Source organism: Aeromonas sp. QDB63, assembly GCF_027707425.1.
GTDB lineage: Bacteria > Pseudomonadota > Gammaproteobacteria > Enterobacterales > Aeromonadaceae > Aeromonas > Aeromonas caviae.
In genome coordinates this window covers 1-110,209 of sequence record NZ_JAPCIS010000001.1, presented here as the reverse complement: position 1 = coordinate 110,209, position 110,209 = coordinate 1, and the positions used below count along the sequence as shown (strand labels likewise).

The 110,209-nt window shown below is 59.9% G+C and carries 117 protein-coding genes (1 of these 117 cut by a window edge); 80 read left to right on the top strand and 37 right to left on the bottom strand.

Translation table 11 applies throughout. The annotated features are described in order from the left end of the window. Positions 1–142, top strand: the 3' end of a protein-coding gene (locus PG879_RS00585) for an alpha/beta fold hydrolase (protein WP_041214455.1). 764 nt of this gene lie to the left of the window's left edge; only the last 142 of its 906 coding nucleotides appear in the window; its start codon lies off the left edge, out of view; its stop codon occupies positions 140–142. Positions 143–197: 55 nt separating this feature from the next. On the opposite strand, the gene PG879_RS00580 is transcribed toward PG879_RS00585, so the two are convergent. Next, the gene (locus PG879_RS00580; RefSeq protein WP_210556013.1) at positions 198–2,573 is read right to left on the bottom strand and encodes a PilZ domain-containing protein; all 2,376 of its coding nucleotides are present in this window, start codon (positions 2,571–2,573) and stop codon (positions 198–200) included. Between the two features lie 100 nt (positions 2,574–2,673). On the opposite strand from PG879_RS00580, the gene radA reads away from it, so the two are divergent. Then, on the top strand, positions 2,674–4,038 hold the full coding sequence (radA, locus tag PG879_RS00575; RefSeq protein WP_010673036.1) for a DNA repair protein RadA: 1,365 nt from the start codon (positions 2,674–2,676) through the stop codon (positions 4,036–4,038). Between the two features lie 53 nt (positions 4,039–4,091). On the opposite strand, the gene PG879_RS00570 is transcribed toward radA, so the two are convergent. After that, a complete protein-coding gene (locus PG879_RS00570) occupies positions 4,092–4,478 on the bottom strand; it encodes a PilZ domain-containing protein (protein ID WP_029313755.1) in 387 nt (128 codons plus the stop codon). A gap of 102 nt (positions 4,479–4,580) precedes the next feature. Next, positions 4,581–5,063 carry an Rsd/AlgQ family anti-sigma factor gene (locus PG879_RS00565; protein ID WP_029313757.1) on the bottom strand — a complete coding sequence of 161 codons (483 nt, stop codon included), beginning with the start codon at positions 5,061–5,063 and terminating at the stop codon, positions 4,581–4,583. 338 nt (positions 5,064–5,401) lie between these two features. On the opposite strand from PG879_RS00565, the gene hupA reads away from it, so the two are divergent. Both hupA and PG879_RS00555 read left to right on the top strand, forming a co-directional pair. Further along, positions 5,402–5,674 carry a nucleoid-associated protein HU-alpha gene (gene hupA / locus PG879_RS00560; protein WP_005305063.1) on the top strand — a complete coding sequence of 91 codons (273 nt, stop codon included), beginning with the start codon at positions 5,402–5,404 and terminating at the stop codon, positions 5,672–5,674. Between the two features lie 113 nt (positions 5,675–5,787). Beyond that, positions 5,788–6,213 carry a hypothetical protein gene (locus PG879_RS00555; protein WP_029313758.1) on the top strand — a complete coding sequence of 142 codons (426 nt, stop codon included), beginning with the start codon at positions 5,788–5,790 and terminating at the stop codon, positions 6,211–6,213. Positions 6,214–6,296: 83 nt separating this feature from the next. Here PG879_RS00555 and PG879_RS00550 read toward each other — a convergent pair whose 3' ends face one another. After that, positions 6,297–6,446 (bottom strand): hypothetical protein, encoded by a 150-nt coding sequence (locus PG879_RS00550; RefSeq protein ID WP_210556012.1) that lies wholly within the window; start codon positions 6,444–6,446, stop codon positions 6,297–6,299. Positions 6,447–6,448: 2 nt separating this feature from the next. Further along, positions 6,449–7,435 (bottom strand): tRNA dihydrouridine(20/20a) synthase DusA, encoded by a 987-nt coding sequence (dusA, locus tag PG879_RS00545; protein WP_210556011.1) that lies wholly within the window; start codon positions 7,433–7,435, stop codon positions 6,449–6,451. Positions 7,436–7,571: 136 nt separating this feature from the next. Here dusA and zur point away from each other — a divergent pair, with 136 nt between their 5' ends. The 3 genes from zur to PG879_RS00530 are packed head-to-tail and all read left to right on the top strand — an operon-like array spanning position 7,572 to position 8,714. Further along, the gene (zur, locus tag PG879_RS00540) at positions 7,572–8,030 is read left to right on the top strand and encodes a zinc uptake transcriptional repressor Zur (protein WP_010673042.1); all 459 of its coding nucleotides are present in this window, start codon (positions 7,572–7,574) and stop codon (positions 8,028–8,030) included. Then, the gene (locus PG879_RS00535; protein ID WP_010673043.1) at positions 8,020–8,481 is read left to right on the top strand and encodes a chemotaxis protein CheX; all 462 of its coding nucleotides are present in this window, start codon (positions 8,020–8,022) and stop codon (positions 8,479–8,481) included. Before zur ends, PG879_RS00535 begins: the two co-directional genes overlap by 11 nt. A gap of 5 nt (positions 8,482–8,486) precedes the next feature. Further along, positions 8,487–8,714, top strand: coding sequence for a hypothetical protein (locus PG879_RS00530; RefSeq protein ID WP_128344179.1), 228 nt, complete (start codon positions 8,487–8,489; stop codon positions 8,712–8,714). 90 nt (positions 8,715–8,804) lie between these two features. Here PG879_RS00530 and brnQ read toward each other — a convergent pair whose 3' ends face one another. Beyond that, positions 8,805–10,067, bottom strand: coding sequence for a branched-chain amino acid transport system II carrier protein (gene brnQ, locus PG879_RS00525; protein ID WP_050485178.1), 1,263 nt, complete (start codon positions 10,065–10,067; stop codon positions 8,805–8,807). Between the two features lie 235 nt (positions 10,068–10,302). After that, positions 10,303–11,013: a tRNA1(Val) (adenine(37)-N6)-methyltransferase gene (locus tag PG879_RS00520; protein ID WP_227263068.1), complete on the bottom strand. Its 711-nt coding sequence runs from the start codon at positions 11,011–11,013 to the stop codon at positions 10,303–10,305. Positions 11,014–11,140: 127 nt separating this feature from the next. Here PG879_RS00520 and srmB point away from each other — a divergent pair, with 127 nt between their 5' ends. Beyond that, on the top strand, positions 11,141–12,361 hold the full coding sequence (srmB, locus tag PG879_RS00515; RefSeq protein WP_041210934.1) for an ATP-dependent RNA helicase SrmB: 1,221 nt from the start codon (positions 11,141–11,143) through the stop codon (positions 12,359–12,361). 188 nt (positions 12,362–12,549) lie between these two features. On the opposite strand, the gene yaaA is transcribed toward srmB, so the two are convergent. Genes yaaA through tapT form a run of 3 tightly spaced genes read right to left on the bottom strand, consistent with a single transcriptional unit; the run spans position 12,550 to position 15,523 of the window. Continuing rightward, a complete protein-coding gene (gene yaaA, locus PG879_RS00510; RefSeq protein ID WP_201926731.1) occupies positions 12,550–13,323 on the bottom strand; it encodes a peroxide stress protein YaaA in 774 nt (257 codons plus the stop codon). 32 nt (positions 13,324–13,355) lie between these two features. After that, positions 13,356–14,465 carry a PilT/PilU family type 4a pilus ATPase gene (locus PG879_RS00505; RefSeq protein WP_201926733.1) on the bottom strand — a complete coding sequence of 370 codons (1,110 nt, stop codon included), beginning with the start codon at positions 14,463–14,465 and terminating at the stop codon, positions 13,356–13,358. Between the two features lie 23 nt (positions 14,466–14,488). Then, a complete protein-coding gene (gene tapT / locus PG879_RS00500) occupies positions 14,489–15,523 on the bottom strand; it encodes a type IVa pilus ATPase TapT (protein ID WP_010673050.1) in 1,035 nt (344 codons plus the stop codon). A gap of 39 nt (positions 15,524–15,562) precedes the next feature. Between tapT and PG879_RS00495 the strand changes: the two genes are divergently transcribed. From PG879_RS00495 to PG879_RS00475, 5 genes are all read left to right on the top strand, one after another. Further along, positions 15,563–16,264 (top strand): YggS family pyridoxal phosphate-dependent enzyme, encoded by a 702-nt coding sequence (locus PG879_RS00495; protein WP_203764125.1) that lies wholly within the window; start codon positions 15,563–15,565, stop codon positions 16,262–16,264. Between the two features lie 125 nt (positions 16,265–16,389). After that, positions 16,390–17,214: a pyrroline-5-carboxylate reductase gene (gene proC / locus PG879_RS00490; RefSeq protein WP_270829599.1), complete on the top strand. Its 825-nt coding sequence runs from the start codon at positions 16,390–16,392 to the stop codon at positions 17,212–17,214. 23 nt (positions 17,215–17,237) lie between these two features. Continuing rightward, on the top strand, positions 17,238–17,789 hold the full coding sequence (locus tag PG879_RS00485) for a YggT family protein (protein ID WP_010673053.1): 552 nt from the start codon (positions 17,238–17,240) through the stop codon (positions 17,787–17,789). Further along, on the top strand, positions 17,789–18,088 hold the full coding sequence (gene yggU / locus PG879_RS00480; protein WP_043153029.1) for a DUF167 family protein YggU: 300 nt from the start codon (positions 17,789–17,791) through the stop codon (positions 18,086–18,088). The genes PG879_RS00485 and yggU overlap by 1 nt, the downstream gene beginning before the upstream one ends. 18 nt (positions 18,089–18,106) lie before the next feature. Further along, positions 18,107–18,526, top strand: coding sequence for a DUF4426 domain-containing protein (locus tag PG879_RS00475; RefSeq protein ID WP_043153031.1), 420 nt, complete (start codon positions 18,107–18,109; stop codon positions 18,524–18,526). 75 nt (positions 18,527–18,601) lie between these two features. Here PG879_RS00475 and PG879_RS00470 read toward each other — a convergent pair whose 3' ends face one another. From PG879_RS00470 to PG879_RS00460, 3 genes are all read right to left on the bottom strand, one after another. Further along, positions 18,602–19,432, bottom strand: coding sequence for a CPBP family intramembrane glutamic endopeptidase (locus PG879_RS00470; protein WP_270829596.1), 831 nt, complete (start codon positions 19,430–19,432; stop codon positions 18,602–18,604). 161 nt (positions 19,433–19,593) lie between these two features. After that, positions 19,594–19,884, bottom strand: coding sequence for a hypothetical protein (locus PG879_RS00465; RefSeq protein ID WP_039039963.1), 291 nt, complete (start codon positions 19,882–19,884; stop codon positions 19,594–19,596). Between the two features lie 49 nt (positions 19,885–19,933). Then, positions 19,934–20,308: a YacL family protein gene (locus tag PG879_RS00460; protein WP_039039964.1), complete on the bottom strand. Its 375-nt coding sequence runs from the start codon at positions 20,306–20,308 to the stop codon at positions 19,934–19,936. A gap of 206 nt (positions 20,309–20,514) precedes the next feature. Here PG879_RS00460 and PG879_RS00455 point away from each other — a divergent pair, with 206 nt between their 5' ends. The 7 genes from PG879_RS00455 (at position 20,515) to PG879_RS00425 (ending at position 27,974) form a co-directional block, all read left to right on the top strand. Beyond that, positions 20,515–21,630, top strand: coding sequence for a sugar diacid recognition domain-containing protein (locus PG879_RS00455; protein ID WP_270829595.1), 1,116 nt, complete (start codon positions 20,515–20,517; stop codon positions 21,628–21,630). Positions 21,631–21,750: 120 nt separating this feature from the next. Beyond that, entirely contained in the window at positions 21,751–23,013 is a 1,263-nt protein-coding gene (locus tag PG879_RS00450) for a GntP family permease (RefSeq protein ID WP_270829594.1), read from the top strand. A 9-nt stretch (positions 23,014–23,022) separates the two neighbouring features. Further along, positions 23,023–24,156 (top strand): glycerate kinase, encoded by a 1,134-nt coding sequence (locus PG879_RS00445; RefSeq protein ID WP_104455232.1) that lies wholly within the window; start codon positions 23,023–23,025, stop codon positions 24,154–24,156. A 261-nt stretch (positions 24,157–24,417) separates the two neighbouring features. Then, a complete protein-coding gene (locus PG879_RS00440; protein WP_103857977.1) occupies positions 24,418–24,981 on the top strand; it encodes an NnrU family protein in 564 nt (187 codons plus the stop codon). A gap of 59 nt (positions 24,982–25,040) precedes the next feature. Further along, the gene (locus PG879_RS00435) at positions 25,041–25,577 is read left to right on the top strand and encodes a glutathione peroxidase (protein WP_103857976.1); all 537 of its coding nucleotides are present in this window, start codon (positions 25,041–25,043) and stop codon (positions 25,575–25,577) included. 82 nt (positions 25,578–25,659) lie between these two features. After that, positions 25,660–26,595 (top strand): LysR family transcriptional regulator, encoded by a 936-nt coding sequence (locus PG879_RS00430; RefSeq protein ID WP_270829611.1) that lies wholly within the window; start codon positions 25,660–25,662, stop codon positions 26,593–26,595. A gap of 182 nt (positions 26,596–26,777) precedes the next feature. Beyond that, positions 26,778–27,974 carry a NupC/NupG family nucleoside CNT transporter gene (locus tag PG879_RS00425; RefSeq protein ID WP_041214468.1) on the top strand — a complete coding sequence of 399 codons (1,197 nt, stop codon included), beginning with the start codon at positions 26,778–26,780 and terminating at the stop codon, positions 27,972–27,974. Positions 27,975–28,573: 599 nt separating this feature from the next. Here the strand turns inward: PG879_RS00425 and PG879_RS00420 are convergent. Both PG879_RS00420 and arfB read right to left on the bottom strand, forming a co-directional pair. Next, positions 28,574–29,068: a methylated-DNA--[protein]-cysteine S-methyltransferase gene (locus PG879_RS00420; RefSeq protein WP_124813111.1), complete on the bottom strand. Its 495-nt coding sequence runs from the start codon at positions 29,066–29,068 to the stop codon at positions 28,574–28,576. A 26-nt stretch (positions 29,069–29,094) separates the two neighbouring features. Beyond that, positions 29,095–29,511, bottom strand: coding sequence for an alternative ribosome rescue aminoacyl-tRNA hydrolase ArfB (gene arfB, locus PG879_RS00415; protein WP_010673067.1), 417 nt, complete (start codon positions 29,509–29,511; stop codon positions 29,095–29,097). A 201-nt stretch (positions 29,512–29,712) separates the two neighbouring features. Between arfB and glnK the strand changes: the two genes are divergently transcribed. The 5 genes from glnK to PG879_RS00390 all read left to right on the top strand — a co-directional run bounded on the left by glnK (position 29,713) and on the right by PG879_RS00390 (position 35,022). Continuing rightward, the gene (glnK, locus tag PG879_RS00410; protein WP_005332325.1) at positions 29,713–30,051 is read left to right on the top strand and encodes a P-II family nitrogen regulator; all 339 of its coding nucleotides are present in this window, start codon (positions 29,713–29,715) and stop codon (positions 30,049–30,051) included. 228 nt (positions 30,052–30,279) lie between these two features. Then, on the top strand, positions 30,280–31,287 hold the full coding sequence (locus tag PG879_RS00405) for a Fe(3+) ABC transporter substrate-binding protein (protein ID WP_039039971.1): 1,008 nt from the start codon (positions 30,280–30,282) through the stop codon (positions 31,285–31,287). A 39-nt stretch (positions 31,288–31,326) separates the two neighbouring features. Next, the gene (locus PG879_RS00400; protein ID WP_210600297.1) at positions 31,327–32,952 is read left to right on the top strand and encodes an ABC transporter permease; all 1,626 of its coding nucleotides are present in this window, start codon (positions 31,327–31,329) and stop codon (positions 32,950–32,952) included. Positions 32,953–32,992: 40 nt separating this feature from the next. Then, positions 32,993–34,027, top strand: a complete 1,035-nt coding sequence (locus PG879_RS00395) for an ABC transporter ATP-binding protein (protein ID WP_128343420.1) — start codon at positions 32,993–32,995, stop codon at positions 34,025–34,027. 89 nt (positions 34,028–34,116) lie between these two features. Then, entirely contained in the window at positions 34,117–35,022 is a 906-nt protein-coding gene (locus PG879_RS00390; protein WP_128343422.1) for a Dyp-type peroxidase, read from the top strand. 80 nt (positions 35,023–35,102) lie between these two features. Here the strand turns inward: PG879_RS00390 and argR are convergent, their stop codons facing one another. After that, positions 35,103–35,573 (bottom strand): transcriptional regulator ArgR, encoded by a 471-nt coding sequence (gene argR / locus PG879_RS00385; protein WP_005308670.1) that lies wholly within the window; start codon positions 35,571–35,573, stop codon positions 35,103–35,105. A 200-nt stretch (positions 35,574–35,773) separates the two neighbouring features. Here argR and PG879_RS00380 point away from each other — a divergent pair, with 200 nt between their 5' ends. The 6 genes from PG879_RS00380 to PG879_RS00355 all read left to right on the top strand — a co-directional run bounded on the left by PG879_RS00380 (position 35,774) and on the right by PG879_RS00355 (position 40,760). Then, complete coding sequence (locus PG879_RS00380; RefSeq protein ID WP_041214472.1) at positions 35,774–36,514, top strand: ATP-binding cassette domain-containing protein; 741 nt, start codon at positions 35,774–35,776, stop codon at positions 36,512–36,514. Between the two features lie 24 nt (positions 36,515–36,538). Continuing rightward, positions 36,539–37,276 carry an arginine ABC transporter substrate-binding protein gene (locus tag PG879_RS00375; protein ID WP_010673073.1) on the top strand — a complete coding sequence of 246 codons (738 nt, stop codon included), beginning with the start codon at positions 36,539–36,541 and terminating at the stop codon, positions 37,274–37,276. 3 nt (positions 37,277–37,279) lie between these two features. After that, positions 37,280–37,930, top strand: coding sequence for an arginine ABC transporter permease ArtQ (gene artQ, locus PG879_RS00370; protein ID WP_125117090.1), 651 nt, complete (start codon positions 37,280–37,282; stop codon positions 37,928–37,930). Between the two features lie 2 nt (positions 37,931–37,932). Then, a complete protein-coding gene (artM, locus tag PG879_RS00365; RefSeq protein WP_010673075.1) occupies positions 37,933–38,595 on the top strand; it encodes an arginine ABC transporter permease ArtM in 663 nt (220 codons plus the stop codon). Between the two features lie 242 nt (positions 38,596–38,837). Continuing rightward, positions 38,838–39,773: a malate dehydrogenase gene (gene mdh / locus PG879_RS00360; RefSeq protein ID WP_010673076.1), complete on the top strand. Its 936-nt coding sequence runs from the start codon at positions 38,838–38,840 to the stop codon at positions 39,771–39,773. Between the two features lie 396 nt (positions 39,774–40,169). Further along, the gene (locus PG879_RS00355; RefSeq protein ID WP_210600337.1) at positions 40,170–40,760 is read left to right on the top strand and encodes a tetratricopeptide repeat protein; all 591 of its coding nucleotides are present in this window, start codon (positions 40,170–40,172) and stop codon (positions 40,758–40,760) included. Positions 40,761–40,842: 82 nt separating this feature from the next. On the opposite strand, the gene hmpA is transcribed toward PG879_RS00355, so the two are convergent. Continuing rightward, positions 40,843–42,036 carry an NO-inducible flavohemoprotein gene (gene hmpA, locus PG879_RS00350; RefSeq protein WP_210600299.1) on the bottom strand — a complete coding sequence of 398 codons (1,194 nt, stop codon included), beginning with the start codon at positions 42,034–42,036 and terminating at the stop codon, positions 40,843–40,845. 111 nt (positions 42,037–42,147) lie between these two features. Between hmpA and PG879_RS00345 the strand changes: the two genes are divergently transcribed. Continuing rightward, a complete protein-coding gene (locus PG879_RS00345; RefSeq protein ID WP_039039978.1) occupies positions 42,148–42,615 on the top strand; it encodes an Rrf2 family transcriptional regulator in 468 nt (155 codons plus the stop codon). Positions 42,616–42,645: 30 nt separating this feature from the next. Here the strand turns inward: PG879_RS00345 and PG879_RS00340 are convergent, their stop codons facing one another. Both PG879_RS00340 and PG879_RS00335 read right to left on the bottom strand, forming a co-directional pair. After that, a complete protein-coding gene (locus tag PG879_RS00340) occupies positions 42,646–43,926 on the bottom strand; it encodes an HlyC/CorC family transporter (protein WP_010673081.1) in 1,281 nt (426 codons plus the stop codon). A 39-nt stretch (positions 43,927–43,965) separates the two neighbouring features. After that, positions 43,966–44,757 carry a cytochrome C assembly family protein gene (locus tag PG879_RS00335; RefSeq protein WP_039040017.1) on the bottom strand — a complete coding sequence of 264 codons (792 nt, stop codon included), beginning with the start codon at positions 44,755–44,757 and terminating at the stop codon, positions 43,966–43,968. A 285-nt stretch (positions 44,758–45,042) separates the two neighbouring features. Here PG879_RS00335 and ffh point away from each other — a divergent pair, with 285 nt between their 5' ends. The 5 genes from ffh to rplS all read left to right on the top strand — a co-directional run bounded on the left by ffh (position 45,043) and on the right by rplS (position 48,560). Beyond that, positions 45,043–46,422 (top strand): signal recognition particle protein, encoded by a 1,380-nt coding sequence (gene ffh, locus PG879_RS00330; RefSeq protein WP_010673083.1) that lies wholly within the window; start codon positions 45,043–45,045, stop codon positions 46,420–46,422. 179 nt (positions 46,423–46,601) lie between these two features. Beyond that, positions 46,602–46,850 (top strand): 30S ribosomal protein S16, encoded by a 249-nt coding sequence (gene rpsP, locus PG879_RS00325; RefSeq protein WP_010673084.1) that lies wholly within the window; start codon positions 46,602–46,604, stop codon positions 46,848–46,850. Between the two features lie 24 nt (positions 46,851–46,874). Further along, positions 46,875–47,396, top strand: a complete 522-nt coding sequence (rimM, locus tag PG879_RS00320) for a ribosome maturation factor RimM (RefSeq protein ID WP_039039979.1) — start codon at positions 46,875–46,877, stop codon at positions 47,394–47,396. Positions 47,397–47,430: 34 nt separating this feature from the next. Beyond that, positions 47,431–48,180, top strand: a complete 750-nt coding sequence (gene trmD / locus PG879_RS00315) for a tRNA (guanosine(37)-N1)-methyltransferase TrmD (protein WP_010673086.1) — start codon at positions 47,431–47,433, stop codon at positions 48,178–48,180. A 32-nt stretch (positions 48,181–48,212) separates the two neighbouring features. Next, positions 48,213–48,560: a 50S ribosomal protein L19 gene (rplS, locus tag PG879_RS00310; RefSeq protein WP_005313505.1), complete on the top strand. Its 348-nt coding sequence runs from the start codon at positions 48,213–48,215 to the stop codon at positions 48,558–48,560. Positions 48,561–48,663: 103 nt separating this feature from the next. On the opposite strand, the gene PG879_RS00305 is transcribed toward rplS, so the two are convergent. Both PG879_RS00305 and mutH read right to left on the bottom strand, forming a co-directional pair. Next, a complete protein-coding gene (locus PG879_RS00305; protein ID WP_210549495.1) occupies positions 48,664–48,993 on the bottom strand; it encodes an isoamylase early set domain-containing protein in 330 nt (109 codons plus the stop codon). Between the two features lie 83 nt (positions 48,994–49,076). After that, positions 49,077–49,751: a DNA mismatch repair endonuclease MutH gene (gene mutH / locus PG879_RS00300; protein ID WP_210600300.1), complete on the bottom strand. Its 675-nt coding sequence runs from the start codon at positions 49,749–49,751 to the stop codon at positions 49,077–49,079. Positions 49,752–50,483: 732 nt separating this feature from the next. Here mutH and rppH point away from each other — a divergent pair. The 8 genes from rppH to PG879_RS00260 all read left to right on the top strand — a co-directional run bounded on the left by rppH (position 50,484) and on the right by PG879_RS00260 (position 58,124). Beyond that, positions 50,484–51,011, top strand: coding sequence for an RNA pyrophosphohydrolase (gene rppH, locus PG879_RS00295; RefSeq protein ID WP_082035008.1), 528 nt, complete (start codon positions 50,484–50,486; stop codon positions 51,009–51,011). Positions 51,012–51,024: 13 nt separating this feature from the next. Continuing rightward, the gene (ptsP, locus tag PG879_RS00290; RefSeq protein WP_210600302.1) at positions 51,025–53,304 is read left to right on the top strand and encodes a phosphoenolpyruvate--protein phosphotransferase; all 2,280 of its coding nucleotides are present in this window, start codon (positions 51,025–51,027) and stop codon (positions 53,302–53,304) included. A 66-nt stretch (positions 53,305–53,370) separates the two neighbouring features. Further along, the gene (lgt, locus tag PG879_RS00285) at positions 53,371–54,195 is read left to right on the top strand and encodes a prolipoprotein diacylglyceryl transferase (RefSeq protein WP_042079291.1); all 825 of its coding nucleotides are present in this window, start codon (positions 53,371–53,373) and stop codon (positions 54,193–54,195) included. After that, positions 54,195–54,989: a thymidylate synthase gene (gene thyA / locus PG879_RS00280; RefSeq protein ID WP_103857966.1), complete on the top strand. Its 795-nt coding sequence runs from the start codon at positions 54,195–54,197 to the stop codon at positions 54,987–54,989. Before lgt ends, thyA begins: the two co-directional genes overlap by 1 nt. A 272-nt stretch (positions 54,990–55,261) precedes the next feature. Beyond that, complete coding sequence (gene nhaA, locus PG879_RS00275) at positions 55,262–56,452, top strand: Na+/H+ antiporter NhaA (RefSeq protein ID WP_103859174.1); 1,191 nt, start codon at positions 55,262–55,264, stop codon at positions 56,450–56,452. Next, positions 56,449–56,853 carry a hypothetical protein gene (locus tag PG879_RS00270; protein WP_042079288.1) on the top strand — a complete coding sequence of 135 codons (405 nt, stop codon included), beginning with the start codon at positions 56,449–56,451 and terminating at the stop codon, positions 56,851–56,853. The genes nhaA and PG879_RS00270 overlap by 4 nt, the downstream gene beginning before the upstream one ends. Beyond that, positions 56,840–57,772, top strand: coding sequence for a transcriptional activator NhaR (gene nhaR / locus PG879_RS00265; RefSeq protein ID WP_103859172.1), 933 nt, complete (start codon positions 56,840–56,842; stop codon positions 57,770–57,772). Before PG879_RS00270 ends, nhaR begins: the two co-directional genes overlap by 14 nt. A gap of 49 nt (positions 57,773–57,821) precedes the next feature. Further along, complete coding sequence (locus PG879_RS00260; protein WP_042079286.1) at positions 57,822–58,124, top strand: ArsR/SmtB family transcription factor; 303 nt, start codon at positions 57,822–57,824, stop codon at positions 58,122–58,124. Positions 58,125–58,173: 49 nt separating this feature from the next. On the opposite strand, the gene rpsT is transcribed toward PG879_RS00260, so the two are convergent. Then, positions 58,174–58,437, bottom strand: a complete 264-nt coding sequence (rpsT, locus tag PG879_RS00255) for a 30S ribosomal protein S20 (protein WP_005308808.1) — start codon at positions 58,435–58,437, stop codon at positions 58,174–58,176. A gap of 191 nt (positions 58,438–58,628) precedes the next feature. Between rpsT and murJ the strand changes: the two genes are divergently transcribed. The 12 genes from murJ to tapY2 all read left to right on the top strand — a co-directional run bounded on the left by murJ (position 58,629) and on the right by tapY2 (position 72,509). Next, the gene (gene murJ, locus PG879_RS00250; protein ID WP_103859170.1) at positions 58,629–60,191 is read left to right on the top strand and encodes a murein biosynthesis integral membrane protein MurJ; all 1,563 of its coding nucleotides are present in this window, start codon (positions 58,629–58,631) and stop codon (positions 60,189–60,191) included. A gap of 119 nt (positions 60,192–60,310) precedes the next feature. Then, positions 60,311–61,285, top strand: a complete 975-nt coding sequence (gene ribF, locus PG879_RS00245) for a bifunctional riboflavin kinase/FAD synthetase (protein ID WP_103859169.1) — start codon at positions 60,311–60,313, stop codon at positions 61,283–61,285. Continuing rightward, positions 61,285–64,146 carry an isoleucine--tRNA ligase gene (ileS, locus tag PG879_RS00240; protein ID WP_210600304.1) on the top strand — a complete coding sequence of 954 codons (2,862 nt, stop codon included), beginning with the start codon at positions 61,285–61,287 and terminating at the stop codon, positions 64,144–64,146. The genes ribF and ileS overlap by 1 nt, the downstream gene beginning before the upstream one ends. Beyond that, complete coding sequence (gene lspA, locus PG879_RS00235) at positions 64,146–64,661, top strand: signal peptidase II (protein ID WP_042079282.1); 516 nt, start codon at positions 64,146–64,148, stop codon at positions 64,659–64,661. The genes ileS and lspA overlap by 1 nt, the downstream gene beginning before the upstream one ends. Next, positions 64,658–65,110: an FKBP-type peptidyl-prolyl cis-trans isomerase gene (fkpB, locus tag PG879_RS00230; RefSeq protein ID WP_042079281.1), complete on the top strand. Its 453-nt coding sequence runs from the start codon at positions 64,658–64,660 to the stop codon at positions 65,108–65,110. Before lspA ends, fkpB begins: the two co-directional genes overlap by 4 nt. Next, complete coding sequence (gene ispH / locus PG879_RS00225) at positions 65,110–66,045, top strand: 4-hydroxy-3-methylbut-2-enyl diphosphate reductase (RefSeq protein ID WP_039039990.1); 936 nt, start codon at positions 65,110–65,112, stop codon at positions 66,043–66,045. The genes fkpB and ispH overlap by 1 nt, the downstream gene beginning before the upstream one ends. Positions 66,046–66,155: 110 nt before the next feature. Continuing rightward, entirely contained in the window at positions 66,156–66,560 is a 405-nt protein-coding gene (locus tag PG879_RS00220) for a type IV pilin protein (RefSeq protein WP_102949170.1), read from the top strand. A 2-nt stretch (positions 66,561–66,562) separates the two neighbouring features. Continuing rightward, positions 66,563–67,132 carry a type IV pilus modification protein PilV gene (gene pilV / locus PG879_RS00215; RefSeq protein WP_102949171.1) on the top strand — a complete coding sequence of 190 codons (570 nt, stop codon included), beginning with the start codon at positions 66,563–66,565 and terminating at the stop codon, positions 67,130–67,132. Then, entirely contained in the window at positions 67,129–68,124 is a 996-nt protein-coding gene (locus tag PG879_RS00210; protein WP_210600306.1) for a PilW family protein, read from the top strand. Before pilV ends, PG879_RS00210 begins: the two co-directional genes overlap by 4 nt. Then, on the top strand, positions 68,121–68,558 hold the full coding sequence (gene tppD / locus PG879_RS00205; RefSeq protein ID WP_102949173.1) for a type IVa pilus pseudopilin TppD: 438 nt from the start codon (positions 68,121–68,123) through the stop codon (positions 68,556–68,558). Before PG879_RS00210 ends, tppD begins: the two co-directional genes overlap by 4 nt. 10 nt (positions 68,559–68,568) lie before the next feature. After that, entirely contained in the window at positions 68,569–72,231 is a 3,663-nt protein-coding gene (locus tag PG879_RS00200) for a pilus assembly protein (RefSeq protein ID WP_210600308.1), read from the top strand. Next, positions 72,228–72,509 (top strand): type IVa secretion system protein TapY2, encoded by a 282-nt coding sequence (gene tapY2 / locus PG879_RS00195; RefSeq protein ID WP_019445572.1) that lies wholly within the window; start codon positions 72,228–72,230, stop codon positions 72,507–72,509. Before PG879_RS00200 ends, tapY2 begins: the two co-directional genes overlap by 4 nt. Before the next feature lie 27 nt (positions 72,510–72,536). On the opposite strand, the gene PG879_RS00190 is transcribed toward tapY2, so the two are convergent. Both PG879_RS00190 and PG879_RS00185 read right to left on the bottom strand, forming a co-directional pair. Next, positions 72,537–73,064, bottom strand: a complete 528-nt coding sequence (locus tag PG879_RS00190) for a GspH/FimT family protein (protein ID WP_109111800.1) — start codon at positions 73,062–73,064, stop codon at positions 72,537–72,539. Positions 73,065–73,162: 98 nt separating this feature from the next. Then, positions 73,163–73,681, bottom strand: a complete 519-nt coding sequence (locus PG879_RS00185) for a GspH/FimT family pseudopilin (protein ID WP_270829588.1) — start codon at positions 73,679–73,681, stop codon at positions 73,163–73,165. A 146-nt stretch (positions 73,682–73,827) separates the two neighbouring features. On the opposite strand from PG879_RS00185, the gene PG879_RS00180 reads away from it, so the two are divergent. From PG879_RS00180 to luxS, 4 genes are read left to right on the top strand one after another with little or no spacing between them, the layout of a single operon-like run. Then, complete coding sequence (locus PG879_RS00180) at positions 73,828–75,450, top strand: NAD+ synthase (RefSeq protein WP_210600309.1); 1,623 nt, start codon at positions 73,828–73,830, stop codon at positions 75,448–75,450. Positions 75,451–75,459: 9 nt separating this feature from the next. Next, positions 75,460–75,798 carry a nitrogen regulatory protein P-II gene (gene glnB, locus PG879_RS00175; protein ID WP_005308848.1) on the top strand — a complete coding sequence of 113 codons (339 nt, stop codon included), beginning with the start codon at positions 75,460–75,462 and terminating at the stop codon, positions 75,796–75,798. Positions 75,799–75,844: 46 nt separating this feature from the next. After that, positions 75,845–76,447, top strand: a complete 603-nt coding sequence (locus PG879_RS00170) for a transglycosylase SLT domain-containing protein (RefSeq protein WP_104451881.1) — start codon at positions 75,845–75,847, stop codon at positions 76,445–76,447. Between the two features lie 18 nt (positions 76,448–76,465). Next, on the top strand, positions 76,466–76,975 hold the full coding sequence (gene luxS, locus PG879_RS00165) for an S-ribosylhomocysteine lyase (protein ID WP_104451880.1): 510 nt from the start codon (positions 76,466–76,468) through the stop codon (positions 76,973–76,975). Between the two features lie 61 nt (positions 76,976–77,036). On the opposite strand, the gene PG879_RS00160 is transcribed toward luxS, so the two are convergent. After that, positions 77,037–78,059, bottom strand: a complete 1,023-nt coding sequence (locus tag PG879_RS00160) for a GGDEF domain-containing protein (protein ID WP_210600311.1) — start codon at positions 78,057–78,059, stop codon at positions 77,037–77,039. A 133-nt stretch (positions 78,060–78,192) separates the two neighbouring features. Between PG879_RS00160 and rnr the strand changes: the two genes are divergently transcribed. The 4 genes from rnr (at position 78,193) to PG879_RS00140 (ending at position 82,516) form a co-directional block, all read left to right on the top strand. Then, entirely contained in the window at positions 78,193–80,586 is a 2,394-nt protein-coding gene (gene rnr / locus PG879_RS00155; protein WP_270829587.1) for a ribonuclease R, read from the top strand. Then, positions 80,583–81,332 carry a 23S rRNA (guanosine(2251)-2'-O)-methyltransferase RlmB gene (rlmB, locus tag PG879_RS00150; RefSeq protein WP_041214488.1) on the top strand — a complete coding sequence of 250 codons (750 nt, stop codon included), beginning with the start codon at positions 80,583–80,585 and terminating at the stop codon, positions 81,330–81,332. The genes rnr and rlmB overlap by 4 nt, the downstream gene beginning before the upstream one ends. Positions 81,333–81,339: 7 nt before the next feature. Further along, positions 81,340–81,909, top strand: a complete 570-nt coding sequence (locus PG879_RS00145) for a Crp/Fnr family transcriptional regulator (RefSeq protein WP_210600313.1) — start codon at positions 81,340–81,342, stop codon at positions 81,907–81,909. 151 nt (positions 81,910–82,060) lie between these two features. After that, positions 82,061–82,516, top strand: a complete 456-nt coding sequence (locus PG879_RS00140; protein WP_049636452.1) for a GNAT family N-acetyltransferase — start codon at positions 82,061–82,063, stop codon at positions 82,514–82,516. Between the two features lie 187 nt (positions 82,517–82,703). On the opposite strand, the gene PG879_RS00135 is transcribed toward PG879_RS00140, so the two are convergent. Beyond that, on the bottom strand, positions 82,704–83,552 hold the full coding sequence (locus PG879_RS00135) for a hypothetical protein (protein ID WP_210600314.1): 849 nt from the start codon (positions 83,550–83,552) through the stop codon (positions 82,704–82,706). A gap of 99 nt (positions 83,553–83,651) precedes the next feature. Continuing rightward, a complete protein-coding gene (locus PG879_RS00130; RefSeq protein ID WP_210600316.1) occupies positions 83,652–84,875 on the bottom strand; it encodes an Nramp family divalent metal transporter in 1,224 nt (407 codons plus the stop codon). 236 nt (positions 84,876–85,111) lie between these two features. Between PG879_RS00130 and rpsF the strand changes: the two genes are divergently transcribed. From rpsF to PG879_RS00110, 4 genes are all read left to right on the top strand, one after another. Beyond that, positions 85,112–85,498 (top strand): 30S ribosomal protein S6, encoded by a 387-nt coding sequence (rpsF, locus tag PG879_RS00125; RefSeq protein ID WP_005331771.1) that lies wholly within the window; start codon positions 85,112–85,114, stop codon positions 85,496–85,498. 32 nt (positions 85,499–85,530) lie between these two features. Further along, positions 85,531–85,761, top strand: coding sequence for a 30S ribosomal protein S18 (rpsR, locus tag PG879_RS00120; RefSeq protein ID WP_005313392.1), 231 nt, complete (start codon positions 85,531–85,533; stop codon positions 85,759–85,761). Between the two features lie 52 nt (positions 85,762–85,813). Next, positions 85,814–86,260: a 50S ribosomal protein L9 gene (gene rplI, locus PG879_RS00115; RefSeq protein WP_010673120.1), complete on the top strand. Its 447-nt coding sequence runs from the start codon at positions 85,814–85,816 to the stop codon at positions 86,258–86,260. A gap of 101 nt (positions 86,261–86,361) precedes the next feature. After that, entirely contained in the window at positions 86,362–87,105 is a 744-nt protein-coding gene (locus PG879_RS00110) for a ferredoxin--NADP reductase (RefSeq protein WP_210600317.1), read from the top strand. Between the two features lie 54 nt (positions 87,106–87,159). On the opposite strand, the gene PG879_RS00105 is transcribed toward PG879_RS00110, so the two are convergent. Both PG879_RS00105 and PG879_RS00100 read right to left on the bottom strand, forming a co-directional pair. Beyond that, positions 87,160–87,504, bottom strand: coding sequence for a hypothetical protein (locus tag PG879_RS00105; protein WP_010673122.1), 345 nt, complete (start codon positions 87,502–87,504; stop codon positions 87,160–87,162). 25 nt (positions 87,505–87,529) lie between these two features. Next, positions 87,530–87,808, bottom strand: coding sequence for a hypothetical protein (locus PG879_RS00100; protein ID WP_210600319.1), 279 nt, complete (start codon positions 87,806–87,808; stop codon positions 87,530–87,532). A 246-nt stretch (positions 87,809–88,054) separates the two neighbouring features. Here PG879_RS00100 and PG879_RS00095 point away from each other — a divergent pair, with 246 nt between their 5' ends. After that, on the top strand, positions 88,055–89,050 hold the full coding sequence (locus PG879_RS00095) for a Preprotein translocase subunit SecY (protein WP_210600321.1): 996 nt from the start codon (positions 88,055–88,057) through the stop codon (positions 89,048–89,050). 7 nt (positions 89,051–89,057) lie between these two features. On the opposite strand, the gene fos is transcribed toward PG879_RS00095, so the two are convergent. Beyond that, positions 89,058–89,459, bottom strand: coding sequence for a fosfomycin resistance glutathione transferase (gene fos / locus PG879_RS00090; protein WP_039040005.1), 402 nt, complete (start codon positions 89,457–89,459; stop codon positions 89,058–89,060). Between the two features lie 29 nt (positions 89,460–89,488). Continuing rightward, positions 89,489–89,656, bottom strand: a complete 168-nt coding sequence (locus PG879_RS00085; protein ID WP_210600339.1) for a hypothetical protein — start codon at positions 89,654–89,656, stop codon at positions 89,489–89,491. A 56-nt stretch (positions 89,657–89,712) separates the two neighbouring features. On the opposite strand from PG879_RS00085, the gene PG879_RS00080 reads away from it, so the two are divergent. Genes PG879_RS00080 through gshA form a run of 4 tightly spaced genes read left to right on the top strand, consistent with a single transcriptional unit; the run spans position 89,713 to position 95,614 of the window. After that, positions 89,713–90,687 (top strand): NADP-dependent oxidoreductase, encoded by a 975-nt coding sequence (locus PG879_RS00080; RefSeq protein WP_210600322.1) that lies wholly within the window; start codon positions 89,713–89,715, stop codon positions 90,685–90,687. Further along, positions 90,684–91,121 (top strand): YqaA family protein, encoded by a 438-nt coding sequence (locus tag PG879_RS00075; protein ID WP_029313803.1) that lies wholly within the window; start codon positions 90,684–90,686, stop codon positions 91,119–91,121. The genes PG879_RS00080 and PG879_RS00075 overlap by 4 nt, the downstream gene beginning before the upstream one ends. Before the next feature lie 25 nt (positions 91,122–91,146). Continuing rightward, on the top strand, positions 91,147–93,960 hold the full coding sequence (locus PG879_RS00070; RefSeq protein WP_270829586.1) for a M16 family metallopeptidase: 2,814 nt from the start codon (positions 91,147–91,149) through the stop codon (positions 93,958–93,960). A 58-nt stretch (positions 93,961–94,018) separates the two neighbouring features. Next, complete coding sequence (gshA, locus tag PG879_RS00065; RefSeq protein ID WP_270829585.1) at positions 94,019–95,614, top strand: glutamate--cysteine ligase; 1,596 nt, start codon at positions 94,019–94,021, stop codon at positions 95,612–95,614. Positions 95,615–95,728: 114 nt separating this feature from the next. On the opposite strand, the gene PG879_RS00060 is transcribed toward gshA, so the two are convergent. Further along, on the bottom strand, positions 95,729–97,048 hold the full coding sequence (locus PG879_RS00060) for an anaerobic C4-dicarboxylate transporter (protein WP_010673132.1): 1,320 nt from the start codon (positions 97,046–97,048) through the stop codon (positions 95,729–95,731). 130 nt (positions 97,049–97,178) lie between these two features. Further along, entirely contained in the window at positions 97,179–98,621 is a 1,443-nt protein-coding gene (gene aspA / locus PG879_RS00055; protein WP_010673133.1) for an aspartate ammonia-lyase, read from the bottom strand. A 449-nt stretch (positions 98,622–99,070) separates the two neighbouring features. On the opposite strand from aspA, the gene PG879_RS00050 reads away from it, so the two are divergent. Next, on the top strand, positions 99,071–99,550 hold the full coding sequence (locus PG879_RS00050) for an FxsA family protein (protein WP_210600327.1): 480 nt from the start codon (positions 99,071–99,073) through the stop codon (positions 99,548–99,550). A 22-nt stretch (positions 99,551–99,572) separates the two neighbouring features. On the opposite strand, the gene PG879_RS00045 is transcribed toward PG879_RS00050, so the two are convergent. Continuing rightward, positions 99,573–100,907, bottom strand: a complete 1,335-nt coding sequence (locus PG879_RS00045) for an MATE family efflux transporter (protein ID WP_246875524.1) — start codon at positions 100,905–100,907, stop codon at positions 99,573–99,575. Between the two features lie 242 nt (positions 100,908–101,149). On the opposite strand from PG879_RS00045, the gene PG879_RS00040 reads away from it, so the two are divergent. The 5 genes from PG879_RS00040 (at position 101,150) to PG879_RS00020 (ending at position 105,917) form a co-directional block, all read left to right on the top strand. Beyond that, positions 101,150–101,443: a co-chaperone GroES gene (locus tag PG879_RS00040; protein ID WP_005309514.1), complete on the top strand. Its 294-nt coding sequence runs from the start codon at positions 101,150–101,152 to the stop codon at positions 101,441–101,443. Between the two features lie 43 nt (positions 101,444–101,486). Then, complete coding sequence (groL, locus tag PG879_RS00035) at positions 101,487–103,121, top strand: chaperonin GroEL (protein WP_010673136.1); 1,635 nt, start codon at positions 101,487–101,489, stop codon at positions 103,119–103,121. Between the two features lie 94 nt (positions 103,122–103,215). Then, complete coding sequence (locus PG879_RS00030; protein WP_210600329.1) at positions 103,216–103,713, top strand: molybdopterin-binding oxidoreductase; 498 nt, start codon at positions 103,216–103,218, stop codon at positions 103,711–103,713. Positions 103,714–103,738: 25 nt separating this feature from the next. Continuing rightward, on the top strand, positions 103,739–105,670 hold the full coding sequence (locus PG879_RS00025; protein WP_210600331.1) for a putative bifunctional diguanylate cyclase/phosphodiesterase: 1,932 nt from the start codon (positions 103,739–103,741) through the stop codon (positions 105,668–105,670). Between the two features lie 58 nt (positions 105,671–105,728). Next, positions 105,729–105,917, top strand: a complete 189-nt coding sequence (locus tag PG879_RS00020; RefSeq protein ID WP_010673139.1) for a hypothetical protein — start codon at positions 105,729–105,731, stop codon at positions 105,915–105,917. Positions 105,918–105,981: 64 nt separating this feature from the next. Here PG879_RS00020 and rluA read toward each other — a convergent pair whose 3' ends face one another. The 3 genes from rluA to PG879_RS00005 all read right to left on the bottom strand — a co-directional run bounded on the left by rluA (position 105,982) and on the right by PG879_RS00005 (position 110,157). Further along, on the bottom strand, positions 105,982–106,638 hold the full coding sequence (rluA, locus tag PG879_RS00015; protein ID WP_048209170.1) for a bifunctional tRNA pseudouridine(32) synthase/23S rRNA pseudouridine(746) synthase RluA: 657 nt from the start codon (positions 106,636–106,638) through the stop codon (positions 105,982–105,984). 222 nt (positions 106,639–106,860) lie between these two features. Continuing rightward, positions 106,861–109,728 (bottom strand): RNA polymerase-associated protein RapA, encoded by a 2,868-nt coding sequence (gene rapA / locus PG879_RS00010; RefSeq protein WP_210600333.1) that lies wholly within the window; start codon positions 109,726–109,728, stop codon positions 106,861–106,863. A gap of 48 nt (positions 109,729–109,776) precedes the next feature. Then, a complete protein-coding gene (locus PG879_RS00005; RefSeq protein ID WP_210600335.1) occupies positions 109,777–110,157 on the bottom strand; it encodes a hypothetical protein in 381 nt (126 codons plus the stop codon). Positions 110,158–110,209 lie beyond the last annotated feature (52 nt).

Genomic DNA, 110,209 nt, shown 5'->3' with positions numbered 1-110,209 from the left:
GGCCGCCCGCCACACCCGCCTTGGGCGGGACAACGGCAACCGGCTCGATTACGACCACATCAACATGCTGACGGCGCCCCAGGCACAGGAGGATCACTTCCCCGACATCCTCGCCTGGCTGCGCAACCCCCAGGCTGCCTGATAGACAAAAAACGGGCACTTGCGTGCCCGTTTTTGTTGTCTCCCGGCCCTGCTGGCTAGCGGGGCCCGGATGGTATGCCAAGGCGGAACAGGGTCGCCTCGGTGGTATCGGTCAGTTCACCCACGCCCACGACACTCCAGAGCTCCTCTTCCAGCTTCTTGGCCTTGTGAATGGCGAACTTGGCGATGTAGTCCAGTTCACCCGCGATGAAACTGGTGTCCGGGCGGCCGGTGCGCGAAATGCCCACCAGTACTGAATAGAATTCTCCCTGTTGCCGAGCCAGCTCGATGAAGCGGCGCTTTTGATCCGGTGAGCTGAAGCTGCTGGCCAGGTGGCTGCGAAACAGGGGTGTTCCCCCCTGGGAGTGGAGGGCGGCGATGTAGACCTCCTCCTCTTCCGGCTTGTCTTCCCGCTCGATGGCGCGCAGGGGATTGAGCAGCAGGGCCTTGAGCAGCGCCCCCTGGAACAGGGGATACAGGTTCAACTGCTGATCCTGCTCGGCACAGATGCGCAGCAGACGGGAAAGGCTGCGTGGTTGTGGCGAGAGGCCGGCCGCGGCCAGTTTCGGGGCGGCCTTGAGTTTGTTCACATAGACGGGGGTGTTGAACAGGTGGTGGGTGTAGAGGTTGCGCAGCGCCCTGGCCATGCCGCGATAGCGATTGAACTCCCGGGTGGTCTTGAGCTTGTTCTGGTTGCTTTCGATCAGCAGGCTGAAGAACTGGTGGCCGGTATGGCGCTCGGCCGTCCCCTCGATGCACAGATGCAGCACGGTTCTGCTCAGGTTGAGGCTGACCAGCCGATAGGGCAGGCGTTGCAGGTCCATGTTCCTGGCGAGCTCCTGCAAGCGGGGCAGAGCCACCGTGATGATGTCTCCCTTCTCCCCGTCGAACGGCTCCTCCAGCTCGATTTGCATGCCGTGGGCCGAGATGTCTCGGGTCCAGCCGACCCAGGATCGCTCCTTGTGATGCAAGACGATGGCCGTCTTGTGCATGTAGCGCGCCTCCTTGCGCAGTTGCACATAGTGCAGCGTCTCTATCTCGAAGGGGGCGGCATGGATGTCATGGCCAAAGCGCTGCAAGGCGTTGGCGTTGAGCGGATCCTGACCCGTCTCTCGCTGGAACTCGTCGCGCTGGTTGTCCAGGTTGATCTCCTGCAGCATGCCCACGTATCCGAGCTGGGCCAGGCGCTCGCGCAGCAGCCTGTCCTGCAACGGGCTCGCCCCGCCCTGGGGGTTGTCGAGGTCGGCCTCCCGCAGGGTGCAGGCTTCCATGCTGAACTTGTATACCCGCCAGCTGGGGCGGCGGGCGCCGATCAGGAAGAAGAGCGCGGTCAGTCCGCTCTGTTCCAGCTCCTCCCGGGTCGCGGAGAAGAAGTAGAGGTGGCTGCGTACCGCATGGGTAAAGCTGTAGATCAGCGTCTCGCGCAGCCCCTCTTTGCCTGGAAGCAACGAGGGCATGCGGGCCGCAGTGAAGAGGCTGGCGAGCATGTCGCGGTTCTTGGCGTCGCGCCAGTATTCGAGAATGTGCTGGTTGTTCTCGGTGCGCAGGGCGATCTCGAGGGCGGGGATGCTGCCCTTGCCGAAATAGAGGGGCATGCCGGTCATGCGCGGCAGATAGAACTGCTCATACCCCTTGATGACGGCGGCGGAGAGCAGGTAGTCGACGCTGACGCGATAGCGGCTGCGGTTGCGCTCGATGAAGTCGCGCAGGAACTCGTCAAACACCGGATGCTCGCCGTTCTTGAGCAGCCTGAGCCAGAATTTGTCCTCTTTTCTCTCCTCCCCCAGGATCTGGTAGCTGACCGGGTCACGCAGCAGGGGATGGGGATGATCGCGTTCCAGTCCGGTGAAGAAGACGGCTATCAGGTCGCCTGTCTGGTAGTCGGGCAGATAGGGCACGGATACCCGGATGCCGCCGAGGGAGATGTCGGAGCTCTTGGCGAGGAGCTTCTCGCCGTTGGCGAGCTGGAGCACCATGGGAGAGCTGAAGTGCATGCGCTCTTCCTGTCGCCCGTAATGGCTGGCGAAGGGGATGGCACTGACATCGAACGGACGAAACGGGCTGATGGGCAGTGCCAGATTGTCGCTGCGCCCCTGGTTGAGTTTGTACCAGGCTTGCAGCGCCTCGTAGACCCCCAGGGTGTAGCTGTCCCGGTATAGGTAGCACTGGGATTGAAACAGCTCGATGGCCTCGGCGGGCATGAAGTGGGTCACCCCGTCGAACTCATGCACCTGACAGAGGGCGCCCAGCTCGTTGCGCATGTCGATGACGCGCCGGCAGGGGGTGCACTTGCGCTTGAGTTCCATCTTCAGCAGGAACCGGCTGTTGGTATTTTCGTTCTGGGTCAGACGGTTGAAGATTTCGTCGAAGTCCTTTTCCCGGAGCAGGGGGACAAGTTGTTCTATCAGATGTAGTGGTTGTTCTGAATCCATGTATTCCTGCCGCGGAAAGTCACTTTTCCGATTCTGGGTTTGATCTGCCGGTCGCAAACAAGTATATCAAGCAGGAATTCATCCTGTCCCCGAGTTATCCATGGCCAAAAACAAAACCGCCTATGTTTGTTCCGAATGTGGAGCCGACTTCACCCGCTGGCAAGGTCAGTGCAGCGAGTGCAAGGAGTGGAACACCATCACCGAGGTGCGACTGGGGGTGACGACACCCGGCAAGAGCGCTCGCTATACCGGTTATGCGGGCGCCGTCGGCAGCCAGGTGCAGACCCTCGCGGAGATCGCTACCACGGAGATCCCCCGTTTCAGCTCGGGCTTCAAGGAGCTGGACCGCGTACTCGGTGGCGGTGTGGTCCCCGGTTCGGCCATTCTCATCGGCGGCAACCCCGGGGCCGGCAAGTCGACCCTGTTGCTGCAGACCATGTGCGGCCTGGCGCAGCGCATGAAGACCCTCTATGTGACCGGTGAGGAGTCACTGCAACAGGTGGCGATGCGGGCCGGTCGGCTGGGTCTGCCCACGGACAAGCTGCGCATGTTGTCCGAGACCAGCGTCGAGCAGATTTGTCTCATCGCCCAGCAGGAGCAGCCTCAGATCATGGTCATCGACTCCATCCAGGTGATGCACGTGGCGGATGTGCAGTCCGCGCCGGGTTCCGTCTCCCAGGTGCGGGAGTCGGCGGCGCTGTTGACACGCTATGCCAAGCAGAATCATGTGGCCATCTTCATGGTGGGCCACGTCACCAAGGACGGCACCCTGGCGGGTCCCAAGGTGCTGGAGCACTGCATCGACTGCTCCGTGCTGCTGGATGGCGGGCACGACTCGCGTTTTCGCACCCTGCGCTCCCACAAGAACCGCTTCGGTGCGGTCAACGAACTGGGGGTCTTCGCCATGACCGGGCAGGGAATGAAGGAGGTGAGCAACCCTTCCGCGATTTTCCTCAGCCGCGGGGAGGAGCAGGCGCCGGGCTCCATCGTCATGGTGATCTGGGAAGGCACGCGCCCCCTGCTGGTGGAGTTGCAGGCGCTGGTGGATTACTCCCAGCTCTCCAATCCGCGCCGGGTGGCGGTGGGGATGGATCACAACCGTCTCGCCATGCTGCTGGCGGTGCTGCATCGTCACGGCGGGTTGCAGATGGCGGATCAGGATGTGTTCATCAACGTGGTGGGTGGCGTCAAAGTCGAGGAGACCAGCGCGGATCTGGCGCTGCTGCTGGCCATGGTGTCGAGCTTCCGGGATCAGGCCCTGCCCAAGGATCTGGTAGTCTTTGGCGAGGTGGGACTCTCCGGCGAGATACGGCCCGTGCCCTCGGGTCAGGAGCGACTGCAGGAGGCGGCCAAGCACGGTTTCCGCCGAGCCATTGTCCCGCATGCCAATGCGCCCAAACATCCCATCGAGGGGATGGAGGTGGTGCCGGTGAAGAAACTCTCCGATGCCCTCGAGGCCCTGTAACCGACCATGAAAAAGGAGCGTATGGACGCTCCTTTGTTTTTCTGCCCGCCCGCTCAGGATTCGGGGGGGACGTGGTCTCGGTGCTCTTGCAGCAACTGCTCTAGCTCGCGATGGAGTAGTTGCTCCTCTCCGATGTTCAGCTCGATCATCCGTTTGAGGTGAGTGGCGCTGTCGATGTCGATGTGGTGGCAGTAAAACCCCAGCTTTTTGCTGGCTTCGTGGGTCAGCTCGACCTGCATCTTGATCTCGATGTCGCTGCCCCCGAGCACGAAGCAGATTTCGTACTCCTTGTCCTCGCTGGCGACCCAATCCTCGGGTCTGAGCAGCAGGGCTCCCTGCAGGGAGACGTCGACCAGCTGGGTGCGCCACTGGTGTTCACCCTGGGTGAGCTTGGCGGCGGTCAAATAGAAAATCCGAGTAAAGTGGCGGCGCTCGGCCATGGTCGTCTCCGGTCTGCGTGCGAGCAAGATGCTCATCCTTCATGTTGCAGAGTGTAATCCAGCTGGCACGCCAGGATATTGAACTGGCTCCGATATTGAATATCAGACCTGCTGATGGCTGAGGGATTCCACCACCTGCAGCGCCTTGACCAGCCGATCCTCCTGTTTGAACCTGTCTTCCAGCACGGGGCCGAGTTGGTTCAGATCCTCGTCCAGTTGCAGCAACTGGGCTTCGTCGGCGTTGCTGTACTTGTCGTTGAACTCCAGCGCGAATTCGGTACAGGCACGGATATGGGGGTAGATGCGCTTGGCCAGCTCCAGTTTGTCGCCGCTGGCTTGCTCAAAGGCGGTGACGACGTGGTTGTAGATCTCGAAATGGCCTGCGCTGACATAATCGACCAGTTGTTCGCAAAAACGTTGCAGTTCTACATGGCCTGGGAGGGTGCGTTGCTTGCACTTGGCGGGCATGAGGCCTGCCAGTCGCATGTACTCGACCAGCAACGCCTGTCTGGCATCCAGCCAGTCATCTATTGCTCTATGCTTGCCTGCCAGTGCGCGCTTGGTTTTTTCCAGTTCAGTTAACATAGTCCCTCCATGGGCATGGCATGCGGCACTCGGGTCGCACGCCTCCGGTCATTCTCATCGACTGACGACACTCCTATAACTAGGGAAAATCCAGTTGACCGTCAATAGGAGTGTAGGGATATTGTTACATCAGGCGGGGATTTGCATGCCTCTCCCCACCGGTACTTCGCATCCTGTCGCCCATCCAGGGGACGAGGGGGCGATATATGTGACTATTTCCGCAGATCTTGATGAAAACCCCAGCATTCAAGCCAATCCGGCTGATAAAGCCTTTGCCTGAGTGTTTTTTTTTGAATAGAGTGGCCCGGTGCTAAATGCCCGATCATAAAGGAAATGTTATGAACAAAGCTCAACTTGTCGATGCAATTGCCGCCAAAGCAGACCTGAGCAAAGCTCAGGCCAAAGTCGCTCTGGAAGAGATCATCAATGGTATTACCCAGAGCCTGAAAGAGGGCGATGCCGTTCAGTTGGTGGGTTTTGGTACCTTCAAGGTCAACCATCGCGCGGGCCGTACCGGTCGCAACCCGCAAACCGGTAAAGAGATCCAGATTGCAGCTGCCAATGTGCCGTCCTTCGTGGCTGGCAAGGCGCTGAAAGACGCCGTCAAATAAGGTCGTCTTGTAATCAAATGAAACCCGGCTTGTGCCGGGTTTTTTCTTGCCATCTTCGTCAAAATTTGTTTCAGATACACTCAGGATATGGCATGCGCTGTAGCGAGGTGGATATGGAACAGAAAAATGCCATTCGGCAGGTAGCCGTCCCCTGGGCTCCCTCTCGTCAACTCCCTCCCGGCCTGGTCGTTGCCGAACTGCATCAGGATATCTGGAGCGACACCCTGACCGTCATGCTGGGGCGCGCTCGCAGCATCGATCTGCCTCCGTTGCCCCTGTGCCGGGTGAGTTTTCGCCACATCTTCGCGGTGCGGGTGATGGAGGACTGCGATCTGGCGGAGGGGCGTGACAGCCACGTCATCGAGGAGCAGATCCAGCTCATCACCCCGTCCCGTTTCGCCAGCTGGTTCCATCAGGAATCCGATGGGCTGCACCTGGATGAAGATTTGCAGCACTACCGCATCTCGACCTGGGATTACTGCGCCGATGTGCTGACCTCTTCTCCCCCTGAACTCCAGTTCATGGTTCAGGAGGAGTAAGCCAGACTGTCGGGTCGCCTCCGTGGTGACAAAAAAGCCGGCGCAGGGGCGCCGGCTTTTTCTTGTTCGGGAGCGTGGGGCGCTTAGCTCAGGATCTGGTCCCGGTGCAGCCCCAGCACGATCAGCAGCCCGATGAAATAGAAGGCGCTGAGCTTGATGCCGAGAATGGTGAGCAGGCCGGCGCACAGACGCACCAGGGCCTTGTGCAGCCAGGATCCGGTGAAGCGGTACATGATCACTCCACCGCGTCGGCCGGCGCGAACTCCGGCACCTTGGCCATGGCGTCCAGCACCACTTGAATGTCGGCCCCCGGCTTGCAGGCATTCTCGCTCAGATGGCGACGCCAGGCGCGCGCCCCCTGCATGTTCTGGAACAACCCCAGCATGTGGCGGGTCATGTGGGAGAGGTAGTTGCCCTTGGCCAGCTCTTGTTCGATATAAGGCAGCATCATCCGCACCACCTCGTGGCGGCTTGGCACGGCACGGTTCTCGCCGAACACCAGATTGTCCACCTGGGCCAGAATGTAGGGGTTCTGGTAGGCTTCGCGGCCCATCATGACCCCGTTGAGGTGCTGCAGATGTTCAAGAGTCTGCTCCAGACTGGTCACCCCGCCGTTGATGGCAATGGTCAGATCCGGGTAATCCTGCTTGACCCGGTAGACGCGAGGATAATCGAGGGGCGGGATCTCGCGGTTCTCTTTCGGGCTCAGGCCGCTCAGCCAGGCCTTGCGGGCATGGACGATGAAGGTATCGCAACCGGCGTCCCTTACCTGCTCGATGAAGGCCTGCAAGAACTCGTGGGAGTCTTGATCGTCGATGCCGATACGGGTCTTCACGGTGACCGGAATGTTGACCACGTCGCGCATCGCCTTGACGCAATCGGCCACCAGTGCGGGTTCACCCATGAGGCATGCGCCGAAGCGGCCGTTTTGCACCCGATCGGAGGGGCAGCCGACGTTGAGGTTGATCTCGTCATAGCCGCGCTCCTCGGCGAGCCTGGCGCAGCGGGCCAGGTCTGCCGGGTTGCTGCCACCCAGTTGCAGGGCGAGAGGGTGTTCCTGCTCGCTGTAGCCCAGATAGTCGCCCTTGCCGTGGATGATGGCGCCCGTGGTCACCATCTCGGTATAGAGCAGGGTCTGGCGGGTCATCAGACGGTGGAAATAACGGCAATGCCGATCGGTCCAGTCCAGCATGGGGGCGATGGAAAAGCGCTGCGCCTGCATAAAAATCATCCGGGTTGGCCAAACAAGGGGCGGGATTCTATCACAACGTGAGACAGCCCCAGAAAATGAATTTTGTCGCCGCGCACTGGGGGCCCTGTGATAGTATCCGGCTAATTGACAGGGTATCTGCGTGAACATGAATCAAGACCAACTTCTACAACGAGCGGAACGCCTCTGCGAGCAGCGCGGGATCCGTTTCACCCCGACACGGCGCCAGGTGCTCCGGCTGCTTGCCGCCCACGGCAATGCCATCAGTGCCTATGATTTGCTGGCCCAGTTGCAGCAGACCGAGGCTCATGCCAAACCACCTACCGTCTATCGGGCGCTCGACTTCCTGCTCGAACAGGGCTTTGCCCACAAGGTGGAGTCGCTCAACGCCTTCATCTTCTGCTGCCACTTCGACCATGCCCACCCGATGCAACTGCTGATCTGCGATCGTTGCGGTGAGGTAGTGGAGCTGCACGATCCCGCCATCGACGGCGCCTTTTCCGAGCAGGCTCATCAGCATGGTTTTACTATTACCAACAAGACCATAGAAGCCCATGGTCAATGTGCCCGCTGTTCCGCTACCGTAGGAAGTCAAGATGAAGGCTGATTTTGTAAACCCGTTCCTGCTCTCCCTGCTCAACGTGCTCTCCACCATGGCACAGCTGGAACTCAAACCGGGCGCGCCCAAGCGCAAGACGGACGAGCTGGCTCGGGGAGATGTCTCCGGCCTGATTGGCATGGTGGGTCCGCAGACCCGGGGTTCCCTCTCAATCAGCTTCGAGAAGGGGCTGGCATTGGAGATCATGCGTCGCATGCTGGGGGAGGCGCCGGCCACCATCAACGAGGAAGTGACCGACATGGTGGGCGAGATCACCAACATGGTGACGGGCGGCGCCAAACGCATGCTGGGGGAGAAGGGCTATGAGTTCGACATGGCGACCCCGGTCATCGTCTCCGGTCCCAATCACACCATTACTCACCGGGCCGACGGCGCCAAGATCATGATGCCGTTCGAATCGGAGTATGGCCGTGCCACCATCGAGATCTGCTTCGAGTAATCGCCATGTGGAAGATGCTGAAATGGAGTGTCATCGGTGGGGTGGTGCTGCTTATCCTGTCGGATATCGAGATCAGCACCTCTCTCTACAAGTACGAAGACAACCGCGTGGAGATCAACTTCCCGCGCTGGCAGGCTGACCAGCCCTGGTGCACCCTGCGCTGGCATGCGGGCCGGTTTGAGCATCACTGGTACGGTCTTGCAGGCAAACCCAAGCCAGCAACCGTCCTCTGAGGAGCGCTCTCCACAACGGATGAACCAGATTGCACCAACAAAAAAGAGGCCAGCAAATGCTGGCCTCTTTCATTTGGTCAAGATCTGTTATCAGGCCGCTTCTGCAGCCAGCTTGCCATTGCCACGCACCATGACACCGAGGCCACAGGCCAGCAGGGTCGGCAGCAACCAGGCCAGGCCTTTGTCAAACAGCGGCAGGAAGGCGAAAGCATCCATCTTCATGCCGGCGGCGCCCAGGCCGTCCAGGCAGCCGAACAGGAAGGCGACCAGCAGCACGGAGCGGAACACCAGGCGGGGGCGACCGAAGTAACCCTTCAGGAAGGTGACCAGTACCAGCGCCACGGCAACCGGGTAGATGGCGACCAGCACCGGAATGGAGAGGCTGATGAGCTGGCTCAGGCCCACGTTGGCCACGACGCCGCAGATGACACCCAGCAGCACGACCAGCTTCTTGTAGCTCATGCCGGTCAGGTTGTGGAAGAAGTCGGAGCAGGCGGAGATGAGGCCGACGGCCGTGGTGAAGCAGGCCAGGGTGATGATGGCTGCCAGGATGAACTGACCCGGTTGGCCGAACAGACTCAGTACGTAGGCGTTGACGATGGCACCGCCGTTGCTCACGTCTGTGGCGACGCCGGCAGCGGTGTTGCCCAGCTGGAACAGGGAGACATAGACAACGGAGAGACCGATGGCGGAGATGATGCCCGCGATGGCCAGGTACTTGAACTGGCTCTGGTAGTCATGGATGCCTTTCTGGCGCAGCAGGTCGACGATCAGGGCGCCGAACATCAGGGACGCCAGGGTGTCCATGGTGTTGTAGCCTTCCAGAATGCCCTTCACGAAGGGGGTGCTCTGGTAGTCACCGGATGCGGCAGGCATGCTTCCTTGCGGTGCGACGAAGACACCGATGGCCAGGGTCAGCAGCAGCAGCATCAGCAGCGGGGTCAGGTACTTGCCGATGGCATCCATCAGCTTGCCCTGGTTGAGGGAGACCAGGATGGCCACGCCGAAGAACAGTACTGTGTAGGCAGCCAGACCGGATGGTCCCATGTCGCCAAGGAAGGGCTTGAGGCCCATCTCGTAGGCCACCAGGCCGGTACGGGGGGCGGCGAAGGCCGGGCCGATGATGATGTAGATGGCGACGGCCAGTGCGGTGGCCACGCCGGCCGGCAGCAGCTTGGTCATGCCGGCCCAGCCGTTGCCAGCCTTGGCGACGGCGATGATGGTGATGAGGGGCAGGCCCACGGCGGTGACCAGGAAGCCCAGCATGGCCAGGGAGAGGTGCTCACCCGCCATGAAGCCGGCCAGGGGCGGGAAGATGATGTTGCCTGCGCCCAGATAGAACGCAAAGGTCATGAAGCCCAATCCGAGTACATCGGACAATGTGAGTGATTTCGTCAAGTTCAACCTCGTCTGTCTTGTAAACTATTGCTTGTTATAGTTTTTTATTTGTCAGTGACCGGCACTTTCCGGGGGTAAAAAAAAGAGCCCCGCTGGTTTTTTCATCGCGACCAGTGGTTTGAACTGGTCTTGAGCGGGCGCTCATTTAGCAGTCAGCATAATGATGTGAAAAAATAGTTCAAGGCAAAATTTACATCTTCAAATAGAAGGGGCTGGTTAGTTGGATATATCTGTCGGAATAGCCTCCTGTGGCAGAATGGATCACAATTTCACCCCTCTCGCACTTGTTTAATCCTCTGCCAAGCAGCAATAAAACACGATTTGCCTCTTTCCCCTCTCTGGTAGTAACAGCCAGATAACAACGTTCATACAGATCATAACTCGACGAAATGCATAAAATTTCATCCGCCATCGCCGTGGGCAGCACCAGGGCCAGTTGCCCGGTACGGCTCAGCAGGCGATCGCTGGCGGCCAGCAATCCCCTGGGGTCAAGCCCCCCGGTATGACGGGCCAGAGCCCTGGCCGGATCGCGGAGTGTCTGGCCTGCCGGGAAATAGGGCGGGTTGGAGACGATGAGATCGTAAGGGGGGGCGAGGTGATCCTGAATGGCGCTCTCTATGATGGTGACCCGCTCACGCCAGGGGGAGGCCGCCACATTTTCCTGGGCCTGCATGGCTGCATCCTTATCCAGCTCCACCCCGTCTATGTGGCAGTCGTTCGTGCTGCGCTGGGCCAGCATCAGGGCGATGAGGCCGCTGCCGGTGCCGATGTCCAGCACCCGGCGGGCGCTGTCGACCGGCGCCCAGGCTCCCAGCAGAATGCCGTCCGTACCGACCTTCATGGCGCAGCGGTCGTGATCGATGTGAAATTGCTTGAACGTGAAACCGTTGTTGCGCCCCATTCGGCCCTCCTCCTGTGCCTGCCCGCGGAAAATGGCCGGCGATTATAGCGGCTAAGCCACAGTCACCATAGGAGCCGGCGGCATAATCGCCTATAATCTGCCGCTTCCTTAATGACCGAGTATTGCCATGAGCCAGTCCTTTGATGATTTCGACCTGAATCCAGCCCTCAGTCGGGCCTTGGCCGAGATGGGATTCACCCGCCCCACCACCATCCAGCAGATGGTGCTGGAGCCAGCCCTGGACGGCCGCGATATTCTGGCTTCTGCGCCGACCGGAACCGGCAAGACCGCCGCCTTCCTGCTGCCCGCGATGCAGCACCTGCTGGACTTCCCGCGTCGCAAGCCGGGTCCGTGCCGCATGCTGATCCTGACTCCGACCCGCGAGCTCGCGCTGCAGGTGAGTGCTCACGCCAAGGCCCTGGCGGTGCACACCCATCTCAGCATCGAGACCATCATCGGTGGTGTCAGCCATGAAGAGCAGCTGCCTGCCCTGACCAAGACCACCGACATCGTGGTGGCCACCCCTGGCCGTCTGCTCGAGTACATCGAGAAAGAGGAGTTCGAGAGCCACGACATCGAGGTGCTGGTGCTGGATGAAGCGGACCGGATGCTGGACATGGGCTTCATCAAGGACGTGAACCGCATCGTGGAAGAGGCGCGCTACCGCAAGCACACCATGCTCTTCTCCGCCACGCTGGAAGGGGCCGGCCTCGAGAAGTTTGCGAGCGAGATCCTCAAAGACCCGGTTGAGCTGCACGCCGAGCCGCCCCGCAGCGAGCGCCGCCCCATCACCCAGTGGATCCACCTGGCCGATGATGCCGCCCACAAGCTGGCTCTGCTGGTGCACATCCTGAAAAACCCGGAGACCCAGAAGGCCATCATCTTCGTCAAGACCCGTGAGCGACTGGCGGAGCTTTCCGGCCAGTTGCAGGCGGCAGGCGTGCCCTGCGCCTGGATCCGTGGCGAGATGGAGCAGGCCAAGCGCATCGAGTCTATCCGCAAGTTCCACGAAGGGGAGGTGCCCTTCCTCATCGCCACCGACGTGGCCGCCCGCGGTATCGACCTGCCGAACGTCAGCCATGTCATCAACTACGACATGCCCTACGGCGCGGATGTCTATGTGCACCGGATCGGTCGTACCGGTCGAGCCGGCAACCGTGGCTGCGCCATCAGCCTGGTGGAAGCTCACGACATGGCCATGGTCGCCAAGATCGAACGCTACACAGAGGAGCGCCTCAAGCGCCGGGTGATCGATGAGCTGCGCCCCAGACACAAGGAAGCGCGGGTGCCGGTGAAGAAGAAAAAACCGAAGGATGCCAAGAAGTCGGCAAAGAAGAAAAAGAAGTAATGCCCCCGAGCACAGTTGAAACGGCCATCCCAGGATGGCCGTTTTGCTGTCTGCTGCCTGGGGGAGTGGCCTGAGAGAGGCGCAGAAAAAAGCCGACGCAAGGACGTCGGCCAACAAAAAGTGCTTACAACAGAGGATTCACAGAGTCAGACCCGAGGATCTCCGACTTGGTTCCCTTGAATGTGTAATTAATTTTCAGCGCGCTTGAACATCAGGGTATTGGCGTCGGACTCTTCCGGTACGAAGTAGTAGCCGTCGGCATTGAAACCGGTCAGCTGTTCCACCCGGGTGAGCCGATGCTTGATGATGTGGCGTGCCATCATGCCGCGGGCCTTCTTGGCGTAGAAGCTGATGATCTTGAACTGGCCGTTCTTCTCGTCCTTGAACACCGGTGTGATGATGCGCCCCTGCAGGGCTTTCGGGCGCACCGACTTGAAATACTCGTCGGAGGCGAGGTTGATCAGCACGTCGTCCCCCTGGGCCGCCAGCGCCTTGTTCAGGTGCGCAGTGATGATGTCGCCCCAGAACTGGTAGAGGTCCTTGCCGCGCGGGTTGTCGAGGCGGATCCCCATCTCCAGGCGGTAGGGCATCATGAGGTCAAGCGGCCGCAGCACGCCATAAAGGCCGGAGAGCATGCGCAGGTGGGCCTGGGCGAAGTCGAGGTCGGCCTCGCTGAAATCTTCTACGGCCAGACCGGTGTAGACGTCCCCCTTGAAGGCCAGCAGCGCCTGGCGGGCGTTGGCCGGCGTGAAGTCAGGCTGCCACTCGGCAAAGCGGGCGGCGTTGAGGCCGGCGAGCTTGTCGCTGATCTTCATCAGGCTGGCGATCTGGTCCGGGCTCAGTTGACGAGCCCGGGTGATCAGTGCTGCGGAGTGGTCCAGCAGTTCGGGTTGGGTGAAATGGGAGGTCACCAGGGGTGACTCGTAATCCAGCGTCTTGGCCGGGGAAACCACAATCAGCATAACTGTCCTTTACTAGCGATGACGCACGCCCCTCAATCATCCAGGGTCACGTTGTCGAGAGTGCCTGCGCCCAGCTGCTCGCGACCCGACAGCTTGATGAGCAGTCGCAGGTCGTTGGCGGAGTCGGCATGGGCAAGGGCCTCACTGTAGCCAATTTGGCCGGCGCAGAACAGGGTGAACAGCGCCTGATCGAAGGTCTGCATGCCGAGCTCGCCGGATTTGGTCATCACCTCCTTGAGTCTGTGCATCTCTCCCTTGCGGATGATGTCGGTGACGAGCGGGGTGTTGAGCAGGATCTCGAAGGCGGCGACCCGGCGCTGCCCATGAGCGGAGGGGAGCAGCTGCTGGGCGACGATGGCGCGCAGGTTGAAGGAGAGATCGAACAGGAACTGGCGGTGCTTCTCCTGGGGGACCAGATGCAGGATGCGATCCAGCGCCTGGTTGGCATTGTTGGCGTGCAAGGTGGCGAGGCAGAGGTGCCCCGTCTCGGCGAACTGGATGGCGAACTCCATGGTCTCCTGGGAGCGGATTTCACCGATGAGGATGACATCCGGGGCCTGGCGCAGGGAGTTTTTGAGGGCGACATCGAAGGATGCGGTGTCGATCCCCACCTCCCGCTGGGTCACCAGACAGCGATCGTGCTGATGGACGAACTCCACCGGATCCTCCACCGTCAGGATGTGGCCGTCACCGTGCTGGTTGCGAAAGCCGATCATGGCCGCCTGGGTGGTGGACTTGCCGGCACCGGTGGCGCCGACGAAGAGCACCAGCCCGCGTTTGGCCATGGCGACCTCCTGCAGGATGGGAGGCAGCACCAGCTCGTCAAAGGTGGGGATGCGGGTCTCGATGCGGCGCAGCACCATGCCCGGCATATCCTGTTGCCAGAAGGCGCTGACCCGAAAGCGCCCCAGCGAGCCTCGCTGGATGGCGTAGTTGGCCTCGCGGGTGTGCAGGAAACGCTCGAAGTGGGTCTCGTCCAGGCTCTCCCTGATCAACGCCAGCGCCGTCGTATTGTCGAGGGGGACTGGTCCGAGCGACACCAGACGCCCGTTGACCTTGAGGGTCGGGGGAGCATCGACCGTGATGAAGAGATCCGAGCCCTTTTGTTCAACCAGTGCGGCGAGCAGAACATCCATGTTCATGGCGACTCCTTGGGTGTGCGAGCTTAAATGGTATTGGGATCGACCGCCTTGGCCTTGGCATCAAGGGAGGCGACGACCCCCCGGTTGACCAGCTGCTTGAGGCTCTGGTCCATGGTCTGCATGCCGTGGGTCATCCCGGTCTGGATGACGGAATAGAGCTGGGCCACCTTGTCTTCCCGGATGAGGTTTCGCACCGCCGGGATCCCCAGCATGATCTCGTGGGCCGCCACCCGGCCGCCACCGATACGCTTGAGCAGGGTCTGGGAGATGACCGCCCGCAGGGATTCGGAGAGCATGGAGCGCACCATGTCCTTCTCCGAGCCGGGGAAGACGTCGATGATACGGTCGATGGTCTTGGCGGCCGAGGAGGTGTGCAGGGTGCCAAACACCAGGTGACCGGTTTCAGCGGCGGTCATGGCGAGACGGATGGTTTCGAGGTCCCGCATTTCACCTACCAGGATGATATCCGGGTCTTCCCGCAGGGCCGAGCGCAGGGCGTTGCTGAAGCTCTTGGTGTCGCGGTGTACTTCCCGCTGGTTCACCAAGCAGCGCTTGTTCTCGTGCACGAATTCAATGGGGTCCTCGATGGTGAGGATGTGGTGGTGGAAGTTGTCATTGATGTAATCGACCATGGCGGCCAGGGTGGTGGATTTGCCCGAGCCGGTGGGCCCAGTCACCAGCACCAGGCCGCGAGGGTACTCCGCTATCTTGCGAAATATCTCCGGCGCCCCCAGATCGTCCAGGGTCAGAACGGTGCTCGGGATGGTACGAAACACGGCGCCCGAGCCGCGCGCCTGCTGGAAGGCATTGACCCGAAAGCGTGCCATGCCGGGTACTTCGAAGGAGAAGTCCACCTCGAAGTTCTCCTCCAGCTCCTTGCGCTGGTGGTCATTCATGATGTCGTAAATGAGAGCATGGACTTCCCGGTGATCCAGGGCGGGCAAATTGATCTTGCGAACCTCCCCATCAACCCTGATCATCGGGGGGACCCCGGCCGAGAGGTGTAGATCCGAGGCCTTATGCTTTACACTGAATGCCAATAACTCTGTGATATCCATAGATTTGTTATTCTCCCATCACAAGATTACGAACGAAATATGAGCCAGATTGCCCAGCACCTGCTTCAGGTAAAGGAACGTATTGTAGAGGCTGCCCGGCGTGTTGGCCGCAGCCCAGATCACATCCAGTTGCTTGCTGTCAGCAAAACCAAGCCGCTGTGGGACATTCAGGCTGCCTATGCCGCCGGTCAGCGGCGCTTTGGCGAATCCTACGCCCAGGAGGCCGCGCTCAAGATTGATGCCTTGCGCGAGCAGAACGCCTGTACAGAAATAGAGTGGCACTTTATCGGCCCGCTGCAATCGAACAAGTCCAAGCTGGTGGCGGAGCGGTTCGACTGGGTTCAAAGTGTCGATCGCGACAAGCTCATCGAACGCCTCAACAACCAGAGACCGAGTGGGCTCGCGCCGCTAAATATCTGTCTGCAAATCAATATTAGCGGAGAGAGCAGCAAATCCGGTACGTCGGAGCAAGAGATTTTCCGCCTGGCCTCCCTGGTGGCCCAGAGCGAGCGGCTGCGGTTGCGCGGCCTGATGGCCATCCCCGAGCATACCCGCGACGAGGGGGTGCTCGCGGCCCAGATGGCGCGCATGCAGGCTCTGTTCACCGAGCTTGCGCAACAATACCCGAGCGTCGACACCCTTTCGATGGGGATGACCGAGGATCTCGAGCCGGCCATTGCCCATGGCAGTACCATGGTGCGGGTCGGGACCGCCATCTTCGGGGCCCGCGACTATTCATGAGCAAGAGCCGGGGCGAGAAACACCCCCGGTCGTGCTTTTTTTTCAGGTAAACAGGCGCGTGTGATGCTGTCAGCCCGCACAGGTTGGGTCGGCATCCGCTGCGATGTCAGTAACAGGAGTGTTTGATGCAGCAGAGAACCCTCGCCTTCATCGGGGCAGGCAACATGAGCCGCAGTATCATTGCCGGCCTCATCCAGGCGGGTTACCCGGCAGAGCGTATCATCGCCGCCAATCCCAGTCGCCCCAAGCTGGACGAACTGGCCAGCCAGTTCGGCATCCGTATCACCCAGGACAACGCCGAGGCGGCCCGGGAGGCTGAGGTGATCGTACTGGCGGTCAAGCCCCAGCTGATGGCGGGCATGCTGACGGCGCTGGTGGCCGAGCTTGGCTCGCTGGATGGCAAGTTGCTCATCTCCATCGCTGCCGGCATTCGCGTCGCGCGCTTGCAGGAGATGGCAGGCGGTCACGATCGCATCATTCGCACCATGCCCAACACCCCCTCCTTGCTGGGGCTGGGGATGACCGGGCTCTATGCACCGCCCGCCATCGGGCAGGCCGATAGGGCGGTGGCCGAACAGATGATGCAATCCGTGGGCAAGACCCTCTGGGTGGATGAGGAGGCCAGTATCAACGGCGTCATCGCGGCGGCGGGCAGTGCCCCGGCCTACTTCTTCCTGTTCATGCAAGCGATTGCCGAGGAGGCCGAGGCCATGGGCTTTACGCCAGAGCAGGCCCGCCTGCTGGTGCAGCAAACCGCCCTGGGGGCGGCCGCCATGGTGGAGCAGAATCCCGATCTGTCGCTGCAGACCCTGCGCGAGCAGGTGACCAGCAAGGGCGGGACCACGGCCGAGGCCGTCAAGACATTCCAGGAGCAGGGGCTGATGCCGCTGACCGCAAGAGCCATGCAGGCGGCCGTTACCCGGGCCGGCGAAATGGAAACCCTTTTCTGAATCCCTTTTAGCAAGGAGCCCGGATGAACACGGCTTACTTTTTGATTAACACTGTCTTTGATCTCTACCTCATGGTGGTGCTGCTGCGGGTCTGGCTGCAGTGGGCGCGGGCCGACTTCTACAACCCCATGAGCCAGATGGTGGTCAAGCTGACCAACCCGCTGGTGGTGCCCCTGCGCCGCGTCATCCCGGGTTTTGGCGGGCTGGACATGGCCTCTGTGCTGCTGGCGCTGCTGATCGCCTTTGGCAAGTTGGTCCTGCTCAAGAGCATGAATGTGCTGCAGGCGGACTGGCTCACTCTCTGTCTGTTTGCGACGCTCACCGTGTTGAAGAAGGCGGGTTCCATGATCTTCTGGATCCTGCTGATCCGCGCCATCCTGAGCTGGGTCAGCCAGGGTCGCAACCCCATTGAATACGTGATGCACCAGCTCACTGAACCCTTCCTGGCCCCCATTCGCCGCATCCTGCCTGCACTGGGCGGGCTGGATCTCTCCGTGCTGGTCGCCTTCATCGCGCTGCAGGCCATCAACTACCTGATGGGGGATCTGTTCGGCCAGTTGTGGTGGATGATCTGATGCCCGCCGTCCTGCTGGAAGGGGACGAGCTGGTGTTGCATCTGATCATCCAGCCCAAGGCGAGCCGGGATCAGATCATCGGATTGCACGGTGACGAGTTGAAAGTGGCCATCACGGCACCGCCGGTGGATGGTCAGGCCAACAGTCACCTGATCAAGTACCTGGCCAAGCAGTGCAAGGTGGCCAAGGGGCAGGTTCGCATCCTGCGGGGGGAGCTGGGTCGGCACAAGACGGTCGCCATCGACGCGCCAAAGCAGATCCCCGCCGAGATTGCCGCTCTGCTCGATAATCAGGGTTGATACGAGAGGGATGACATCATGAAAACAGCCTGGATGAGTTGCCTGCTGGCACTCCTGATGACGCTGCCGCTGCGGGCTGAGCAGATGCAGGAGCTGGGCCCCTGGAAAGTGCACTACAGCGCGTTCAACTCCAGCTTCCTCACCCCCGAGGTAGCCAGGACCTATGGCCTGGAGCGCAGCCGCTATAACGGCATCGTCAATATCGCGGTGCAGAACAAGCAGGGGGTGGCACAGGCGGTGGGGATCAGCGGCGAAGCCCGCAATCTGACCGGCACCCTTCGCCCCCTGAATTTTCAGGAGGTGAAAGAGGGGAATGCCATCTATTACCTGGCAGTGCTGCCCTATCGCAATGAGGACACCTACCAGTTCACCCTGAAGATCATGGGGGAGGGGCTGCAGCAGACGCTGACCTTCCAGCAGACCTTCTACGTCGACTAGATTGCAGGGTGAATGCAGATGCCCTGCCCCTACGGGGGCGGGGCATTTTTTTGCCCGGTGAACCTGTGCTCGACGTCAGTGGCTGGCCAGGGGATAGGTAAACAGGGCCAGGTGGGCGAAGTTGAACAGGAAGTGGAGCAGGATGGCGACACTGAGGCGCCCGCTCAGCTGGAACGCCAGGCCATAGCAGGCCCCCGCCAGCGCGGCGAACAACACCAGCAACGGGCCACCGGCAAGATGGGCTGCGCCGAACAGCAGGCTGGCGACCAGGAGACCTGCCCAGGGCGTGCTTCGGCTTGCCACCCCTTGCTGGATGCATCCCCGGAACAGCGCTTCTTCCGCCACACAGGTGAACAGCAGGTTGTTGAATGCGAACAGCCACCACCAGTGGGGCAGTCCCGCTTCGGGTTTGAGGGCGCCCAGTTGCCAGGCGGTGATGAGCAGGGCCGCGAGCGGCAGGATGAGCAGGGCCAGCGGCCGCCAGCGCATCGTTCCACCCGGGCCGAGCAGGCCGGGGATGGCCAGCAGCAGGGCGAAGAAAATGAGCGGCTTGTCCAGATTGAGGTAGAGGGTGAAGGGCACGCTGGCCGGGCCCGCCTGTACCTTGTCGAGCACCCTGAGATTGTCAAAGCCGGGCACCAGATGCAGCGTCAGGGCGAGGGACCACAGCAGGACCAGCGTCAGTGCGACGCCGCGCCAGGGTGGGGGCAGGGTGGGGGTACGCCAGGCCAGCAGCAGACCGGCGAGGCTGACAAGAGCGGCGAGGGGCGCGAGTCGCTCAAGCCAGAGGGCGGTGGGCAGGGCTAGTCCCAACAGGAGCATGCCGGACCTGGTTCGGCGGGCGAGGCAGCAGAGTACGGCGAGCCCCAGGACGAGCCAGATGAGGATATCGGGGAGTGGTAACATCGAGTCTCCTTGTACGAATGAAGGGCGCACCTTAACGATCCCCATGGTCTGGTTCAAGGAAAAGGGACTGGCCGGCAGAAGACGCGCAATGAAAAGCCGGAGCTGGGCTCCGGCTTGAGCGGCGGCAAGATGCCACCGAGAGAGGCGATGGCCTTCCCGTATCAGCGACCGGACTCGGCGATGACTCGGGCGATGATGTCGGCGCGTTTGCTGGCTTCCAGCTCGCCCAGGGCGATGAGACCGGCCTTGAAGATGACGTTCTTCGGCAGACTGACGTCATCCAGAGTGGTGATGGCCTCGACGTGCATGCCGTTCAGGCGGCTGGCATCGCGCGGGCTCAGGTTGACCTGGGTGTTCAGCACCTGCTTGCCCTTCTTCTTGGGCTGTGCGGGTTTCTTCGGTTGATCCAGCTCGTCTTCCGGCAGTTCGTCATCAAAATCGTAAATGGACATAGTCAATCCTGTTGGGTTGCAAGGGGCATGCTCGCCCGAATGGGGGTAATCAGCCCATATCCTCGTTGCGGATAAAGGCGCGCCAGGAGCCGAGTACCTGGGCAAAATCTTCCAGCCCGCACATGGCCAGCTGTTCATCATCGTAGTAGGCGAGATCGTCGAGATCCTCGTCCTGCTCGATATTGAGGACATTGGCCTTCACCTCGGCTTCCTCGTGGGTCAGCAGCAGGGAGTAGTCGCCCCCCAGCAGCCGGTATTCGGTGCGGGCCCGGCTGGAGAGCTGGTCGATGATGGCGAACAGCTCGTCGAGCTTCTCCTCGTCCTTGCCCACCTCGTCGATCAACCACTGGCCGATGGCTTCATGGCCCATGGAGAACCGGGCGCGATAGCCACCGAACGGGTCGCGGCGAAATTCATAATCCATAGCGGAGTCCATATCGGAGGGTGAAACCACCACGGCGCAAAGCGGCATGATGCCGGATCCTTGATCCATGGTGGGGCACTGATAGCGTAAAGTGGCCTATTCTAGCGATCCCCCCCGCGCTTGTCTTGATGATGTGGGATCTTTAACGGGTGATCCCGGTGATGGCGCACGCCGGGGACCCTGTCAACGAATGGTATGGAGAGGCAATGCAGCTCAACGACGCGCTCGCGCATCAGATAGTCAGCCGGGCGATGAAGATCCTCTCGTTCTCGGTCAACGTCATGGATGAGCGGGGACTCATCATTGCGTCCGGCAATCCGGAGCGGCTGCACCAGCGCCACGAGGGGGCCGTGCTGGCCCTGACCGAGAACCGGGTGGTGGAGATAAGCGAGGCCACCGCCCGGGAGCTCAAGGGGGTGAGGCCCGGCATCAACCTGCCCATCGCCTATCAGGGGGAGCTGCTCGGCGTCATCGGCATCTCGGGGGATCCGGACATCGTGCGTGCTTACGCCGAGCTGGTGCGTATGACCGCCGAGCTCATCCTGGAACAGGCGGCACTCACCGAGCAGTTGCAGTGGGACAAGCGCCACAAGGAGGAGCTGGTGTTGCAGCTCATTCGCGGCGAAGGGCGGGCCGATCAACTGCAACAGGTGGCCCGCTTCCTCGAGCTGGATCTCGCCCAGCCCCGGGTGGTGGCCGTGCTGGCGCTGGAGGAGGCCGAGCCTGCCCAGGTGAGGGAGCTGGTTCACCTGCTGGAAAACCCGGAGCGGGACAACCTGGTGGCCATCAACGGCCTGGACGAGATAGTGGTGCTCAAACCCGCCCAGCTCAGCGACGGCGTCTGGCAGTCGGCGCAGGAGCGCAGCCGGATCCGGCAGCTGCTCTCCCGTATTCCCCATTTCAAGGTTCGCATCGGTGTGGGTGATTACTTCGCCGGCATCCCCGGGCTGGCGCTCTCCTACCAGACGGCGCGAGACACCTTGCACCGTGGCATGCGCCAGTCGCCCCGCAAGCAGGTCTATTTCTTCGAGGATTACCGGCTTTCAGTGCTGCTCGGCACCCTGGCGGACTCCTGGCAGGCGGATCAGCTACGGGCTCCGCTGCAAAAGCTGGCGCAGGAGGACACAAAGGGAACGCTGCAAAAGACGCTGCGCCAATATTTCTTGCAGGATTGTGATCTGCATCCCTGTGCCGAAGCCCTGTTCATTCACCCCAACACCCTGCGTTATCGACTGACCCGGATAGAGCAGATAACCGGCTTGAATTTCAACAAGTTAGATGACAAGTTTCTGCTCTATCTCGGGCTCAGTCTCGATAGCTGATTTGTCTTTTCCAACAAAAACACAAGGCCGGTAAATGCTTTTTTTTGGTTTTATGGCCAAAGCATTCCAGGCGGGGATCCCCATAATGGCGCCACTCATTACAACAACAAGGTGCCCGTCATGATCCCAGTCTCCGCGCTCGGCGCGCTCGCCGCGCTCTCCATCGCCATCTTCCTCATCCTGAAGAAGGTGCCCCCCGCTTACGGCATGATTGTCGGTGCCCTGGCCGGTGGCCTGATCGGTGGCGCCGACCTGACCCAGACCGTTGCCTTGATGATCGGCGGCGCCCAGGGGATCACCACGGCGGTGATGCGGATCCTGGCGGCGGGTGTGCTGGCCGGGGTGCTCATCGAATCGGGCGCCGCCACCACCATCGCCGAGACCATCGTCAAGAAACTCGGCGAAACCCGCGCCCTGCTGGCCCTGGCGCTGGCCACCCTGATCCTGACCGCGGTCGGCGTCTTCGTGGACGTGGCCGTCATCACGGTCGCCCCCATTGCGCTGGCCATCGCCCGCCGTGCCGATCTCTCCAAGGCGGCCATCCTGTTGGCGATGATAGGCGGTGGCAAGGCGGGCAACGTCATGTCTCCCAACCCCAACGCCATTGCGGCAGCCGATGCCTTCCGCCTGCCTCTCACCTCGGTGATGGCGGCGGGCATTATTCCCGGCCTGTTTGGTCTGGTGATGGCCTACTGGCTCGCCAAGCGCCTCAACAACAAGGGCAGCAAGGTGGCCGCCGACGAGGTGGTGAGCTTTGACGGTGCCAAGTTGCCCAGCTTTGCCGCCGCCATCAGTGCGCCCCTGGTCGCCATCCTGCTGCTGGCCCTGCGTCCCATCGCCGGCATCGTGGTGGACCCGCTCATTGCGCTGCCCCTCGGCGGCCTGGTGGGGGCCCTGATGATGGGCAAGTTCACCAAGGTGAACCAGTTTGCCGTCTCAGGCCTGGCCCGCATGGCGCCGGTGGCCATCATGCTGCTGGGGACGGGGACCCTGGCGGGCATCATCGCCAACTCCGGCCTGAAAGATGTGCTCATCAGCGGCCTGACCGCCTCCGGTCTGCCCTCCTATCTGCTGGCCCCCATCTCCGGTGCCCTGATGTCGCTGGCGACCGCCTCGACCACGGCCGGGACCGTGGTGGCCTCCAACGTGTTCAGCGCCACTCTGATTGAACTGGGGATCAGCAGCCTGGCAGGGGCCGCCATGATCCACGCCGGCGCCACCGTGTTTGACCACATGCCCCACGGCTCCTTCTTCCATGCCACCGGCGGCAGCGTCCACATGGGCGTCGGCGAGCGACTCAAGCTCATCCCCTACGAAACCGCGGTCGGTCTGACCATCGCCGTTGTCTCCACCCTGATGTTTGGCGTGTTTGGCCTCGCCTAAGGAACTGATATGAAAATTGTGATCGCCCCCGATTCATTCAAGGAGAGCCTGAGCGCCATGGCGGTGGCCGATGCCATCGAGGCCGGTTTCAAGCAGGTGCTGCCGGATGCCACCTACGTCAAGCTGCCCATGGCCGATGGCGGCGAGGGGACGGTGCAGTCTCTGGTGGATGCCACCGGTGGTCGCATCCTGCCAGTCGAGGTGACCGCCCCCCTCGGCAACAGGGTGCAGGGCTTCGTGGGCCTGCTGGGGGATGGCAAGCGGGCCGTCATCGAGATGGCGGCGGCCTCCGGCCTCCATCTGGTGGCGCCCGAGCTGCGCAATCCGCGGCTCACCTCCAGTGTCGGCACCGGGGAGCTGATCCTGGCTGCGCTGGAGATGGGGGTGGACCACCTCATCCTCGGCATCGGCGGCAGCGCCACCAATGACGGCGGTGCCGGCATGATCCAGGCACTCGGCGGCAAGCTCCTGAAAGCAGATGATACCCCCATCGCGCCGGGCGGTGCCGGTCTGGCCGAGCTGGCCACCATCGACCTGAGCGGGCTGGATCCCCGTCTGAGCGGACTCACCATCGAGGTGGCCTGCGACGTGGACAATCCGCTGTGCGGCCCGAAAGGGGCGTCCGCCGTGTTCGGTCCGCAGAAGGGGGCAACTCCCGAGATGGTGGCCGAGCTGGATGCCAATCTGGCCCGTTACGCGGACTGCATCGAGCAGGCGCTTGGCAAGCAGGTGAAGGAGATCCCGGGAACGGGGGCCGCAGGCGGCATGGGGGCAGCCCTGGTGGGGCTGCTCGGTGCCGAGCTCAAACCCGGCATCCAGATCGTGATCGAGGCGCTGAAATTGGCCGATGAAGTGGCCGATGCGGATCTGGTCATCACCGGCGAGGGCCGCATCGACAGCCAGACCATCCATGGCAAGACGCCCATCGGGGTAGCTCGTTGTGCCAAGCAGTTCGGCAAGCCGGTGATCGGCATCGCCGGATGCCTCACCGATGACTGCGGCGTGGTGCACGAGCACGGACTGGATGCGGTGTTCGCCGTGGTCAATCGGGCCATGTCCCTGCCGGAGGCGCTGGCCACCGCCACCACCAACCTGCAGCTCACGGCCCGCAACGTGGCGGCTCTCTACCTGCTGCGCAAATGACCCTCTCTCCTGGCCGATGCGGTGCATCGGCCTGACCTTGCCCCGTGCAGCAGAGTGAGCGGCCCGGCGTGGCACCTCTGACGCACTTGCCGATCCTTGGGTCGGCTTTTTTTATTATCCTGCTGTCTTTCATATGGTTTTTGTATTCTGACAAGGGGCTTTGCGGCATAGTGATCTCCCGACAGTGAGGGAGCCACGAGAAACAAGGCCCGCCTGAGGGAGGGCTTCCCATTCCGGGGGGCAATATGCGAGGTGCGAGCCATGATCCTGCTGACCCTGGGGGTGGTGTTGTTCACCCTGACTCATCTTTACCCCTGTTTTGCGGCACAGCACCGCGCCCGTCTGCGGGCTCGGCTGGGGGAGAACCGCTACAAGGGGCTCTTCTCGCTGCTGGTGTTCGTCGCCATCGGCTGCATCCTCGCAGGCTGGCGCAGTGCCAGCCCCATGCCTCTCTATTTTCTGCCTGTCTGGGGGCCCACCCTGGTGATGGGGATCATGCCGATCGCCCTTGTCCTGCTGTGTGCGGGGCAGGGGGCGAACCATTTCCGCCGTTGGCTGGTGCATCCCCAGCTGCTCGGGGTGCTGCTCTGGTCGGGGGCCCATCTGGCGGTGAACAGCGAGGCGCGTTCTCTGGTGCTGTTTGGCGGGCTCGGTCTCTGGGCTCTCATCAGCATCGTCTGGATTTCGATGCGGGAGTGGGGTCGTCACCCCCGTGCCGCCGCCACCTGGCAGGGGACGGGGATCAGTCTGGGTGCGGGGCTGGCCCTCACGGCTCTGCTTATCTTCTGGGGACACGGCTGGCTGACCGGGATCCCCCTGCACTGATCCCTGAACCAGATTCCGGGGTCTTGCGTATGATGGACAAAACAATGGGAGTCACGTCGATGAAATGGTTCACCCTGCTGCTGATGCTCGGCTCGGGTGCGGTCTCTGCCGCCTGCCCCGATTACTTCAACGTGGAGATGCGGGAGCTCAACAGCACCCAGCGCCACAACCTCTGCCAGTTGACCGAGGGCAAGGTGGTGCTGGTGGTCAACACCGCCTCCTACTGCGGTTACAGCGGTCAGTTCCGGGATCTGGAAGCCCTCTATCAGGGCTACAAGGAGAAGGGACTGATGGTGCTGGGCTTCCCTTCCAACGATTTCTGGCAGGAGGCGGGCAACGAGAACAAAACCGCCGAGGTGTGCCGCCGGGACTACGGGGTGACCTTCCCCATGTTCAACCGGGTGGCGGTGCGGGGTTCGGATGCGGTGCCGCTGTTCAAGGGGCTGACCGCTGCTGCCGACGGTGATGCGCCCAACTGGAACTTCCACAAGTACCTGGTCGGGCGGGACGGCAAGCTGATTGCGAGCTATGGCGCCAACCAGAATCCGTCGGATGATCCTCTCAAACAGCAGATCATCGATGCCCTGGGGCACTGACCCTACCCCATGGCGGGCCGCTCTGGAATAATGCGGCCCCGCCATCCACTCCGGTGACACCGTGCTGCAACGTCTTCCCCAAATGGTGATCTTCGATGCCCTGGTTCGTGAACAGGGCATCTCGGCGGCTGCGCGCCGCCTCGGGGTTTCCAAATCCCACATCAGCAAGCAGCTCGCCCTGCTGGAAACCGCGCTCGGCGCCCAGCTGGTACAGCGCACTACCCGCCGTTTCGGGCTCACCGAACTGGGTCAGGAGTATGCCCGCCACTGCCGCGCTCTGGTGGCGGTGGCGCTGGAGGCGGAATCCATGGTGGCGGAGCGCCGTGGCAAGGTGAGCGGTGTGCTCCATCTGGGGGTTGGTCAATCCTTCGGGCGGTTGCACGTGATCCCGCGCCTCAAGGCGTTTCAGGCACGTTATCCGGATCTGGAGCTGGAGGTGTCCCTGTTCGATCACCGCACCAATCTGGTGGATGAGGGGCTGGATCTCTGGATCACCACCTACGAGGACAAACCCGAGTCCCTGGTAGGGCAGCGACTCGCAGACATCGGTTTCGTGCTGGTGGCCTCGCCGGATTATCTGCTGAGTCACGGCACGCCACTGCACCCCAGGGATCTGGCCCATCACAATTGCATCACCTACCAGAGCCGGGAGCGGCGCTACCACGAGTGGTCATTTCGCCAGGGCAAGGAGCGCCAGACGGTGCAGGTGGCGGGCAACTATCGGGTGGATCTGGCGGAAGCGGTGCGGGACGCCGCCCTGGCCGGGCTCGGCATCGCCTATGTGGCCAACTACCTGCTGGACAAGGAGCTGCAATCTGGTCAGCTCATCCCTCTGCTGCCCCAGTGGCAACCGAACCAGAAGATGGCGGTGCACGCCGTCTATGCCAGGCGAGAGCATCTGGATCCCAAGATCCGGCTGTTGATCGACTTCCTCAAGGAGAGCTTCGGACCCGGGCCCTACTGGGCGCAGCGACTCGCACCCTGGCTCGGGGGGAAATTGTCCGGCACCGAGGAATAATCGTTTCCATACAAGAACACTGGCGTGAGTGCGGTTTCAAAGTTGTGTCAAATCAGTCAGTTGGCGCAACCGATATCGTGCAAACGTTTTTGCTAACAGGGTTGTAACCCGGCAGGGTTGCGGCGGTGAGGGGAGGGGAGCAGAATCCGCGCCCATCTTCAGCCTCACTGGATGGAATCCCCATGATTGCCCTGCTTGGTATCCTGAGCATCCTGGCCCTGGCCGCACTCTGCTCTGATAATCGTCGTCGTATCCCGTTGCGAACAGTGGGCTTTGCCCTCTGCCTGCAAGTGCTCTTCGCCGCCCTGGTGCTCTGGCTGCCCGCCGGTCAGCAGGTCTTGAACGGTGTCAGCGAGAGCGTCAGCAGCGTCATCGGCTACGGCCAGGAGGGGATTGCCTTCCTGTTCGGGGATCTGGCCAAGTTCAAGCTGGGCTTCATCTTCGCCTTCAACGTGCTGCCGGTGATCATCTTCTTCTCCGCGCTGATCGCCATCCTCTATCACATCGGCCTGATGCCCAAAGTGATCGCCCTGCTCGGCGGCGGCCTGCAGAAATTGCTGGGCACCGGCCGCGCCGAGAGCCTCTCTGCCACCGCCAACATCTTCGTCGGCATGGTGGAAGCGCCGCTGGTGGTCAAACCCTATCTCTCCAGGATGTCCGATTCCCAGTTCTTTGCGGTGATGAGCTGCGGGCTGGCCTCGGTAGCCGGCGGCACCCTGGTGGGCTACGCCAGCATCGGGGTCGAGTTGAAATACCTGATTGCGGCGGCCTTCATGTCCGCCCCTGCCGGGCTTGCCATGGCCAAGATCCTGGTGCCGCCCGCCGCGCAAGAGGAAGATCACCATGAAGACGTGGAGATCCCCCGCGCTACCAACGTCATTGAAGCGGCCGCCGATGGCGCCATGGCGGGTCTCAACATCGCCGTCGCCGTGGGGGCGACCCTGCTGGCCTTCGTCGGCGTGATCGCCCTGCTCAACGGCCTGCTGGGCTGGGCCGGCGACCTGGTGGGGCTGGAGCTGAGCTTCCAGATCATCCTGGGCTGGCTGTTTGCCCCCGTCTCCTGGCTCATCGGCGTCCCCTGGGATCAGGCCCAGGCGGCCGGTGCCCTGATCGGCACCAAGATCGTCATCAACGAGTTCGTCGCCTTCATTGCCCTGGTGCAGGATCAGACCTTGAACGAGTCGAGCAAGGCCATCGTCACCTTCGCCCTGTGCGGTTTCGCCAACATCTCTTCCATGGCGATCCTCATCGGCGGCCTGGGGGCCATGGTGCCGGAGCGCAAGTCCTTCATTGCCCGCTACGGCATGCGCGCCATCCTGGCGGGGGTGCTGGCAAACCTGATGAGCGCCTCCCTGGCAGGCTTGTTCCTCGCCCTCTGATAGACCCTGGAAGTCAGCACCTTCCGGTCATTGCCCGCTTCGGCGGGCTTTTTTGCACCCGCTTGCAGGCAAAAAAAGCGCCTCTGGGGAGGCGCGGGGAAAAGACAGATTGGAAGCGTCACATGGGTGCCACCTGAATGAGGGATGAGCCGTCCCATCCAAGTGTGAAGCCATGATGCCTGATGCTCTCTGAAGCGCTTCTGAGGCGATTCTTCATACTGTGTTCATTTTCAAAATGCTGCTGCAATGTGATTTTTAAATGATTGATGCTGAAATGAAATAAATAATCAGTGATTTATTTTGTTGTGCGGCTCAAAGGAAAGATGAATCGGGGTGGTGGGCATGCTCCTGCCATGGGGCGGTTCCGTCGGAATATTATCCCGATGCCTGCTCAACGCATCACGTAACCATGCTGCAAGATGGCAAGCAACCAGCATGTGATTGGGGTGTTGCCCGTCATGAGCAGTGCAACGCGGTCTGCTATTGGGACCAGCAACTCGTATGTGATGGAGATGCCGCTCGTCAGAGGATCCGCGCGGGTGGCCTGTGGTCTGTGGTGCCTGCACCCGCAACCCGCATTTGACAGGAGGCGCGCCCTTTCATGGGGTCAGCGCGAAGTGGTCTGCGGTTTCCTGCTCCAGTGCCAGCAACCAGCGCTTGATGGGGATGCCTCCCCCGTAGCCGGTCAGTTCACCGCTGCGCCCTATGACCCTGTGGCAGGGCACTATGATGCTGAGGGGATTGCGGCCGTTGGCGGCGCCCACCGCCCGCACGGCCCTGGGGTTGCCGATGGCCTCTGCAATCTGGAGGTAGCTGACGGTCTCGCCGTAGGGAATGTCGCACAACGCCCGCCATACGGCCTGCTGGAATGGTGTGCCCGTGGCGGCCAGGGGGAGATCGAAGCGCCGCAGTCGGCCGGCAAAGTAGGCGGCAAACTGCTCGACGAAGGGGGCCAGGGCGGCATCATCCCGCTGCCACTCCGGTTGCGGCAGGACGGGACGCTCCCCTTGCATGAATTCCACGTGGCGCAGCCCGGCCCCATCGATGGCGATGAGCAGGGGCCCCTTGGCACATTCACAAAAGCTGTACTGCATTCTCTTGTCCTCGGGGTTGTGGCAGGTCACTCCAGCACGGGCTTGCCGCGGGTGGATTTGATCTCTCCCTTGCGTTTCTTGGCATCGACCCGCTTGCGTTGGGAGCTGCGGGTCGGCTTGGTGGCGTGGCGGGCCTTGGGGCGCCACGCGGCTTTTTTCAGCAGCTCGGTCAGGCGGCTCATGGCCTCCTTGCGATTCATGTCCTGGCTGCGATGGGTCTCGACCCTGATCTGGATGAAGCCGTCGTGAACCCGGCTGTCGCTGAGCCGCTCCAGTCCCTCCTTGTAGAGCGGCGGCAGGCTGGGGGAGTCGCGATAATCGAAGCGCAGCCAGACGGCGGAGTCGGTCTTGTTGACGTGCTGCCCGCCATTGCCCTGGGCCCGCATGGTCTGGAATTGCAATTCATGCCAGGGGATGATCACGCTGTTGGAGATGACTAACATGGGGTGATGCTCTCATTTGGTGCATCAAGGGAGTCTGGTGCAGCTTGGTGCCTCATTATGGGGCGAGATGCGCTTCCTTGGTGATCCTGAGCCTTTCTGGCTCAGAGTGTCATATCTATCTATATGAAAATAAACGATAAAAATACTTGGCACAAGAATTGATGACCCATTCGTGACATACCATGGATTGGGAGCAACCAGATGAAGCTGATTACTGCGATTATCAAACCTTTCAAGTTGGACGACGTGCGCGAGGCCATCGCCAACCTGGGGGTGGAAGGCCTGACCGTCTCCGAAGTGAAGGGTTTTGGTCGCCAGAAGGGGCACACCGAATTATACCGGGGGGCCGAGTACCAGGTCGACTTTCTGCCGAAGGTGAAGCTGGAGATCGCCACCGCAGACGAGAACGTCGAAGGGGTGATCGAGGCCATCTGCAAGGCGGCCTATACCGGCAAGATCGGTGACGGCAAGATTTTCGTCTATGACCTGCTGCAAGCGGTGCGTATTCGTACTGGTGAGAGCGACGACGAGGCGCTCTGAGTACGCTCCTTTGCCCGGCCGGGTCGGGCAAAGGTCCGGGCAGGTTCTGCCGACAGTGTGAATGGGTGGTCGTCGAAAGACCGGATGGGATTCCATCCGGTCTTTTTGTTTGGCCGCTGATTAAATAGATCGTTCCAACCCAGCAAACCGCCTTGATCCTCTCCTCCCGATTCATGCAGAATGCAAACGAAAATGGTTATCACTCTTTACGCAGACAAGGAACGGATGATGAAAATGAAGATGTTGGCACTGGCTTTCTCCACGCTTGTCGCCCAGTCGGCGTTCGCCGCCCAGGAGGTAAACGTCTATTCGAACCGTCAGGATGAGCTGATCAAGCCCATCATCCAGCAGTTCGAGAAGGAGACCGGGATCAAGGTCAATGTGGTGTTTGCCAAAGAGGGGCTGAACGAGCGTCTGGAACGGGAAGGCAAGCTCTCTCCGGCCGATCTGATGCTGACCGTGGACATCAGCCGTCTGACCGAGCTGGTGGACAAGGACCTGGTGCAGCCGGTGGACAGCAAGACGCTGCAGGAGAACATCCCCTCCATCTATCGCGATCCGGACAACCGCTGGTTCGCCCTGACCACCCGGGTGCGTGCCATCTACTCCAGCAAGGAGCGTCTCGGCAAGCTCGACACCATCCGCTACGAAGATCTGGTCAAGCCTGAATTCAAAGGAAAAATTTGTACCCGTAGCGGCAAGCACGAGTACAATGTGGCGCTGGTTTCGTCCATGATTGCCCATCACGGCATGGCGGATACCAAGACCTGGCTGGAAGGGGTCAAGGCCAACCTGGCGCGCAAGCCCCAGGGCAACGACCGTGATCAGGTCAAGGCGATCAAGGACGGCATCTGTGATGTCTCCCTGGGCAACAGCTATTACCTGGGTGCCATGTTGAAGGACCCGGCGCAGAAGTCCTGGGCCGACGCGGTGGAAATCAACTTCCCGAACCAGGGTGATCGCGGTGCCCACGTCAACGTGAGCGGCGTGGCCATGACCAAGTATGCCAAGAACAAGGACGCAGCACAGAAGCTGATGGAGTTCCTCTCCGGGGATACCGCCCAGCACATGTATGCGGATGTGAATGCCGAGTACCCGGTCAAGGCGGGGGTCGAGCCTTCTGCCATGGTCAAATCCTGGGGCACGTTCAAGTCTGACCCTATGCCGGTCAGCGATTATGCCAAGCACCGCAAGGACGCCTTGCAACTGCTGGATGAAGTGAAATTCGACTTGTAATCAGATGGGGCCAACGGCCCCATCAACTTCTGTGGACTCATGAAACATTTTGGATGGATTGCCGGCAGCTGGGTCACCGCCCTGCTGCTGGGTTTGCCGGTACTCGCCCTGGTCTTCTCCGCCTTCTCGGCTGATGGGGAACTGTTTGCCCACCTCGCCGATACCGTACTGCCCGACTATCTGCGAAGCACGTCCGGTCTGGTGCTGGGGGTGGTCTGCCTCAGCCTGCTGTTCGGGGTGCCCACCGCCTGGCTGGTGGCCATGTGCGAGGTGCCGGGGCGCCGCGCCCTGCAATGGGCGCTGATGCTGCCCATGGCGATGCCCTCCTATATCGTTGCCTACGTCTATACCGACCTGCTCGACTACTCGGGCCCGCTGCAGGCGGGGCTGCGTGCCCTGTTTGGCTGGCAGGGACCTGCCGACTACTGGTTCCCGGCCATTCGCTCCCTCGGGGGCGCCGCCTGGGTGCTGGCGCTGGTGCTCTTCCCCTATGTCTATCTGCTGGCACGGGCCTCCTTCCTGGAGCAGTCGGTCAGCCTCATTCACTCCAGCCGTCTGCTCGGCTGCACCCCCTGGCAGAGCTTTCGCCGCCTGAGCCTCCCCCTGGCCCGCCCGGCCATCATGGTGGGGGCATCTCTGGTCGCGATGGAAACTCTGGCGGACTTTGCCACCGTCCACTTCTTTGCCATCAACACCCTGACCACCGCCATCTACGACACCTGGCTCGGCTACGGCAGCCTGGCGACCGCCGCCAAGCTCTCCTGTCTGATGCTGCTGGCGGTGGTGCTGCTCATCGCGCTGGAGCGCCGCTCCCGCCAGCGCCAGCAGGTGTTCCAGAAGTCCATGGGCTTCGAGCAGCCCCTGCGTTACCCCCTCGGGGGCCTGAGGGGCGTGCTGGCCGGGCTCTGGTGCTGGGGCCTGGTGCTGGCGGGGTTCGCCCTGCCGTTCGTCATCCTGCTCGATTACGGGGTGCGTTACTTCGCGCTGTCGTGGACGCCCGAATTCGTGCGCTTTGCGGGCAACAGCCTCGCCATCTCGGCCCTGACCGCCCTGCTGGCCATGGCCATTGCCCTGCTACTCGGCTTCTTCCGTCGCCTCGATGGGGGGACTCGCAGCCTGCTGCCCCTGCGCCTCGCCGCCATGGGCTATGCCATGCCGGGGACCGTGCTGGCCATCGGCGTGCTGGTGCCGCTCACGGCCCTTGATTTTGGCATCAACGATCTGGCCGAGTGGCTCGGGATGCCGGGCCCCGGTCTGCTCCTGACCGGCACCCTCACCGCCATCGTGTTCGGCTATCTGGTGCGCTTCGTGGCCATCGCCATCGGGTCGGTGGAGAGCAGCATGAGCAAGATCTCCCCCAGCCTCGACATGGCGGCCCGCTCTCTGGGGCAGGGGGCGGGCGGCATGCTGCGTCGCATTCACCTGCCGCTGGTACGGCGCGGCCTCTTTGCCGGCGCCATGCTGGTGTTCATCGAATCCATGAAGGAGCTGCCCGCCGCCCTGCTGCTGCGGCCGTTCAACTTCGAAACCCTGGCGACCCACGTCTATCAGTTCGTCTCGGACGAGATGCTGGAGCGGGGGGCGCTCGGTGCCATCGTCATCGTGCTGGTGGGGCTGATTCCCCTGCTGTGGATCAACCGCACCCTGGATGGTCCAGGCCATTGAGCGGCCCCGTCCGGCATCACTACGCGAGAGGAAAAGAACCTTGTCCTGCCTGAATATCGAGAAGGTCAGCTGTCACTACAATGGCCGCCCCGTGCTGGAGCAGCTCTCCCTGCAGGTGGCCGACAACGAGATTGTCTGTCTGCTGGGGGCCAGCGGCTGTGGCAAGACCACGCTGCTCAAGGCGGTGGCCGGTCTGCTGCCCTTGGCCCAGGGGGAGATCCGGCTGGGAGAGACCCTGCTCGATGCCCCCGGCGTGAGTGTGCCGCCGGAGGCCCGCCATATCGGCATGATCTTCCAGGATTACGCTCTCTTTCCTCACCTGACGGTGGCCGAGAACGTCGGCTTCGGCCTGACCGGGCAGGATCGCGGCAGCCGCCAGCAACAGGTGGAAGAGGCGCTGGCGCTGGTCAACCTGCAGGGATTGGGGGAGCGCTATCCCCATCAGCTCTCCGGCGGCCAGCAGCAGCGGGTGGCCATCGCCCGCGCCCTGGTGTGCAAGCCGCGCCTGATGCTGCTGGACGAGCCCTTCTCCAACATCGACACCCAGGTGCGGATGAAGCTGATCCTCGAGATCCGCGCCCTGCTCAAACAGCAGGGCATTGGCGCCATCTTCGTCAGCCACAGCAAGGAAGAGGCCTTCGCCTTCGCCGATCGGCTGGCCCTGTTTCGCGCCGGTCGCATCGAGCAAGTGGGGGAGCCGGAGCAGCTCTATCGCCGCCCCGGGAACCGCTTCGTGGCGGAGTTTCTCGGCGGGGTCAATTATCTGGCGGCCGAGGTGGTGGACAGCCACTGCGTGCAGACCCTCCTTGGAACCATCTGCGGTCAGGAGCCCCATGGCCGCGCGGTGGGGGAGCGGTTGCAGCTCATGCTCAGACCTCAGCAACTGGCGCTGACGGCGGCGGATGACGGTGAGCTCCGGGTGCGTGAGCAACAGTTCCTGGGCCATCACTGCCGGGTACTGGTGGAGTGTGGCGGCCAGCAACTGGAAGCCAGCATCGGTGAGCCCCTGGAAGGGGGGAGCGCGCGGGTGACCGTGGCGCCTCATGCCCTGGTGTTGTTTGACCCCTTGCCATGAGTGCGTGGTATTGTCGTGAAATCAATGAACTGGAAGCGCGCTGGTTTATAATCGCGCCACGCCCATAGCCAACGCACTTGGAGAGAGACATGAAAGCCCAAGCCGGGATCTGCGCAGAGCCGAATCTGCACGCCCTCTATCTGATGTTCAATCGCACCGGTGACGCCGCTGCCCTGACCTCCCGCCTGGCCAGCCTGCCAGCACTCTGGGAGGCGGTGAGCGCCGACTTCCCCGATGCGGCCTTCAGCGGTCTGGTCGCCGTCGGGGCCGACGCCTGGGATGATCTCTATCCTGCCGCCCGGCCGCCCCAGTTCCGCAGTTTCATGGCGCAATCCGCCAACGGTCAGGAGGCCCCCAATACCCCGTTCGATCTCTTCGTACAATTGCGTGCTGATCGGGTGGACGTGCTGCATCATGCCGGTCATCGCGTCATGGCCCTGCTGGCCGGGCTTGTTGAATTGGTCGAGGAAGTCCGCGGTTTTCGCAACCAGGATTGCCGGGATCTGACCGGTTTCGTCGACGGCACCGAGAACCCGCAGGATGAGCACCGCGCCGAGGTGGCGTTGCTGGACGGCGGCGAGTTCGCCGGTGGCTCCTACATCCACGTGCAGCGCTGGGTCCACGCCATGAGCGACTGGGAGAAGCTGGCCCTGAAGGAGCAGGAAGACATCATAGGCCGCACCAAGGTCGACAACATCGAATACGAGTCCGCCGACAAGCCGCTCACTTCCCACATCAAGCGGGTCAACCTCAAGACCCCGAAGGGGGAGTCCATGGAGATCCTGCGCCAGAGCATGCCCTGGGGCACCATGAGCGAGCAGGGGCTCTACTTCATCTCCTGCTGCCGCACGCCGCTGCACTTCAACGCCATGCTGGCCAGCATGTACAAAGGGGAGGGCAGTCACTTCGACCACCTGCTGCGCTTCACCCGGGCGGTGACCGGCGCGGCCTTCTTCGCCCCTTCCATCGATTTTCTGGTGGCCGAGGGCAAATAAGCCCGGCCTGCCGACCGCTCAAAACAAAAAATCCCGGCCAAGGCCGGGATTTTTTGTGCGGATCGCCCAAGGCGACCGGATCAGGGCGTCTGCTCGAACAGCTCGAGGGCGGAGAGGTAGAGCTCCTCGATGTCGGTATCGCTGGTCGGGGTGATGAAGATGGTGTCATCACCGGCGATGGTGCCGAGGATCCCTTCGGCTTTGCCGAGGGAGTCAAGCAGGCGGGCGATCAGCTGGGCTGCGCCGGGGCTGGTGTGGATCACCACCAGAGCGCCGTTGTGGTCGACATCCAGCACCAGGTTCTTGAGGGGGCTGGAGGTGGTGGGCACGCCCAGCTCCACCGGCAGACAGTAGACCATCTCCATCTTGGCATTGCGAGTGCGAACGGCGCCGAAGCGGCTCAGCATGCGCGAGACCTTGGATTGGTTGATGTTCTCGAAGCCCATCTCTTGCAGGGCAGTCACTATCTCTGCCTGGGAGCCGAAACGCTCCTCTTTCAGCAAGGCTTTAAAGGCCTTGGCCAGTTTTTCTTGCTTGTCGTTATGTTTCATCTTGGACTCACGAATGAGGGGAGTGACCGCCTGTCACGCTCAGGCGGCAGATACGAACAGCGCTGCTATTTTGCATTCATATGCCTTTTTTGGCAAGGAAGCGGCGCTTGTTCTGCATATTGATTCAAATATAGCTTGCATCAACTTATGCTGGCGCTAGAATCAGGACGAAATTTTGAAAACTTATTCAATTGGGCTGTATGGGTATCGAATTAATCGGCATCGAAAAATCCTGGCACAAGGTGCCGGTACTGCAGCAGGTGAGCTTTCGGACTGCTCCCGGCGAGACCTTGGTATTGCTGGGCCCGAGCGGGGCAGGCAAGAGCTCTCTGCTGCGCATGATGAACTTGCTGGACACGCCGGATGCCGGTGTGTTGCGCATCGCAGACAGTGAATTTTCTTTCCCGTCCAGCCTCTCTACTGCCGAATTCAACCGTCAGGCACAGGCGCTGCGCCGCAAGGTGGGCATGGTGTTCCAGCAGTACAATCTGTGGCCGCACCTCACCGTGATGGAGAATCTGATTGAAGCGCCCGTCAAGGTGCTCGGCATGAGCCGCGAGGCGGCCATCGAGAAAGGGGCCTATCTGCTGGCCCAGCTGCAACTGGCCGACAAGCGGGACGCCTGGCCCGCACGGCTTTCCGGTGGCCAGCAGCAGCGGGTCGCCATTGCCCGGACCCTGATGATGGATCCCCAGGTGCTGCTGTTTGACGAACCGACGGCTGCCCTGGATCCCGAAATTACCAAAGAGGTGGCGGAGATCATCCGCACCCTGAGCCAGACCGGCATCACCCAGGTGGTGGTGACCCACGAAGTGGAGTTCGCCCGCAAGGTGGCCAGTCAGGTGATCTATCTGGAGAAGGGGCGGATCATCGAATCCGGCACCGCCGCCATCTTCCAGTCCCCGCAAACCAGCCGGTTTGCCGAATTCTTGATGCATTGATATTGAGTCGATAAGGAAGCTGTCATGAAAAAGAGTCTGTTGCTGATCGCCGCCATGGGTCTGCTGAGCACTTCTGTGCTGGCCAAAGAGATCAAGTTCGCCACCGAGGCAACCTATGCGCCGTTCGAATACCTGGATGACAAGAACGAGTTCCAGGGGTTTGACATCGATCTGGCCCGCGCGGTCTGCGAGCAGGCCAAGCTGGAGTGCAGCTTCCACAACCAGGCCTTCGACAGCCTGATCCCCAGCCTCAAGTTCCGTCGCTATGACGCCGTCATCGCCGCCATGGACGTGACCCCGGAGCGGGCTGCCCAGGTCGACTTCTCCGACATCTATTACGAGAACTCCGCGGTGTTCGTCGCCAAGAAAGAGACCTTCAAGGGGCCGGACGATCTGGTGGACAAGACAGTCGGCGTGCAGAACGGCACTTCTCACCAGTCCTATCTGGTGGACAACTGGGTGAGCAAGGGTCTGCTGACCGTGCCCTACGCCAGCTACCAGAGCGCCTTCCTCGACATGATGAATGGCCGCACTGACGGCGTGTTTGCCGATACGGCGGTGGCCGCCGACTGGCTCAAGCAGCACAAGGAATACGCCGTGGTGGGTACCCCGGTGACCGACGCCAAGTACTTCGGTACCGGTTTTGGCATCGCGGTGGCCAAGGGCAACCAGGAACTGCTGACCCAGCTGAACAAGGGGCTGGCCGAGATCAAGGCCAACGGCACCTATCAGAAGATCTATGACAAGTACTTCGCGCAGTAAGCCATGTTGAGCTTGTTGTTGGATGCAGCCTGGATGACCCTCGGGCTGGCCCTGGCATCCCTGGTCGGTGGCATGGTGCTGGCACTGGCATTCAGTGCGGCTGAGTTGAGCAAGCAGCGTGCGTTGGTGTGGCCCGTGGCCACCCTGACCACCTTGATCCGTGGTCTGCCCGAGTTGCTGGTGGTGCTCTTCATCTACTTCGGCTCGACCCAGGTGCTGTTCCTCATCACCGGGGAGTATGTGGAGTTCAGCCCGTTCGCCTGCGGTGTGCTGGCGCTCTCCCTGCTGTTTGCGAGCTACGCCACCCAGACCCTGCGTGCCGCCCTCAATGCGGTGCCCACGGGGCAGCGGCTGGCGGCGCAGGCGCTGGGCCTCGGCAAGGGGCACACCTTCTTTCGCATCGTGCTGCCCCAGGCCTGGCGTCACGCCCTGCCCGGGCTCGGCAACCAGTGGCTGGTGCTGTTGAAAGACACCGCTCTGGTCTCTCTCATCGGGGTGAACGAGATGATGCGTCAGGCACAGATGGCTTCGGCCAGCACCTATCAACCCTTCACCTGGTACGCCGCTGCCGCCCTCATCTATCTGGCCATCAGTCTGGTGAGTGAATTCGGCTTGAAGCAGGCGTCCCGCTATACCCGCCGTTACGGAGGCTGACCATGCAGGATTACCTGATGACCCTGCTGGGAGGGCTGGCGATCACCCTGCAGCTCACCGCGTTCAGCTTGTTGCTGGGCGTGCTGATGGCGGCCGGCATGACCTGGGTGCTGGAGCGTCGCATTCCGGTGGCGACCCAGCTGGTGCAGCTCTGGGTACTGGTCTTTACCGGTACGCCGCTGCTCATCCAGATCTTTCTCATTTACTACGGGCCTGGCCAGTTTGAATGGCTCAAGGCGGGGCCGCTCTGGCCGCTGCTCAAGCAACCCTGGTTCTGCGCCGTGCTGGCGCTCGGTTTCAATACCGCAGCCTACTCCACCCGGTTGTTCAAGGGGGCGCTCGACGCCATCCCCGCCGGTGAGGTGGAGGCCTGCCGTGCGCTCGGCTTCTCCGCCGGACAGACCCTGTGGATGAAGACCCGCCATGCCGCCCGTCGGCTGGTCCCCGCCTATTCCAACGAGGTGATCCTGGTGCTCAAGGGGAGTTCGCTCGCGAGCACCATTACCATCATGGACATCATGGGGCTGGCCCAGCGTCTCAATGCCCAGACCTATGACACTCTGGCGGTGTTCACCGTGGCCGGAGCGCTCTATCTGACCATGAATGGATTGTTAACAATTGGTTTCCGCTGGTGTGAGCGTCGGGCACTGGCTTTCCAGTCCTGAAGCAGTCACATTTACCTCTTAATGGTGAGGAGGGCACAGGAAATCTGTGTCTTTCCTCCCATTTATCGCATATTCCTCTCCGCTTTCATCGCCGCTTGTTCCCTGGCTCACAGAACCTGTGATTACAACTGTTATCAGATTGTTTTTTAGGAGGGGATCCTTTAAGGTGAGGCGCACAATAAGAATCAGCGTTAACCCAACTAGAAACAACCTTAAACCTACGCTTAGACATGGAGTTGATCATGAAAGTTGCCGTTCTGGGTGCCGCCGGTGGCATCGGCCAAGCCCTCGCTCTGCTGTTGAAAAACCGCCTGCCTGCCGGTTCCGAACTGAGCCTGTATGACATTGCCCCGGTCACTCCGGGCGTGGCGGCGGACCTGAGCCACATCCCGACTGACGTGAAAGTAAAAGGTTTCTGCGGTGAAGATCCGAGCCCGGCTCTGGTCGGCGCCGATGTCGTGCTGATCTCTGCCGGCGTGGCGCGCAAGCCCGGCATGGACCGTTCCGACCTGTTCAACATCAACGCCGGTATCGTCAAGAATCTGGTGGAGAAGTGTGCCGCTTCTTGCCCGAAAGCACTGATCGGCATCATCACCAACCCGGTCAACACCACGGTCGCCATCGCCGCCGAAGTGCTGAAGAAAGCCGGTGTCTATGACAAGCGTCGCCTGTTCGGCGTGACCACCCTGGATGTGATCCGTGGCGAGACCTTCGTGGCCGAAGCCAAGGGCCTGAACGTTGACAAGGTACGTGTCAACGTCATCGGCGGTCACAGTGGCGTGACCATTCTGCCGCTGCTCTCCCAGGTTGAAGGCGCCAGCTTCACCGCTGAGGAAGTGGCTGCCATGACCAAGCGCATTCAGAATGCCGGTACCGAAGTGGTGGAAGCCAAGGCCGGTGGCGGTTCCGCCACTCTCTCCATGGGTCAGGCAGCCTGCCGTTTCGGTCTGTCGCTCATCAAGGGTCTGCAAGGGGAAGCCAACGTCATCGAGTGTGCCTATGTGGAAGGCAACGGTGAGCACGCCACCTTCTTCGCGCAGCCGGTGCTGCTCGGCAAGAACGGTGTCGAAACCGTGCTGGACTACGGCAAGCTGAGCGCCTTCGAGCAGGAAGCGATGGACAGCATGCTGGCCACCCTGAAGGCCGACATCCAGCTGGGCGTCGACTTCGTCAAGTAAGTCTCTACGTCGACCGCAAGGGGAGCCCAGGCTCCCCTTTGTCATTTTCGGGGCTGGGTGTGGCGGGCTAAGGAGATGGCCCTGGCTGCCGATAACAGAAGGCAGCAGGAGATCCCTATGATAAAACCAAGAACCCTCATCGCCATTATCGGTGTGTGCAGCTTACCCTTGCAGGGGGCGGAGTCCACCTCGGCCGCCGCGCCCACCCAGGCGGTGGCGGCTGCAGCCGCGCCGCCATCCGCGGCGTCTGCATCCTTGTCACCGGCCTCATCATCGGCCCAGCCAGCCCTGACGCCAGCCTCTTCTGTCGCCACGCCATCCCTCCCTGTGTCAGCAGTTCCAGCCCAGGCGCCATCCGCATCCGCACCTGTACCGTCCGCACCGGCAGCTGCGCCGCTGCCCAGGGCGACGACGCAGGCACCCGCTGCTGCGGGAGAGTTGCAGGCCGTGCCGCTCTATCGCCAGGACGAACTGCTCAACTGGATAGAGCAGGGGCGCCATCTGGCCCGGGTGAAGCAGGACAGGTGCCAGCTCACCCAGGATATCGAGGCGCGGGCCTCGGTGATGAAGATCCCTGCCTATCAGTTCCTCTGGGGAGACATGCTGGCCTGGGGAGTTTGCACCAAGCCGGACGCCCAGATCGGGGTGCAGTACATGTGGGAGGCCGCCAACCAGGGGCTGGCGCCGGCGCTGGAACAGCTTGGCCGCTATTACTGGAAGGGGATCCTGGTCCAGAAGGATCTGGTGCGGGCCGAGACCCTGATGCGGGAAGCCGCGAGCCTCGGCTTCTTGCGGGCACAGATGGAGTGGGTGGAGATGTTGCTGCAGGGCATGGGGAGTCCCCTGGATTATGAGGAGGCGTATCACTGGCTGCACGGCGCCGTCATCGGCGACAAGGCCATGCACCAGAAGGCGGCGAGCCTGCTCAGCCGGCTCGGCAACCGGATGCCCGCCAATGCCATCGCCCGTGCCAAGGCGATGCACTGAGTGCTGGTAGCCCGCTTTGATATTACAAGGCCCACGAAGCTGTGCTTGTGGGCCTTGTGCATTTTCCCGGTCAGGGGAGAGATCAGAGGTCCTGATGGGGGCCGAAGACCTCGTAGTGCATCCGCTCGGCAGGCACGCCCACATTCTCCAACTGAGCTTTGACTGCCTTCATGAACGGGACAGGGCCGCAGAAATAGTAGTGGGCGTCGGCCGGAATGAGGTCGGTGACCTGCTCCAGTGCCAGAGTGCCGCTGAAGTCGTAATCCTCTCCTTTGACATCCTGCTCCCCCGGCTCCCGATACCAGACCCGGCTCTCCAGTTTCCCGTGGTGCCTGCTCTTTGCCCGGATCTCGTCCCTGAACGCGTGGTGGGCGCCGTGTTCGCAGGCATGAAGCCAGCGAATATCCATATCCGGGCCCTCGGCCAGCAAGTGGTTGAGCATGCTCAGCATGGGGGTGAGGCCGACCCCGGCGGAGATCAGCACCACGGGCGTGTCTGTCACCTCTTGCAGGAAGAAGTCGCCGGCCGGCGGCATGATGTCGACCGTGTCACCGATGTGAAGATGATCATGCAACAGGTTGGAGGCCTGACCCCTGAGTTCGCGCTTGACGCTGATGCGGTAGTCGCGGCCATTGGGGGCGTCCGAGAGGGAGTACTGGCGGATCTCCTGATGCTCGAGGGCGGGATGAACCAGCTTGATACTGAGATATTGCCCCGGTTTGAAACGCAACACGGGGTTGCCATCGAGGGGGGCCAGGACGAAAGAGGTGATGAGTTCACTCTCCTGACGCTTCTCCTTGATGATGAAAGGGCGGGTTCCCTGCCAACCACCGTCCTGGCTTGCCTTTTCCCGATAGAGCTCGCTCTCCCGGCCGATAAAGATGTCGGCCAGCACACCGTACGCCTTGCCCCAGGCGGTAAGGACCTCCTCCGTGACAGCGTTGCCACCCATTTCTTTGAGCGTGGCCAAGAGATGACTACCCACAATGTGATATTGTTCCGGCTGGATCAGGAAACCCGTGTGTTTGTGGGCGATGCGTTCAACGGCTCCGGCCAGGGCCCCCAGATTGTCGATGTTCCTGGCATAGGCCGCCACCGCACTGAACAGTGCCAAGGGTTGTCCCCCGCTACGCTGGTGAGCCAGGTTGAAGACATCCTTCAACTCGGGATTGTGGCTGAACATGCGCTGATAAAAGTGCCGTGTGAGGTCAGGGCCCGCCGATTCGAGCAAAGGAATGGTGCTCTTGATGACGGCGATGGTGGCTTGGTCTAACATAGGAGGTCCTTTCTAATTGAACATCTGGAATGTCACTTATTAAGTTGCATCCTAAATGTTTAATTGATCTGGATCAATCATCAATTCTTCGCGCTAGGCGCTACAGGCACTATGAGACTAACGAGCTATACCGATTTTGGATTGAGAGCCCTGCTCTATCTGGCCACCCTGCCGGAGGGGGAACTGTCGAGCGTGGCCAAGGTATCCGCCTTGTACGACGTATCCCGCAACCACATGGTGAAGGTGGTGAACCAGTTGGTGAAACTGGGCTATCTGCAGTCACAACGCGGCAAGAATGGTGGCATCCGCATGGCGCGCTCCCCCGACGAGATCAATATCGGGCAAGTGATCCGGGCATTGGAAGGCAATCTGGACGGGATCGACTGCAGCTCCCCGGTCTGCCATATCGTCTCCGTCTGTCTGCTCAAGAGTGCCTTGAAGGAGGCGATGAACGCCTTCCTCGCGGTGATGGATGGCTATACGCTGCAGGATTTGCTGGCAAACCGTGACGAGTTGCAGCAGGTGTTCGGTGAGCTCATCCCCACTCTGGTGCTGGAGCCGGATGACGAGAGCGAGTGAAACAAAAAGGCTGCCATCGGCAGCCTTTTTTCAATCCTCGTACCCTGAATCGTCCCGGTACAGGTGCGGCATGATCCTCGCCATCTTCACCATGTTGTTCTCCACTTCGAGAATCTCGATAGGGTAGCCCGCCAGCCTGACACTGATGTTGGGTTGGGGGATCTCCTCAAGGTACTCCAGGATGGCGCCATTGAGGGTCCGTGGGCCGTCCATGGGCAGGTGCCAGTCCATCTCCTTGTTCAGCTCGCGGATGCTGGCGGAGCCTTCAACCAGGAAGGAGCCGTCCGGCTGGGGATGGATCTCGTCACTCGGGGTCGGTGTCATGGAGGTGGTGAAGTCACCGACAATCTCTTCCAGGATGTCGTCCAGGGTGATCAGCCCCTGAATATCGCCATATTCGTCGACGATAAGGCCAATTCGCTCCTTGTTGCGCTGGAACTTGGCCAACTGCACGTTGAGGGGGGTCCCCTGGGGGATGAAATAGATGGGGTCGACTTCCCGCAGCAGGCTGGACTTGCTGAACTGATCCCGGGCGACCAGTCTCAGGGCGTCCCGTGAGTGCAGGAAGCCGACGACGTCATCGATGTTGTCGCGATAGAGCAGGATCTTGGTGTGGGCGCAGTGGGCCAGCTGGCGCAGTATGATCTTCCAGTCGTCATTGATGTCGATGGCGGAGATCTCGCTGCGCGGGACCATGATGTTCTCCACCGTCATCTTGTCGAGATCCAGAATGCTTATCAGCATCTCCTGGTGGTGCTTGGGAATGAGATTGCCCGCCTCGTTGACGATGGTGCGCAGCTCTTCGGAATTGAGGGAATCATCCTTGTTGTGCTCGAGACGCAAGAGTTTCAGCAGCAGGTTCGTGATGCTGTTGATGAGCCAGACAAGGGGGGCGAACGGCACCATCAGCCCCTTGAGGATCCAGGAGGCAGGGTAGGCTATCCGCTCGGGGAACATGGCCGCCAGTGTCTTGGGGGTGACTTCCCCGAATACCAGTACCACCAGGGTCAGCCCGAAGGTGGCAATGGCGACGCCGAGATCCCCGAAAAGCCGGATGCAGACGATGGTCGCGATGGCGGAGGCCAGGATGTTGACCAGATTGTTGCCGATGAGAATGAGGCCAAGCAGGCGGTCCGGCCTGGCCAGCAGCTTCTCGACCCGGCGGGCAGCCTTGTGCTTGGTCTGGGCCAGATGCCGCAGCTTGTAGCGGTTGAGCGACATCAGACCGGTTTCGGAACTGGAGAAGAAGGCTGACAAAAGGATCAAGATAACGAGAACAATCAGCAATGTACTCGTTGAGATACTGTCCAAGAAGGGCTCCTGTAAGGATGGTTGGGGAATGTTCGTGTGTCAGCTAAGCAGCACTTCCTTGACGAAACGGCTGCCAAAATAGGCCAGTGTCAGGATGAAGCTGCCGATGAGGCTCAGCATGATGACCTTGCGGCCGCGCCAGCCACGGGTATGGTGACCCCAGAGCAGCAGAGCGTAGACGCACCAGGCCAGGATAGAGAGGATGGCCTTGTGGGACTTGCCCTGGGCAAACATGTCTTCCAGGAAGAACAGGCCGGATGCGATGGAGAGGGTCAGCAGCAGCAGACCTGCGGAAATGAGCTGAAACAGGCGCTTCTCCACCGTCATCAGGGGTGGCATGGCTGGCAGGTGGCTGATCTTTCTGGATTTCAGTTGTCTGTCCAGGCAGGCAAGCTGGAGGGCAAACAAGCAGGCGATCATCAGTACCGAATAGGCCATCAGCGCGAGGCCTATGTGCAGCAGCAACTGGGGGTGCGCTTCCAGATGGGTGATGTAGCGGCCGGGAATGAGCGCGCTGGCCGCCAGCAGCAGGGCTGAAAAACTGTAGACGACGGGCAGCAGGATCCAGCCGTTGAAGCGTCGGGTGACGCAGGTCATGAAGCAACTGATGATAAGGCTGACCAGGGACGCCACGTTCAACATGCTGAGATTCTGGCCGGAATGGGTGGCCAGCACTTCGCTGCCCACCGCCATGCCATGGGCGGTCAGGGCCAGGCCGACACAGGCGAACAGCGACACTTGCCCGACGGGCTTGGCGCTGAGCAGCAGGTGCAGTGAGGCGATGATGGCCAGCAGGTAAAACGCCAGGGCCAGAACAGAGATCACGATCATAACCAGGTCGTTGTCAAACAAGCTTTATGGATAAGAGGGGCAGTATACCTTGCACAAGATATGCTCGCCAGTTGTGCCAGAGGCTAACTGCCCACATATAAGTAGGCGTTGATGGTCACCGTGCGGCGAATAATCGTCCTCCGGCGTTGACTGGGGTATACTGCCCTCCATTTGTTGACCTGCCCGTTCGATGGCAGGCCGCCGCGGCAAGCGGCGAGTAATCGTCCCTAGAGTGCTGACCGGGGTATAATGCCCCCAGTGTCACGCCAAGAACCGGAAAGCGTCATGTTTGAGAATTTGACTGAACGACTCTCGCGCACCCTGCGCAATGTCAGCGGCCGCGGCCGCCTGACCGAAGAGAACATCAAGGATACCCTGCGCGAAGTCCGCATGGCGTTGCTCGAGGCGGACGTCGCCCTGCCGGTGGTGCGCGATTTCGTGGCGCGCGTCAAGGAACGTGCCGTGGGCCAGGAAGTGGCCAAATCCCTGAGTCCGGGCCAGGCCTTCATCAAGATCGTCCATGGCGAACTGGTCACCGTGATGGGGGAGGCCAACGAACAGCTCAACCTGGCTGCCCAGCCGCCGGCCATCATCCTGATGGCAGGTCTTCAGGGGGCCGGTAAGACCACTACGGTCGGCAAATTGGCCAAACTGCTCAAGGAGCGCAGCAAGAAGAAGGTGCTGGTGGTCAGTGCGGACGTCTACCGTCCGGCGGCGATCAAGCAGCTTGAGACCCTTGCGGGCGACATCGGTGTCGACTTCTTCCCGAGTGATGCCAGCCAGAAACCGATCGCCATTGCCACTGCCGCCATCGATCAGGCGCGCAAGAAGTTCTATGACGTGGTGATCGTCGATACTGCCGGTCGTCTGCACGTCGATGGCGAAATGATGGCGGAGATCCAGGATCTGCACGCCACCATCAAGCCGGTCGAAACCCTGTTCGTGGTGGATGCCATGACAGGCCAGGATGCCGCCAATACCGCCAAGGCCTTCAACGAGGCGCTGCCGCTCACCGGTGTGATCCTTACCAAGGCAGACGGTGATGCCCGCGGTGGTGCCGCACTGTCGGTGCGTCACATCACCGGCAAACCGGTCAAGTTCATCGGTATGGGCGAGAAGACCGACGCGCTGGAGCCGTTCCATCCGGATCGTCTCGCCTCCCGCATCCTCGGCATGGGGGATGTGCTCTCTCTCATCGAAGAGGTGGAGCGCAACGTCGATAAAGAGAAGGCGGCCAAGCTGGCCAGCAAGGTCAAGAGTGGCAAGGGCTTCGATCTGGAAGACTTCCGTGAGCAGCTGGCCCAGATGCGCAACATGGGTGGCATGATGGGGATGCTCGACAAGCTGCCCGGCATGTCCGGCCTGCCGGACAACATCAAGGATCAGATGGATGACAAGCTCACCGTGCGGATGGAGGCCATCATCAGCTCCATGACGCCGAAAGAGCGTGCCCATCCCGATCTCATCAAGGGCTCCCGCAAGCGCCGCATCGCTGCGGGCTCCGGCATGCAGGTCCAGGACGTGAACAAGCTGCTCAAGCAGTTCACCGAGATGCAGCGCATGATGAAGAAGATGTCCGGCAAGGGCGGCATGCGCAAGATGATGGGCCAGATGAAGAACATGCTGCCCCCCGGATTCGGTGGTGGCGGTCGCGGTCCGTTCTGATTTTCCTGTTGGTCAGGCAGAAAGGCTCACCTTGGTGAGCCTTTTTCATGCCAATCCCTGCGCAAAAAATAGCTGGCTTGGTTGCAATTATTACGAATCCAAGTAGAATTACGCGGCTTATTTTAAGCTAGGGTCTGCGTATTTGCAGGCCTTGTTCATTAGATGTTTATGAGGACGATATGGTAACCATTCGTTTACAACGTGGTGGCGCGAAAAAGCGTCCGTTCTACCAGGTAGTAGTTGCTGACAGCCGTAACGCCCGTGACGGTCGTTTCATCGAGCGCGTCGGTTTCTTCAACCCGGTTGCTGCTGGTAACGCTGAAAAGCTGAACCTGGACCTGGCTCGTATCGAGCATTGGGTTGCTACTGGTGCCGCTGTTTCTGACCGCGTTGCCAAGCTGATCAAAGACGCTGCCAAAGCTGCTTAATCAGCCAAACGGTAGGGAGTTAAGGTGGAAAAACCTGTAGTTCTGGGCACCCTGGGGACCGTTTACGGGATCAAGGGCTGGCTTAAAGTGAACTCCTTCACCGATGTTGCCGAAGCGATTTTCGATTACAACCCCTGGCTGATCAATCAGAACGGGGCGTGGCGTGAAATCCGGGTGTCATCCTGGAAGCGTCACAACAAGGGTCTGATCTGCAAACTCGATGGTATCGATGTGCGTGAGGATGCCCTGGCATTGACCAACGTCGAGATTGGCGTCCCCGCCGATCTGTTGCCTGCGTTGCCCGAAGGGGAGTTCTACTGGCGTGACCTCATTGGTTGCACCGTGGTAACCACCAAGGGATACGACCTGGGCAAGGTGACCGAATTGATGGAAACCGGCTCCAACGATGTGTTGGTGGTTGAGGCCAATGTAAAAGATGCCTTTGGTGCAAAGGAGCGGTTGATACCGTTCCTGGAAGAGCAGGTGATCAAGAATATTGATCTGACTGCTCGAACAATCGAAGTTGATTGGGATCCTGGTTTCTAGTTTCCCGCGCTAACACGGGTGCCGGAGGTTTCTTATGTGGATTGGGGTCATTAGCCTCTTCCCGGAAATGTTCCGAGCCATTACCGAGCACGGGGTAACGGGTCGGGCCGTCAAGAGTGGCCTGCTGCAGATTGAGTGCTGGAACCCTCGGGACTTCACCCACGACAAACACCGTACGGTCGATGATCGTCCTTATGGTGGTGGGCCCGGCATGTTGATGATGGTTCAGCCGCTGCGTGATGCCATTCATGCAGCCAAGCAAGCGGCGGGAGACGGGGCGAAAGTCATCTATCTCTCTCCTCAGGGACGCAAGCTGACTCAAGCGGGCGTGACCGAGTTGGCGACGAATCAGAAACTGATTCTGGTCGCCGGTCGATACGAAGGTATCGATGAGCGCGTGATACAAACCGAAGTCGACGAAGAGTGGTCTATCGGGGATTACGTGTTAAGTGGTGGCGAGTTGCCTGCCATGACCCTGATCGATGCGGTTTCGCGTCTGGTCCCGGGGGTCTTGGGTGATCAGGCCAGTGCCGAGCAGGACTCCTTCACGGATGGGCTGCTGGATCATCCCCACTATACTCGGCCGGAGGTGTTGGATGGGCTGACGGTGCCCGAGGCGCTGACAAGCGGCAATCACGAAGTGATTCGGCGCTGGCGACTCAAGCAATCGCTCGGACGAACCTGGCAGAGAAGGCCGGAACTTATTAACAACCTAGCTCTGACTGACGAGCAAGAATCACTTCTTGCCGAGTATGTCCGCGAAGTGCGTGACAGCGTTAAGTAGAGTTTTCAGTTTATCCTAGGTAAGGAAAGACAATGAGCAAGATTATTCAGCAGCTTGAACAAGAGCAACTGCGTACCGACATCCCGGCTTTTGCCCAGGGCGACACCGTACGTGTTCAAGTTCGTGTTAAAGAAGGTGGTAAAGAGCGTCTGCAGGCTTTCGAAGGCATCGTGATTGCCAAGCGTAACCGCGGTCTGCACTCTGCTTTCACCGTTCGCAAGATCTCCAACGGCGAAGGTGTTGAGCGCGTATTCCAGACTCACTCTCCGCTGATCCACAGTGTAGAACTGAAGCGTCGTGGTGATGTTCGCCGCGCCAAACTGTACTACCTGCGCAACCTGTCCGGCAAAGCTGCTCGTATCAAAGAGAAGCTCAACTAATTCGATTCGAATTGGTGTCGGTATGTCGGCGAAAAGCTCGACAGGTAGTGAAAAGGCTCGCCAATGGCGAGCCTTTTTTGTATCCGCTTTCGGGTGTTCCAGCTCAACCTGGCTGGCTGACCCGCACCACAGAGTTGTCCCTTCCGAAGGGGCCGGGCACATAGTCATCCGCTTCCCAATCGTTGTCGTAGAGGGTCTCCCCGTTCGGTTGCACCAGCTGATAGCAGTATTCGAAATGGCTGGGACCATCGGTGGGCAGGTTGAGTGTCGCCTTGAACTCCCCGCTCTTCATTCTTTTCAGTTCTATGGGCTGCCACTGGCTGAATTCACCCAGCAGCAGTACCTGTTCGGCCTCGCCTGCGGCCTCCTTTTCCACGGCGAAGGTCACCTTGACCTCGGGACGCGATTTCAGAAATTGCTTGTTGATCGGCATGTTGACTCCTTGTCACTGGCTGCGAAGAAAGTAGTGCTGGTTATTTTTATATCACTTTATGACAAGGATGTTGATAAACAGGATCAAAGGGGGAGGGCAAAATGGCGCTGTAGGAGTTGATGGGTGAACTCGATCTTGAGGTAGAAGCCCCGTGGTAGCGTCATGATGGGTTGGCCATTGCGGCCGATGGCGCGGGTCAGCGCCTTGCTGTTGGCCGCCTTGGGGCGCAGCTGCAATACCTGGCCGTGGCGGGCGCTGATCTGCTCGACTTCCCCCAGCACTATCATGTCCATCAGCTCTTCCCAGTCCTGGCGCAGCAGCTGTTCTTCCTCCTCGCTCGGACTCCACAGCAGGGGCATGCCGACGCGGCGCTCGCCGACCGGGATCTCGCGGCTCCCTTCCACCGGGATCCAGAGGACCCGTGACAGCTTGTTGCGCACGTTCGACTCTTCCCAGCGCTGGCCGCTGACCCCGATGAGGGGGGCCACGCAGACAAAGGTGGTTTCCAGCGGGCGCCCTTGAGGATCGACGGGGATCGTCTTGAGCTCGATACCGAGATCCGGAAAATCCTGCTCGGGACGGCTACCTGCACTGGCCCCCAGCTGCCACTCGATCAACTGCCCTGTCCAGCCCTTGTCACGCCTGAGATCCCGCGGTACGGGGATGCCCGCCGTTGCGGCAAGCTGGGCCAGAGTGAAGCCCGCCATGGTGTAGGCTCGACTGAGCAGCTCTTGTTCTGACTGGGGATTGGCGGGCATGAGGGCTCCTGTGAGTGAGAACGGCCTTGGCAAGGTGGATCCTTGCCAAGGATCGTCGATTTTGTAACCGATCCCTGTCCAGCTATGCACAGAGGGGGGGAGATCGTTGATTTATGTATATCGCAATGATTTTAAAGGAATTTGGCTTTTTTCTCCAGCCTGGTAAAGGGGGAGATCTCCGCCCGACTGAGTTGTCCAAGGGTTTGGGTTGGCTGTTTCACATACTTATCCACAGAAATCTTGGATAACTGGGAGAAAGTGGTGATACGGAGCTCGTCATAAGAAATAAATGTGAGAGCACGCCAATTTTTCTCGCCATTTCGGTGCAGATAGTGCGCCATATCTGTGGATAAATCAGCCTTGGTGGATCTTTGAGCAGTCGAACTTGTTCACAATTGACATGGAGGATCCTTGGGGGCGAAACGCATGGATCCAGATCCAGTAATCAAAGTCTAAGTTTATGTATTTAAATGCATATTCTGTTATTTGATGAATCGGTTATGATATGACTCCGTGAGAGGGTGCAGTATCAAACTACTGTATATACCTGCTTGATCACAGGTTTATGCACAGTCTGGGTGGGCAACTTGCCCGGCTTGTGCTCCTGGTTTGTTTATAACTTTGCTTGAAATAGCAAGTTATTCATGAATGGAAGATGACAGTCCCTGTTTGCCGCCACGGAGTGAATGTGGAACAATCCCTTTATAGATTCAGCCTTTATAAGGTGATCACGTGATAGATGGTGACGGATTTCGTCCCAATGTCGGCATCGTGATCTGTAACCGTGACGGACAAGTATTGTGGGCTAAGCGCTATGGGCAGCACTCCTGGCAGTTTCCGCAGGGGGGGGTTGATGATGGTGAATCGCCGGAACAGGCCATGTATCGTGAGCTGTATGAGGAGATAGGCCTCAAGCCGGACGATGTGACCATACTGGCGACCAGTCGCAACTGGCTGAAGTATCGTTTACCCAAGCGTCTTGTCCGTTGGGACAGTTCACCGGTCTGTATTGGCCAGAAGCAGAAATGGTTTTTGTTGCAGCTCGATCCCGGCAAAGAGTCCAGGATCCAGTTTGGCTGTCATGGTCACCCGGAATTTGATGATTGGCGTTGGGTCAGCTTCTGGTACCCGGTTCGCCAGGTCGTCTCCTTCAAGCGGGAAGTTTACCGCCGGGTGATGAAGGAGTTTGCCCCGCTGGCGATGCCAGTCCCCGTGGTGCAGGCTAATCGAAAGGATGGGCGGCGCAACCGCTCGCGCTAAGGAGCATGACTAGTTGCTGACGGAACTCAGACGCATCGTGGAGAGCATGGCCGAGGCCAATACCCTCGAACAGGCCCTGCAAGCATTGGTAAGCCAGACCAGGCTCGCCATGACGGTGGACTGCTGCTCCGTCTATGTCGCCGAGCCCGAGATGCGGCGCTACCGGCTGGCGGCCACCGATGGTCTTGCCGAGTCGGCCGTGGGCAAGGCCACCCTGCCATTCGAGCAGGGCATCGTCGGTCTGGTGGGTCAGCGTGAAGAGCTGATCAACCTGGCCGATGCGCCCGCACACCCCAGTTTCAAGTTCCTGCCCGATGTGGCCGAGGAGGCGTTCCGCTCCTTCCTCGGTGCACCCATCATGCACCAGCGCCAGGTGGTGGGCATTCTGGTGGTACAGCAGAAGGAGAGCCGCTTCTTCGATGAGGGGGAAGAGTCCTTCATGGTCACGCTGGCGGCGCAGCTCGCTGCCCGTATCGCCCATGCCCAGGCCAAGGGGTGGTTGCAGAAGACGGACTGGAGCAAGCCGCTGCGCGGCATCGCCGGGGCCAGCGGCATCGCCATCGCCAAGGCCTGGGTGTGGCGTCCGCGCAAGGCGCTCAACACCATCACCCCGCGCAAGGACGAGGATCATGCCAAGCAGCTGGCCCGTCTCGAGCTGGCGGTGGAGGAGGTGCGCCACGATCTTGAGAGCCTGGCCCTGCGCTTTCGCGAGAGTTACAGCCAGGACTCGGTCGCCATCTTCGACATCTATCTGCACCTGCTTAACGATCCCGGCTACATCAAGCCCATCCGCAACAAGGTCAGCAAGGAACACTGGACGGCGATCTCGGCGGTCAAACTCATCAGCGATCGGCTGATAGAGCAGTTCAAGGGGATGAAGGATCCCTATCTGCGGGAGCGCTCCACCGATGTGAAAGACATCGCCCAGCGGCTCATCAGCCGGCTGGTGCAGGACGAACCCGAGCAGCTCACCATCGGCGAACCCGTGGTGCTGGTCGCCGATGAAGTAACGGCCACCATCCTTGCGGAGATCCCGCGGGAATTCCTGAGCGGCGTGGTGTCGCTCAAGGGGGGGACCAACTCCCACGCCGCCATCCTGGCCCGTGCCATGGGGGTGGCTGCCATCATGGGGGTGGATCTGCCCCTCGGCGACATCGGCGGGCGCACCCTGGTCATCGATGGCTACAGCGGCGATCTCTTCATCGAACCCAACCAGGTGATCCTGACCGAGTACCGACAACTGCTGAGCGAGGAGCGGGCGCTGGATACCCTAGTGCGAAGCGTCGACAACCAGCCCTCCGAGACCGCCGACGGCACGCCTGTCTCTCTGCTGCTCAATGCCGGCCTCAGCGCCGATACCGAGATCTCCCTCAACCATCTGGCGGACGGCGTCGGACTCTATCGCACCGAGATCCCCTTCATGCTGCAGGACAGCTTCCCCTCGGAGTGGGAGCAGACGGCGCGCTATCGCGGGATCCTGGAGACCTACCGGGACAGGCCGGTCTGCATGCGCACCCTGGACGTGGGAGGGGACAAGCAACTGCCCTACTTCCCCATCGTGGAGGAAAATCCCTTCCTTGGCTGGCGGGGGATCCGGCTCACCCTGGATCACCCCGAGCTCTTCCTGGTTCAGCTCAAGGCCATGCTGCGGGCCAGCGAAGGGCTGGACAATCTGGCCATCATGCTGCCGATGATCAGCAGCGTCAGTGAGATCAAGGCCTCCCGCCGGTTGCTGGATCAGGCCTGGCGCGAGGTGTCGGAGGAGGCGGCGAGCCGCGATGCGGTGATCCGCTACCCCAGTCTCGGAGTGATGATAGAAGTCCCCTCCGCGCTGTACATCCTGCCGGAGATGGCGCCGCTCATCGACTTCTGGTCGGTGGGCAGCAACGACCTGACCCAGTACCTGCTGGCGGTGGATCGCAACAATGCCCGTGTCGCCAGCATCTACGACGCCTTCCACCCCGCGGTGATCCGCGCCCTGCAGCTGCTGGTCGATGCCTCTCAGCGCTACCACAAGCCGGTCTCGGTCTGTGGCGAGCTGGCCGGCGATCCGGTCGGCGTGCTGCTGCTGCTGGCCATGGGCTATCGCCGCTTCAGCATGAATACCCACAATATTTCGCGCATCAAGTACGTGCTGCGTCAATCCGACCTCGGGGAGCTGAAGACGCTGCTGGCCGATGGCCTCAAGCACGACAATCCCCACGTGCTGCGCGGCCTGTTTGCCCGCTACCTGGAAGAACACGGGCTGGGCGGCTTGCTGCGGGCGGGCCACAAGGTCAGGCTGCCAGATTGATATTCAGTCTTGTTCCTGCTGGCGAATGATCGGAGAATGCGGCTTTTCCTATGACTGGGGCCGCTTATGCAGCACGACGGATATTGGATTTTCTCGCAGATTGATCCCGTAGCATTCAGTTTGGGACCACTATCGGTTCGCTGGTATGGTCTCATGTACCTGTTCGGCTTCGCCTTCGCCATGTGGCTGGCGGGCCGTCGCGCCGATGCGCCGAACAGCGGCTGGACCCGCAACGAGGTCTCCGACCTGCTGTTCTACGGCTTCCTCGGGGTCATTCTCGGTGGCCGCATCGGCTACGTGCTGTTCTACAATTTCGATCTCTTCCTCGCCGACCCGACCTACCTGTTCAAGATCTGGACCGGGGGCATGTCGTTCCACGGTGGTCTCATCGGGGTCATCACCGCCATGATCTGGTTTGCCCACAAGACCCAGCGCCACTTCTTCACCGTGGCCGACTTCGTGGCGCCGCTCATCCCCTTTGGCCTCGGCGTCGGTCGCATCGGCAACTTCATGAATGGCGAGCTGTGGGGGCGGGTCACCGATGTGCCCTGGGCCATCATCTTCCCGGAGGCGGGCCCCGAGCCGCGCCATCCGTCCCAGCTCTACCAGTTCGCCCTGGAAGGGGTGGTGCTCTTCATCATCCTGAACCTGTTCTGGCGCAAGCATCCACCCCGCGGCGCCATCTCAGGCCTGTTCCTGCTGTTCTACGGCCTGTTCCGCTTCCTGGTGGAGTTCGTCCGTCAGCCGGACAGCCAGCTGGGCCTCTACTTCAACGAGATCAGCATGGGCCAGATCCTCTCCACCCCGATGATAGTGGCGGGGGCGCTCATGGTCTGGGCCGCCTATAAACAGCCCCGTCTGTTCGGCAATGCGCCCAAGGAGGCCAAGTAATGCGTGCCTATCTCGACCTGATGCAGAAGATCCTGGACGAGGGGACAGTCAAATCCGATCGTACCGGGACCGGGACCGTTTCCCTGTTTGGTCATCAGATGCGCTTCAATCTGGCGGAAGGCTTCCCGCTGGTGACCACCAAGAAGTGTCACCTGCGCTCCATCATTCACGAGCTGCTCTGGTTCCTCGACGGCGATACCAATATCGCCTACCTCAAAGAGAACGGCGTCAGCATCTGGGACGAGTGGGCCGACGAGAACGGCGATCTGGGCCCGGTCTACGGCGCCCAGTGGCGCTCCTGGCCGACCGCCGACGGGGCTGTCATCGACCAGATCCAGAAGGCGGTGGACGACATCAGGCAAAACCCGGATTCTCGCCGCATCATCGTCTCCGCCTGGAACGTGGGCGAGCTGGACAAGATGGCGCTCGCTCCCTGCCACGCCTTCTTCCAGTTCTATGTGGCGGACGGCAAGCTCTCCTGCCAGCTCTACCAGCGCAGTTGCGATGTCTTCCTCGGCCTGCCGTTCAACATCGCGAGCTACGCCCTGCTGACCCACATGATGGCCCAGCAGTGTGACCTCGAGGTGGGGGACTTCGTCTGGACCGGGGGCGACGTGCATCTCTATGCCAACCACATGGAGCAGACGGCGCTGCAGCTCAGCCGTGAGCCGCGGCCCTTGCCGCAGCTGGTGATCAAGCGCAAGCCGGACTCCATCTTCGACTACAGGTTCGAGGACTTCGAGATCCAGGGCTATGATCCCCATCCCGGCATCAAGGCCCCCGTTGCCATCTGAGGGGCCCCTTGCCCCCCGGAGACGGACAGTGAAGACGGTTCGACACTCCTGTTCCATTGGCGCCTGCGGGCGCCTTTTTCATGCCTCATGTGAATTGTTATGCATTTTTTGGCGTGAGGAACTGGGGGGAAGGGGAGGGGAAGACGGTGCTTATAGCAGACACAATCCATTTTGCCTTCGGTTTTTTCGTTGTTACTGGCTGTTAGAAACGATTTTTCATTGAACTACTCGACCCCTAGACTGAAAAGATGCAATTTTACGGGTAGTTAGACATGAGCGATGTATTCAAGCGTTTTCTCAAACTGGAGTCCGCTTCCGGAATAATTCTGATCCTGGCCGCCTTGTTGGCCATGGGCCTGGCGAACTCGGCCCTGGCGCAGCACTATCAGAGCTTCCTCAATACCGAGGTGCAGGTTCGCATCGCGGCTCTCGACATCAACAAGCCGCTGCTGCTCTGGATCAACGACGGCTTCATGGCGATCTTCTTCCTGCTGGTCGGCCTCGAAGTGAAGCGCGAGATGCTGGAGGGGGCGCTCTCCTCCCGGGTGCAGGCCACCTTCCCGGCCATTGCCGCCGTGGGCGGCATGCTGGCCCCCGCGCTCATCTACAGCCTCTTCAACTACGGGGACGAGGCCACCCGGGCTGGCTGGGCCATCCCGGCCGCGACCGACATCGCCTTCGCCCTCGGGGTGATGGCATTGCTGGGCAAGCGGGTACCGACCAGCCTCAAGGTCTTCCTGCTGGCCTTGGCCATCATGGATGACCTGGGGGTCATCATCATCATCGCCTTGTTCTATACCCAGCAGTTGTCGCTGACCGCGCTGGCGATAGGTGTGGTGGCCACCTTGACCCTGCTGTGGATGAACCGCCGTGGTGAGGACAGAATTGGCCTCTACATGCTGGTGGGGCTGGTGCTCTGGGTCGCGGTGCTCAAGTCCGGCGTCCACGCGACGTTGGCCGGTGTGGTGGTGGGCTTTATGATCCCGCTGAACGGCAAGCGCTATGCGTCACCGCTCAAGCATCTGGAGCATGTGCTGCACCCCTGGAGCGCCTTCCTGATCCTGCCACTGTTCGCCTTTGCGAATGCGGGGGTCTCTCTGGAGGGGATCTATCTCTCGGCCCTGCTCAACCCGCTTCCCATGGGCATCATACTGGGCCTCTTCGTCGGCAAGCCGCTCGGGATCTTCACCATCAGCTGGCTGGCGGTGAAAACCGGTGTCGCCCAGCTGCCGCAAGGAGTGAACTTCAGACAAATCTTTGCCGTCAGCATCCTGTGTGGCATCGGCTTCACCATGTCGATGTTCATCGCGTCGCTGGCGTTCGAGCATGGCGGACTGGACTACGGCAGCTACTCGCGCCTCGGGATCCTGGCGGGGTCCACCCTGGCGGCCGTGACCGGTTATATCGCCCTGCGGATGGCGCTGCCCAATCGGGAGGCGAATCAAAGCACGGAGGGGTTATGAAACGACTCGGATGGTTAGTCATGCTGGCGAGTCCTGTGGTCTGGGGAAACGGGCTGGCCGATTGCCAGCAGGATGCGGCCTCGGCCGGTTGTTCGGCCTATCTCAACGGGGTGGTCGACAGCGCCCTGATGCTGGGGGACAAGCAGGCCAAGGCCCGGTTTGGCGAGACCTTCGCCGAGCGGGCCCTGAGCAGCCGGGCCGGCGAGCGGGTCAAGCAGTCCAACAAGCGCTACTGCTCCGAGCGGATGCCGGATCCCGTTCGCCTCAAGGCCCATCTGCAGGCGCAGTTCGACGCGAACAAGGTTGACTCGATCAGCGACATGTATGACATTCTGGCGGTTGAACTCAGCTGCTATCGGAGCCCGCCTGGCGCGGGAACCCCATCGGATGTCACACCTTAATTACAATCACCTCTACTATTTTTGGATGACGCAGAAGAAGGGCTCCGTCACGCAGGCGGCGGAAGCCCTCTTCCTGACCCCCCAGACCGTCACCGGCCAGATAAAGCTGCTCGAGCAGCGCCTCGGTGGTAAGTTGTTGATCAGAAAAGGGAGATCTCTCGAAGCCACCGAGCTTGGCCAGCTGGTGTTCCGCTATGCCGACAAGATGTTCAGCCTCTCCTACGAGATGCTGGATATCGTCAACTACCGCAAGGAGAGCCAGGTCCTGTTCGACGTCGGCATCGCCGATGCGCTCTCCAAGCGCCTCGCCAGCCGGGTACTGCTCTCCGTCATCCCGAACGACGGCTCCATCCACCTGCGTTGCTTCGAGTCGACCCACGAGTTGTTGCTGGAGCAGTTGAGCGAGCACAAGCTCGACATGATCCTCTCCGACTGCCCGGTGGACTCCAGCCAGCATGCCGGGCTGCTCTCCAAGCGGCTCGGAGGCTGTGGCGTCAGCTTCTTCTGCAAGGCGCCGCTGCCCGAAAAACCCTTTCCCGCCTGTCTGGAGGAGCGCAAGCTGCTCATTCCCGGTCGCCGTACCGCCATGGGTCGCCAGTTGACCCAATGGTTCGAGCAACAGGGCATCTCTCCCAGCATCCTGGGGGAGTTCGACGATGCGGCCCTGATGAAGGCGTTCGGCTTCTTCAATCAGGGCATCTTCATGGCACCGACCATCTACCGGGAGGAGATTCTGGAGGGGGAGGAGGTGATGCTGCTAGGTGAAACCCAGGATCTGATGGAGGAGTACTACGTCATCTTCGCCGAGCGGATGATCCAGCATCCGGCGGTGAAACGGGTGTGCGAGAGTGAATTCTCCTTCCTCTTTGCCGGGCAGGAGGATTTCACCGCCATTCAACCGGCGAGCCTGTCTTTTTAAATCGTCGAGGTCGGGGTTATGATGGCTGTCTTGCAGGAGAGGGGATGAGATGCAGTTGGAAGAGATGGAGGCGAATGCCGGGCGTGCCGTCACCCTGCTCAAGGCGCTGGCCAACGAGCGGCGACTGTTCATTCTGTGTCAGTTGCTGGAGCGGGAGTTGTCGGTGGGGGAACTCAATGAGCGGCTGGGACTGAGTCAGTCGGCCCTGTCACAACATCTGGCCGTGTTGAGGCGCGATGAGCTGGTGGCGACGAGGAAGGAGGCCCAGACGGTCTACTATTCCCTGCGCAGCCTTGAGGTACGCGAGATGATCGGATTGTTGCACAGGCTGTATTGCAGCGAGCCCAAATAAAAAACCGGCACTAAGGCCGGTTTTTTCAGCTTTCATCAGCGGATGCTGATTAAGCCATGGCTTTGATCTGGGCAGACAGGCGGCTCTTGTGACGAGCAGCTTTGTTCTTGTGGATCAGGCCTTTGGTCGCCATACGATCCATGATCGGCTGAGCAACAGCGAAAGCGGCAGTGGCAGCAGCCTTGTCGCCAGAGGCGATGGCAGCGATCACTTTCTTCAGGTAGGTACGGGTCATGGAACGACGGCTGGCGTTGTGCTGACGACGTTTCTCTGACTGAAGAGCACGCTTCTTAGCAGATTTGATGTTAGCCAAGGTAAAACTCCTAAAACTGTCTTAGCGAGTGTATTGAAAAGGCCCGGAAATATGCCTTCCCAACCACATATTGTCAAATGATTTGTGCAAATAAACACCGCCCCCCGGTGGTGTGTCAGATGGGAGACGGTTAAACTGTCGGCCGATTCTAACAGCATTCTTTTCTTTCCGACAGTTCCAGAGGCCTCGTCTTGAGTAAGAAATTGATCAAATCCGGCATGATAGTGTCCGGAATGACGCTGGCATCCCGTGTGATGGGCTTGGTGCGCGATGTGGTCATCGCGAATCTGCTCGGTGCCGGGGTGGCCGCAGACGTCTTCTTCTTCGCCAATCGCATTCCCAACTTCTTGCGCCGCCTGTTTGCCGAAGGGGCGTTCAACCAGGCCTTCGTCCCCGTGATGACGGAATACAAGAAAAACGGTGACGAGCAGGCGCTGCGCGATCTGCTGGCCGCGGTGGCAGGTACCCTCGGCGGTATCGTCACCGTAGTGACCCTGCTCGGGGTGCTGGGTTCAGGCGTCCTGACGGCCCTGTTCGGATGGGGCTGGTTCTGGGACTGGCTGCACGATGGCCCGGCGGCGGAGAAGTTCGAGCTGGCCAGCCTGATGCTCAAGATCACCTTCCCCTATCTCTGGTTCATCACCTTCACCGCCATGGCGGGAGCCATCCTCAATACCTTCGGGCGCTTCGCGGTTTCGTCGTTCACGCCGGTGTTTCTCAACGTCACTATGATAGGGGCGGCATGGTGGATAGCGCCGTTGCTGGATCGCCCCGAGATCTCGCTGGCCATCGGTGTCTTCCTCGGCGGCCTGGTGCAGTTCCTGTTCCAGTACCCCTTCCTGCGCCAGCTCAACATGCTGGTCTGGCCCAAGTGGGGTTGGCACCATCCCGGGGTGGTGAAGATCCGCACCCTGATGATCCCCGCCCTGTTCGGTGTCTCGGTCAGCCAGATCAACCTGCTGATCAACACCATGCTGGCCTCCTTCCTGGCCACAGGTGCCATCAGCTACCTCTATTACTCGGACAGGCTGCTGGAGTTTCCCCTCGGCCTCTTTGCCGTGGCCATCAGCACCGTGATCCTGCCGGCCCTGGCCCGCAAGCATGTGGACGCGGATCCGGCGGATTTCTCCCGCACCATGGACTGGGGGGTGCGCATGGTGATGCTGCTGGGCCTGCCCGCCATGGTGGGGATCGCCGTGCTGCGCGAGCCCATACTGCGAGTGCTCTTCATGCGCGGCGAGTTCGGCCTGCACGAGGTGAGCATGTCGAGCGCCAGCTTGCTGGCGTCCACCACAGGCCTGCTCTCCCTGATGCTGATCAAGGTGCTGGCACCGGGCTACTACGCCCGTCAGGACACCAAGACCCCGGTGCGCATCGGCATCATGGCCATGGTGGCCAACATGGTGTGCAACCTCCTCTTCATCTATCCGCTCGGCTACGTGGGGTTGGCGCTGGCGACCGCCTGCTCCGGCACCCTGAACGCGGCCCTGCTGTTCAAGGGGCTCTATCAGCAGAACGTCTACCGCCCCTCCCGCAACACCGGGGTGTTCTGCCTCAAGCTGCTGGCCGCCACTGTGCTGATGGGGGGGCTTCTGGCCTATCTGTCGCCGGACCTCGCCCAGTGGGGCGCCTGGAGCATGGGCAAGGCCAGCCTGGAGCTGACCCTGCTGCTCTGCCTTGGCGGGGCGCTGTACGGGATAGTCCTGCTGGCGCTGGGCATCCGGCCAAGACACCTGAAATCAGATCGCCAATAGGGAGCAACCCCGTCTCCATGGCGTCGGATAGCTGAAATCGGGTCAACGGCAGGGCTGACCCTGCCTGCTGCCTGATATATAATCCGCCGATTTCCATGGCAGCAACGCACAAGGCACTGATGGAGCTTATTCGCGGCATTCACAATATCAAGCCCCGTCACCGGGGCTGTGTATTGACCATAGGCAACTTCGATGGGGTTCATCAGGGGCACCACGCGGTGTTGGCCCGCTTGCAGGAGAAGGCAGCCCAACTTGGCCTGCCCGCCTGCGTCATGTTGTTCGAACCCCAGCCGCTGGAGCTGTTTGCGGGCAGTGCCGCGCCCGCCCGCCTCAGCCGCTGGCGGGAGAAGTACGAAGCCCTCAAGGGAATGCAGATCGATCGCATGCTCTGCGTGCGTTTCACCCATCGTTTTGCCGAGCAGGCGGCCTGCACCTTCATCGAGCAACTGCTGGTGGAGAAACTCGGCGTGCACTATCTGGTGGTCGGCGACGATTTTCGCTTCGGCAAGGGGCGGGAAGGGGACTTCCACCTGCTGGAGGAGGCCGGTCGGCGCTTCGGGTTCGAGGTGATCAGCACCCAGAGTTTCCAGCTTTCCCGCCAGCGGGTCAGCAGCACCCTGGTGCGCGAGGCCCTCAGGGCCGGGCGCATGGCGGAGGTGGAGCTGATGCTCGGTCGCCCCTATGCCATCAGCGGTCGGGTGGCCCACGGCGACAAGCTGGGGCGCACCATAGGTTTTCCCACCGCGAATCTGGCCCTCAAACGCCAGGTTGTCCCGGTCGGTGGCGTGTTTGCGGTGGAAGTGATATGTTCCGGCAAGACTTTCCCCGGTGTCGCCAATGTGGGTGTGCGTCCGACCTTGAGCGGTACACAAGCCAGATTGGAAGTACATCTATTTGATTTTTCTGGTGATCTATATGGTCAGCAGGTCAAGGTGCTGCTTCGCCACAAGCTGCGCGAAGAGCAGAAATTTGACTCTTTCACCGCCTTGAAAGAGCAGATCGAACGAGATGCCCTGGCGGCCCGAGCCTGGTTCGGGCTGCCACAATTTCATTTACCCAGCACTCTTTTAGAAAAGAAGGGAACCCAGGACTGATGAGCGACTATAAACACACCCTGAATCTGCCGGAAACCGAGTTTCCGATGCGTGGCGATCTGGCCAAACGCGAACCCAACATGTTGAAACGTTGGTACGATCAGGATCTTTACGGCGCCATTCGCCGCGCCAAAGCGGGTAAGCCTTCTTTCATTCTGCACGATGGCCCCCCCTATGCGAACGGCAGCATTCACATCGGTCACTCGGTCAACAAGATCCTCAAAGACATCATCATCAAGTCCAAAGGCCTTTCTGGCTTCGATTCCCCCTATGTGCCGGGCTGGGATTGCCACGGTCTGCCCATCGAGCTGAAAGTGGAAGGCATGGTCGGCAAGCCGGGCGAGAAGGTTTCCGCCGCCGAGTTCCGAGCCGAGTGCCGCAAATACGCCAAGACCCAGATCGAAGCGCAGAAGACCGACTTCATCCGTCTGGGCGTGCTGGGTGACTGGGAACACCCCTACCTGACCATGGATTTTGGCACCGAAGCCAACATCATCCGCTCCATGGCCAAGATCGTTGAAAACGGCCACCTGCACAAAGGCTCCAAGCCGGTGCACTGGTGTACCGATTGCGGCTCCGCGCTTGCTGAGGCCGAAGTGGAGTACTACGACAAAAATTCCCCCTCCATCGACGTGCGCTTCAAGGCCGTCGACGAGGCTGCCGTCGCCGCCAAGTTTGACTGCGCCGAAGGCCACACCGGCAAGGGCGTGATCTCTGCCGTGATCTGGACCACCACCCCCTGGACCCTGCCGGCCAACCGCGCCATCGCCATGCACGCCGATCTGGACTACGCCCTGGTGCAGGTGGAGGGCGAGCATCCCGAGCGCCTGATCCTGGCCGCCGAGCTGGTCAAGGACGTGATGGACAGGGCCGGCATCGAGAAGTTCCACAACCTGGGCTACGCCAAGGGCGCGGCGCTCGAGCTGCTGCGCTTCAATCACCCCTTCTACCACTTCGATGTGCCCGTGGTGCTGGGTGACCATGTCACCCTGGACGCCGGTACCGGCGCCGTGCACACCGCCCCTGGCCACGGTCAGGAAGACTTCGTGGTCGGTCAGAAGTACGGCCTGGAAGTGGCCAACCCGGTGGGCAGCAACGGCGTCTATCTGCCGGATACCGAGCTGTTTGCCGGCCAGCACGTGTTTAAGGCCAACGCCTCCGTGGTCGAGGTGCTGACCGAGCGCGGCGCCCTGCTTCACCACAAGGTGTTCAACCACTCCTACCCGCACTGCTGGCGCCACAAGACCCCGATCATCTTCCGTGCCACCCCGCAGTGGTTCATCAGCATGGAGCAGAAGGGTCTGCGCAAGCGTGCCCTCGAAGAGATCGAGCGCATCGAGAAAGAGGGCATTGCCCAGCACGGCCAGAGCGGCTGGGTGCCGGCCTGGGGCAAGAACCGCATTCAGGCCATGGTCGAGAATCGTCCCGACTGGTGCATCTCCCGTCAGCGTACCTGGGGCGTGCCCATCTCCCTGTTCGTTCACAAGGATACCCAGGAGCTGCACCCGGATTCCGTCCGCCTGATGGAAGAGGTGGCCAAGCGGGTCGAGCAGTCCGGCATCCAGGCCTGGTGGGATCTGGACAAGGCCGAACTGCTGGGAGCCGACGCCGACCTGTACGACAAGGTGCCCGACACCCTGGACGTCTGGTTCGACTCCGGCTCCACCCATGCCTCCGTGGTCGATGCCCGTCCCGAATTCAACGGCAAGCCAGCCGACATGTATCTGGAAGGTTCCGACCAGCACCGTGGCTGGTTCATGTCGTCGCTCATGATCGGCGTGGCCATGAAAGACAAGGCCCCCTACAACCAGGTGCTGACTCACGGTTTCACCGTGGATGGCCAGGGTCGCAAGATGTCCAAGTCCATCGGCAACGTGGTCAGCCCGCAGGACGTGATGAACAAGCTGGGTGCCGACATCCTGCGTCTGTGGGTCGCCAGCACCGACTACACCGGCGAGATGACCGTCTCCGACGAGATCCTCAAGCGCTCGGCCGACGCCTATCGTCGCATCCGCAACACCGCCCGCTTCCTGCTGGCCAACCTGAACGGCTTCAATCCGGCGACCGACATGGTGGCGCCTGCCGACATGGTGGTGGTGGATCGCTGGGCCGTGGGCCGTGCCAAGGCGGTACAGGCCGAGATCGTGACTGCGTTCGACGAGTACAACTTCCACGGCGTGACCCAGAAGCTGATGCAGTTCTGCTCCATCGAGATGGGTTCCTTCTATCTGGACGTCATCAAGGACCGTCAGTACACCGCCAAGGCTGACAGCCTGGCCCGTCGCTCCTGCCAGACCGCCCTCTATCATATCGCCGAGGCCATGGTGCGCTGGATGGCGCCCATCATGAGCTTCACCGCCGACGAGATCTGGGCGCTGCTGCCAGGTGAGCGTGGCGAATTCGTCTTCACCGAGGAGTGGTACGACGGCCTGTTCGGGCTGGAAGCGGGCGAAGTGCTGAACGACGAGTTCTGGGCCGAGATCCTCGCCGTGCGCGGTGAAGTGAACAAGGCGCTGGAAGTGGCTCGTGGCGAGAAGCGCATCGGTGGCTCCCTGCAGGCCGATCTGACCCTGTTCGCCAAGCCGGAACTGGCTGCCCGCCTGAACGCCCTGGCCGATGAGCTGCGCTTCGTGCTGCTCACCTCCAAGGCCAGGGTGGTCAGCGCCGATGCCGCCCCGGCAGACGCCGTGGCGACCGAGCGAGACGACCTGTGGCTGAGCGTGGCCCAGTCAGCCGCCGCCAAGTGCGACCGCTGCTGGCACCATGTGGAAGACGTGGGCACCATAGCCGGTCACGAAGAGATCTGTGGCCGCTGTGTCACCAACGTCGAGGGTGACGGCGAAACGCGTCAATTTGCCTGATGAACATGACTCAGAACGAGATGAACAACAAAACCGGCCTGCGTTGGCTGTGGCTGGCGGTGCTGGCCTTCGTACTGGACCAGGCGAGCAAGCTCGCCGTGGTCAAGCTGCTGCCGTTTGGCTATCCGGGGGTGGAGATCACCCCCTTCTTCAACCTGGTCCACGTCTACAACAAGGGGGCGGCCTTCAGCTTCCTGGCCGATCAGGGGGGCTGGCAGCGCTGGTTCTTCGCCCTGCTGGCGTTTGCCATCTGCGGCCTGCTGATCCACTGGTTGCGCAAGCAGTCGGTGACCCAGCGCTGGAGCGGTATCGCCTACAGCCTGATCATCGGCGGGGCGCTCGGCAACGTGTTTGACCGGCTGGTGCTGGGCCATGTGGTCGACTTCCTCGACTTCTACTGGCAGCGTGCCCACTGGCCGGCGTTCAACCTGGCGGACAGCTTCATCTTCATCGGTGCCGCCATGATCGTGCTGGATGGCTTCCGTGGCGAGAAAAAACAGGACGCGACCTCATGAGCCAGTCGATTGCTGCGGACAGCAGCGTGCTGTTCCATTTCTCTATCAAACTGGAAGACGGCTCGGTGGCCGACAGCACGGCGCTGCACGGCAAGCCGGCCCGTCTGCGGATGGGAGACGGCAGTCTGACGCCGAGCTTCGAGCAATGCCTGCTGGGGCTGCGCGCAGGGGAGAGCAAGAGCTTCACCCTGGTGCCGGAAGAGGCCTTCGGCCTCTCCAACCCCGATAACATCTACCATCTCGACCGCGCCAAGTTCGGTGCAGATGTAGAGCCCAAGGTAGGTACCATCATACTGTTCGACCAGCCCAACGGCAGCGAGCTGCCCGGGATCATCCGGGCGGTGGAAGGGATGTCGGTTACGGTCGATTTCAACCACCCCCTGGCCGGTCACACCGTCACCTTCGAGGTGGAGATCCTGGGGGTTGATGACGAGGAGAAGGTGCACTGATGGATATTCTGCTGGCTAACCCCCGTGGCTTCTGTGCCGGTGTCGACCGGGCCATCAGCATCGTCGAGAGCGCGCTGGAGAAGTTCGGTGCCCCCATCTATGTCCGCCATGAGGTGGTGCACAACCGCTACGTGGTGAACAAGCTCAAGGAGGCGGGCGCCGTCTTTGTGGAGGAGCTGGATGAGGTGCCGGATGACAGCATCGTCATCTTCTCTGCTCACGGTGTCGCCAAGGTCGTGCGCGAGATGGCCAAATCCCGCGCCCTCAAGGTGTTCGATGCCACCTGTCCGCTGGTGACCAAGGTGCACATGGAGGTCCATCGCGCCAGTCGCAAGGGCTCCGAAGCCGTGCTCATCGGCCATGCCGGCCACCCCGAGGTGATCGGCACCATGGGACAGTACGAGAACAGTGAGGGGGGCATGTATCTGGTGGAGACACCGGAAGACGTGGCCAAACTCAAAGTGAAGAACCCGGACGATCTCTGTTTCGTCACCCAGACCACCCTGAGCGTGGACGAGACCTCGGATGTCATCGATGCGTTGCGTGCGCACTTCCCCAAGATCCAGGGGCCGCGCAAGGATGACATCTGCTATGCCACCCAGAACCGCCAGGATGCCGTGCGGGAGATGGCCGGGCTGGTGGACGCCATGCTGGTGGTGGGGTCGCGCAACTCTTCCAACTCCAACCGTCTGCGGGAGCTGGCCGAGAAGGTGGGCGCCAAGGCCTACCTCATCGACGATGCCTCCATGATTGAGCCGCAATGGCTGGACGGGGTTGCCCGTATCGGTGTCACGGCGGGTGCGTCAGCCCCCGATGTGCTTGTTCAGAATGTCATTGCCCGTCTGCGCGAGCTGGGAGGCAAGATAGTGACCGAGCATCCTGGCCGGGAAGAGAATGTGGTGTTTGAAGTGCCGCCCGAGCTTAGAATTATTTGAATGTGGCCAGGATGGCCTGAGAATAAAGAGTTATGTTCCTGATGCCGGATTTGTCGTTGCGACCTATCCGGCATTAGACTATACGAACCGCCAGTCACCAAGGATGGGATATGATTGGGTTCTATCGAGGCTTTTCTCTCATTGAATTGATGATTGTCGTCGCCATCGTGGCGATTCTTGGCACCATCGCTTATCCCTCCTATCAGCAATATGTGCTGACCAGTCATCGTGTCGAAGCCAAGAGCATGCTGCTCAATGCAGCCAATCGGCAAGAAACCTATTTTATGGATTTCAATCAGTATGCATCCTCTGCTGCTGCTCTTGGTATCAGTAGTGCATCTGAAAATGGCCTGTATCAATTATCCATTGCCGTATCAGGCAACACCTACACCTTGTCAGCCAGTGCTGGCGCGGCGACGGCCCAAGCCAAAGATACCGATTGCACGGTGTTTTCGATTAATCAGTTGGGCGTCAAAAGTGCCTCTGGTGCAGCTAGCAATAGCTGTTGGGAATAGCCATGGCCATTCATGTTTCATCACATGAGAGAGGATTCAGCCTGCTGGAGGTGATGATCACCGCAGTCATCCTGTCACTGGGGCTGCTTGGTCTGGTTGCTTTGCAAACCCATTCCAAATTTGCCAGTTATGAAGCTCGTCAGCGTACTATCGCCAGCTGGTTGGCTAACGATATGGTTGAACGAGTACGAATAAATCGCGATAGCTGGACCGCATCCGGTGCAGTAACCGTTAATCTTGCCGCCAACTTGCCACGCCCGACATGCGCCGCTGCAGATGGCACAATCAGTGCGTGCAGTGCTGCAGATTTACGTAATGCCGACCTTCACTACTGGCAACAAGCCTTGCTTGGGGCCAGTGTTTCGGGGGCGGCATCTTCCTTGATTTCACCGATAGGCTGCGTGGTGCGGCGGGCCAATAATGTATTGGCTGTCGGGATATTCTGGGCTGGCAAGCAAGAGATATCTGATGGGGGGGCTGCTGCTGCCGCAGCAACGCTGATCAATGAGTGTCAACTCTCGACAGCAAATAATCTTTCGAGGCGCCAGTTTATTCTGACGACGACTTTATGATCTCTCGCGGTTTCACGCTGGTAGAGTGGCTGGTCGCTATGCTGCTCGGTCTATTTTTGTTGGCGGGGGTATTCACTGTTTTTGTGATGTCTCGCTCCAGCTCTGAAGATGCCTTTGATCAAAGTGAATTACAGGAGAATGGTCGGCTGGCCATTCGGCTGATTAGCCAAGATATCAAATGGGCTGGTTTTTTTGGGGCTTATACCGGCCAGTCAACACAAGTTGGTTCTTCTCTGAGCCTCAGTGCTGGCAGCATTGTTCCTGCCAGTAGCGATTGCCTGGATGAGCGCTCTGTCGGTAGTTTGCCATCAAATGCTGGTCCCATCAGGGGGCTATGGGTAAGCCGGGTATCAACCACCAAAGGATTGGCTGGATTCGCTTGTATTCTCGCTGCTGATCGGGTGGAAAACTCGGATGTTATCAGTATCAAGCGACTGGTAGGGCGTCCTATACCAGCATCAGAGGGATTGGATACAAACCGCTTTTATATGGCATCCAATAGTCAGGAGGCGAGAATCATCAAGGGAAGTGAAACCCGACCACTCTTTGGTGCCAATAATGAGAGCCAGATCTGGGAATACCAGCACTATATTTATTACCTGTCACAAGAAGATGGTGTTCCTGTTTTACGCAAGCGCTATTTGACCGTCAATGGTGGTTCTGCTCTGATTGGTGGCGCTATGGCCGAAGGCGTTGAACATATGGTGCTGATGTATGGTGTTGACGACTCCTTGATCCCTGATGGGCGCATAGACAGATATATATCAACGGACCAAATGACAACACAGCGCTGGAATGAAGGGCGAGTATTGGGGGCTCGGCTTTTCTTGCTGATTAGAGCTGCTCGGGAGTCAAGTCGCTATAAGAATAACAATAGCTATCAACTCGGTAATATCACGGTTGATGGTGGTGGTGATGGTTATCGCCGTCTGCTCTTGGAAAGCAGTATTGCATTACGCAATCAACAAATAACCACCCGAGGTGGAACATGAGATTGGTTAAAAAAAACCAGGGTGTAGCATTAATTGTTGCACTGGTTATTCTGGTTCCCTTGACTCTGATTGCAGTAGTCGTCATGCAATCCAGTGGTATGAGTCTGAAGATGGCGGGTTCTAGTGCCAGTTTGCAACGAGTGGAGCACGAAGTTGAAGGTACTCTGGAGTCTGCATTGAGTGATACTTCTCTCTCAACACAAATTGCAACACAGGCTATTGGGGTTTCAGCTGCAATAGGCACTACTACTCCAGCTACAACCCTGACAGTCAATACAGAAAGTGTATGTAAACGCAAATTTGAAGCCAGTAGCCAGAATGTAACGCCAGCTTGTCGTTATGCTGAAGCCACCACATCCAGTGCTTATGGCAAGGTGAATAGCCAAATGACCTTTACTGCCGGGGTAGAACAACCCTTGCTCAGTGCCAATTAGGGAGCCAGTAATGAACATAAGGAACTGTTTATTAACAAGCTTGCTGGTATTGTGTTGCGGAATATCAGGGACATCTTTAGCTGTAGGCACTGGCTATTCCGATGATACCGAGTTGTTTATTTATGACTTTGCCAAGGCGGGGGACTTCCGCCCTAAGGTGCTCTTTATTTTCGATAACTCGGGGAGTATGAAAAATACAACCGAAGTTGCTAAAGAGCCTTATGACTCATCGATAAGTTATCCATCATTGGCTAATGATCCAGATGTTAATAATAGTATTCGCTTCATCTATTTCTCCAGTGATGGAAAAGTTCCCACTATCAACAGTACCAAACGTTTTAGTGAGAATTTAAATGCATGTGCGACATCTAAAGGCCCTCTAAATAATGTGGGCCGATTTCAGTCACGAGTGTGGGGATATGAAATATATGATAAAAATAGAAAGGGGCGTTGGCGTTCTCTAAATGATTTTGATATTTACAGTATAATAATTGCAGATTGCCAGCAAGATATTGATGAGAAAAACGCAAACAATCAATATTCAGGTCCATATTCAACATATATTGTTGATGGTTATCCCGTTGACAAGCCAAATCGCACAACGGGAAGCTGGTTTTACACATCAAATGTAGCCAATGCTCTTGCTAGTGGTAGTTCTACCCAGATCTCATTATTTACGGCAAATTATGTCCGTTGGTATTACGGTAGTACAGGTGTGTCAACACAAACTCGATTGAAAGTTGCTCAGGATGCAGTCAAAGAACTGGTTTTGGCTACGCCAGCTGTCGATTTTGGTCTGGCTGTTTTTAACTACAATGATGGCAATGAACCAGGTAGTAGAAATGGCGGAAGAATAATCCGCAATATTGTAGGTAACGATGCCATCCTCACCTCTGGTAAAAGCGGTGCGCAGGATTTGATTGACAAGGTAAATAGTTTGAGCTCTGACACTTGGACTCCCTTATGTGAAACACTATATGAATCATATAGATACTTTGGCGGTTTGGGGGTGTACTTTGGTGACGATGATGTAAATCGTACTCCAAAGCGGGATAGCAATGCTGAAGTAACATCGGGTATATATAAAACCCCCTATGATAAATGTTCCAATAATGGTTATATCATCTATATGACAGATGGTGAACCAACCAATGATAAAGCAGCAGATTCCCTTGTCGCCAACCTGATCAGCACGTTATCTACAGAGGATAAGGTTGCTTATGGCGGCTTGGTTAGTTATGGGTCTTCTGGTGAAAAAAGCTATCTTGCTGCACTTGCCGGATATATGAAAAACAATGATGTAAACACCTCGGCTATAGGCAAACAAACAGTCACAACATTCACCGTGGGTTTTGGAGATGAAGCAATTAAGGGGGCCGGTGCATTATTGGCAGAGACCGCTCGTCGTGGTGGGGGTAAATACTATCCAGCAACCGATGCAACCCAACTTAACGAAGCATTAAAATCATCATTGCTAGCTATCTTGAAAATGAATACCTCGTTGGTCTCTCCCGCCATTACCACTAATAACTTTGACCGTACTCGCAGTCTGAATAATATTTATTATGCAATGTTTGAGCCTGGTTCTGGTCCACGATGGAAGGGCAATCTTAAAAAGCTGGTTCTGAATCCAGATAAGGGTTATGTAGTCGATCAGAGTGGCTTACCTGCGATATCCAGTGATGGAACAATTCTTGAGTCAGCAAGAACCTATTGGTCATCCACCAGTGATAGTAACAAGGTTGCCGAGGGTGGGGTACAAGAGATGCTGGCAGCTAAAACCAATCGCAATCTTTATATTATTCCCCCTTCCACTAATACATTAACTCCCTTTAGCCAGTCTGCTCTTGAGGGTATGGCAGGCGGGGCGACGCAGCTACGCACTGTCATGAAACTTGATAGTGCTGATAGCATGGATGACCTGCTTAATTGGACCAAGGGTATTGATGCGTTTGATGAGAATCAGGATGGTGATAGAACAGATAATCGGGAGCATATTCTTGGTGACCCGTTGCATTCACGGCCATTAGTGATCAACTACGGTTGTACAAAGTCGACAGGACAGACTACATGTACACCTGACTTGCGCATTGTGATGGGAAGTAATGCCGGCTTCTTGCATATGTTTAAAGACAGCGGCACCACGGTTGATGAAAGCTGGGCCGTTATGCCCTATCAATTTATTGCCAGTCAGAAAGCGCTGCGAGAAAACCTGGATTCATCGGCTCATCTATATGGTGTAGATTCATCGCCCACTGTGCTGGTCAATGAGCAAGTCAAAGATGGTCATATCAAGTCGTCACAAGGTGACAAAGTGTGGTTATTTACCGGGTTGCGCGGTGGTGGCAAGGCCTATTATGCGTTGAATATATCCGATCCGGACTCCCCTTCGCTTATGTGGCGGTTGGATAAAAACAGCGCCGGTTTCAGCAACCTGGGTGAAACCTGGTCGATCCCCGAGGTTGCGTTTATTCCCGGTTATTACACAGAAACCAATGGTAAAAAAACCTATAAGCCAGTCCTGATATTCTCTGGAGGTTATGATCAGGCCAAGAGCTATTTGGGCCAGGGGGCTGAAGACAGTGAAGGGTTGGGTATTTATATCGTGGATGCTGAGGCCGGCACGCTGTTGTTCAGCTTTACCCCAGATGCGGCCAGTGCAACCAACAAACAAGTTGCAGGCATGGTTTATAGCATGCCTGGCTCTGTCTCCGTGCTGGATAGTGATGGAGATGGTATTTCAGACCGAATCTATGCAGGAGATACCGGTGGCCAGATCTGGCGCATCGACATGAAGGGGACAGAAAAATCCAAATGGACGGCCATCAAATTTGCCAGTTTGGGTAATGCCCATATAAGTGAGGGTGATAAGAAACTGGCAGACGACCGTCGCTTCTTTACTCAGCCCTTATTGGTGCGCACCATCAATAAAGGTTGGAAGTATGATGGTACAAATTATCTTTACAGTGAGCGTCCATTTGATGCCGTATTGATAGGCAGTGGTGATAGAAATCGTCCTTCCTCAGAAGCGACAACCCAAAATGTGTATGTGATGCTACGTGACTACAATGTTAATCCAACCTTGTTTGGGACAACGTCTGAACCAGCGGTGCCATCAAGTATCACACTGAACGATCTCTACGATGTGACCAGTGATCCCTTTACGGGTTTGAATGAAGAGCAGATTGTAAACACCACCAAGGCGTTGACCAGCAAGTTGGGATGGAAATTCTGGCTCAATGAAAGCGGTGAAAAATCAATGGGGGCTGGTTTGGTGTTGCAAGGCAAGCTTTATTTCACCTCCTTCTTACCTCAGGTACAGGACTTCCAACAATGTACGATTCAATCGATCGGTGCCATGCGCCAATATATGATTGATATGCACTATGGCACTTCGTTCAAATATGTACTGGATAGCAACAATCAGGAAGTTATTCAGCGTTACGTAGAGGTGCAAAATAAGGTTGCTGATGATCTGGTTATTCATGGTGGGGATGATGGCCGGATCAGGATTATAGGTGGTGCTCCGGGCAAGGAGGTCATCCTCAAAGATGATGGGAAGGGAGAGCCTGAGCGCTGTACCGGTGAAGGAGAATGCTCACAAGGTGCGGAAGAGGCAAAAATGGATATGTCCCCCAAGAAAATCTATCTCTATGAAGGAGAACAGGGATGAAACGCATGCTGCTCTGGTGTGTGGGCTTACCCTTGTTGGTTCATGCTCAAACGGAAGACATGAAATGTTATGTCACTCTGGAAGGTGGCGTGCAGATGGTGTTGCAGCAACCGGTTGCTGATACGAGCAAGGCAAATCTGGTCAGGGTGTTTAAACAGAAAGGTTATGAGATTGATGGGGTGGTGCATCTTGTCACAGAGGTAATCGAGTGCGTTCCTTTGGCGGCTACCTTTTCGCTGGCTGATGCAAAAAAACAAGATGAAATCCAACCCAGATAACGTTGGTTATTGAGTAGGGTAAAGGGGCTAAGAACAACTCAGCCCCTTTTTTTCGCTTCTGCTTCTGCCGGATGGGGAAACGATGATATCGACTCGGGGTGCCTGGTCGATACAAAACCGGAGTGTCATATTGGTGCCAATCGCAGTGCCATCTGGACTAAATCGCACAAATTGTCGATTGGCCGTCACGGTATGTTTTTCAAGAAAGGGTTCTGTTGCTGATAACAAGATATCGCCATTTGCAATATCGAATTGGCGATCCTGATTGGTGTCGATAAAGATAAGCATGCGCTGAGCGCCGGTTTGATTTGCGAGTACACAACCTTCTTTTGTGGAGTTTCTGACAGGCAGGGCAAGACATGCTGTGACGGGTTGCTGCTGTGTGATGGCTTGCCGTTGGCCGAAGATCAGGTGGTCCTGCAGGTTTCTTGTGTAGATGTCGCTGTCGGTAGATGTTAGCAGATTTGCCAATGACGGCAGTCCCAGGGTCAGCAGGATGGTTGTCAGGCTTGCCGATATCAAAAACTCAAGCAGGGTAAATCCATTTCGTGCCATAGCGTATGAGTCCTTGTTCAAAAGAGACTCTAAGCATAGTTATTGGATTGAAATGGATCCTTTTGTGCTCGCGTGTGTTTCGCGGTAGTTAACGCAGGTCATGGACATACAGCACCACTTGCCTGGCTATGGGCACGTCCGGCAGGCATAACTTCAATCTGAACGCCCTTTTCGCCGCTTACACAGAGTGAAAAGGTGACCTCGCTGTCAGACGTAATGGTGCCATCTGGGGTGAAGCGCAGCGCCTGTGCATCTGCAGAAATGGCCAGTTCTGCAGGAAACTCGGGACTTGCCGTCAGAGTTGTTTCGCTGCCATTGCGCTTCTGATCGCTATTAGTATCGATAAAAGCGATCTGCCGGGTCGCTCCATTTTGATTGGCAGTAACACACTCTTCTACAGAATTATTGATAGTGGTCAGGCAGAGAGTAACCGTTTGCTGGTTAGAGATAGCCTGTTGTCTGGCATAGTTTAAGTGGTTGAGAAGGCTTTTTTCCTGTGTCGCCAAATTATTGCTGCCAAGCAGGTTAGAGAGGGAAGGAATACCAATCCCCAACAGAATGACGCCCAGCGCAATGGCTATCATCAACTCCATCAGGGTAAATCCGGCGTTTTTCATATCTGCGAAGGCCTGTCGTTCCGTTACTATCTACAGCTTATCCTTCCCGCTGGTTGCTGTCACACGGTTACGCCTGTCTTGAACTGGCAGATTGCCCCCCTTTTCTTTATCATTCCCCATCATTTTCGAATTCAAGATGCATCGCCATGGCAAAAGCCCTCTCTCTGATGCTTGCCCAGTTGAATCTGACGGTAGGCGCCATCGAAGATAACACTGACAAAGTGCTCGCTGCGGCCGCTCAGGCCGAACAGCAAGGTGCCGATCTGCTGGTTTGCTCCGAGCTGGCCCTGACCGGCTATCCACCAGAAGATCTGTTGCTGCGCGCCGACCTGATGATCCGGGTCGAAGCCGCTCTGTCCCGCATCGCGGCATGGCAGGGCCAATGTGCCATTCTGGTGGGCCACCCTTGGCGCGAAGAGGGGGCGCTTTACAATACGGCGTCTCTCTATGAGCGTGGGCAACTGCGGGCACGTTATTTCAAACAGGACTTGCCCAACTACGGGGTGTTCGACGAGAAGCGCTACTTCACTGCGGCGACCGATACCTGTGTGGTGCCGTTCCGTGGCCATCAGCTGGGTTTGCTCATCTGCGAAGATCTCTGGCAGCCGGGTCCGGCGCTGGCCGCCAAGGCGGCGGGGGCCGAGCTGCTGCTCACCATCAATGCCTCTCCTTATGATCAGGAAAAACCCTGGATCCGCCGCGAGCTGATGGCCGAGCGCTGCGATCAGACCGGCCTGCCGCTCATCTACCTCAACCAGGTATGCGGCCAGGACGAGCTGATTTTCGACGGCTGCTCCAAGGTGCTCAGTAGCCAGGGCGAGTTGACTCACAAGCTGGCCCCGTTTGCCGAAGAGCTGGCGCTGGTACGTTTTGCTGATGGCCAGCCAGTGAAAGAGTGTGAACCGGCTGCGCCGCTTGAGCCGTTGGCAGAGACCTATCAGGCGCTGGTGCTGGCAGTGCGCGACTATGTCGCCAAGAACGGCTTTCACGGCGCTGTGCTGGGTCTCTCCGGCGGCATCGACTCGGCGCTGACCCTGGCCATCGCGGCCGATGCCATCGGGGCCGACAAGGTGCAGGCGGTGATGATGCCGTTCCGCTACACAGCACAGATGAGTGTGGAAGATGCCAAGGAGCAGGCTGAGCGGATGGGGGTTGAGTTCAACATCATCTCCATCGAGCCGATGTTCGAAGGATTTATGACCCAGCTGGCGCCGTTGTTTGAAGGTACCGCCCGCGATACCACCGAAGAGAACCTGCAGGCCCGCTGCCGCGGTGTGTTGCTGATGGCGCTCTCCAACAAACGTCGTCGCATCGTTCTGACCACCGGCAACAAGAGCGAAATGGCGGTCGGTTATGCCACGCTGTACGGCGACATGGCGGGTGGCTTTGATGTGCTCAAGGACGTCCCCAAGACGCTGGTCTTCAAACTGTGCGAATATCGCAACTCGGTTGACTACGTGATCCCGCAGCGGGTTATCGACCGCCCCCCTTCGGCAGAATTGGCGCCGGATCAGGTGGATCAGGACAGCCTGCCCCCGTACGACATCCTCGATGCCATCCTCAAGCGTTATGTGGAAGAGGATGCGTCCGTGGCCGACATGGTGGCAGAAGGCTTCGAGGAAGCGGTGGTGCGCAAGGTGATCCGGCTGGTGGATCTCAACGAATACAAGCGCCGTCAGGCGGCGGTCGGGCCCCGCATTACGGCTCGCAACTTTGGTAAGGATCGCCGTTACCCCATTACATCCGGGTTCGGCAAACAGAACTGGTAAGGAGTCACCATGAAGAAGATTGAAGCCATCATCAAACCGTTCAAGCTGGACGATGTGCGCGAGGCCCTGGCCGAGATCGGCATCAACGGCATGACCGTATCCGAAGTCAAAGGCTTCGGCCGCCAGAAGGGCCATACCGAGCTCTATCGCGGCGCCGAATATATGGTCGACTTCCTGCCGAAAGTGAAGGTGGAGCTGGTGGTGCAGGACGAGGATCTCGATGCCTGCCTGGAAGCCATCCAGAACACAGCGCGTACCGGCAAGATCGGTGATGGCAAGATCTTCGTCTGCGAGGTGGAGCGCGTCATTCGTATTCGTACTGGTGAAGAGAACGAAGACGCGATCTGATGTGGTGGATGTGCCCTGTGATGAACAGCAAGAGTCTGTCGCTCTGATGTCGTTTTACCGTATCGGGGTCGTGGCGGCGTGCTTGATGGCACTCACCGCGTGCAGCACCCGGCCGCCGGCCCAGCCGGAAAACCTGTGCCAGATCTTTCGGGAGAAACCCGAATGGCACGAGGCGGCGCTCAAGATGAACGAGAAGTGGGGGACACCTGTCCAGGTAGTGATGGCCATGATGTACCAGGAGTCCTCCTTCGTGCATGATGCCCAGCCGCCGATGCAGTATTTCCTCTTCATCCCCACCGGGCGGGCCAGTTCAGCCTACGGCTATGCCCAGGTGAAAGACGAAACCTGGGCCGACTATCAGCGGGAAACCGGCAACGGCTGGAGCGATCGCGACGACTTTGCCGACGCCATCGATTTCATGGGCTGGTACACTCACAAGGCACAGCGGCTCAACGGCACGTCCAAGTGGGATGCCTATGGCCAGTATCTCAATTATCACGAAGGCTGGGGGGGCTACCGACGTGGCAGCTACCGCAGCAAGGGATGGCTGCTGAAGGTCTCCCGCAAGGTGGAGGCCCGTGCCCAGCGCTACGGTGCCCAGTATCGACAATGCAAGGATCAGCTCTCCAGCGGGGGCTGGTTCTGGTAACCAAATCAGGAGTCAGAAATGCCGTTATTGGACAGTTTTACCGTCGACCATACCCGCATGGCCGCCCCGGCAGTGCGAGTGGCGAAGACCATGCAGACCCCGAACAAGGACACCATCACCGTGTTCGACCTGCGTTTCTGCGTGCCGAACGAGGAGATCCTCTCCGAGCGCGGCATCCATACCCTGGAGCATCTTTTTGCCGGCTTCATGCGTGATCATCTCAATGGGAATGGGGTGGAGATCATCGACATCTCTCCCATGGGTTGCCGCACCGGCTTCTACATGAGCCTGATCGGTGCGCCGGATGAAGCCCGTGTTGGCGCTGCCTGGCAGGCCGCCATGAGCGACGTGCTGACCGTGCAGGATCAGGGCAAGATCCCCGAGCTGAACGAATACCAGTGCGGTACTTACAGAATGCATTCGCTGGAAGAGGCCCATGCCATCGCCCGCCATGTGCTGGAGCGCGGTATCGGTGTCAACCACAATGACGAGCTGGCCCTGCCGGAAGAGAAGCTGAAAAGCCTCTGATCCCGAGAAGGGAAGCATGAAAAAGGCCGGTCAATGACCGGCCTTTTTGCATCTGGTGGGATCAGGAGGGCAGTGGCATCACCCGATTGCGCCCCAGCTCCTTGGCCTTGTAGAGCAGCTTGTCGGTTCGCTCGATCAGGGTGTCTGCCGTCTCCTGAGAGATGTATTCCCCCACGCCGAACGAGGCGGTGATGTGATCGATGCGTCGCCCGGATTTGCGATCCAGAATCGACATCCGCTCGATGACGCGACGCAGGCTCTCGGCCATCTGGCGGGTCAGCGCCAGGGCGCGGTTTGGCACCAAGAGGGCAAACTCCTCACCCCCCAGGCGATAGGCGGTTATGCCCTCCTTGCTGGCCTCTCGCAGCCGCTTGCCGACGATGCGCAGCACCTGGTCCCCCAGCAGATGTCCATATTCGTCGTTGAAGTTCTTGAAGCGATCGATATCGGTCAGGATCAGCGAGAAGGGCTGCTTGCTGCGAATGAGGCTGTCCATCTCGAGATCGAAGGCGCGTCGATTGAGCAGAGACGTGAGCGGGTCCTCGGTGGCCAGCTTCCTCGTCTCGTTCAGGGCCTGTTTCAGCTCCTTGATCTCTTTCTCGGCGCTGCTGAGCTGGTTGCGAAAGTGGAGGGTGGACATGCGTACGTCACGCGACTCGCGCACGAGATCCCGCAGGATCCCCATGGTGTCTTCCAGGCTGAGCCCCTCGTCGTCTATCTTGCTCAGCTTGTCGAAACTCTTGTCGAGCATCTCCTGAAACAGCCCGGTATCGGAGATGGCATCCTGCATCGAGTGACTCAGCTCGCTGGCCATGGCGGCCAGATTGAGTTTCATCGCCTCGATCTGCTGCTCGTCCTGGGCCGCAAGGTGCTGGTGGTAGAGCCGCTCACAGGTGGTCAGGGAGAAGGTCCCCTGTTGTTTTATCGCCTGATCGACGGCATGGTTGAGTTCGGGCATGTCGCCGGAGACATAGCTGTACCAAAGGTGATAGTTGTTCGGCGTGGTGGGAATTTGATACTTGATCATCAGGGGAACCGCCTGTTTCAAATAGGCGGCAGATTGGGCGAACGAGTCCTTGCTCATGAGTTCCGAGTCTCACATACCTGCAAACTGTGTCCAGTATGACAGAGAGAATGGCCAAAAGGCAGTCGATGGATGCCATTAGCTCCCCCCTCCGATATAATGTCTGCGTTATTACCTACCCTAAGGCCTGCTTATGTCTCAAAAAGATCCTTTCCTCCAACGCGAGGCCGAAAAATACGAAAACCCCATCGCCAGTCGCGAGATGCTGCTGGAGCTCATCAAGGGCCATGAGAAACCCATGTCCCGGGAAGAGCTGGCCAAGGTCCTCAAGCTGACCGATGAAGAGCCGTTGGAAGCCTTGCGACGTCGTCTGCGCGCCATGGAGCGCGACGGGCAGCTCGTGTTCACCCGCAACCAATGTTACGCCCTGCCGGATCGCCTGAATCTGGTCAAAGGCTATGTGCTTGGCCACAAAGATGGATTCGGTTTTCTGCGCCCCGAGGGTGGTGGAGCGGATCTCTTCCTGAACAACCGCGAGATGCAGCGCCTGATGCATGGCGACTATGCCCTGGTGCAGCCGACCGAGATCGATCGCAAGGGTCGTCAGGAAGCGCGTCTGGTGCGCCTGCTCAAATCCCGCGAGGCGGACATCGTCGGTCGTTACTTCGTCGAGAACGGCGTCGGTTTCGTGGTACCCGATGACAGCCGCATCGGCCAGGACATCATCATCCCGGAAGGGGAGAACAAGGGGGCTCGCCAGAGCCAGGTCGTGGTCGTGCGCATCAACCAGCGCGCCACTGCCCGCTTCAATGCGGTCGGCACCGTCTTGGAAGTCCTGGGTGAGAACATGGCGCCCGGCATGGAGATCGAGATCGCCCTGCGTACCCACGGCATTCCGCACACCTGGCCGGAAGAGGTGACCAAGGAGGTCGCCGGTCTCGGCGAGCAGGTGCCTGAGAAGGCCAAAGAGGGTCGCATCGATCTGCGCGCCCTGCCGCTGGTGACCATCGACGGGGAAGACGCCCGCGACTTTGATGACGCCGTCTTCTGTGAAGCCAAGCGCGGTGGTGGCTGGCGCCTGTGGGTCGCCATCGCGGACGTTTCGGCTTATGTGAAACCGGGCACGGCCCTCGATACCGAAGCCTATCAGCGCGGCAACTCGGTCTACTTCCCCGAGTTCGTGGTGCCCATGCTGCCGGAGGTGCTCTCCAATGGTCTGTGTTCCCTAAACCCGCAGGTCGACCGGCTCTGCATGGTGTGCGAGATGACCATCTCCGCCGCCGGCCGCATGTCCGGCTACAAGTTCTACGAAGCGGTAATGAACTCCCACGCTCGCCTGACCTACACCAAGGTAGCGGAGATCCTGGACGGGGATCCCAAGCTGCGTCAGCAGTATGATCCGCTGGTGGGCCACATCGAGGAGCTGAGCAACCTCTACAAGGCGCTCAAGCATGCTCGCCATCAACGCGGTGCGGTGGAGTTCGAGAGCGAGGAGACCCGCTTTATCTTCAACGCCCAGCGCAAGATCGACCGTATCGTACCGCTGGTGCGCAATGACGCCCACAAGATCATCGAAGAGTGCATGATCCAGGCGAACGTGGCGGCCGCCCGCTACATCGAGAAGAACGAGGCCGCCGCCCTGTTCCGGGTGCACGACCGCCCGGGCGAGGAGCGCCTCACCGGCTTCCGCGACTTCCTGGCCGAACTGGGTCTGGAGCTCAAGGGGGGCCTGGAGCCCGAGCCGAAGGACTTTGCCGACCTGGCCGCCAAATTCGAAGGGCGCCCGGATGCGGAATTGCTCTCCACCATGCTGCTGCGCTCCATGCGTCAGGCCATCTATCAGGCCGACAACATCGGTCACTTCGGCTTGGCCCTGAAGTCCTACGCTCACTTCACCTCGCCAATCCGTCGCTACCCGGATCTCATCCTGCACCGGGCGATCAAGTATCAGACCGCCAAGGAGCAGCAGGGCAACCTGCGCCACAAGTGGACCCCGAGCGGTGGCTACCACTACCAGCTGGAAGAAGTGGACCCCATGGGCGAGCACTGCTCCATGACGGAGCGCCGTGCCGATGATGCCACCCGCGACGTGGCAGACTGGCTCAAGTGCGAGTACATGCTGGATCACGTGGGTGACGAGTTTGACGGCGTCATCGCCAGCGTCACCGGTTTTGGCTTCTTCGTGCGTCTGGCGGAGATCCACATCGACGGTCTGGTGCACGTCAGCACCCTCACCAACGACTACTACCAGTTCGACCCGCTGCACCAGCAGCTGATCGGCGAGAACTTCCGCCGTCGCTATCGTCTGGGTGACAAGGTGCGGGTCAAGGTGATGGGCGTGAACCTGGACGATCGCAAGATCGACTTCGTGATGGTGGAAGAGCCCCTCAAGGCCACCGGCAAGAACGCCAAGGAGATGGCGCGCAAGCAGGCCGAGATCAAGAAAGAGAAGGCTAAGAGCGCCCAGCGCCACGAGAAACGCAAAGAGGGCAAGGAGAGCGGTAAATCCGACAAGGGTGGCCGTGCCAAGCCCAGCAACAGACGACCGAGCAAAAAGGCTCGCGACAAGGCCAAGAGCACTAAATGAGTACTGAACTGATCTACGGCATTCACGCCGTCTCCGCGCTGCTGGAGCGCACCCCCGAGCGCTTCATCGAGGTGTGGGCTCTCAAGGGCCGCGATGACGAGCGGCTGCATCCCCTGCTGGCCGAGCTGGAGTCCCTCGGCATCAGGGTGCAGAGCGTGAACCGCAAGACGCTGGATGACAAGGCGGAAGGCAACAATCACCAGGGCATCATGGCCAAGGTGATTGAAGCGCCCAAGCTGGCCGAGCACGACCTGGCCAGCCTGCTGGACGGTCTGGCGGCGCAAGAGACAGCGCCCTTCCTGCTGGTACTGGACGGGGTGACCGATCCGCACAATCTCGGCGCCTGTCTGCGCAGTGCCGATGCGGCCGGGGTGCATGCGGTGATCGTGCCGCGGGACAAGGCCACAGGCCTCACGTCCGTGGTGCGCAAGGTCGCCTGTGGCGCTGCCGAAGTGGTGCCGCTCATCCAGGTCACCAACCTGGCCCGCAGCCTGCGCGAGTTGCAGGAGCGCGGCGTCTGGATCGTGGGTACCGCCGGCGAGGCGGATCACGATCTTTATCAGGCCAAACTCACCGGTCCCATGGCGCTGGTGATGGGGGCCGAAGGCAAGGGGATGCGCCGCCTGACCCGCGAACATTGCGACGAGCTGGTGAGCATCCCCATGGCGGGGGCGGTATCCAGCCTCAACGTCTCGGTGGCGAGCGGTGTCTGCCTGTTCGAAGCCGTGCGCCAGCGCCGCGTCTGACAAGACGATGACCGACAGACCCCCCTTTGTCTGGGAACGGGTTGCAGATGAGCAGGAGGCCGAGCGCCTCCTCTCTTTTGTCCGCTCCCTGACCTTGCCCCCTCGCACCAGCCTCTGGCATGCCGGTGACAGTCCGGCGCTGCTGGTCAGGGTGGAGGAGGGGTTGTTGCGGGCCAAGGTAGTGCTGGCGGATGGCCGCGAGTACATCAAGGAGTTCTATTGGGAGGGGGACGAGTTTATCGACTTCCACCACCTGCTCAGTGGTGAGCCCGCCCGCTACAGTGTGGAGGCGCTGGAGCCTTGCCGATTGCAGCTTCTTCCGCTGGCGGATCTGCGCCGACTCCCTTGCTGGCCCGCCTGGTATCACCATCTCCTTGAAGTGCAACTGCGCATCAAGGAGGAGAAAGAGCTGTTGCTGCTGACCGGGGGCCCAGAGGCGCGCTATCAGCATTTTCTGCGAAGCTTCCCCGCGCTGGATGCCAGGGTTCCGGATCACCAGATTGCCGCCTATCTGGGGATCACCCCCATCAGCCTGAGCCGCATCCGCAGGCGGCTGAAAACGCGCGATCAGGGTTGAGCCAGAAGGGATTGCCGATGAACCTGGGCAGAGATCGGCTCTTTGCCGGCCATGTCCGCATTGGATGAGAAGGGGGGCAACTTAACCAAGGTTAATGCCCCTCGTCGGGAGCAAGATTATGCTGTCAGACCCCATTAAACAGGAGTCATTCATGAACTGGAGTATGAAATCCTGGTCCGAGCTGACCACGGATGAATTGTATGAGCTGCTTGCCCTGCGCGCCGAGGTGTTCGTGGTGGAGCAGACCTGTCCCTTCCAGGATCTGGACGGGCTGGATCGCCGTGACGGCGTGCTGCATCTGCTCGGTCGTGAGGGGGATCACCTGGCGGCCTATGCCCGCATCATGGCACCCGGCATTGGTGATGACAGCGGCGCCGCCATCGGCCGCGTGGTCACCTCTCCCACGTCGCGGGGGGGCGGACTGGGTCACCGCCTGCTGGCGCAAGCGGTCAGAGAGTGCGAGGCACGCTGGCCTGCACACAGCATCTGGCTCGGTGCACAGGCCCACCTGCAAGGTTTTTACGGCCAGCATGGTTTCGTGGCCGAAGGGGAAGGGTATCTGGAAGATGACATCCCTCACATGGGGATGCGAAGGGAGCCTGCCTGACATCGTCAGGCGCCAGGAAAGGGGCAAGTGGCCCCTCACCCGTGGGGCATCGCATGGTTTTTTGCTACCCCGTGGCCATGGGGTCGTCAGACCGGGGTGAGATATCGCCGCACTGATCTGCCTGCGGTCTCTCTGTCGGGACACCGCCCCGGTCAGGGCGGTGCGGCATCAGGAGGGCTGGGGTGGTTCAGGGGGTGACCCGGGTGGTGAGGGTTAATCCCTCTTCACTGGAGGCCAGCGTTACCTGAACCTGGCCCAACTCGGTCAGACTGCCCACATGGGTGCCGCCACAGGGAATGGTGATCTCCCGACCCTCCAGCATGCCATGCCAGTAGCGGGAATCGATGATGGCCTCACCGGCCCGGCTGCGGCGGATCTCGCCTCCCTCTTTGAGCCAGCGCATCAGCTGCTCGTTGACCTGGAGCGCTATCCTGTCGAGGTCGGCCAGCAGTGCCTCGCTGTTAATTCCCTTTTTTCGAAGGCTCTTGCCGATCCGGTACTGCTCCTTTGATCCTCTGGGCTCGACCCGGGAGTGCTGGATGGCGAGGCGGTCGAAATCCGGCTGCCCGAGAGCGTCCAGCTCGCTTGTCTCCTTTCGCCAATAGGGCGTGAGCGCCCGATTGAGGGCCAGTGCCACCAGGTGGCAGGCGCTGTGGCCCAGGCTCAGGGCATGGCGAGCCTCGGCATCCACTGTCAGTTCCACAGGCGAGCCAATGGCAAGGTGATGGGAACCGGCGAGGGGATGCACCACCACGAAAGCCCACCCATCCGCCCCCCGCTTGACCGGAATCTCCGTATCCACGAACAGCTCGCCCTCGGGACTGATGGCGCCCATGCGGCAGGGGCCCACGGCCGCTTCCCCCCCTTCCCAGCGCACTGTGCCCACGTCACCGGGTTGATCGGGCCAGAGGTGGCTCTGGGGATGAAAGGGGGTGAGGTCGGTGACCAGCAGGGTCGGATCCCCCTGTTTGCAACAGACGACGCTGGCCTGTTCCTGATGGTGGCCCAGTACGAAGCTGGCTCGGGTATGTTCCATGGCGGGCTCCCGCAACGAGATGATGAGAAGGGAAAGGGGCAGCATACGCGAAAGTGCGAAAAGGCTCATCAACCCGGGTCAATGAGCCTCAAGATGGCGTTAGAGGGTGGTGACCAGCAGATAGGCATTGAGGCCGATCACCAGGGCGACGATGAGACGCCCCACGGCCTGGGTGACGGGGTGATTGCGATGTGCCCCCATCAGGGCGCGATCACCGGTCAGGATCAGCAGCGGAATAAGGGCGAGGGCGATGCCGAAGCTCAGCACTACCTGGCTCAGCACCAGAATTTCCGTGGTGTTGAGACCCATGGCGATCACCACGAAGGCGGGAGCCATGGTGATGGCTCGGCGCAGCCAGAGCGGAATGGTGAAGCGCACGAAGCCCTGCATCACCACTTGCCCCGCCAGCGTTCCCACCACGGTGGAGGAGATGCCGGAGGCGACCAGGGAGAGGCCGAACAGGGTGGCGGCTGCCGGGCCCAGCAGGGGCGTGAGGGTCTGGTAGGCCGATTCCAGCTCGGCCACCTGCTGGTTGCCGGAACTGTGGAAGGCGGCCGCCGCCATGGCCATCATGGCCAGGTTGACGAAGCCGGCGATGGTCATGGCGATGGCCACGTCGACCCGGGTGCTGTGCAGTCGCTGGGTCACCGTGCCCTGCTCCTGGGTGTGCTGGGTCAGGGCCGAGTGGAGGTAGATGACATGGGGCATCACGGTGGCACCGAGCACGCCGGCGGCAAGATAGACAGCATCACCATTGGGGAGGCCGGGGAAGAGTGCCCCTTCCAGCAGGCTCGGCAGATGGGGGCGCGAGAAGATCAGCTCGACGATGTAGGCGGCGGCCACGAACAGCAGCAGGCCGCCCACCACGAACTCCAGCGGCTTCTGGCCGCGGGATTGAAGCATCAGGATCCCCCAGGTGACCACGGCGGTGATGCAGGCCCCTTCCAGCAGGGTGATGCCGAGCAGCAGCTTGAAGCCGACCGCAGCGCCGATGAACTCGGCGAGATCGGTGGCCATGGCGATGATCTCGGCCTGCACCCAATAGGCCCAGACTGCGGGCCTGGGCAGACGATCACGAATGTGTTCCGCCAGGTTCTTGCCAGTGACGATACCGAGCTTGGCCGAGAGGGTCTGCACCAGCATGGCCATCAGATTGGCCCACACCACTACCCACAGCAGTTGATAGCCGAAGGTGGAGCCGGCCTGGATGTTGGTCGCAAAATTGCCCGGGTCGATATAACCGATGGCGGCGATGAAGGCGGGGCCGAGCAGGGTCAGCTTGAATTTGCGGGCCGGGATGGCCCTGGTGAGCGCAGGTTGCATACTGTCATCCTCCGTGGGGATATGAGGAGAGTATGGATCTAAATGATAATTGTTATCAATTGACGTTTTGTATCGGGCTCATCGAGAAAAACATCTTGCTTCGCCAGTTGCAGTGGGAGAGGTGATTTCGTACAATACGCCGCCCTAGAAAGCAGCGTCTAAACATCACAATGTTCCTTGCCTCCGAGGTCTGGCTGCACCTGGGCGGAGGCTGAATTAATCCGTAAGGAGCTAAAATGCGTCATTACGAAATCGTCTTCATGGTTCATCCGGACCAGAGCGAGCAAGTACCTGGCATGATCGAGCGTTACACCGGCGCTATCACCACCGCTGGTGGTACCATTCATCGCCTGGAAGATTGGGGCCGTCGTCAACTGGCTTACCCGATCGACAAGCTGCACAAGGCTCACTACGTTCTGATGAACGTAGAAGCTGAACAGGCCGTTATCGATGAGCTGGAAACCAACTTCCGCTTCAACGATGCCGTTATCCGCAACATGATCATGCGCACCAAGCACGCCGTGACTGAAGTTTCTCCGATGGCCAAGGCCAAGGAAGAGCGCTTCACCCGTCGTGACGACGAGCGTCGCGAAGATGCTGTTGAAGCGTCTTCCGAAGAGTAATTCTTAGATCACCGCATTAGAGGATAAAGGCCATGGCACGTTATTTCCGTCGTCGTAAGTTCTGCCGCTTCACCGCCGAGAACGTTACCGAGATCGACTACAAAGATATCGTTACTCTGAAAAACTACGTCACTGAATCTGGCAAGATCGTACCGAGCCGTATCACCGGTACCCGCGCCAAGTATCAGCGTCAGCTGGCACGCGCCATCAAGCGTGCTCGTTACCTGGCTCTGCTGCCGTACACCGATCTGCACAACAAGTAAAAATCGGCCCGGCGCTTACGCCTAACTCAACGAAATTTATAGAGGAAAGGTAATGCAAGTTATCCTGCTCGATAAGATCGCCAAACTGGGCGGTCTGGGTGACCAAGTTTCCGTAAAAGCTGGTTATGCCCGTAACTACCTGATCCCGCAAGGCAAAGCTGTTATGGCCACCAAGGCCAACATCGAAGCCTTCGGTGCTCGTCGCGCTGAGCTGGAAGCCAAACTGGCTGCCAACAAGGCTGCTGCCGAAGAGCGCGCTGCCAAGCTGGGTGAGCTGGCTGCCGTTGTCATCGCCTCCAAGTCTGGCGACGAAGGCAAGCTGTTCGGTTCCATCGGTACCCGTGACGTGGCTGAAGCCATCACTGCTGCCGGCGTAGCCGTTGCCAAGAGCGAAGTCCGCATGGGCAACGTTCTGCGTAACACCGGTGAGTACGAAGTTGTTGTTCAGCTGCACGCTGACGTCAAAGCAACCGTACAAATCCAGGTTGTTGCTCTGTAATAGCGTTCCGCTCTTGCAGAAAAACCCGCGCACATGCGCGGGTTTTTTATTTTCAGATCAAGGGGTAAAGTGAAGGTCTGTTCCTCTGGAGGAGAACCTTTATGGCTGCCTGGGTCGAAGGTCGGGTCATCGAGCGCATCGAGTGGACACCCACCCTGCTCTCCCTGCGTGTGGAGGCGGAACTTGCCCCCTACAAGGCGGGTCAATTCACCAAGCTGGCCCTGGAGCAGGGCGAGCGTCGAGTCCAGCGTGCCTACTCCTTCGTCAATCCTCCCGGCACGCCCTATCACGAATTCTATCTGGTGGAGATCCCCGGCGGTGAACTGAGCCCCTCTCTCGGTTCCCTGCAGGTGGGCGACGGCCTGCTGGTGCAGTCCCAGGCCACCGGTTTCCTGACCCTGGATGAGATTCCCCCGGGACGGGATCTCTGGCTGCTCTCAACCGGCACCGCCATCGGCCCCTTCCTCGCCATGCTGGCAGAAGGACAGGTCTTCGACCGCTTCGAGCATCTGGTGCTGGTACATGGGGTGAGAAAAGGGGAAGAGCTCAGCTATCAGCCGCTTATCGCCAGTTTTGCCGAGCAGCATGGCGAGCGTTTTCGCTATGTTCCCTTCGTCAGTCGTGAGACCTGGCCGGGGACGATGGCAGGGCGTATCCCGGCAGCCATCGTCGATGGCAGCTTGCAGGCGAGGGTGGGGCTGAACTTCTCCCCCGAGTTGAGCCAGGTGATGATCTGCGGCAACCCCGCCATGGTGAAAGAGACTCAGCAGACCCTGCTCGGGCTGGGGCTTGCCAAGAACCTGCGTCGCGCCCCCGGCAATATCAGCATGGAAAACTACTGGTAGGGGACATGACTCCAGGGGCCGCAGGCCCCTCAACCATGTCCATGGGCATGCTGGTCAGTGTTTTTGGTGGCCGTTGCCGCCGTGCTTGTTCCTGGGCTTGTCATGGCCCTGACCCGGGTTGTTGCCACTGTGAATGCTGCGGTTGTAATGGTCGCGGTATTTTCCATCCATGTTGTCGCAGTTGAGCTGGATGCGGCTGGTCCGGGTGCTGACATCCAGGCAGTTGTGCTGCCACCACTCGTACTCCTTGTCGTCCCAATCCAGGCTTACCCGGCCCTGGTCGGTGGAGATCCGGATGTCGTCATCGTGTTTGGAAGGGGGGGCAGCAAAGGCCATTCCCTGAACCAGAAGCAGGGAGAGCAGCAGTGCGCCGCGGGAAGTCATGGTCATGTGGGTCATCGCATCAAGGCTCCTGTCAGGGGGATCATTGATCCAGTTGCGTGCTGATCTGGTTGGTGCTGGGGGGCTGGTTGCGCTGCGTCTCGTCCTCCAGACTGAGGTTGATCCTCTTGCAGTCGGCGGCGGCCGTGTCGCCGCTCCCGAGATCGAAGCAGTTGCTCTGGGACCAGTCAAACTGCGTGTCATTCCAGTCCAGATTGAAGGTCAGCGCATCCACGGAGAAGGTCTGGCTCCCTTCGTCCTGTGCCAGGGCGCTACCAGTGCTCAGAAAAAGAGAGAGCAACAAAGCCGTCGTTCTGTTCATGATGTCCTCGAGTCGTGTTCGGTGGAAATGAGTGTAATGCGGCGGGCTTAACCCGAGCATAACCGCAGATGTCCTTCAGGTACGGGGTCGATTGTAGTGTTTTTCTGCTGCCGATTTGCACGTTTTGGTCGCACTCTGGGCAGCTGATCGTCCATCGGCGGGAATTCGGGGATTTGCCCTTCTCTCCGGGGGAGTGGTGACTATAATCGGCAGCCAACTTTTCCTGCAGATGTTTCCCGTTTCATCATGACTACTCAGGCTTGCGCCGCATTGCGTTACCCCAAGGGATGGTTCGCCCTCACGACTGTCTACAGTTTTACCGGGCTGGCCATTCTGGCCTCCATCGTCTTCTCCCTGCTGCTGTTTCTCTCCATCGACGAAAACCCCCTGATGAAGTGGCTGTTCGGCGGGCTGGCCATCATCTTTGAGCTGGGCAAGTTCTACGTCTGGTACGAGTACGGCGAGTGCAAGGCGAGGCGGGATCTGGGCGGCGCCTTCTGGTCGCTGCTGTTCTACAGCGTGCTGGCCGCCATCTCCATCGGGGGCAGTATCGGCGGCATCAACAGCGCCACCAACACCATCCTGAGCCAGCAGGCGCGTCACGAGCGGGAGATAGCCCGTTTCGACGAGCAGATAGCCAGCATAGAGCGGCAGATCCAGCTCAACGAAGAGGCGGCCCGCAAATACATCGAGATGGCGCGTATCTCGAGCGGCGTCAGCGGTCTGCAGCAGGCCAACACCAAGCTCAGGCTGCGTCAGGACGAGCTGCGCCAGGAGCGGGACGCCAAGCCGCTGGGGGAGCAGTCCTCCATGCTGGGGCTGATGAGCAGTCTGGCGGACGGGGTGGGCATGAGCATCGGCCAGGTGCAGTTCCTGCTGGTCTGCTTCCTGTCTATCCTGCTCGATGCGTTTGGTGCCTTTTTCGTCAGCCTGATCGGTGAGGAGAACCGCTTCCGCCGTCAATGGATGTGGCAACGAGAGAAGGCGCAAGCCGAGGCCCGGGTCGCAGCGCCGACCCCGGAGCCGTCAGCGTTCAGCAGACCCGTGCCCGAGCCAGCCGTGGTCGCCCAGGTGCGCGGCGCGCTGGAGAGCGGCGAGCTCAAATGCAGCAAACGCAAGGTGGCAGAGGCATTGTCACTGTCTCTGGAGGAGGTGGACCGGGTGTTCCAGCATCTGCTGGCGCAGGGCGTGCTGGGGCAGGGCAGCAATCGTCACTACCATCTTCGTGCCGAGCAGGGGTGAATCCGGCTCAGTCGAACCAGATAAGACCCTCATAGGGTTGCTGTCTGAGGGAGGCGAGCCGGCTATCCAGGTTGCCTGCATGGATTTCCAGCCGGTGCCCGTCGGGATCCAGCAGATAGAGTGAATCCCCTTCGCTGCTGTTCTTCTTCCACTCCACGACGCCCGCCGCGCGCAGACGGGCGCAGAAGGCTGGAAACTGTTCAGGCGAGATGCCAAACGCGACATGGCTGTAATCTCTGGCCGGTTGGGGAGGATCGCAGGAGAGACAGAGCCAGAGATCGCCGAGGGTGAGATAGGCTCCCCGTGCCCATCTCACCCTGGGGCGACATCCCAGCAAGTCGACATAAAAGGCAACGCTGCTGTCGAGATCGCCGGTTGCCAGCGTGAGATGGTTCAGTCCATGCAGCATCTTCTCTTGTTCCCCCTTGTCCCCGAACCCTAGTGAGTGAGCACCATCATCAGGCTGAGGAAGGCGGCAAGCCCGCCGCCGATGCCGATGATCCAGTAAAAGCCCTTGGCCCCCTGTTTGAGCGGGATGCGGAAGTAGAGCAGAAACGCCCACCACACCAGGGCCAGCAACAGAGGAATAAGAAACATTCGAGCCATGGTGTCCTCGCTGTTATTCTGTTGACCCTTGATCAATCAACAGGATGGATTGTGCAATGACGCAGCTACAGATTACCGCATTCGGCGACCCCTCGGTACTCAGGCTCAACCCTTCCCTGGACAAGGTGCCCGCGGAGGGAGAGGTCCGGGTGCGCATCTGCTTTGCGGGGGTCAACCCCATCGATGCCAAGACCCGGGCCGGTCTCGGCTGGGCGGCCGCCCAGAACAAGGACAACCTGCCCTGGACGCCGGGCTATGACGTCTCCGGTGTGGTGGAAAAGGTGGGGCCCGGCGTGGCCTCCCTGGCCGAGGGGGATCAGGTGTGCGGCATGGTGGGTTTCCCCCTCGCCGCCGGTGCATATGCCGAATCCGTGGTGGCCCGCGAGGAGGAGCTGGTCAAGCTCGATGGGGTGAGCCTCAGGCAGGGAGCGGCCCTGCCGCTGGCGGGACTCACCGCCTGGCAGGGGCTGCTGGAGCACGGTGGCTTGCAGTCGGGGCAACGGGTACTGATCCTGGCCGGTGCCGGTGGCGTCGGCCATCTGGCGGTGCAGTTTGCCGCCGCCTATGGTGCCCACGTGGTTGCCACGGCAAGCGGCGACAATCACAGCTTCCTTCATAGTCTCGGGGCGAGCCGGATGGTGGATTACCACCAGGCCGGGTGGTGCACCGAGGCGATCACCGATGGTCCGTTCGATCTGGTGCTGGATCTGGTGGGGGGCGAGAGCGGCAAGGCGGCGCTGGCCTGCGTCAAGCCGGGCGGCCGTCTGGTGACGGTACCCACCATCACGGCCCAGCAGATCAAGGACGCGGGGGCCGAGCTCGGTGTCGAAGTTGTCGGCATGCTGGTCCATCCCGATCGAACGCAGCTGACCCAGATGCTGACGCTGCTTCGCCAGGGGGAAGTGAAGATCACCGTCTCTGGTGAATACACGCTGGCAGAAGGGGCGCTGGCCCATCAGGCCATCGAGCAGGGCCATGTGCGCGGCAAGCTGTTGCTGCGCATGTCCGCCGCAGACGGCCAGCCCGGATGATAGACTTCACCGGGATGGGGCTGGGAGGGTTGTTTCTGAGCGCCTTCACCTCCGCCACCCTGTTGCCCGGCAGCTCGGAAGTGCTGCTGGGCGCCATGGCGGTCAAGGGGGAGTGGAGCATGACCAGCCTGCTTTTCTGGGCGACGCTGGGCAATACCCTGGGTTCCATGACCACCTGGTGGCTCGGCTGGCTCGCCACCCACAAGAAAAAACCGGAAGATTTTCAAGGCCGTGGGGAACAAAAAGCCCTTGGTTGGCTCAAACGTCATGGCCACTGGTGTCTACTGCTTGCCTGGACGCCTGTGGTCGGCGATGGTCTCTGTCTGCTGGCTGGTTGGCTGCGCCTCTCCTTCTGGCGCTCCCTCATCTTGATCGGGCTCGGCAAATTGCTTCGTTATGCCCTGGTGTTTCTGCTGGCCAGTCAGATCTTCTAGCCCTTTTGTCACTCACGAGGTACCCGTGAACAAACTCATTCCATTAAGCATGCTGCTGGGCTTCTCCCTTCCCGTGCTGGCGGCCCCGACCCTGGTGTCCGAGCAGGTCAAGCAGGAGGGCAAGCTCGGCATTCCCTATCAGATGTACAAGCTGGACAACGGTTTGACCGTGATCCTGGCCCCCGACCACTCCGATCCCCTGGTGCATCTGGACGTCACCTATCACGTCGGCTCCTCCCGGGAAACCGTGGGCAAGTCGGGCTTTGCCCACTTCTTCGAGCACATGATGTTCCAGGGCTCCAAGCACGTTGGTGATCAGGAACACATGCGGATCATCAACGAGGCGGGCGGTGACATGAACGGCACCACCAACAAGGACCGCACCAACTACTACGAAACCGTGCCGGCCAACCAGCTGGAGAAGGTGCTCTGGCTGGAGGCGGATCGCATGGGCTTCCTGCTCGATGCGGTGAGCCAGAAGAAGTTCGAGATCCAGCGCGCCACCGTCAAGAACGAACGGGCTCAGCGCATCGACAACCAGCCTTATGGCCTGGTGGGCGAGCGGGTGGGGGAGGCACTCTATCCGCGCACCCACCCCTACTCCTGGCAACCCATCGGTTATGTGGAGGATCTCGACCGGGTCGACGTCAACGACCTCAAGCAGTTCTTCCTGCGCTGGTACGGCCCCAACAATGCGACCCTGACCCTGGGCGGCGACTTTGATACCAAGCAGGCGCTGGCCTGGATTGAGCAGTACTTCGGTTCCATCCCGCGCGGTCCGGACGTGGCCGAACCGACGCCTCAGCCTGCCACCCTGCCGGCAACCCGCTACGTGACGCTGGAAGACAAGGTGCATCTACCGCTCCTGTATATCAGCTACCCGACCGTCTCCCTGGGTGACCCGCAGGAGCCGGCGCTGGACATCTTTGCCGATGTGCTGGGGGGCTCTGCCAGCTCCATGCTCTACCAGTCCCTGGTGAAAACCGGCAAGGCCATCGAGGCGGGTGCCTCCCACTCCTGCGAAGAGCTGGCCTGTACCCTGACGGTCTATGCCTACCCCAATCCGGCGGCGGATGGCAGCCTCAAGACCCTCAAGGGCGAGGTGGACAAGGTGATCGGCGAGTTCGCCCAGCGCGGCATCAAGCCCGCGGATCTGGAGAAGGCCATCAGCAGCTATCGCGCGTCCGCCATCTGGGGACTCGACAGTATCGAGGGCAAGGTAAGCCAGCTTGCCATGGGGCAGGTGCTGGCCCGGGATCCCGACTATGTGTTCAAGAATCTGGATGCCATCGCCCGGGTCAAGGGGTCTGACGTCAAGGCTGCCTACGACAAGTTCATCCAGAACAAGCCTGCCGTGGTGCTGAGCGTGGTGCCCAAGGGCAAGAGCGACTGGCAGGCCGCCAAGCCCAATTTCACTCCCGCCAAGCGGGAGCTGCCGGATTACAGCAAGCATGACAAGGTGCTGGCCGAGCGGCCGGTGAAAGATGACTTCGATCGCAGCGTGCAGCCCAAGGCGGCCGATGCGGTGAGCGTCAAGGTGCCCGCCATCTGGCGTGGCAAGCTCGACAAGGGGATCGAGATCATCGGCACCCACAGCGACGAGATCCCGGCCGTCTCCATCATGATCGCCCTGCCGGGTGGCATCCGGGCCGAAGGCAAGGGAGAGCTGGGGCTGGCCAGCCTCACCGCCGCCATGCTGGAGCAGGGGACGACGCGCCTCTCCGAGGCCGAGCTGAGCGACGAGCTGCAAAAACTCGGCGCCAGCATCAGCGTCTCCAGCGCCCAGTACAACAACCTCATCACCATCAGCAGTCTGGCGGACAAGCTGCCTGAAACCCTGGCGCTGGTGCGGGAAGTGCTGCTGCAACCCGGCCTGCGGGAAGCGGACTTCGAGCGGCTCAAGACCCAGATGCTGCAAGGCATGAAACAGAGCGAGCAGCAACCCGAGTGGCTGGCGGGTCAGGCGTTCCGCGAACTGGTCTATGGCAAGCAGAACCGCCTCGGCCAACCCTCTGACGGGGTGCTGGCGGACGTGGAGAAGCTGACACTGGCGGATGTGAAGCGCTTCTATGAGGCCTATTACAATCCGACCAATGCCAAGGTGGTGGTGACAGGTGATGTGACTGCCCAGCAGGTGGAATCCGGTCTCGCCTTCCTGACCCAGTGGCAGGGGGCCGCCCCGACCCTGGGGGATCTCAAGCCCAGGGGAGAGCAGGCCAAGCCAGGCATCTATCTGGTGGACAAGCCGGGGGCACCCCAGTCGGTGATCCGCATCGGCCGCCGGGCCATGGCGTTCGACACCACGGGTGACTACTTCATCGCGAACCTGATGAACTTCAACCTGGGCGGCAACTTCAACAGCCGCATCAACCTGAACCTGCGGGAAGACAAGGGCTACACCTATGGTGCCAGCTCGGGCTTCCAGGCCAACCGCGAGGCGGGTATCTTCGCGACCGGCGCCAACGTGCGCACCGATGCGACCGTGGATGCCATCCGCCAGTTCCTCAAGGAGATGGACGGCTACCGCAAGAGCGGGCCGACTCCGGTGGAGCTGGCCTACATGCGCAGCGCCGTCTCCCAGCAGGATGCGCTCTCCTACGAGACCCTGGGGCAGAAGGCTGGCTTCCTGCTGCAGATGATCATGTACGACCTGAAGCCGGACTATGTGCAGGCCCAGAACAACCTGATCAAAACGGTGTCACCCGAGACGCTGAAGGCCAGTGCAGCCCGCTGGCTGGATCCGGCCGAGATGGTGATTGTGGTGGTGGGAGACAAGCAAAAGCTTGAAAAACCCCTGAGCGAGCTTCATCTTCCCATCTATCCACTGCAACTGCCCTGAGGGGCGTCGCAACAATAAGTGCCGCCCCGGGTGGGGCGGCCACACATGAGCCGTGAATATGACTACTACTAGCTTGTCGCTCACCGAGTTGCTGGCTGCGCTGGGCACCCCGGAACGGGTGACCGCCCTCAAGGGGATCCGGCGCGGGATCGAGCGCGAATGTCTGCGCATCACCCCCGAAGGGACCCTGGCCCAGACCGATCACCCCAGAAGCCTGGGGTCGGCCCTGACCCATGCCAACATCACCACCGACTACTCCGAGAGCCTGCTGGAGTTCATCACGCCGGCCACCGACTCCATCGAGAGCCTGATCGAGCAGCTCGGCGACATTCACCGCCACACCATTCATCATCTGGGAGAGGAGCGGATCTGGCCCCTCTCCATGCCCTGCTTCGTCGGTGACGAGGAGAGCATCCGCCTGGCCCAGTACGGCAGCTCCAACATCGGGCGGATGAAGACCCTCTATCGCCAGGGGCTGAAGAACCGCTACGGCAGCCTGATGCAGGTGATCGCCGGGGTGCACTTCAACTTCTCCATGCCGGACAGCTTCTGGTGCGAGTGGCAGGATCTGGTGGGAGAGGGCTGCTGCAGCCAGCGCTTCATCTCCGACAAGTACATGGGGCTTATTCGCAACGTCTACCGCTTCGGCTGGCTGGTGCCCTATCTGTTCGGCGCGTCTCCTGCCATCTGCGACTCCTTCCTCAAGGGGCGCAAGAGCAGCCTGCCGTTCCAGAAGACCGGCAAGGGCACTCTTTACCTGCCCTATGCCACGGCTCTGCGCCTGTCCGATCTCGGTTACACCAACAGCGCCCAGGCGGGGCTCAAGATCAGTCATGACAGCCTGCCCGCCTATGTGAGCAGCCTGCGCCGGGCCATCAATACCCATGATCCCGACTTCGCCAGGATAGGGGTCAAGGTGAACGGCGAGTACCGCCAGCTCAACGACAACGTGCTGCAGCTGGAGAACGAGCTCTACGCGCCGATCCGCCCCAAGCGTACCCCCCGCAGCGGCGAGAAGCCCTCGGATGCGCTGGAGCAGCGCGGCATCGAATACATCGAGCTGCGCACGGTGGACGTCAATCCTTTCACCCCGTTCGGTATCGAGGTGGATCAGATCCGCTTCTTCGATCTCTTCCTGGTCTGGTGCCTGTTGCGCCCGTCCCCCGTGCTCTCGGATGACGAGGTTGCCCGCAACCGCCGCAACCAGAACAAGGTGGTGCTGGAGGGGCGTCGCCCCGGCCTGACGCTTGAAGATGAGCAGGGCAATGCCATCGGCCTCAAGGAGTACGGCCTCAAGCTGTTCGACGAGCTGGCCGAGGTCGCAGCGCTGCTGGATCGCTGCTGCGGTCGCAACCGCTATCGCGAGACGCTGGCGATGCACAGTGAGAAGTTGCTCGACCCCGAGCAGACCTACTCCGCCCGCCTGCTCAAGCAGTTGCTTTCAAGCGGCCAGGACAACGGCTGCTTCGGCGATGCGCTGGCGAGCCGCTACCGGGAAGAGATGCTGGCCGGCGAGCTGCAATACTGGGACGAGGCCTACTTTGCCGGCGAGGCGCGGGACTCCCTGGCCAAGCAGCGGGAGCGGGAACGCAGTGACAGTCTGTCGTTCGACGACTTCCTGGCTGACTATTTCGGTACCCGTCAGCCCGGCTGATGCATGCCTCAGTGACGAGAGCCGCCCACCCGGGCGGCTTTTTTATGGACTGTCTGTGGCGAGCGGACACAAAAAATGGCCCCGAAGGGCCGTTTTGCATGGGGCGGTTTCCCGTCAGAGGATGAGGCCCCCGAAGAAGAAGCCCAGGGCCACTGCCATGGCGATGGTGGCCACACCCGGGATGAAGAAGGGGTGGTTGAACACGGCCTTGCCGATGCGGGTGGAGCCGGTGTCGTCCATCTCGACCGCGGCCAGCAGGGTCGGGTAGGTCGGCAGCACGAACAGGGCGCTCACGGCGGCGAAGGAGGCGATGGCCGCCAGCGGGCTGACACCCAGTGCCAGGGCGGCAGGCATCAGGGCCTTGGTGGTGGCACCTTGCGAGTAGAGCAGCATGGAGGAGAAGAACAGCACCACGGCCAGCAGCCAGCTGTATTGGCTCAGCAGATCGCCGGCGAACGCCTGGATCTCGACCATGTTGCCCTTCACGAAGACGTTGCCCAGCCAGGCCACGCCCAGCACGCAGATACAGGCGGACATACCGGACTTGAAGGTCGGCATGTTGGTGATCTGGGCCGCGTCCAGTTTGCAGAACAGTACCATCAGGGTGGCGGCGGAGAGCATGATGCCCATGATGGCGCCATCGCGGGGGATCGGCGGATTGCTGATGAGGCCGACATTGCCGGAGATGGCGGTGGCATAGGCCATCACGGCCACGATGGAGGCGACGAAGATGCCGACGGAGAGCTTGGCATAAGGCTTGATCTCAACCTGGCTGGTACCGCGCAGCTTGATGAGTCCCTTGGCTTTGCGCTCCAGATAGACTTCGTCCTGATCCAGCGGCTTGCCCAGCAGGTTGGCGATGAAGGCCCCCAGCAGACAGGCGATGAAGCTGGACGGGATGCAGATGGCCAGCAGGGTCAGGTAGTCGACGCCAAGCGGCTCCAGCATGCCGGAGAAGGCGACCACGGCCGCCGAGATGGGGGAGGCGGTGATGGCAATCTGGGAGGCAACGACCGCGATGGAGAGCGGACGGGACGGGCGAATGCCCTGCTCCTTGGCCACTTCGGCGATCACCGGCAGGGTGGAGAAGGCGGTGTGACCGGTACCGGCCAGCATGGTCATCAGGTAGGTGACGACCGGGGCGGCGAAGGTGATGTGCTTGGGATTCTTGCGCAGGGCTTTTTCGGCCAGGTGCACCAGATAATCCATCCCGCCGGCCAGCTGCATACAGGCGATGGCGCAGATGACGGACGCGATGATCATGATCACGTCCCACGGGAGATAGGTCACCAGCTGATCGCTCGGGATGGGCATGCCCAGCCCCCAGGTCAGTACCAGTACCCCAAGACCACCGGCAAAGCCGATACCTATGCTGCCTATCCGGGCCCCCAGATAGATAGCGGCGAGCACGACAAGTAACTCGATTCCAATCATAGCGAACACTCCATTTTCCAGTTTTTTTAGGTTTTATTAGGCTGAAAAGCCAATTCCCGATGGGGCTGTGGGGAGACCGCTCGGGAATTGACTTTAAATGGGCCGGGATAACCCCGGCCCATCTGCTCGCTTATACGGTGGCTTCGCGGGTGTAACGCTTGGCTTTGTATTGCGGGTTCATCAGGTTCTCGATGGAGAGGATCTCGTCCAGCTGTTCGGCGGTCAGCAGGCCGCGTTCCAGCACGACTTCGCGGACGTTCTTGCCGGTCTGGGCACAGATCTTGCCGACGATGTCGCCTTCATGGTGACCGATGAAGGGGTTCAGGTAGGTCACGATGCCGATGGAGTTCAGCACGTGGTTCATGCAGATGTCCGGGTTGGCGGTGATGCCTTCCACGCACTTCTCGCGCAGGGAGATGCAGGCTTTTTCCATCAGGCTCAGGGATTCGAACATGGCCTGACCGATCACCGGCTCCATGACGTTCAGCTGCAGCTGACCGGCCTCGGCGGCGAAGGTGATGGTGACGTCGTTGCCGAATACCTTGAAGCAGGACTGGTTGACCACTTCCGGAATGACCGGGTTGACCTTGGCCGGCATGATGGAGGAGCCAGCCTGCATTTCCGGCAAGTTGATCTCTTTGAGCGCAGTGCGCGGGCCGGAGGAGAGAAGACGCAGGTCATTACAGATCTTGGAGAGCTTCATGGCCAGGCGCTTGACCGCACCGTGCAGCATCACATAGGCGCCGCAGTCGGAGGTCGCTTCGATGAGGTCCTCTGCCGGCACGTAGGCACGACCGGTGATCTCGGCCAGACGCTTGATAGCAAGACCGGAGTACTCGGGCGGAGTGTTCAGACCGGTACCGATGGCGGTGGCGCCCAGGTTCACTTCCAGCAGCAGCTCCTGGCAACGCTTGATGGATTTGATCTCTTCACGCAGGGTGACGGCGAAGGCGTGGAACTCCTGACCCAGGGTCATGGGCACGGCGTCCTGCAACTGGGTACGGCCCATTTTCAGGATATGTTTGAATTCCTTGGCTTTGACATCGAAGGCGGCGATGAGGGCTTCCAGAGCGTGCAGGGTGGTGTCGGTGCTGTTGACCACGGCCACGCGGAAACCGGTGGGGTAGGCATCGTTGGTGGACTGGCACTTGTTGACGTGATCGTTGGGGTTGATGACGTCGTAGCGACCCTTTTCAAGTCCCATCAGCTCGAGGGCGATGTTGGCCAGCACTTCGTTGGTGTTCATGTTGACGGAGGTACCGGCGCCGCCCTGATAGACATCGACCGGGAACTGATCGAAGCACTTGCCGGTGTTCAGCATCAGGTCGCAGGCTTCGACAATCTTGTCTGCGATCTCGGGACGGATGGTGCCCAGCTCACCGTTGGCCAGTGCAGCCGCCTTCTTGGTCAGGACCATGCCACGAACAAACTCGGGAACGTCAGAAATCTTCTGAGTGCTGATCTTGAAGTTTTCAACAGCGCGCAGGGTGTGCACGCCGTAGTAGAGGTCGTTGGAAACTTCTTTGGTGCCCAGCAGGTCTTCTTCAATGCGGACGTTCTTGATGTCGCTCATTGTTATGCCTCAGAAATCAAATAAATGGAAACGATCCTCACCGAGTGGTCGCGATTTCCCTACGCACATTTCATCCTGAAGCACCACACATCGGGTGGGGCAGTTGGGAGCCAGTTGCTCCCTGTGCAATGACTGGTGTTGATGTTACCCCAATTGAGGTATCCGGTATTAGACCTGGATCACTAAATTTGAGGCAACCTCAAATTTCTTGTGGTCATTAAACAGATATTGCAATCGGGCGATTAACTTTGACAGAACAACCACCTCAATCCCAGTTGGGCGGACAAATATTTATCCGTATTCCGGGGCCTGCGGCAGGAGAGGCTTGAAAAATGATCAACCAGCCCCATGTTAATGTCAGAAGACCTGAACCCGGCGCGTCAGCATCAGCGATGTGCGGCTGCCGACCGGACACCCCGGGTCCATTCATTCATCGCTCCGAGGTTGCTATGGGCAAGTTGTTACTGTTGTTGGTCGGGCTAGTATTGCTGGAGTTCACCGTCATGATCAAGGTGGGCTCCGTGATCGGGGCCTTGCCGACCGTTGGCTTGTTGGTGCTGACCGCCGTGCTGGGATCGTCGCTGGTGCGCAGCGAGGGGATCAAGACCCTGCTCACTGCCCAGCAGAAGATGCAGCTGGGGGAGATGCTCGGCCGCGAGGTGATGGGTGGCATGATGCTGGCGTTGGCGGGCTTGCTGCTGATTATCCCGGGATTTGTGAGCGATATTGTCGGCATCCTGCTGCTGCAGCCCTGGCTGCGCAACATGCTGGCCGACAAGCTGATTGGCAGCAATCAGTTCAGGATGCAGATGGGGGGCTTCCAGGCTCGCCAGCAGCCGTTTGAACCGGGCCCCGGCGATGACAGGCCCGGACAATCCCCGCGAGGGGGTGGCAACACCATCGAAGGGGAGTTCGAACGCAAAGAGTAATCGCGAGCCTCGGGCTGTGCCGTCAGGATCTCCCCTGATGGCACAGCCGCTCGAATCTGTGGCAGGCATACCCCCATGCCAGCAATCCGGCGGCCAGGTTCGCCAGCAGCATCCCCAGATAGATCCCCTGTTCTCCCCCCAGTTTTGCCCCCAGCCAGGCCCCCGGCAGCAAGAAGACAAACAGTCTGATGCCGTTTATCAGCAGTGACACCGCCGATGCCCTGACGCCGTTGAGCGCCGATGCCAGCAGCATCACCATGCCCTGAAAGCCGTAGCCGATGGGGACCAGATGCAGATAGAGCACGATGAGTCGCACCACTTGCGGATGATCGCTGAACAGATCGGCGATGAAGGGGGCGAGAAGCCAGGTCAGCACGTAGACCCCAAGCTGGAATATCAGGGCAAAGCGCATGCAGAGCAGCAGGGCGGCCTTGGCTCGGGCCGGATTCCCGGCGCCGCAGTTCTGCGAGATGAAGGGGGCCAGCACGGAGGAGAGCGCCATCATCACGATGAGCAGCAAGGCCTCGACCCGGGATGCCGCGCCGTAGGCGGCGACCACCTCGGTTCCCAGCCCGGCGAAAATGATCATCAACACGGCGTTGGCCAGTGGGTTGAGCATGTTGGTAAACGATGCGGGCACCGCCACATGGAGCAGGGCGCGCCAGTGGGCCAGCAACTGCGGGCGCGGGGAGAGGCGCCAGTGCAGCAGGCCCTCGCGGTGGCGCAATATATAGAGGCTGACCAGCATGGCCATCAGCCAGGAGAGGGAAGTGGCGATGGCGGCTCCCCGAATGCCCCACTCGGGGAAGGGGCCCGGCCCGAAGATGAGCAGAGGATCCAGCACGCCGTTGACCAGACCGGCGACCCCCATCACCAGACTGGGGGTCTTGGTATCCCCCGTCGTCCGGATGGCCGCATTGCCGACCATGGGCACGACCAGCATGGGGACGGTCAGATACCAGATGAGCATGTAATCGTGGATGAGGGAGATGAGCTCGGGGCTGGCCCCCAGCAGGGTGAACAGAGGGGTAATGGTCATTGCCCCCAGTCCGGCAAGCAGACTCACCAGGATGACGGCGAGGAACAGGCAGTCTGTGGTGATGCGGGCAGCCTCGTCATGGCGACCCTGCCCCAGGGCATGACCGAGCAGGGCGCACAGGCCCGCTCCCAGCCCCATGGTCAGGGAGGTGACGACAAAGGTGACCGGGAAGGTGAAGCTGATGGCGGCCAGCGCCTGGGTACCCAGCATGCCGATGAAGAAGGTATCGACCAGGTTGAAGGCCAGGATGGCGATGATGCCCAGGATCATGGGGCCCGTCATGCGCAGCAGCATGGGCGTCATGGGGGCGGTCAGCATGGGGTTGGGTCGGCTCAAGGCAGAGTCTCTAGGTGCTTTGGGCCTGAATGCTGGCCGTCTCCATCCGCCTTCCTGATTGGGGATGGGTGATCCATCGAAGGTGTTCATAGTACGTGAAAATATTTTTTTTGTATTTGCCCTTGAAGGGCTAGCCCTGTTGCCCCAGATCAGGGGCATGACAAATTTGGCCGATTGCGGCCATTCCTCAAGCAACACAGAGACTCATTTTGGGAGAGTTATCGATGAAAATTCGTCCACTGCACGACCGCGTCATCATCAAGCGCATCGAAGCTGAAGCCAAATCCGCTGGCGGCATCGTCTTGACTGGCACTGCGGCCCAGAAGTCCACCCGTGGTGAAGTTCTTGCCGTGGGGACTGGTCGAATTCTGGACAATGGGGATGTCAAAGCACTGGCCGTCAAGGTGGGTGACAAGGTGATCTTCAACGAAGGCTACGGCGTGAAGACCGAAAAGCTGGATGGCCAGGACGTACTGATCCTGTCCGAGACCGACATCCTGGCGATTGTCGAAGAGTAATCACCCTCCCTCTTTTCCCGAATTGATTTAAGGATTGAAGAACATGGCAGCTAAAGAAGTTAAGTTTGGCAACGAAGCTCGCATCAAAATGCTGGAAGGCGTCAACATCCTGGCCGATGCCGTCAAGGTGACCCTGGGCCCGAAAGGCCGCAACGTGGTGCTGGACAAGTCCTTCGGCGCCCCGACCATCACCAAGGATGGCGTCTCCGTTGCCCGTGAAATCGAACTGGAAGACAAGTTCCAGAACATGGGTGCCCAGATGGTCAAGGAAGTCGCTTCCAAGGCCAATGACGCCGCCGGTGACGGTACCACCACTGCCACCGTACTGGCTCAAGCCATCGTCAACGAAGGCCTGAAGGCCGTTGCTGCCGGCATGAACCCCATGGATCTGAAGCGTGGTATCGACAAGGCCGTTGTGGCTGCCGTTGCCGAGTTGCAAGCTCTGTCCACTCCCTGCGCCGACAACAATGCCATCGCCCAGGTAGGCACCATCTCCGCCAACTCCGACGAGAAGGTCGGCAAGCTGATTGCCGAAGCCATGGACAAGGTCGGCCGTGACGGCGTCATCACCGTGGAAGACGGTCAGGGCCTGGACGACGAGCTGGCGGTGGTAGAAGGCATGCAGTTCGACCGCGGCTACCTCTCCCCTTACTTCGTGAACAAGCCGGAAACCGGCTCCGTCGAGCTGGATGATCCCTTCATCCTGCTGGTGGACAAGAAAGTCTCCAACATCCGCGAAATGCTGCCGGTGCTGGAAGGTGTGGCCAAGGCGGGCAAACCGCTGATCATCGTGGCCGAAGACGTGGAAGGCGAAGCGCTGGCGACCCTGGTGGTCAACACCATGCGTGGCATCGTGAAAGTGGCCGCCGTCAAGGCGCCGGGCTTCGGTGATCGCCGCAAGGCCATGCTGCAGGATATCGCCATCCTGACCGGTGGTACCGTGATCTCCGAAGAAGTGGGCATGGAGCTGGAAAAAGCGACCCTGGAAGATCTGGGCCGTGCAAAGCGCATCGTCATCACCAAAGAGAACACCACCATCATCGATGGCGTGGGTGATGCTGCCCTGATCGAAAGCCGCGTGGCCCAGATCCGTCAGCAGATCGAAGAGACCTCTTCCGATTACGACCGTGAGAAGCTGCAAGAGCGCGTGGCCAAGCTGGCCGGCGGTGTTGCCGTGATCAAGGTGGGTGCTGCCACTGAAGTTGAAATGAAAGAGAAGAAAGCCCGTGTTGACGATGCCCTGCACGCCACTCGCGCAGCCGTGGAAGAAGGCGTGGTTGCCGGTGGTGGTGTAGCGCTGGTGCGCGTTGCTGCCAAGCTGGCCTCCCTGCGTGGTGACAACGAAGACCAGAACGTCGGCATCAAGGTTGCCCTGCGCGCCATGGAAGCCCCGCTGCGTCAAATCGTCATCAACGCCGGCGAAGAAGCCTCCGTCATCGCCAATGCCGTGAAGAACGGTGAAGGCAACTACGGTTACAACGCCTACACCGAACAGTACGGCGACATGCTGGCCATGGGTATCCTGGATCCGACCAAGGTAACTCGTTCTGCCCTGCAGTTCGCCTCGTCCGTCGCTGGCCTGATGATCACCACAGAGTGCATGATCTCCGAGCTGCCGAAGAAAGATGCACCTGCCATGCCTGATATGGGTGGCATGGGCGGTATGGGTATGATGTAATCCCGTCAAGTCATCAAACGGCTCGCTTTTGCGGGCCGTTTTTTTTAGTGCTACTAAGCTGAAGTTGTTGATAGTGAAATGATCTGAGGTGAACATGCGATACTTAGGGCTTCTCCCGTTACTCCTTTTCCTGGCCTTGCCGGGCATGGCGCAGGCGACACCGCAGGGGCCGGTCATTCTCAAGGTGACGGGGAATCTGGACCCTGCCGACCCGGCAGATGGAGAGGTGCTGTTCGATATGGCCATGATCCAGGCGCTGCCGCAGCATGAGGTGGTGACGAGCAATCCCTGGGTGGACAAACCGCACAAATACGTAGGGCCGAAACTGGCGGACGTGCTGACTGAGGTGAAGGCCAACGGCAAGAGCATCACGCTCACCGCCCTGAACAGTTTCCAGATCCGGATCAACTGGGATAAGGTCAAGCAATACGATCCTATTCTGGCCTGGCAGGATAACGGGATGACCATGCGGGTACGTGACAAGGGGCCGCTCTGGTTTATCCTGCCACTGGATCAGCATCCCGAACTCAGGCGTTCCGAGTTCACCGACATGATGATCTGGCAACTGAGTGCGATCGACATTCAGCAGTAAAAACGGTGGTTTACGGGAGTACTGGGTGAAAGCGAAGACCAGGGCCTGGCCCTTACTCGGCGTTCTTTATCTATCCATTCTGTTGTTCACGGGTAGCACCCTCTATTGCCTGGTGCAGATACAAAATGCGACCCGGGTGATGGAGAAGTACACCTATGACGTCTCCTGGGCATTGATGCAGTTGCAGCTCGAGCTGGGCCGCTTTCTCAATGCCGTCGAGATTTACCACTATGGCGGCATAGACCAGGAAACCCTGCTGCTCCGCTATGACATTCTCTGGAGTCGTACTCCCATCCTCCTGAGCGGCCAATTGAGAAAAAGCCTCGCGGACAATCCAAAGACGCTGCGGCTGGTGAAACTGACCGAAAGCAGTATCCGCAAGCTGGAGCCTGATTTGGTCAGGCTCAAACCGGGGACGCCGGATTACCAGCAAGTCATGATGACACTGGCGCCCTTGCAGGAACCCCTCTCTTACTCTCTTGCTTCCGTCATGCAGAACAACATCAACGTCTATACGGGTAACGACGCGCGTTTTGGCCAGTTGCGCAATGCCCTGCTGTTCATGGTGTCGGGGCTGGTGGTGTCCGTCATTCTGCTCAGCGGCCTGCTGGTGCGAGAAGCCAGGCGCCATTTCAGGACCGCTAGGATCGATCCCCTCACCGGGCTCGCCAACCGGCTGGCGCTGCTGGAAAAGATGGATGCCTATGTCACCCGTGACACCTCCTTCGGATTGGTGCTGGTCGATATCAACGACTTTCGCGATATCAACAGCAAGTTTGGCTACAACACAGGGGACCTTCTGCTGCAGGAGGTGGCAAAGCGGCTGCGCGCCCTGTGCGAAAACGGGGAGTGGGTGGCGCGTTTGGGGGGAGATCAGCTTGCCATGCTGCAACGGGAGGGGAGCGATCTTCGCCAGGTCAGGGAGCTCGTGGCCAGAGTACTCCACTCCATCAAGCAAGACATCATCATCGACAACTACCCTTTCCGGCTTGAGGTTGGTATCGGTATCGCCTTCTTCCCGACCGACAGCAAACAGACCCAGGAGTTGCTCAGCCGGGCGGAGCAGGCCCTCTCTCACAGCCGCAAGACCCATGTTCCCTATGTCATCTATGACAGTTCCCTGCTCAACGAGACGGCCAGGCGCAAGCATCTTGCTTCCGACATGGTGATGGCACTGGAGCACAATGCGCTCGAGCTCTATTACCAGCCCATCGTCAATCTGGAAAGTGGCCGCTGTGAAGCTGTGGAGGCGCTGCTGCGCTGGCGCCATCCCGAGCTTGGCTTTATCCCGCCCAACGAGGTGATCCAGGTCGCGGAAGAGTTCCAGCTGGCTGAGAAACTGGGTGGTTGGGTATTGAATACCGCATGTGAGCAACTGCATCAGTGGCAGCACCTGGGTTTGGTGGACTTGCAGATGTGCGTGAATATCTCCCCGGGCATGTACCAGCGCAACCTCTTGAAGCTGGTGGCCAGAGCGCTGATGGAGCACCATATCCCTGCGTCCAGCCTGGTGCTGGAGGTGACGGAAGACACCACCATGCGCGAGGTCAAGAACTCGCTGCAGTTGATGCAGGATCTCAGCCAGCAGGGTGTACATCTGGCCCTTGACGACTTCGGCACCGGCTACTCCTCCCTCAGCTATCTGCAGAAGCTGCCGGTGAGCAAGGTGAAGATAGACAGGTCCTTCATCCAGGGTATCGACACCTCCATCGAGGCGGCCGAACTGGTCGCCAACATCTGCCGTATGAGCTCCATGCTTGGCAAGAAACTGGTATGTGAAGGGATCGAGACCCAGGGGCAGCTCGATGTGCTGCGCTCATTGACCGACATACATCTGTATGGGCAGGGATATCTGTTCAGTCGCCCGGAGCATGCTGAAAAGGCCTATCAGACATTGCTGGAGATGGAAGAGCGTTGGTTGGCCCGGCGCTCGCCGGACAAGGCATATCTGCGTTGAACGATATGGCTCATGTCTCACCGGGCCCGGCCGATAGTCTCTTGGCAGGAGGTACACAATGGATATTTCTAGTTCTGCAAATGCGTCGTTCGGTTCTGCACTAATGGTGGCCAGCCTGGCCAAAAAGCAGCAGACCCAGGAAGGCGAATCCGCACTGAAACTGCTGGAAACAGCAGCGCAATCCGCTCCGGCAGCGCCGACATCGGCCAGTGCTTCCCTCGGAAGCAAGATCGATATCCGCGTCTGAGCGATAAAAAAGCCCCCATCTCTCGATGGGGGCTTTCTTTTTATTGGGCTGTTATCTGCCAGGCTCAGACCGGGAAAGGGGCCGGGGCCTCGAAGGTCATCCGCTCGCCGCTTCTGGGGTGGCTGATGGTCAGGCTGGCCGCATGCAGATAAAGGTGCGGTGCAGCCGCCAGCGCATCCGGGTTGGCGTAGAGGTTGTCACCGAGGATGGGGTGACCCAGCTCCAGCATGTGTACCCGCAACTGATGGGAGCGACCGGTAATCGGGGTCAGCTTGATCAGGCTGTTGCCGTTCTCCACCTTAAGTTTTTGCCACAGTGTCAGGGCATGACGCCCCTCCTCAAAATCCACCTTCTGCTTCGGCCGGTTGGGCCAGTCGACGCAGAGCGGCAGATCCACTTCGCCCGCATCCAGCTCCGGTTCACCCCACACCCAGGCGAGGTAGTGCTTCTCGGTCTCCCGCTCGCGGAATTGCCGGCTCAGCTCCCGGTGGGAGTTGGGGTTGAGCGGGATCACCAGCACGCCTGTGGTCGCCATGTCGAGGCGATGGGCGGCTGCCGCCTTGGGGTGCTGCTGCTTGACCCGATGGAGCACGCTGTCTTCATTCTCGGGGCCGCGCCCGGGGACGCTCAGCAGGCCAGTGGGCTTGTTGACCACCATGATGTCCTTGTCCTTGAACAGGATATCGAGCCAGGGTTCCAGGGGCGGGGAGTATACAAACATAGCGTCTCGCATCTTGGGTCAAAGCGGGGGCAAGCCCCCCATCAGTTATGGGTTACCACGATAAAAGTGCATGGCAGCCAACTCGCGTTGGGCCTGGCTATTATCAACCAGATGATGCCTGCACCGTTTTGTCAGTTATGGGTAACCACGATCAAAAGTGCATGGCATCCAGCCTGAGTTGGGTCTGGTCGTTAGCAACCAGATGATGCCTGCACCGTTTTATCAGTTATGGGTAACCACAATAAAGCGGATGGCATCCAGCTTGAGCTGGGTCTGGTCGATCAGGTGGTGCAATTCTGCCTGCAAATTGCGCAGATAATCCAGTTCGCTGTCGCGCACATTCGGGTTGACCGCCTTGAGTGCCTCCAGCCTGTCCAGATCCTGTTGCAGGGTCTGCGCCATCTGGGCACGGGCCTTGTCGACAATCCCGGCTTTCAGTTCGTTGGCAATGACCTCGCCCTTGCCAATCAGGCCGTGGATCACCGGCTGGGATGCGGTAACCAGCTTGCTACCAAGGTGGCGGTTGACCGGTGTCAGCTGGCGGTTGAAGGCATCGAATGCCACCTTCTCTCCCAGATTCTGGCCGTTCTTGTCCATCAGCAGACGGATCGGCGTCGGCGGCATGAAACGGTAGAGCTGTGGATGAGCTGCGGACTCGGCAACGAAGATCAGCTCAAGCAGGATGGAGCCGACCGGCAGCGCCTTGTTCTTGAGCAGTGCCACCGAGGTGGCACCGATCTCGGAACCCAGGATCAGGTCGATACCGCCGCGCATCATGGGGTGATCCCAGGAGAGCAGCGCCATGTCATCCCGCGACAGGGCGGTGTTGCGATCGAAGGTGATGGTCATGCCGTCTTGCGGCAGGCCCGGGAAGCTCGGCACCAGCATGTGATCCCCGGGAGTCAGCACCAGCGCATTTTCACCGCGATCATCCTGGTTGACGCCGATCTCGTCGAACATCTTGAGGGCGAAGGAGATCATGCCGGTGTCGTCATCTTCGGCGGCGAGCTTCTCGACCAGCTGCTGGGCGGTGGTGCCACCGCTGGAGTGGATTTCCAGCAGGCGATCGCGACCCTGTTCCAGCCTGGCCTTGAGCGGCTCGTGCAGTTCGCGGGTCTTGACCAGCAGGGCGTCGAGGGGGCCCTGCTCGCCGGTGTTGGCAGCCAGCAGCTCGAACAGCTCGTCACGTACCGCTTCGAACACTGGCCGGGCGGTCGGGCAGGTCTGCTCGAATGCATCCAGACCATCGTGATACCAGAGCTGCAGGGCGCGCTGGGCAGTCCCTTCCAGATAAGGGACGTGGATCTCGACGGTATTCTGCTGACCGATACGGTCCAGTCGGCCGATACGCTGTTCCAGCAGATCCGGGTTGAGTGGCAGATCGAACAGCACCAGATGGCTGGCAAACTGGAAGTTGCGACCTTCTGAGCCGATCTCGGAGCAGAGCAGCACCTGAGCTCCCCCCTCAGCTTGAGCGAAATAGGCGGAGGCCTTGTCCCGCTCGAGGATCGACATCCCTTCGTGGAATACGGCGCCACGGATCCCTTCACGGGTGCGCAGCGCCTCCTCCAGCGCGATGGCGGTGGCTGCTTCGGAGCAGATCACCAGCACCTTCTGCTGACGGGCTGAGAGCAGCAGTTCCAGCAACCATTCGACGCGCGGGTCGAACTGGGTCCAGGTAGCGTTGTCGCCTTCGAACTGCTGGAAGATCTTCTCGGGATAGAGGTAGCGCAGGGCACGGGTCTGCAGATCGCCGCCATTGCCACCCATCATGCCCATCACCTTGATGGCGGTCTTGTACTGCTCCGGCAGCGGCATGGGGTAGACGTTGAGGTGGCGCTCCGGGAAGCCCTGAATATTGGCGCGGCTGTTACGGAACAGCACCCGGCCGGTGCCATGCTGATCCAGCAGCTTGGCGACCGCCTGCTGGCGGGCGGCTGCATCGTTTAAGTCCAGCCCTTCCAGCTGGCTGGCGAGGATTTGCTTGGCGTCATTGCTCAGGGTCTCGCCATCCAGCAGCTCCTGGGCTGCGCTCGCGACCTGACCGTAGGCCTGCTCCTCGGCGAGGAAGGCGTCGTAGTCGTAGAAACGCTCCGGGTCGAGCAGGCGCAGACGAGCAAAGTGACTCTGGTGGCCCAGCTGATCAGGGGTCGCGGTCAGCAGCAGTACACCTGGTACCTGTTCGGCCAGCGCTTCCACCATTTCGTAGGGACGGCTGGGGGCTTCCTCACTCCATTCCAGATGGTGCGCTTCGTCGACGACCAGCAGATCCCACTCGGCTTCCAGCACCTGTTCGAAGCGACGACGCTTCTTGCGCAGGAAGTCGAGGCTGCAGATCACCAGCTGTTCGGTCTCGAAGGGGTTCTCCGCATCGGCGAACGCCTCGATGCAGCGCTCCTCGTCAAACAGGGAGAAGTGCAGGTTGAAACGGCGCAGCATCTCGACCAGCCACTGGTGCTGGAGCGTTTCGGGCAGCAGGATCAGCACCCGATGGGCGCGGCCGGAGAGCAGTTGCTGGTGAATGATCATGCCTGCTTCGATGGTCTTGCCCAGACCCACCTCGTCCGCCAGCAATACGCGCGGGGCGTAGCGGTGACCCACTTCATGGGCGATGTAGAGCTGATGCGGGATCAGACTGACTTTCCCGCCAGCCAGACCGCGAGTCGGGTTGCGGCGACGCTGGTGCTGGTTGACCAGCGCCTCGTAACGAAGGGTAAAGCGGGACATCCGGTCGATCTGGCCGGCGAACAGGCGATCCTGCGGCTTGTTGAACTTGATGAAGTTGTTGAGAAACACTTCCTTGAGGGCAACGGGCTCATCATTGTCGGTGCGCACACCCACATATATAAGCAGGCCGTCTTTCTCCTGCACTTCTTCGACCGTCATGGTCCAGTCTTCGTGACTGGCTATCTGATCGCCCACATTGAAGCTGACCCGGGTCACCGGCGCCTCTTCTTTGGCATACATGCGGTTTTCACCGGTAGCCGGAAACAACAGGGTAACCATGCGTCCTTCAACAGCAACGACAGTCCCCAACCCCAGATCCGTCTCTGTATCACTAATCCAACGCTGGCCAAGTGCAAAAGGCATTAAACTCTCCAAAGCCCAAGAGTGTGTGAATCGCAAAGGGGCGCTATGTTACCCGAAGGCGGAAAGCCGATCATCATGGTTGTGCAGCAGGGGAAAGCCAAATCGATACAAGCTTGATCTGCCAACCTGCCAACCTGCCAGCCTCAATACAGCATCCGGAATACCAATCTGCAGATCCTTTTCGTGCATTAATACATCACCGCGGTTGCTTTGTGAGCGGTTGAACGATGAAAGCCATCTTTTTGCAATTACCCCCTTGCCAGAACGAATTCGCTCCCTATAATGCGCCTCCATCGACAGGGCAAGCGGCAACGCAAACAAGCCTGTCGGTGCCTCGAAAAAGCCTCGTAAAATAAGGCTTGACTCGAGAAGGCGGCTGAGTAGAATGCCACTCCCGCAGCAGTCAAAAGCTGCGTCGCTCTTTAACAATTTGAATCAAGCAATCTGTGTGGGCACTCACAGCATCGAGCATCAAAAACAA

Excerpts from the sequence above, each read along its gene's own strand:
- PG879_RS00170 (WP_104451881.1), top strand. The coding sequence starts at position 75,845 with ATGTCGTTTTACCGTATCGGGGTCGTGGCGGCGTGCTTGATGGCACTC.
- PG879_RS00030 (WP_210600329.1), top strand. The coding sequence starts at position 103,216 with ATGCGATACTTAGGGCTTCTCCCGTTACTCCTTTTCCTGGCCTTGCCG.
- srmB (WP_041210934.1), top strand. The coding sequence starts at position 11,141 with ATGAGCCAGTCCTTTGATGATTTCGACCTGAATCCAGCCCTCAGTCGG.
- PG879_RS00375 (WP_010673073.1), top strand. The coding sequence starts at position 36,539 with ATGAAAAAGAGTCTGTTGCTGATCGCCGCCATGGGTCTGCTGAGCACT.
- rpsF (WP_005331771.1), top strand. The coding sequence starts at position 85,112 with ATGCGTCATTACGAAATCGTCTTCATGGTTCATCCGGACCAGAGCGAG.
- PG879_RS00475 (WP_043153031.1), top strand. The coding sequence starts at position 18,107 with ATGAAAACAGCCTGGATGAGTTGCCTGCTGGCACTCCTGATGACGCTG.
- ffh (WP_010673083.1), top strand. The coding sequence starts at position 45,043 with ATGTTTGAGAATTTGACTGAACGACTCTCGCGCACCCTGCGCAATGTC.
- yaaA (WP_201926731.1), bottom strand. The coding sequence starts at position 13,323 with ATGCTGATTGTGGTTTCCCCGGCCAAGACGCTGGATTACGAGTCACCC.
- PG879_RS00400 (WP_210600297.1), top strand. The coding sequence starts at position 31,327 with ATGAAACATTTTGGATGGATTGCCGGCAGCTGGGTCACCGCCCTGCTG.
- PG879_RS00550 (WP_210556012.1), bottom strand. The coding sequence starts at position 6,446 with ATGTACCGCTTCACCGGATCCTGGCTGCACAAGGCCCTGGTGCGTCTG.
- argR (WP_005308670.1), bottom strand. The coding sequence starts at position 35,573 with ATGAAACATAACGACAAGCAAGAAAAACTGGCCAAGGCCTTTAAAGCC.
- rpsP (WP_010673084.1), top strand. The coding sequence starts at position 46,602 with ATGGTAACCATTCGTTTACAACGTGGTGGCGCGAAAAAGCGTCCGTTC.
- PG879_RS00185 (WP_270829588.1), bottom strand. The coding sequence starts at position 73,681 with ATGAAAAACGCCGGATTTACCCTGATGGAGTTGATGATAGCCATTGCG.
- PG879_RS00390 (WP_128343422.1), top strand. The coding sequence starts at position 34,117 with ATGAAAGCCCAAGCCGGGATCTGCGCAGAGCCGAATCTGCACGCCCTC.
- PG879_RS00095 (WP_210600321.1), top strand. The coding sequence starts at position 88,055 with ATGACTACTCAGGCTTGCGCCGCATTGCGTTACCCCAAGGGATGGTTC.
- PG879_RS00060 (WP_010673132.1), bottom strand. The coding sequence starts at position 97,048 with ATGATTGGAATCGAGTTACTTGTCGTGCTCGCCGCTATCTATCTGGGG.
- mutH (WP_210600300.1), bottom strand. The coding sequence starts at position 49,751 with ATGCCCGCCAATCCCCAGTCAGAACAAGAGCTGCTCAGTCGAGCCTAC.
- PG879_RS00470 (WP_270829596.1), bottom strand. The coding sequence starts at position 19,432 with ATGTTACCACTCCCCGATATCCTCATCTGGCTCGTCCTGGGGCTCGCC.
- PG879_RS00495 (WP_203764125.1), top strand. The coding sequence starts at position 15,563 with ATGAGCCAGATTGCCCAGCACCTGCTTCAGGTAAAGGAACGTATTGTA.
- PG879_RS00565 (WP_029313757.1), bottom strand. The coding sequence starts at position 5,063 with ATGTTAACTGAACTGGAAAAAACCAAGCGCGCACTGGCAGGCAAGCAT.
- tapY2 (WP_019445572.1), top strand. The coding sequence starts at position 72,228 with ATGAAACGCATGCTGCTCTGGTGTGTGGGCTTACCCTTGTTGGTTCAT.
- PG879_RS00190 (WP_109111800.1), bottom strand. The coding sequence starts at position 73,064 with ATGGCACGAAATGGATTTACCCTGCTTGAGTTTTTGATATCGGCAAGC.
- PG879_RS00485 (WP_010673053.1), top strand. The coding sequence starts at position 17,238 with ATGAACACGGCTTACTTTTTGATTAACACTGTCTTTGATCTCTACCTC.
- proC (WP_270829599.1), top strand. The coding sequence starts at position 16,390 with ATGCAGCAGAGAACCCTCGCCTTCATCGGGGCAGGCAACATGAGCCGC.
- PG879_RS00110 (WP_210600317.1), top strand. The coding sequence starts at position 86,362 with ATGGCTGCCTGGGTCGAAGGTCGGGTCATCGAGCGCATCGAGTGGACA.
- PG879_RS00520 (WP_227263068.1), bottom strand. The coding sequence starts at position 11,013 with ATGGGGCGCAACAACGGTTTCACGTTCAAGCAATTTCACATCGATCAC.
- gshA (WP_270829585.1), top strand. The coding sequence starts at position 94,019 with ATGACTACTACTAGCTTGTCGCTCACCGAGTTGCTGGCTGCGCTGGGC.
- fkpB (WP_042079281.1), top strand. The coding sequence starts at position 64,658 with ATGAGCCAGTCGATTGCTGCGGACAGCAGCGTGCTGTTCCATTTCTCT.
- PG879_RS00210 (WP_210600306.1), top strand. The coding sequence starts at position 67,129 with ATGATCTCTCGCGGTTTCACGCTGGTAGAGTGGCTGGTCGCTATGCTG.
- lspA (WP_042079282.1), top strand. The coding sequence starts at position 64,146 with ATGAACATGACTCAGAACGAGATGAACAACAAAACCGGCCTGCGTTGG.
- groL (WP_010673136.1), top strand. The coding sequence starts at position 101,487 with ATGGCAGCTAAAGAAGTTAAGTTTGGCAACGAAGCTCGCATCAAAATG.
- nhaA (WP_103859174.1), top strand. The coding sequence starts at position 55,262 with ATGAGCGATGTATTCAAGCGTTTTCTCAAACTGGAGTCCGCTTCCGGA.
- PG879_RS00135 (WP_210600314.1), bottom strand. The coding sequence starts at position 83,552 with ATGGAACATACCCGAGCCAGCTTCGTACTGGGCCACCATCAGGAACAG.
- PG879_RS00050 (WP_210600327.1), top strand. The coding sequence starts at position 99,071 with ATGGGCAAGTTGTTACTGTTGTTGGTCGGGCTAGTATTGCTGGAGTTC.
- PG879_RS00570 (WP_029313755.1), bottom strand. The coding sequence starts at position 4,478 with ATGGCCGAGCGCCGCCACTTTACTCGGATTTTCTATTTGACCGCCGCC.
- PG879_RS00435 (WP_103857976.1), top strand. The coding sequence starts at position 25,041 with ATGAAATGGTTCACCCTGCTGCTGATGCTCGGCTCGGGTGCGGTCTCT.
- PG879_RS00105 (WP_010673122.1), bottom strand. The coding sequence starts at position 87,504 with ATGACCCACATGACCATGACTTCCCGCGGCGCACTGCTGCTCTCCCTG.
- PG879_RS00270 (WP_042079288.1), top strand. The coding sequence starts at position 56,449 with ATGAAACGACTCGGATGGTTAGTCATGCTGGCGAGTCCTGTGGTCTGG.
- PG879_RS00085 (WP_210600339.1), bottom strand. The coding sequence starts at position 89,656 with ATGGCTCGAATGTTTCTTATTCCTCTGTTGCTGGCCCTGGTGTGGTGG.
- PG879_RS00260 (WP_042079286.1), top strand. The coding sequence starts at position 57,822 with ATGCAGTTGGAAGAGATGGAGGCGAATGCCGGGCGTGCCGTCACCCTG.
- rapA (WP_210600333.1), bottom strand. The coding sequence starts at position 109,728 with ATGCCTTTTGCACTTGGCCAGCGTTGGATTAGTGATACAGAGACGGAT.
- PG879_RS00425 (WP_041214468.1), top strand. The coding sequence starts at position 26,778 with ATGATTGCCCTGCTTGGTATCCTGAGCATCCTGGCCCTGGCCGCACTC.
- ribF (WP_103859169.1), top strand. The coding sequence starts at position 60,311 with ATGGAGCTTATTCGCGGCATTCACAATATCAAGCCCCGTCACCGGGGC.
- nhaR (WP_103859172.1), top strand. The coding sequence starts at position 56,840 with ATGTCACACCTTAATTACAATCACCTCTACTATTTTTGGATGACGCAG.
- thyA (WP_103857966.1), top strand. The coding sequence starts at position 54,195 with ATGCGTGCCTATCTCGACCTGATGCAGAAGATCCTGGACGAGGGGACA.
- tapT (WP_010673050.1), bottom strand. The coding sequence starts at position 15,523 with ATGGATATCACAGAGTTATTGGCATTCAGTGTAAAGCATAAGGCCTCG.
- pilV (WP_102949171.1), top strand. The coding sequence starts at position 66,563 with ATGGCCATTCATGTTTCATCACATGAGAGAGGATTCAGCCTGCTGGAG.
- PG879_RS00580 (WP_210556013.1), bottom strand. The coding sequence starts at position 2,573 with ATGGATTCAGAACAACCACTACATCTGATAGAACAACTTGTCCCCCTG.
- PG879_RS00080 (WP_210600322.1), top strand. The coding sequence starts at position 89,713 with ATGACGCAGCTACAGATTACCGCATTCGGCGACCCCTCGGTACTCAGG.
- PG879_RS00305 (WP_210549495.1), bottom strand. The coding sequence starts at position 48,993 with ATGCCGATCAACAAGCAATTTCTGAAATCGCGTCCCGAGGTCAAGGTG.
- PG879_RS00200 (WP_210600308.1), top strand. The coding sequence starts at position 68,569 with ATGAACATAAGGAACTGTTTATTAACAAGCTTGCTGGTATTGTGTTGC.
- glnK (WP_005332325.1), top strand. The coding sequence starts at position 29,713 with ATGAAGCTGATTACTGCGATTATCAAACCTTTCAAGTTGGACGACGTG.
- rplI (WP_010673120.1), top strand. The coding sequence starts at position 85,814 with ATGCAAGTTATCCTGCTCGATAAGATCGCCAAACTGGGCGGTCTGGGT.
- PG879_RS00405 (WP_039039971.1), top strand. The coding sequence starts at position 30,280 with ATGAAAATGAAGATGTTGGCACTGGCTTTCTCCACGCTTGTCGCCCAG.
- PG879_RS00465 (WP_039039963.1), bottom strand. The coding sequence starts at position 19,884 with ATGTCCATTTACGATTTTGATGACGAACTGCCGGAAGACGAGCTGGAT.
- yggU (WP_043153029.1), top strand. The coding sequence starts at position 17,789 with ATGCCCGCCGTCCTGCTGGAAGGGGACGAGCTGGTGTTGCATCTGATC.
- ispH (WP_039039990.1), top strand. The coding sequence starts at position 65,110 with ATGGATATTCTGCTGGCTAACCCCCGTGGCTTCTGTGCCGGTGTCGAC.
- PG879_RS00460 (WP_039039964.1), bottom strand. The coding sequence starts at position 20,308 with ATGGATTATGAATTTCGCCGCGACCCGTTCGGTGGCTATCGCGCCCGG.
- dusA (WP_210556011.1), bottom strand. The coding sequence starts at position 7,435 with ATGCAGGCGCAGCGCTTTTCCATCGCCCCCATGCTGGACTGGACCGAT.
- PG879_RS00040 (WP_005309514.1), top strand. The coding sequence starts at position 101,150 with ATGAAAATTCGTCCACTGCACGACCGCGTCATCATCAAGCGCATCGAA.
- PG879_RS00145 (WP_210600313.1), top strand. The coding sequence starts at position 81,340 with ATGACCGACAGACCCCCCTTTGTCTGGGAACGGGTTGCAGATGAGCAG.
- PG879_RS00130 (WP_210600316.1), bottom strand. The coding sequence starts at position 84,875 with ATGCAACCTGCGCTCACCAGGGCCATCCCGGCCCGCAAATTCAAGCTG.
- aspA (WP_010673133.1), bottom strand. The coding sequence starts at position 98,621 with ATGAGCGACATCAAGAACGTCCGCATTGAAGAAGACCTGCTGGGCACC.
- PG879_RS00505 (WP_201926733.1), bottom strand. The coding sequence starts at position 14,465 with ATGAACATGGATGTTCTGCTCGCCGCACTGGTTGAACAAAAGGGCTCG.
- rluA (WP_048209170.1), bottom strand. The coding sequence starts at position 106,638 with ATGTTTGTATACTCCCCGCCCCTGGAACCCTGGCTCGATATCCTGTTC.
- PG879_RS00455 (WP_270829595.1), top strand. The coding sequence starts at position 20,515 with ATGCAGCTCAACGACGCGCTCGCGCATCAGATAGTCAGCCGGGCGATG.
- artQ (WP_125117090.1), top strand. The coding sequence starts at position 37,280 with ATGTTGAGCTTGTTGTTGGATGCAGCCTGGATGACCCTCGGGCTGGCC.
- mdh (WP_010673076.1), top strand. The coding sequence starts at position 38,838 with ATGAAAGTTGCCGTTCTGGGTGCCGCCGGTGGCATCGGCCAAGCCCTC.
- PG879_RS00140 (WP_049636452.1), top strand. The coding sequence starts at position 82,061 with ATGAACTGGAGTATGAAATCCTGGTCCGAGCTGACCACGGATGAATTG.
- PG879_RS00335 (WP_039040017.1), bottom strand. The coding sequence starts at position 44,757 with ATGATCGTGATCTCTGTTCTGGCCCTGGCGTTTTACCTGCTGGCCATC.
- trmD (WP_010673086.1), top strand. The coding sequence starts at position 47,431 with ATGTGGATTGGGGTCATTAGCCTCTTCCCGGAAATGTTCCGAGCCATT.
- hmpA (WP_210600299.1), bottom strand. The coding sequence starts at position 42,036 with ATGTTAGACCAAGCCACCATCGCCGTCATCAAGAGCACCATTCCTTTG.
- arfB (WP_010673067.1), bottom strand. The coding sequence starts at position 29,511 with ATGTTAGTCATCTCCAACAGCGTGATCATCCCCTGGCATGAATTGCAA.
- luxS (WP_104451880.1), top strand. The coding sequence starts at position 76,466 with ATGCCGTTATTGGACAGTTTTACCGTCGACCATACCCGCATGGCCGCC.
- PG879_RS00180 (WP_210600309.1), top strand. The coding sequence starts at position 73,828 with ATGGCAAAAGCCCTCTCTCTGATGCTTGCCCAGTTGAATCTGACGGTA.
- PG879_RS00220 (WP_102949170.1), top strand. The coding sequence starts at position 66,156 with ATGATTGGGTTCTATCGAGGCTTTTCTCTCATTGAATTGATGATTGTC.
- rplS (WP_005313505.1), top strand. The coding sequence starts at position 48,213 with ATGAGCAAGATTATTCAGCAGCTTGAACAAGAGCAACTGCGTACCGAC.
- PG879_RS00020 (WP_010673139.1), top strand. The coding sequence starts at position 105,729 with ATGGATATTTCTAGTTCTGCAAATGCGTCGTTCGGTTCTGCACTAATG.
- brnQ (WP_050485178.1), bottom strand. The coding sequence starts at position 10,067 with ATGACCTTTGCGTTCTATCTGGGCGCAGGCAACATCATCTTCCCGCCC.
- PG879_RS00450 (WP_270829594.1), top strand. The coding sequence starts at position 21,751 with ATGATCCCAGTCTCCGCGCTCGGCGCGCTCGCCGCGCTCTCCATCGCC.
- ileS (WP_210600304.1), top strand. The coding sequence starts at position 61,285 with ATGAGCGACTATAAACACACCCTGAATCTGCCGGAAACCGAGTTTCCG.
- PG879_RS00440 (WP_103857977.1), top strand. The coding sequence starts at position 24,418 with ATGATCCTGCTGACCCTGGGGGTGGTGTTGTTCACCCTGACTCATCTT.
- hupA (WP_005305063.1), top strand. The coding sequence starts at position 5,402 with ATGAACAAAGCTCAACTTGTCGATGCAATTGCCGCCAAAGCAGACCTG.
- PG879_RS00380 (WP_041214472.1), top strand. The coding sequence starts at position 35,774 with ATGGGTATCGAATTAATCGGCATCGAAAAATCCTGGCACAAGGTGCCG.
- PG879_RS00555 (WP_029313758.1), top strand. The coding sequence starts at position 5,788 with ATGGAACAGAAAAATGCCATTCGGCAGGTAGCCGTCCCCTGGGCTCCC.
- PG879_RS00075 (WP_029313803.1), top strand. The coding sequence starts at position 90,684 with ATGATAGACTTCACCGGGATGGGGCTGGGAGGGTTGTTTCTGAGCGCC.
- lgt (WP_042079291.1), top strand. The coding sequence starts at position 53,371 with ATGCAGCACGACGGATATTGGATTTTCTCGCAGATTGATCCCGTAGCA.
- tppD (WP_102949173.1), top strand. The coding sequence starts at position 68,121 with ATGAGATTGGTTAAAAAAAACCAGGGTGTAGCATTAATTGTTGCACTG.
- PG879_RS00530 (WP_128344179.1), top strand. The coding sequence starts at position 8,487 with ATGTGGAAGATGCTGAAATGGAGTGTCATCGGTGGGGTGGTGCTGCTT.
- PG879_RS00345 (WP_039039978.1), top strand. The coding sequence starts at position 42,148 with ATGAGACTAACGAGCTATACCGATTTTGGATTGAGAGCCCTGCTCTAT.
- PG879_RS00445 (WP_104455232.1), top strand. The coding sequence starts at position 23,023 with ATGAAAATTGTGATCGCCCCCGATTCATTCAAGGAGAGCCTGAGCGCC.
- PG879_RS00160 (WP_210600311.1), bottom strand. The coding sequence starts at position 78,059 with ATGAGCAAGGACTCGTTCGCCCAATCTGCCGCCTATTTGAAACAGGCG.
- rlmB (WP_041214488.1), top strand. The coding sequence starts at position 80,583 with ATGAGTACTGAACTGATCTACGGCATTCACGCCGTCTCCGCGCTGCTG.
- artM (WP_010673075.1), top strand. The coding sequence starts at position 37,933 with ATGCAGGATTACCTGATGACCCTGCTGGGAGGGCTGGCGATCACCCTG.
- PG879_RS00535 (WP_010673043.1), top strand. The coding sequence starts at position 8,020 with ATGAAGGCTGATTTTGTAAACCCGTTCCTGCTCTCCCTGCTCAACGTG.
- PG879_RS00100 (WP_210600319.1), bottom strand. The coding sequence starts at position 87,808 with ATGAACAGAACGACGGCTTTGTTGCTCTCTCTTTTTCTGAGCACTGGT.
- PG879_RS00430 (WP_270829611.1), top strand. The coding sequence starts at position 25,660 with ATGGTGATCTTCGATGCCCTGGTTCGTGAACAGGGCATCTCGGCGGCT.
- fos (WP_039040005.1), bottom strand. The coding sequence starts at position 89,459 with ATGCTGCATGGACTGAACCATCTCACGCTGGCAACCGGCGATCTCGAC.
- PG879_RS00045 (WP_246875524.1), bottom strand. The coding sequence starts at position 100,907 with ATGCTGACCGCCCCCATGACGCCCATGCTGCTGCGCATGACGGGCCCC.
- glnB (WP_005308848.1), top strand. The coding sequence starts at position 75,460 with ATGAAGAAGATTGAAGCCATCATCAAACCGTTCAAGCTGGACGATGTG.
- rpsR (WP_005313392.1), top strand. The coding sequence starts at position 85,531 with ATGGCACGTTATTTCCGTCGTCGTAAGTTCTGCCGCTTCACCGCCGAG.
- radA (WP_010673036.1), top strand. The coding sequence starts at position 2,674 with ATGGCCAAAAACAAAACCGCCTATGTTTGTTCCGAATGTGGAGCCGAC.
- rnr (WP_270829587.1), top strand. The coding sequence starts at position 78,193 with ATGTCTCAAAAAGATCCTTTCCTCCAACGCGAGGCCGAAAAATACGAA.
- PG879_RS00420 (WP_124813111.1), bottom strand. The coding sequence starts at position 29,068 with ATGCAGTACAGCTTTTGTGAATGTGCCAAGGGGCCCCTGCTCATCGCC.
- zur (WP_010673042.1), top strand. The coding sequence starts at position 7,572 with ATGAATCAAGACCAACTTCTACAACGAGCGGAACGCCTCTGCGAGCAG.